The 114,395-nt window shown below is 38.3% G+C and carries 136 protein-coding genes and 4 pseudogenes (2 of these 140 cut by a window edge); 38 read left to right on the top strand and 102 right to left on the bottom strand.

All coding sequences use genetic code 11. From position 1 onward, the window contains the following. Positions 1-163 carry the beginning of a LysR family transcriptional regulator gene (locus tag LG402_RS08185; protein WP_227336775.1) on the bottom strand. The gene continues 707 nt to the left of window position 1, outside the view, so only the first 163 of its 870 coding nucleotides appear in the window; its start codon is at positions 161-163; the stop codon falls past the left edge of the window. 128 nt (positions 164-291) lie between these two features. On the opposite strand from LG402_RS08185, the gene LG402_RS08180 reads away from it, so the two are divergent. Beyond that, positions 292-1,017: an agmatine deiminase family protein gene (locus LG402_RS08180; RefSeq protein WP_166541417.1), complete on the top strand. Its 726-nt coding sequence runs from the start codon at positions 292-294 to the stop codon at positions 1,015-1,017. 415 nt (positions 1,018-1,432) lie between these two features. Here LG402_RS08180 and tnpA (LG402_RS08175) read toward each other — a convergent pair whose 3' ends face one another. From tnpA (LG402_RS08175) to LG402_RS08150, 6 genes and pseudogenes are all read right to left on the bottom strand, one after another. After that, entirely contained in the window at positions 1,433-1,864 is a 432-nt protein-coding gene (gene tnpA, locus LG402_RS08175; protein ID WP_227336774.1) for an IS200/IS605 family transposase, read from the bottom strand. Positions 1,865-1,990: 126 nt separating this feature from the next. Continuing rightward, positions 1,991-2,491 carry a hypothetical protein gene (locus LG402_RS08170; RefSeq protein ID WP_161710458.1) on the bottom strand — a complete coding sequence of 167 codons (501 nt, stop codon included), beginning with the start codon at positions 2,489-2,491 and terminating at the stop codon, positions 1,991-1,993. A gap of 323 nt (positions 2,492-2,814) precedes the next feature. After that, a complete protein-coding gene (locus LG402_RS08165; RefSeq protein ID WP_227336773.1) occupies positions 2,815-3,192 on the bottom strand; it encodes a DUF6979 family protein in 378 nt (125 codons plus the stop codon). A gap of 168 nt (positions 3,193-3,360) precedes the next feature. Beyond that, positions 3,361-3,684, bottom strand: coding sequence for a lysis protein (locus LG402_RS08160; protein WP_227336772.1), 324 nt, complete (start codon positions 3,682-3,684; stop codon positions 3,361-3,363). After that, positions 3,685-3,822: a hypothetical protein gene (locus LG402_RS08155; protein WP_227336771.1), complete on the bottom strand. Its 138-nt coding sequence runs from the start codon at positions 3,820-3,822 to the stop codon at positions 3,685-3,687. A 204-nt stretch (positions 3,823-4,026) separates the two neighbouring features. Beyond that, positions 4,027-4,440 (bottom strand): annotated as a pseudogene (locus LG402_RS08150) (lysozyme). A 124-nt stretch (positions 4,441-4,564) separates the two neighbouring features. On the opposite strand from LG402_RS08150, the gene LG402_RS08145 reads away from it, so the two are divergent. Next, the gene (locus LG402_RS08145; RefSeq protein WP_227336770.1) at positions 4,565-4,984 is read left to right on the top strand and encodes a hypothetical protein; all 420 of its coding nucleotides are present in this window, start codon (positions 4,565-4,567) and stop codon (positions 4,982-4,984) included. 54 nt (positions 4,985-5,038) lie between these two features. Here the strand turns inward: LG402_RS08145 and LG402_RS08140 are convergent. Together LG402_RS08140 and LG402_RS08135 are read right to left on the bottom strand one after the other, a co-directional pair. Beyond that, a pseudogene (locus LG402_RS08140) lies at positions 5,039-6,060 on the bottom strand (DNA-methyltransferase). Positions 6,061-6,156: 96 nt separating this feature from the next. After that, positions 6,157-6,540 (bottom strand): hypothetical protein, encoded by a 384-nt coding sequence (locus tag LG402_RS08135; RefSeq protein WP_227336768.1) that lies wholly within the window; start codon positions 6,538-6,540, stop codon positions 6,157-6,159. A gap of 625 nt (positions 6,541-7,165) precedes the next feature. Between LG402_RS08135 and LG402_RS08130 the strand changes: the two genes are divergently transcribed. Beyond that, positions 7,166-7,747 (top strand): hypothetical protein, encoded by a 582-nt coding sequence (locus LG402_RS08130; RefSeq protein ID WP_166541423.1) that lies wholly within the window; start codon positions 7,166-7,168, stop codon positions 7,745-7,747. Between the two features lie 44 nt (positions 7,748-7,791). Beyond that, positions 7,792-8,898 carry a PAAR domain-containing protein gene (locus LG402_RS08125; RefSeq protein ID WP_227336767.1) on the top strand — a complete coding sequence of 369 codons (1,107 nt, stop codon included), beginning with the start codon at positions 7,792-7,794 and terminating at the stop codon, positions 8,896-8,898. A gap of 416 nt (positions 8,899-9,314) precedes the next feature. Here LG402_RS08125 and LG402_RS08120 read toward each other — a convergent pair. Together LG402_RS08120 and LG402_RS08115 are read right to left on the bottom strand one after the other, a co-directional pair. After that, positions 9,315-9,848, bottom strand: a pseudogene (locus LG402_RS08120) (terminase); the annotation flags it as partial. Next, on the bottom strand, positions 9,845-10,417 hold the full coding sequence (locus LG402_RS08115; RefSeq protein WP_227336766.1) for a terminase small subunit: 573 nt from the start codon (positions 10,415-10,417) through the stop codon (positions 9,845-9,847). The pseudogene LG402_RS08120 and the gene LG402_RS08115, both read right to left, overlap by 4 nt. 26 nt (positions 10,418-10,443) lie before the next feature. On the opposite strand from LG402_RS08115, the gene LG402_RS08110 reads away from it, so the two are divergent. Then, the gene (locus tag LG402_RS08110) at positions 10,444-10,740 is read left to right on the top strand and encodes a hypothetical protein (RefSeq protein ID WP_166541425.1); all 297 of its coding nucleotides are present in this window, start codon (positions 10,444-10,446) and stop codon (positions 10,738-10,740) included. A gap of 171 nt (positions 10,741-10,911) precedes the next feature. On the opposite strand, the gene tnpA (LG402_RS08105) is transcribed toward LG402_RS08110, so the two are convergent. From tnpA (LG402_RS08105) to LG402_RS08065, 9 genes are all read right to left on the bottom strand, one after another. Then, a complete protein-coding gene (gene tnpA / locus LG402_RS08105; protein WP_165121832.1) occupies positions 10,912-11,367 on the bottom strand; it encodes an IS200/IS605 family transposase in 456 nt (151 codons plus the stop codon). A gap of 439 nt (positions 11,368-11,806) precedes the next feature. Beyond that, a complete protein-coding gene (locus LG402_RS08100; RefSeq protein WP_227336765.1) occupies positions 11,807-12,346 on the bottom strand; it encodes a BRO family protein in 540 nt (179 codons plus the stop codon). A gap of 287 nt (positions 12,347-12,633) precedes the next feature. Beyond that, positions 12,634-13,506 carry a hypothetical protein gene (locus tag LG402_RS08095; protein ID WP_166541426.1) on the bottom strand — a complete coding sequence of 291 codons (873 nt, stop codon included), beginning with the start codon at positions 13,504-13,506 and terminating at the stop codon, positions 12,634-12,636. Positions 13,507-13,613: 107 nt separating this feature from the next. After that, a complete protein-coding gene (locus LG402_RS08090) occupies positions 13,614-14,075 on the bottom strand; it encodes a lysis protein (protein WP_227336764.1) in 462 nt (153 codons plus the stop codon). A 2-nt stretch (positions 14,076-14,077) separates the two neighbouring features. Next, on the bottom strand, positions 14,078-14,236 hold the full coding sequence (locus LG402_RS08085) for a hypothetical protein (protein ID WP_004244729.1): 159 nt from the start codon (positions 14,234-14,236) through the stop codon (positions 14,078-14,080). Beyond that, complete coding sequence (locus LG402_RS08080; protein WP_227336763.1) at positions 14,218-14,688, bottom strand: lysozyme; 471 nt, start codon at positions 14,686-14,688, stop codon at positions 14,218-14,220. Before LG402_RS08080 ends, LG402_RS08085 begins: the two co-directional genes overlap by 19 nt. After that, entirely contained in the window at positions 14,688-14,957 is a 270-nt protein-coding gene (locus LG402_RS08075) for a phage holin family protein (protein WP_227336762.1), read from the bottom strand. The genes LG402_RS08080 and LG402_RS08075 overlap by 1 nt, the downstream gene beginning before the upstream one ends. A 65-nt stretch (positions 14,958-15,022) precedes the next feature. Next, positions 15,023-15,178 (bottom strand): hypothetical protein, encoded by a 156-nt coding sequence (locus LG402_RS08070; protein ID WP_227336761.1) that lies wholly within the window; start codon positions 15,176-15,178, stop codon positions 15,023-15,025. 30 nt (positions 15,179-15,208) lie between these two features. Continuing rightward, entirely contained in the window at positions 15,209-15,445 is a 237-nt protein-coding gene (locus tag LG402_RS08065) for a hypothetical protein (RefSeq protein ID WP_227336760.1), read from the bottom strand. Between the two features lie 618 nt (positions 15,446-16,063). On the opposite strand from LG402_RS08065, the gene LG402_RS08060 reads away from it, so the two are divergent. Next, entirely contained in the window at positions 16,064-18,460 is a 2,397-nt protein-coding gene (locus LG402_RS08060; protein ID WP_227336759.1) for an AAA family ATPase, read from the top strand. 302 nt (positions 18,461-18,762) lie between these two features. Here LG402_RS08060 and LG402_RS08055 read toward each other — a convergent pair whose 3' ends face one another. The 3 genes from LG402_RS08055 to LG402_RS08040 form a co-directional block, all read right to left on the bottom strand. Next, on the bottom strand, positions 18,763-19,221 hold the full coding sequence (locus LG402_RS08055) for an Hsp20 family protein (protein ID WP_109394206.1): 459 nt from the start codon (positions 19,219-19,221) through the stop codon (positions 18,763-18,765). Between the two features lie 331 nt (positions 19,222-19,552). Then, a complete protein-coding gene (cspA, locus tag LG402_RS08045; protein WP_006537195.1) occupies positions 19,553-19,765 on the bottom strand; it encodes an RNA chaperone/antiterminator CspA in 213 nt (70 codons plus the stop codon). 340 nt (positions 19,766-20,105) lie between these two features. Further along, positions 20,106-20,504: an antiterminator Q family protein gene (locus LG402_RS08040; RefSeq protein WP_049219743.1), complete on the bottom strand. Its 399-nt coding sequence runs from the start codon at positions 20,502-20,504 to the stop codon at positions 20,106-20,108. 338 nt (positions 20,505-20,842) lie between these two features. Here LG402_RS08040 and LG402_RS08035 point away from each other — a divergent pair, with 338 nt between their 5' ends. Further along, complete coding sequence (locus LG402_RS08035) at positions 20,843-21,508, top strand: DUF4145 domain-containing protein (protein WP_211823856.1); 666 nt, start codon at positions 20,843-20,845, stop codon at positions 21,506-21,508. Between the two features lie 225 nt (positions 21,509-21,733). On the opposite strand, the gene LG402_RS08030 is transcribed toward LG402_RS08035, so the two are convergent. The 6 genes from LG402_RS08030 to LG402_RS08005 form a co-directional block, all read right to left on the bottom strand. Continuing rightward, the gene (locus LG402_RS08030; protein WP_227336950.1) at positions 21,734-23,119 is read right to left on the bottom strand and encodes a replicative DNA helicase; all 1,386 of its coding nucleotides are present in this window, start codon (positions 23,117-23,119) and stop codon (positions 21,734-21,736) included. Next, entirely contained in the window at positions 23,119-23,376 is a 258-nt protein-coding gene (locus LG402_RS08025) for a hypothetical protein (protein WP_227336758.1), read from the bottom strand. The genes LG402_RS08030 and LG402_RS08025 overlap by 1 nt, the downstream gene beginning before the upstream one ends. Before the next feature lie 140 nt (positions 23,377-23,516). Beyond that, on the bottom strand, positions 23,517-23,843 hold the full coding sequence (locus tag LG402_RS08020) for a helix-turn-helix domain-containing protein (RefSeq protein WP_227336757.1): 327 nt from the start codon (positions 23,841-23,843) through the stop codon (positions 23,517-23,519). Further along, positions 23,840-24,013: a hypothetical protein gene (locus LG402_RS08015; RefSeq protein ID WP_198624219.1), complete on the bottom strand. Its 174-nt coding sequence runs from the start codon at positions 24,011-24,013 to the stop codon at positions 23,840-23,842. The genes LG402_RS08020 and LG402_RS08015 overlap by 4 nt, the downstream gene beginning before the upstream one ends. Positions 24,014-24,108: 95 nt before the next feature. Continuing rightward, on the bottom strand, positions 24,109-24,456 hold the full coding sequence (locus tag LG402_RS08010; protein ID WP_004247478.1) for a hypothetical protein: 348 nt from the start codon (positions 24,454-24,456) through the stop codon (positions 24,109-24,111). A 142-nt stretch (positions 24,457-24,598) separates the two neighbouring features. Next, positions 24,599-24,826 carry a transcriptional regulator gene (locus tag LG402_RS08005; protein WP_227336756.1) on the bottom strand — a complete coding sequence of 76 codons (228 nt, stop codon included), beginning with the start codon at positions 24,824-24,826 and terminating at the stop codon, positions 24,599-24,601. 96 nt (positions 24,827-24,922) lie between these two features. Between LG402_RS08005 and LG402_RS08000 the strand changes: the two genes are divergently transcribed. The 11 genes from LG402_RS08000 (at position 24,923) to LG402_RS07950 (ending at position 31,893) form a co-directional block, all read left to right on the top strand. Then, positions 24,923-25,573 carry a helix-turn-helix transcriptional regulator gene (locus LG402_RS08000; RefSeq protein ID WP_160230271.1) on the top strand — a complete coding sequence of 217 codons (651 nt, stop codon included), beginning with the start codon at positions 24,923-24,925 and terminating at the stop codon, positions 25,571-25,573. A 40-nt stretch (positions 25,574-25,613) separates the two neighbouring features. Further along, positions 25,614-26,357 (top strand): HipA family kinase, encoded by a 744-nt coding sequence (locus tag LG402_RS07995; RefSeq protein ID WP_160230270.1) that lies wholly within the window; start codon positions 25,614-25,616, stop codon positions 26,355-26,357. After that, positions 26,354-27,178: a DUF3037 domain-containing protein gene (locus tag LG402_RS07990; protein WP_160230269.1), complete on the top strand. Its 825-nt coding sequence runs from the start codon at positions 26,354-26,356 to the stop codon at positions 27,176-27,178. Before LG402_RS07995 ends, LG402_RS07990 begins: the two co-directional genes overlap by 4 nt. Before the next feature lie 347 nt (positions 27,179-27,525). After that, a complete protein-coding gene (locus tag LG402_RS07985; RefSeq protein ID WP_198624217.1) occupies positions 27,526-27,846 on the top strand; it encodes a hypothetical protein in 321 nt (106 codons plus the stop codon). 127 nt (positions 27,847-27,973) lie between these two features. Next, on the top strand, positions 27,974-28,423 hold the full coding sequence (locus LG402_RS07980) for a hypothetical protein (RefSeq protein WP_198624216.1): 450 nt from the start codon (positions 27,974-27,976) through the stop codon (positions 28,421-28,423). Between the two features lie 56 nt (positions 28,424-28,479). Beyond that, complete coding sequence (locus tag LG402_RS07975) at positions 28,480-28,710, top strand: hypothetical protein (RefSeq protein ID WP_004244711.1); 231 nt, start codon at positions 28,480-28,482, stop codon at positions 28,708-28,710. A 305-nt stretch (positions 28,711-29,015) separates the two neighbouring features. Beyond that, complete coding sequence (locus LG402_RS07970; protein WP_227336755.1) at positions 29,016-29,342, top strand: hypothetical protein; 327 nt, start codon at positions 29,016-29,018, stop codon at positions 29,340-29,342. 1 nt (position 29,343) lies between these two features. Next, positions 29,344-29,955, top strand: coding sequence for an ERF family protein (locus LG402_RS07965; protein ID WP_227336754.1), 612 nt, complete (start codon positions 29,344-29,346; stop codon positions 29,953-29,955). Beyond that, positions 29,955-30,464, top strand: coding sequence for a single-stranded DNA-binding protein (locus LG402_RS07960; protein ID WP_227336753.1), 510 nt, complete (start codon positions 29,955-29,957; stop codon positions 30,462-30,464). The genes LG402_RS07965 and LG402_RS07960 overlap by 1 nt, the downstream gene beginning before the upstream one ends. A 69-nt stretch (positions 30,465-30,533) precedes the next feature. After that, positions 30,534-30,785: an excisionase gene (locus LG402_RS07955; RefSeq protein WP_017628380.1), complete on the top strand. Its 252-nt coding sequence runs from the start codon at positions 30,534-30,536 to the stop codon at positions 30,783-30,785. Next, positions 30,760-31,893 (top strand): site-specific integrase, encoded by a 1,134-nt coding sequence (locus LG402_RS07950; RefSeq protein ID WP_227336752.1) that lies wholly within the window; start codon positions 30,760-30,762, stop codon positions 31,891-31,893. Before LG402_RS07955 ends, LG402_RS07950 begins: the two co-directional genes overlap by 26 nt. A gap of 142 nt (positions 31,894-32,035) precedes the next feature. Here LG402_RS07950 and LG402_RS07945 read toward each other — a convergent pair whose 3' ends face one another. The 3 genes and pseudogenes from LG402_RS07945 to LG402_RS07935 all read right to left on the bottom strand — a co-directional run. After that, the gene (locus LG402_RS07945; RefSeq protein ID WP_319800758.1) at positions 32,036-32,257 is read right to left on the bottom strand and encodes an isocitrate/isopropylmalate family dehydrogenase; all 222 of its coding nucleotides are present in this window, start codon (positions 32,255-32,257) and stop codon (positions 32,036-32,038) included. A gap of 370 nt (positions 32,258-32,627) precedes the next feature. Next, positions 32,628-33,584: a hypothetical protein gene (locus LG402_RS07940; protein ID WP_196574148.1), complete on the bottom strand. Its 957-nt coding sequence runs from the start codon at positions 33,582-33,584 to the stop codon at positions 32,628-32,630. A 258-nt stretch (positions 33,585-33,842) separates the two neighbouring features. Next, a pseudogene (locus LG402_RS07935) lies at positions 33,843-33,950 on the bottom strand (arsenate reductase); the annotation flags it as partial. A 188-nt stretch (positions 33,951-34,138) separates the two neighbouring features. On the opposite strand from LG402_RS07935, the gene LG402_RS07930 reads away from it, so the two are divergent. Beyond that, positions 34,139-36,403, top strand: coding sequence for a restriction endonuclease (locus LG402_RS07930; RefSeq protein ID WP_107337226.1), 2,265 nt, complete (start codon positions 34,139-34,141; stop codon positions 36,401-36,403). A gap of 374 nt (positions 36,404-36,777) precedes the next feature. Here the strand turns inward: LG402_RS07930 and LG402_RS07925 are convergent. The 9 genes from LG402_RS07925 to LG402_RS07885 all read right to left on the bottom strand — a co-directional run bounded on the left by LG402_RS07925 (position 36,778) and on the right by LG402_RS07885 (position 47,950). Then, positions 36,778-37,946, bottom strand: a protein-coding gene (locus LG402_RS07925; RefSeq protein ID WP_227336521.1) for an IS3 family transposase whose coding sequence is annotated in 2 segments (ribosomal slippage) — positions 36,778-37,697 and positions 37,697-37,946 — 1,170 coding nt in all. Because the reading frame shifts where the segments join, the coding sequence is not laid out codon by codon here. A 235-nt stretch (positions 37,947-38,181) separates the two neighbouring features. After that, positions 38,182-38,823, bottom strand: coding sequence for a hypothetical protein (locus LG402_RS07920; RefSeq protein WP_227336751.1), 642 nt, complete (start codon positions 38,821-38,823; stop codon positions 38,182-38,184). After that, positions 38,820-39,083 carry a hypothetical protein gene (locus tag LG402_RS07915; RefSeq protein WP_227336750.1) on the bottom strand — a complete coding sequence of 88 codons (264 nt, stop codon included), beginning with the start codon at positions 39,081-39,083 and terminating at the stop codon, positions 38,820-38,822. Before LG402_RS07915 ends, LG402_RS07920 begins: the two co-directional genes overlap by 4 nt. Further along, on the bottom strand, positions 39,068-39,319 hold the full coding sequence (locus LG402_RS07910) for a hypothetical protein (RefSeq protein WP_072071134.1): 252 nt from the start codon (positions 39,317-39,319) through the stop codon (positions 39,068-39,070). Before LG402_RS07910 ends, LG402_RS07915 begins: the two co-directional genes overlap by 16 nt. Before the next feature lie 3 nt (positions 39,320-39,322). Beyond that, on the bottom strand, positions 39,323-43,042 hold the full coding sequence (locus tag LG402_RS07905; RefSeq protein ID WP_227336749.1) for a phage tail protein: 3,720 nt from the start codon (positions 43,040-43,042) through the stop codon (positions 39,323-39,325). Continuing rightward, entirely contained in the window at positions 43,042-43,440 is a 399-nt protein-coding gene (locus LG402_RS07900; RefSeq protein WP_227336748.1) for a DUF6950 family protein, read from the bottom strand. The genes LG402_RS07905 and LG402_RS07900 overlap by 1 nt, the downstream gene beginning before the upstream one ends. Before the next feature lie 56 nt (positions 43,441-43,496). Continuing rightward, positions 43,497-44,078, bottom strand: a complete 582-nt coding sequence (locus LG402_RS07895; RefSeq protein WP_012367795.1) for a hypothetical protein — start codon at positions 44,076-44,078, stop codon at positions 43,497-43,499. Further along, positions 44,078-44,674, bottom strand: a complete 597-nt coding sequence (locus LG402_RS07890) for a hypothetical protein (RefSeq protein WP_227336747.1) — start codon at positions 44,672-44,674, stop codon at positions 44,078-44,080. Before LG402_RS07890 ends, LG402_RS07895 begins: the two co-directional genes overlap by 1 nt. Beyond that, positions 44,675-47,950, bottom strand: a complete 3,276-nt coding sequence (locus tag LG402_RS07885; RefSeq protein WP_227336746.1) for a phage tail tape measure protein — start codon at positions 47,948-47,950, stop codon at positions 44,675-44,677. It lies immediately after the preceding gene. 126 nt (positions 47,951-48,076) lie between these two features. Between LG402_RS07885 and LG402_RS07880 the strand changes: the two genes are divergently transcribed. Then, positions 48,077-48,268: a YqaE/Pmp3 family membrane protein gene (locus LG402_RS07880; RefSeq protein ID WP_004242485.1), complete on the top strand. Its 192-nt coding sequence runs from the start codon at positions 48,077-48,079 to the stop codon at positions 48,266-48,268. Positions 48,269-48,292: 24 nt separating this feature from the next. Here the strand turns inward: LG402_RS07880 and LG402_RS07875 are convergent, their stop codons facing one another. From LG402_RS07875 to LG402_RS07770, 22 genes are all read right to left on the bottom strand, one after another. Beyond that, positions 48,293-48,523, bottom strand: coding sequence for a DUF4035 domain-containing protein (locus tag LG402_RS07875; RefSeq protein ID WP_223231949.1), 231 nt, complete (start codon positions 48,521-48,523; stop codon positions 48,293-48,295). Positions 48,524-48,567: 44 nt separating this feature from the next. Further along, positions 48,568-48,984 (bottom strand): hypothetical protein, encoded by a 417-nt coding sequence (locus LG402_RS07870; RefSeq protein WP_088495854.1) that lies wholly within the window; start codon positions 48,982-48,984, stop codon positions 48,568-48,570. Between the two features lie 64 nt (positions 48,985-49,048). Then, the gene (locus tag LG402_RS07865; protein ID WP_227336745.1) at positions 49,049-49,636 is read right to left on the bottom strand and encodes a hypothetical protein; all 588 of its coding nucleotides are present in this window, start codon (positions 49,634-49,636) and stop codon (positions 49,049-49,051) included. A gap of 87 nt (positions 49,637-49,723) precedes the next feature. Continuing rightward, on the bottom strand, positions 49,724-50,065 hold the full coding sequence (locus LG402_RS07860) for a tail completion protein gp17 (RefSeq protein ID WP_227336744.1): 342 nt from the start codon (positions 50,063-50,065) through the stop codon (positions 49,724-49,726). 5 nt (positions 50,066-50,070) lie between these two features. Then, positions 50,071-50,544, bottom strand: a complete 474-nt coding sequence (locus LG402_RS07855) for an HK97-gp10 family putative phage morphogenesis protein (RefSeq protein ID WP_161751931.1) — start codon at positions 50,542-50,544, stop codon at positions 50,071-50,073. Then, positions 50,534-50,863: a phage head closure protein gene (locus tag LG402_RS07850; protein WP_087802803.1), complete on the bottom strand. Its 330-nt coding sequence runs from the start codon at positions 50,861-50,863 to the stop codon at positions 50,534-50,536. Before LG402_RS07850 ends, LG402_RS07855 begins: the two co-directional genes overlap by 11 nt. Beyond that, positions 50,863-51,162, bottom strand: coding sequence for a head-tail connector protein (locus LG402_RS07845; RefSeq protein WP_161729905.1), 300 nt, complete (start codon positions 51,160-51,162; stop codon positions 50,863-50,865). Before LG402_RS07845 ends, LG402_RS07850 begins: the two co-directional genes overlap by 1 nt. 38 nt (positions 51,163-51,200) lie before the next feature. Further along, a complete protein-coding gene (locus LG402_RS07840; protein ID WP_227336743.1) occupies positions 51,201-52,367 on the bottom strand; it encodes a phage major capsid protein in 1,167 nt (388 codons plus the stop codon). A 3-nt stretch (positions 52,368-52,370) separates the two neighbouring features. Next, on the bottom strand, positions 52,371-53,039 hold the full coding sequence (locus LG402_RS07835; protein ID WP_020946083.1) for an HK97 family phage prohead protease: 669 nt from the start codon (positions 53,037-53,039) through the stop codon (positions 52,371-52,373). Between the two features lie 17 nt (positions 53,040-53,056). Further along, positions 53,057-54,325, bottom strand: coding sequence for a phage portal protein (locus LG402_RS07830; RefSeq protein WP_227336742.1), 1,269 nt, complete (start codon positions 54,323-54,325; stop codon positions 53,057-53,059). After that, complete coding sequence (locus tag LG402_RS07825) at positions 54,325-56,058, bottom strand: terminase large subunit (protein WP_227336741.1); 1,734 nt, start codon at positions 56,056-56,058, stop codon at positions 54,325-54,327. Before LG402_RS07825 ends, LG402_RS07830 begins: the two co-directional genes overlap by 1 nt. Then, on the bottom strand, positions 56,012-56,479 hold the full coding sequence (locus LG402_RS07820; protein WP_006537822.1) for a phage terminase small subunit P27 family: 468 nt from the start codon (positions 56,477-56,479) through the stop codon (positions 56,012-56,014). Before LG402_RS07820 ends, LG402_RS07825 begins: the two co-directional genes overlap by 47 nt. Positions 56,480-56,596: 117 nt before the next feature. Next, a complete protein-coding gene (locus LG402_RS07815) occupies positions 56,597-56,935 on the bottom strand; it encodes an HNH endonuclease (protein WP_227336740.1) in 339 nt (112 codons plus the stop codon). Between the two features lie 32 nt (positions 56,936-56,967). Beyond that, the gene (locus LG402_RS07810) at positions 56,968-57,276 is read right to left on the bottom strand and encodes a hypothetical protein (RefSeq protein ID WP_160230281.1); all 309 of its coding nucleotides are present in this window, start codon (positions 57,274-57,276) and stop codon (positions 56,968-56,970) included. Between the two features lie 38 nt (positions 57,277-57,314). Then, a protein-coding gene (locus LG402_RS07805) for an IS3 family transposase (protein WP_227335837.1) occupies positions 57,315-58,525 on the bottom strand; the annotation gives its coding sequence in 2 pieces (ribosomal slippage) (positions 57,315-58,183 and positions 58,183-58,525; 1,212 coding nt in all). Positions 58,526-58,604: 79 nt separating this feature from the next. Next, entirely contained in the window at positions 58,605-58,814 is a 210-nt protein-coding gene (locus tag LG402_RS07800; RefSeq protein WP_108716960.1) for a hypothetical protein, read from the bottom strand. Further along, positions 58,811-59,395 carry a BRO family protein gene (locus LG402_RS07795; RefSeq protein ID WP_227336739.1) on the bottom strand — a complete coding sequence of 195 codons (585 nt, stop codon included), beginning with the start codon at positions 59,393-59,395 and terminating at the stop codon, positions 58,811-58,813. The genes LG402_RS07800 and LG402_RS07795 overlap by 4 nt, the downstream gene beginning before the upstream one ends. Positions 59,396-60,092: 697 nt before the next feature. Further along, a complete protein-coding gene (locus LG402_RS07790; protein WP_227336738.1) occupies positions 60,093-60,554 on the bottom strand; it encodes a lysis protein in 462 nt (153 codons plus the stop codon). Between the two features lie 2 nt (positions 60,555-60,556). Next, complete coding sequence (locus tag LG402_RS07785) at positions 60,557-60,715, bottom strand: hypothetical protein (protein ID WP_004244729.1); 159 nt, start codon at positions 60,713-60,715, stop codon at positions 60,557-60,559. Further along, positions 60,697-61,167, bottom strand: coding sequence for a lysozyme (locus tag LG402_RS07780; protein WP_227336737.1), 471 nt, complete (start codon positions 61,165-61,167; stop codon positions 60,697-60,699). Before LG402_RS07780 ends, LG402_RS07785 begins: the two co-directional genes overlap by 19 nt. Next, positions 61,167-61,436, bottom strand: a complete 270-nt coding sequence (locus tag LG402_RS07775; protein ID WP_026090477.1) for a hypothetical protein — start codon at positions 61,434-61,436, stop codon at positions 61,167-61,169. The genes LG402_RS07780 and LG402_RS07775 overlap by 1 nt, the downstream gene beginning before the upstream one ends. A 184-nt stretch (positions 61,437-61,620) precedes the next feature. Next, positions 61,621-61,923, bottom strand: coding sequence for a hypothetical protein (locus LG402_RS07770; protein ID WP_227336736.1), 303 nt, complete (start codon positions 61,921-61,923; stop codon positions 61,621-61,623). A gap of 21 nt (positions 61,924-61,944) precedes the next feature. On the opposite strand from LG402_RS07770, the gene LG402_RS07765 reads away from it, so the two are divergent. After that, the gene (locus LG402_RS07765) at positions 61,945-62,499 is read left to right on the top strand and encodes a hypothetical protein (RefSeq protein ID WP_058336192.1); all 555 of its coding nucleotides are present in this window, start codon (positions 61,945-61,947) and stop codon (positions 62,497-62,499) included. Positions 62,500-62,648: 149 nt separating this feature from the next. Here the strand turns inward: LG402_RS07765 and LG402_RS07760 are convergent, their stop codons facing one another. From LG402_RS07760 to LG402_RS07705, 11 genes are all read right to left on the bottom strand, one after another. Then, a complete protein-coding gene (locus LG402_RS07760) occupies positions 62,649-63,071 on the bottom strand; it encodes a hypothetical protein (RefSeq protein WP_227336735.1) in 423 nt (140 codons plus the stop codon). Positions 63,072-63,740: 669 nt separating this feature from the next. Beyond that, positions 63,741-64,967: an MBL fold metallo-hydrolase gene (locus LG402_RS07755; RefSeq protein ID WP_227336734.1), complete on the bottom strand. Its 1,227-nt coding sequence runs from the start codon at positions 64,965-64,967 to the stop codon at positions 63,741-63,743. Positions 64,968-65,594: 627 nt separating this feature from the next. Then, positions 65,595-66,053 carry an Hsp20 family protein gene (locus LG402_RS07750; RefSeq protein WP_227336733.1) on the bottom strand — a complete coding sequence of 153 codons (459 nt, stop codon included), beginning with the start codon at positions 66,051-66,053 and terminating at the stop codon, positions 65,595-65,597. A gap of 331 nt (positions 66,054-66,384) precedes the next feature. Further along, complete coding sequence (gene cspA / locus LG402_RS07740) at positions 66,385-66,597, bottom strand: RNA chaperone/antiterminator CspA (protein WP_006537195.1); 213 nt, start codon at positions 66,595-66,597, stop codon at positions 66,385-66,387. Between the two features lie 340 nt (positions 66,598-66,937). After that, positions 66,938-67,336: an antiterminator Q family protein gene (locus LG402_RS07735; protein ID WP_227336732.1), complete on the bottom strand. Its 399-nt coding sequence runs from the start codon at positions 67,334-67,336 to the stop codon at positions 66,938-66,940. 27 nt (positions 67,337-67,363) lie between these two features. Then, positions 67,364-68,389: a DUF968 domain-containing protein gene (locus tag LG402_RS07730; RefSeq protein WP_227336731.1), complete on the bottom strand. Its 1,026-nt coding sequence runs from the start codon at positions 68,387-68,389 to the stop codon at positions 67,364-67,366. Beyond that, on the bottom strand, positions 68,386-69,192 hold the full coding sequence (locus LG402_RS07725) for a KilA-N domain-containing protein (protein WP_227336730.1): 807 nt from the start codon (positions 69,190-69,192) through the stop codon (positions 68,386-68,388). The genes LG402_RS07730 and LG402_RS07725 overlap by 4 nt, the downstream gene beginning before the upstream one ends. Before the next feature lie 21 nt (positions 69,193-69,213). After that, complete coding sequence (locus LG402_RS07720; protein ID WP_227336729.1) at positions 69,214-70,278, bottom strand: helix-turn-helix domain-containing protein; 1,065 nt, start codon at positions 70,276-70,278, stop codon at positions 69,214-69,216. Positions 70,279-70,286: 8 nt separating this feature from the next. Beyond that, positions 70,287-70,466, bottom strand: coding sequence for a DUF4222 domain-containing protein (locus LG402_RS07715; RefSeq protein WP_017628377.1), 180 nt, complete (start codon positions 70,464-70,466; stop codon positions 70,287-70,289). A gap of 261 nt (positions 70,467-70,727) precedes the next feature. After that, positions 70,728-71,204, bottom strand: a complete 477-nt coding sequence (locus LG402_RS07710; RefSeq protein ID WP_227336728.1) for a YmfL family putative regulatory protein — start codon at positions 71,202-71,204, stop codon at positions 70,728-70,730. Between the two features lie 37 nt (positions 71,205-71,241). Then, positions 71,242-71,436, bottom strand: coding sequence for a Cro/CI family transcriptional regulator (locus tag LG402_RS07705; protein ID WP_049217157.1), 195 nt, complete (start codon positions 71,434-71,436; stop codon positions 71,242-71,244). A gap of 112 nt (positions 71,437-71,548) precedes the next feature. Between LG402_RS07705 and LG402_RS07700 the strand changes: the two genes are divergently transcribed. The 4 genes from LG402_RS07700 to LG402_RS07685 all read left to right on the top strand — a co-directional run bounded on the left by LG402_RS07700 (position 71,549) and on the right by LG402_RS07685 (position 74,546). After that, entirely contained in the window at positions 71,549-72,187 is a 639-nt protein-coding gene (locus LG402_RS07700) for a LexA family protein (RefSeq protein WP_413685640.1), read from the top strand. 389 nt (positions 72,188-72,576) lie between these two features. After that, positions 72,577-73,101, top strand: coding sequence for an HD family hydrolase (locus LG402_RS07695; protein ID WP_227336727.1), 525 nt, complete (start codon positions 72,577-72,579; stop codon positions 73,099-73,101). 85 nt (positions 73,102-73,186) lie between these two features. After that, positions 73,187-73,438 carry an excisionase gene (locus LG402_RS07690; protein ID WP_017628380.1) on the top strand — a complete coding sequence of 84 codons (252 nt, stop codon included), beginning with the start codon at positions 73,187-73,189 and terminating at the stop codon, positions 73,436-73,438. Further along, a complete protein-coding gene (locus LG402_RS07685; protein ID WP_198632311.1) occupies positions 73,413-74,546 on the top strand; it encodes a site-specific integrase in 1,134 nt (377 codons plus the stop codon). Before LG402_RS07690 ends, LG402_RS07685 begins: the two co-directional genes overlap by 26 nt. Positions 74,547-74,655: 109 nt before the next feature. On the opposite strand, the gene icd is transcribed toward LG402_RS07685, so the two are convergent. Beyond that, positions 74,656-75,909 carry an NADP-dependent isocitrate dehydrogenase gene (icd, locus tag LG402_RS07680; protein WP_006537208.1) on the bottom strand — a complete coding sequence of 418 codons (1,254 nt, stop codon included), beginning with the start codon at positions 75,907-75,909 and terminating at the stop codon, positions 74,656-74,658. 138 nt (positions 75,910-76,047) lie between these two features. On the opposite strand from icd, the gene rluE reads away from it, so the two are divergent. The 8 genes from rluE to LG402_RS07640 all read left to right on the top strand — a co-directional run bounded on the left by rluE (position 76,048) and on the right by LG402_RS07640 (position 84,027). Continuing rightward, entirely contained in the window at positions 76,048-76,677 is a 630-nt protein-coding gene (gene rluE / locus LG402_RS07675) for a 23S rRNA pseudouridine(2457) synthase RluE (protein WP_227336726.1), read from the top strand. Continuing rightward, a complete protein-coding gene (locus LG402_RS07670) occupies positions 76,670-77,119 on the top strand; it encodes an NUDIX hydrolase (protein ID WP_109409357.1) in 450 nt (149 codons plus the stop codon). The genes rluE and LG402_RS07670 overlap by 8 nt, the downstream gene beginning before the upstream one ends. 109 nt (positions 77,120-77,228) lie before the next feature. Next, positions 77,229-78,332 carry a tRNA 2-thiouridine(34) synthase MnmA gene (gene mnmA / locus LG402_RS07665; RefSeq protein ID WP_166540163.1) on the top strand — a complete coding sequence of 368 codons (1,104 nt, stop codon included), beginning with the start codon at positions 77,229-77,231 and terminating at the stop codon, positions 78,330-78,332. A 2-nt stretch (positions 78,333-78,334) separates the two neighbouring features. After that, a complete protein-coding gene (gene hflD, locus LG402_RS07660) occupies positions 78,335-78,964 on the top strand; it encodes a high frequency lysogenization protein HflD (RefSeq protein ID WP_109409359.1) in 630 nt (209 codons plus the stop codon). Positions 78,965-78,995: 31 nt separating this feature from the next. After that, positions 78,996-80,366: an adenylosuccinate lyase gene (gene purB, locus LG402_RS07655; protein ID WP_166540164.1), complete on the top strand. Its 1,371-nt coding sequence runs from the start codon at positions 78,996-78,998 to the stop codon at positions 80,364-80,366. A 214-nt stretch (positions 80,367-80,580) separates the two neighbouring features. Then, on the top strand, positions 80,581-81,255 hold the full coding sequence (phoP, locus tag LG402_RS07650; RefSeq protein WP_109409361.1) for a two-component system response regulator PhoP: 675 nt from the start codon (positions 80,581-80,583) through the stop codon (positions 81,253-81,255). Position 81,256: 1 nt separating this feature from the next. Next, the gene (gene phoQ, locus LG402_RS07645; protein WP_109409362.1) at positions 81,257-82,720 is read left to right on the top strand and encodes a two-component system sensor histidine kinase PhoQ; all 1,464 of its coding nucleotides are present in this window, start codon (positions 81,257-81,259) and stop codon (positions 82,718-82,720) included. Positions 82,721-82,905: 185 nt separating this feature from the next. Continuing rightward, positions 82,906-84,027: a cupin domain-containing protein gene (locus tag LG402_RS07640; RefSeq protein WP_075672658.1), complete on the top strand. Its 1,122-nt coding sequence runs from the start codon at positions 82,906-82,908 to the stop codon at positions 84,025-84,027. A gap of 98 nt (positions 84,028-84,125) precedes the next feature. Here the strand turns inward: LG402_RS07640 and LG402_RS07635 are convergent, their stop codons facing one another. Then, positions 84,126-84,404, bottom strand: coding sequence for a hypothetical protein (locus tag LG402_RS07635; protein ID WP_166540165.1), 279 nt, complete (start codon positions 84,402-84,404; stop codon positions 84,126-84,128). A gap of 285 nt (positions 84,405-84,689) precedes the next feature. On the opposite strand from LG402_RS07635, the gene LG402_RS07630 reads away from it, so the two are divergent. Then, complete coding sequence (locus LG402_RS07630) at positions 84,690-85,400, top strand: vWA domain-containing protein (protein ID WP_227336725.1); 711 nt, start codon at positions 84,690-84,692, stop codon at positions 85,398-85,400. Between the two features lie 88 nt (positions 85,401-85,488). Here LG402_RS07630 and pepT read toward each other — a convergent pair whose 3' ends face one another. The 5 genes from pepT to lolC all read right to left on the bottom strand — a co-directional run bounded on the left by pepT (position 85,489) and on the right by lolC (position 90,928). After that, positions 85,489-86,733 (bottom strand): peptidase T, encoded by a 1,245-nt coding sequence (pepT, locus tag LG402_RS07625; RefSeq protein WP_109409365.1) that lies wholly within the window; start codon positions 86,731-86,733, stop codon positions 85,489-85,491. A 52-nt stretch (positions 86,734-86,785) separates the two neighbouring features. Then, positions 86,786-87,643, bottom strand: coding sequence for a Sir2 family NAD+-dependent deacetylase (gene cobB, locus LG402_RS07620; RefSeq protein ID WP_109409366.1), 858 nt, complete (start codon positions 87,641-87,643; stop codon positions 86,786-86,788). Positions 87,644-87,727: 84 nt separating this feature from the next. Then, positions 87,728-88,975, bottom strand: coding sequence for a lipoprotein-releasing ABC transporter permease subunit LolE (gene lolE / locus LG402_RS07615; protein ID WP_227336724.1), 1,248 nt, complete (start codon positions 88,973-88,975; stop codon positions 87,728-87,730). Beyond that, on the bottom strand, positions 88,975-89,685 hold the full coding sequence (gene lolD / locus LG402_RS07610) for a lipoprotein-releasing ABC transporter ATP-binding protein LolD (RefSeq protein ID WP_166540194.1): 711 nt from the start codon (positions 89,683-89,685) through the stop codon (positions 88,975-88,977). The genes lolE and lolD overlap by 1 nt, the downstream gene beginning before the upstream one ends. A gap of 40 nt (positions 89,686-89,725) precedes the next feature. Beyond that, positions 89,726-90,928, bottom strand: a complete 1,203-nt coding sequence (lolC, locus tag LG402_RS07605) for a lipoprotein-releasing ABC transporter permease subunit LolC (RefSeq protein WP_227336723.1) — start codon at positions 90,926-90,928, stop codon at positions 89,726-89,728. Between the two features lie 193 nt (positions 90,929-91,121). Between lolC and mfd the strand changes: the two genes are divergently transcribed. Both mfd and LG402_RS07595 read left to right on the top strand, forming a co-directional pair. Next, positions 91,122-94,565 carry a transcription-repair coupling factor gene (mfd, locus tag LG402_RS07600; protein WP_227336722.1) on the top strand — a complete coding sequence of 1,148 codons (3,444 nt, stop codon included), beginning with the start codon at positions 91,122-91,124 and terminating at the stop codon, positions 94,563-94,565. Between the two features lie 139 nt (positions 94,566-94,704). Next, positions 94,705-95,915 (top strand): IS3 family transposase gene (locus tag LG402_RS07595; protein ID WP_227335837.1). Its coding sequence is split into 2 segments (ribosomal slippage): positions 94,705-95,047 and positions 95,047-95,915, totalling 1,212 coding nucleotides; the frame shifts between segments, so codons are not numbered across the junction. Positions 95,916-95,948: 33 nt separating this feature from the next. Here the strand turns inward: LG402_RS07595 and umoD are convergent. The 21 genes from umoD to yceD form a co-directional block, all read right to left on the bottom strand. Then, positions 95,949-96,449: a flagellar biogenesis regulator UmoD gene (gene umoD, locus LG402_RS07590; protein WP_109409370.1), complete on the bottom strand. Its 501-nt coding sequence runs from the start codon at positions 96,447-96,449 to the stop codon at positions 95,949-95,951. 853 nt (positions 96,450-97,302) lie between these two features. After that, positions 97,303-98,610, bottom strand: coding sequence for an NAD(P)/FAD-dependent oxidoreductase (locus LG402_RS07585; protein WP_166540170.1), 1,308 nt, complete (start codon positions 98,608-98,610; stop codon positions 97,303-97,305). Between the two features lie 450 nt (positions 98,611-99,060). Further along, entirely contained in the window at positions 99,061-99,600 is a 540-nt protein-coding gene (gene ycfP, locus LG402_RS07580) for an alpha/beta hydrolase YcfP (RefSeq protein ID WP_109409372.1), read from the bottom strand. Continuing rightward, entirely contained in the window at positions 99,597-100,616 is a 1,020-nt protein-coding gene (gene nagZ, locus LG402_RS07575; protein WP_072069890.1) for a beta-N-acetylhexosaminidase, read from the bottom strand. The genes ycfP and nagZ overlap by 4 nt, the downstream gene beginning before the upstream one ends. Before the next feature lie 38 nt (positions 100,617-100,654). Continuing rightward, positions 100,655-101,554: a phosphotransferase gene (locus LG402_RS07570; RefSeq protein ID WP_166540171.1), complete on the bottom strand. Its 900-nt coding sequence runs from the start codon at positions 101,552-101,554 to the stop codon at positions 100,655-100,657. After that, positions 101,532-102,113: a penicillin-binding protein activator LpoB gene (locus LG402_RS07565; RefSeq protein WP_166540172.1), complete on the bottom strand. Its 582-nt coding sequence runs from the start codon at positions 102,111-102,113 to the stop codon at positions 101,532-101,534. Before LG402_RS07565 ends, LG402_RS07570 begins: the two co-directional genes overlap by 23 nt. Positions 102,114-102,130: 17 nt before the next feature. Next, positions 102,131-102,532 (bottom strand): YcfL family protein, encoded by a 402-nt coding sequence (locus LG402_RS07560; protein ID WP_072069893.1) that lies wholly within the window; start codon positions 102,530-102,532, stop codon positions 102,131-102,133. Positions 102,533-102,571: 39 nt separating this feature from the next. After that, on the bottom strand, positions 102,572-102,922 hold the full coding sequence (gene hinT, locus LG402_RS07555; protein ID WP_098943364.1) for a purine nucleoside phosphoramidase: 351 nt from the start codon (positions 102,920-102,922) through the stop codon (positions 102,572-102,574). Between the two features lie 42 nt (positions 102,923-102,964). Beyond that, positions 102,965-103,750: a metal-dependent hydrolase gene (locus tag LG402_RS07550; protein ID WP_166540173.1), complete on the bottom strand. Its 786-nt coding sequence runs from the start codon at positions 103,748-103,750 to the stop codon at positions 102,965-102,967. 84 nt (positions 103,751-103,834) lie between these two features. After that, positions 103,835-104,812: a DNA polymerase III subunit delta' gene (holB, locus tag LG402_RS07545; protein ID WP_166540174.1), complete on the bottom strand. Its 978-nt coding sequence runs from the start codon at positions 104,810-104,812 to the stop codon at positions 103,835-103,837. Next, the gene (gene tmk, locus LG402_RS07540) at positions 104,809-105,456 is read right to left on the bottom strand and encodes a dTMP kinase (protein ID WP_166540175.1); all 648 of its coding nucleotides are present in this window, start codon (positions 105,454-105,456) and stop codon (positions 104,809-104,811) included. The genes holB and tmk overlap by 4 nt, the downstream gene beginning before the upstream one ends. A gap of 2 nt (positions 105,457-105,458) precedes the next feature. After that, entirely contained in the window at positions 105,459-106,481 is a 1,023-nt protein-coding gene (gene mltG / locus LG402_RS07535) for an endolytic transglycosylase MltG (RefSeq protein ID WP_227336721.1), read from the bottom strand. Positions 106,482-106,498: 17 nt separating this feature from the next. Then, positions 106,499-107,326, bottom strand: a complete 828-nt coding sequence (gene pabC / locus LG402_RS07530) for an aminodeoxychorismate lyase (protein ID WP_227336720.1) — start codon at positions 107,324-107,326, stop codon at positions 106,499-106,501. A 133-nt stretch (positions 107,327-107,459) separates the two neighbouring features. Further along, positions 107,460-108,701 (bottom strand): beta-ketoacyl-ACP synthase II, encoded by a 1,242-nt coding sequence (gene fabF, locus LG402_RS07525; protein WP_166540178.1) that lies wholly within the window; start codon positions 108,699-108,701, stop codon positions 107,460-107,462. 74 nt (positions 108,702-108,775) lie between these two features. Beyond that, positions 108,776-109,012: an acyl carrier protein gene (gene acpP, locus LG402_RS07520; RefSeq protein WP_004247087.1), complete on the bottom strand. Its 237-nt coding sequence runs from the start codon at positions 109,010-109,012 to the stop codon at positions 108,776-108,778. Between the two features lie 157 nt (positions 109,013-109,169). Further along, positions 109,170-109,904 carry a 3-oxoacyl-ACP reductase FabG gene (fabG, locus tag LG402_RS07515; RefSeq protein WP_227336719.1) on the bottom strand — a complete coding sequence of 245 codons (735 nt, stop codon included), beginning with the start codon at positions 109,902-109,904 and terminating at the stop codon, positions 109,170-109,172. Positions 109,905-109,912: 8 nt separating this feature from the next. Next, positions 109,913-110,845 (bottom strand): ACP S-malonyltransferase, encoded by a 933-nt coding sequence (gene fabD, locus LG402_RS07510; protein WP_166540180.1) that lies wholly within the window; start codon positions 110,843-110,845, stop codon positions 109,913-109,915. Positions 110,846-110,864: 19 nt separating this feature from the next. Beyond that, positions 110,865-111,818 (bottom strand): beta-ketoacyl-ACP synthase III, encoded by a 954-nt coding sequence (locus tag LG402_RS07505; protein WP_109409383.1) that lies wholly within the window; start codon positions 111,816-111,818, stop codon positions 110,865-110,867. Positions 111,819-111,822: 4 nt separating this feature from the next. After that, entirely contained in the window at positions 111,823-112,860 is a 1,038-nt protein-coding gene (plsX, locus tag LG402_RS07500; protein WP_166540181.1) for a phosphate acyltransferase PlsX, read from the bottom strand. A gap of 24 nt (positions 112,861-112,884) precedes the next feature. After that, positions 112,885-113,055, bottom strand: coding sequence for a 50S ribosomal protein L32 (gene rpmF / locus LG402_RS07495; RefSeq protein ID WP_006537252.1), 171 nt, complete (start codon positions 113,053-113,055; stop codon positions 112,885-112,887). 5 nt (positions 113,056-113,060) lie between these two features. Next, positions 113,061-113,594, bottom strand: coding sequence for a 23S rRNA accumulation protein YceD (yceD, locus tag LG402_RS07490; protein WP_036937758.1), 534 nt, complete (start codon positions 113,592-113,594; stop codon positions 113,061-113,063). 141 nt (positions 113,595-113,735) lie between these two features. On the opposite strand from yceD, the gene LG402_RS07485 reads away from it, so the two are divergent. Then, positions 113,736-114,335 carry a Maf family protein gene (locus LG402_RS07485; protein ID WP_166540182.1) on the top strand — a complete coding sequence of 200 codons (600 nt, stop codon included), beginning with the start codon at positions 113,736-113,738 and terminating at the stop codon, positions 114,333-114,335. A gap of 45 nt (positions 114,336-114,380) precedes the next feature. Next, positions 114,381-114,395 carry the 5' portion of a hypothetical protein gene (locus LG402_RS07480; protein WP_166540183.1) on the top strand. The gene runs 381 nt beyond the window's last position, so only the first 15 of its 396 coding nucleotides appear in the window; the start codon lies at positions 114,381-114,383; its stop codon lies off the right edge, out of view.

Genomic DNA, 114,395 nt, shown 5'->3' with positions numbered 1-114,395 from the left:
GAAAGAATAATGGTTGTTCAAGATAACTTTCCAAGCTTCTTATTTGCTGGCTAACAGCTGATTGAGTGATATTCAATTCTATTGCGGCTTTATGAAAGCTACCAAGTCGAGCCGCAGATTCAAACCCTCGTAATGCATTTAGTGGTGGCCAATATTTTAACATCGCTGATAAGTCTATCTAATCAATTGTACGCTAATTATATCGTTAGTTCTTAGAGTATCAATACCAATAAAATGAAGCACTCTACTAAGTTGTTAGTGTAGTTAAATTAAGAAAAAAGGAAGGTATTAATGAATTCAACTCGTCGCCAATTTATTCATCAAGTTACGGTGATTAGTGCGCTCAGTTTAGCTACATCTTTTGGTATTTCACTCTCAGCAAAAGGAGAAAGTATGGTTGATAAACTAGGAGTAATGCCTGATGAAGGTGAATTACAACAATTGGCCTTTATAGCCTTTGGAGCACAACGGACTATATGGGGAAAAATGACTGAAGATGTACAAATTGCATTGGGAAACATTGCCCAAGCTATTGCAAAATATCAACCTGTAGTTATTTTCTGCCGTGAAAGTGAGCTAGATATTGCTGATGCACATGTAGATTTTTATGCTCGCTTTGTGAGGCCGGGTATTGTGGTCGCAAATTTAGATAATGATCCAGATTCGTACGATTATGATGTAACAAGAAACAATATAGAAATATTACAGAATTCTACTGATGCAAATGGAAGAAAACTACAAATCCATACAATGGAACCACCTTTATATCCTAGAGAGAGTATTTTCAGTAAAAACAATCCTGATTTTGCAGCTGGGTACATAAATTATTTCGTCATTAATGATGCTGTCATTGCTCCTGAATTTGGTGATGAGGAAGCAGATAATAAAGCCCAAAAAATGTTAACTGAATTATATCCAACCCGTGATATTGTCATGTTAAATATCGATGCTATCGCAGCTGGAGGTGGAGGAAACCATTGTGTTACACATCAGTTACCTTCTTTTAAGTCTATATAAGCATTACACTTTAATAATAAAGGCAGTAAAATAATGTTACTTGCTTCAGCAAGATGATGAAAATACGTCACCTTTTACAGGGTAAGGCTCATAGATATTTCTTTGCTAGATTAATGGTTCTTTACACTGATTAAGTCCATCAAAAAAGCGGTACCAAAAATACCGCCTATTTTAGTTAAATAAAATTCGTAAAGTTCAAGCAAAACGTCAGTGGAAGAGAATTAGGTAACACTGATTCGCATTTCAGGGGGAATATATTGCATATTAGCTTCAATCATAACCACCCGTAAAACGGGTGGTTTGCTCTTGCCCCTATAAGGGCTTATTACCGACCGCGCCTAAATGACGCTGCTTTCTCTTCGTTCAAGCTAAGTGTCTTTGCTACTTTGGCTTACCCTTTGAAGGGATTTACATATTATTTACTACTCAATTTATCCGAAATTAAATCCGACTTTTCTTGCTCTCTGATATACTTCTGAATTGTGGCTTCGTTTAGCCCCACTGTCGTGACATAGAACCCTTCAGCCCAAAACTTTCTGTTGCCAAATTTATATTTTAGATTGGCATGTCTATCAAAGATCATTAGCGAGCTTTTACCCTTCAGATATCCCATAAAGCTTGAAACACTTATCTTCGGTGCAATACTCACTAATATATGTACATGATCTGGCATGAGGTGACCTTCGATTATTTCCACACCTTTATACTTACAAAGGTCTCTCAGGATCTCACCTATACTTGAACGAATATTATTAAAAGTTACTTTCCGTCTATATTTCGGCAAAAAGACGATATGGTATTTACACAGCCACTTTGTATGTGCTGAGCTTTGTGCTTTAATGCCCATAAACATCTTTCCTTATTTAAGTTACGAATATTAGCTTGAACATCTATATCGTAACGGAAAGGTGTTTTTCTTGGTATAACCTTTGAATGCCTCCCGCATAGCGGGTGTTCACAGTGGTATTTAACTTTATTGTGTTAGGGAATCAATATAGTCAAAAAGAAATTGAGCATCTATCTCGTTTAATTTTTTAAAATATTCATCTTTTCTATCTTTAAAATCTTCACCTCTATGAGGCCATTTATTACACCAATAATCTATATTGGTATTTTTCTTGAACCATTGCTTTTGGTATTCATGTTCGTTGACCAATTTATAAAGTTCTTTTTTTGTCTGGCCTCTAGTTCTTGTTGCAGAAATTATGAAATTACAATTTTCTCCAATTAACTCTTCTACTGCTTTTTTTATAATTTTTTCGTTGTCACCACCTGTGGATATCCCTATTTTTAAACCTTTTTTCTCAAAAATAGCTATTTTGTCATTTTTAGCAAAAGGGTTTTCTTTTGGTTCTAAACGAACAGAATAGCTTTTATCTGATCCTAATTTTCTAATCAATTGAATTAGTGTTTGTGTTTTACCACGCTTACTTGCACCAAAAACACGTAACATTAATTTCTTTTCAAGTTTCATTATGAAAATTCCATTGTGAATAATAAATTATGATATACGTGCTGAATGTAATAAATACAAGTTACTACATCACATTCTTATGAATATTAAGAGAAATTCCTGTGGAAAATAATGAAACGTAAAATATGTTGATGAACAAAAAACGTTCAAAACCATCAACACTTATTATTTATATATTTAAAAATCAATAGGTTGATTATGTAGTGATGATGCTGAAATAAAATGAAAAAATTTGGCGTTTCCCGCGAAGCCCCCGCCCCGTGGGAAGGGAAGCTATTGGGAGTACCTTTTCAATTAACTAACTGTTCTTCAGTCTAATTATATTATTTAATAAGATTTGCTTCTAAAAGGCTAATAACTACATCGGCTTGCCCATTATGATTTTTAGGTAAATCATTATTACTTTTTTGATATAGTCGAAAACACTCGGTAGCTGTTATGTTTGGATTCTCTATTGCTAATGCTAAAAGTTCTTTTGCATGGCGTTTATTATCGGCGCCCGCTTTATAATCATTTGGTGGGATGCTTTTCACTAAACCAAGCTCACATAAACCAAGAAATGCACTTTTAGGACATCCTTTATTAATTGATGATTTGCTAGTTGTTTCTTTTGATATTGCATTCATCCATTGTTCACGCAAATCTACTTTATTATCGTAATTCAATACAGTCTGTACTGCTGCTTTACCATAGTTTCCCATATATAACCTCATGCCTGATTAATATATTAATATTCGATAATACTAACACTCCGTAATAAATAATTAACTAATTTTGACCACACTTTGTGAAATTATTTATTTCTATTTAACAGTATTTATAATTTCCTTAATTATTCAACTTGTTTTTAGTTCATTTGAATAATTTCATTATTGTGAACACTCATATCTTATATATTCCTGCAATCCCTTAATCATTCTTTCAGACTTGGCAATTCTTTCTCTAAATAGCCAATAATTTCGGAGAGCAGTGTCAGTAGGTCTCGTGGGCATTGCATCATCCATGCTGGAGGTGAATTTTGTGATGATACGGGAGGGGCACTCTGCTCTGATATTCATTCGCTTAGGATTACGATCAGCCAAAATACGCAACCCATCAATTTCCTTTTTCGCATTAACTAATTCCTTAGTGTGTTTAATATCGAGCTGATTTAATAGAGTTACCCGTTTTTGATAATCGTGATTTATATTCACTCACTCTTTTAAACGACTGGCTAACTCCTTATTAGCATCGTTTAATCTATTCAGTTTTTTTGATTGCTCATTTACCACCATATAACCACCCGCAATGATAACTATCGCCATAGTCGCGATATAAACTTTCCAATTCATTATTGATTAATACCTATGATGAGTAATAGCGCGTCGACAGCGTTTAGCTAAACTCGCTTTATCATTGGAACAATGAAGGATCAATTGAGAAGGAAACAACGAAGATAACAATAAGAAAAAGAGTAATAATAAAACACAATACAATAATTAAAGATTTCCATGACATAAAGCAGATTCCATTTCACGGCGATTAATTAAACCCTTCTATACTTTTCCATCAGCATAAACTCAATGTTTCATTTCTTCACAAGCACCATGTTGATCACCCACATTTAATTTTTTGAGTAAAGTAGAACGTGCAAATGTTGTTATTCCAACATTATAAGCAAAAGAATATAAAGAGGCTTTAGTATGATTATCGAGAAATACTTTAACTAAAGCATTAACTTGTCGTTGTATTTTAATAAAACTCTTGTGTAAGAATACATCACATTCTTGTTGTGTGTATATTCTATTTTAAATAATGTCATTGCCAGTATGGCCATAGCAAACTGTCAAAACACCTGTGACATCATAATAGGATTTGTATTTTATTCCTTCCAAATAACTAATAAGGGTTAAGGCTATAGTAATGGCACTAGTGCTACTTAAAACATTAAATTTATTTTTTAGCATAATGACCTTTTTAATAAATAATCTACAATGATCAATTAGTTAGATAAATATATTTTAAGATAATATTTAAGATATAATAGTAATTATTGATTTCTACATATACATACTTCTGTAATAAGGAATTGTTGTGAAATTTACTAAATTGATTTTTATATTCATTACATTAGCAATCTATTCAAACTCATCACTAGCTAATTTATCCAATCATGAATACAAAAAAATGGTTTCAAAAACTCAGTGTGCTTTTATAACCAACCTAATGAAACCAGGTGTCCTACCTCAGAAAACGATTGATATGGCATTTAATAATGCAATAGAAATATTTAAGAAAAATAACGCGCTATTACGAGGATATCCTTATAACCCCACGGATAAAGAACTCGCTAGAGACTTTGCAATACACTATCAACAATTAACATCAGATCTTTATGATGAAATGTTTATATCGCTACAAAACCAAGGACTATCATTAACACCTCAATCTTGGTTTTTAATTGCTAATCAATATTGGGATTCAAAAAATTGTTTCTTAGTCATTGAGAAGTAATTTATCAATAAATAATGATTATCCTATAAAGCCTCACCAAATGAGGTTTTATATTCATGACAAATTTATATTACTCATTTCTACTTTTGTTTGTTCAAATCTCTCCTTCTCTAACTCCACGCCCAGCACTTTTCTATTCAACTTTAATCCCGCTTTTATCGTTGCCCCTGATCCCATAAAGAAATCAGCCACTAAATCACCTTCACGACTGCTAGAGCGAATAATATGTTCCATCATATCTGATGGTTTCTCGCAAGGGTGCTTGCCGGGGTAATATTGCACGGGAGGATATGTCCATACGTCTGTGTAAGGTACATCAGCCGTAACAAAAAAAGGACGTTTCAATAATCCGCATTCTTCAACCAATGCTTGATAACGTATCTGAGAAACTTTATGTTCTGACAACAAATTATCATAGGTGCGTGATAGCGGTGATAACTGATCAATATGCGTAGCTCGTTGTGAAAATAATATTTGTAACTTTTGATAGTCATCCCTTAATGGTAATTGCCACTGACTGCGACCAAACCAGTGATTTGCCATTTTCTTTCCTGTTACTTTATTTATTTGTTTAACGCTAACCTGTAATGCTGATCGTGCATCGATAAAATAATCCATAAGAGGTTTAAATACTTGTTGTTTGAGTTCACGACACTTTATAACAAACTCAGCCCCTTTCGCTTGTACAGGCCTTTGATAATGCTCTGCAAACAGTATTCGCTCTGTCGAAGGAAAAAATGCACGTAGGCTTTCTTTATTCTGGCGTCGCCAAGGGCCTGAAGGTTTAGCCCAAATAATATGGCTTAGCATATTAAATCGCCCTTTTACTAATAATTCAGTATCAGAGGCAAGCTTAGAACCACAAAATAAATACAAGCTACTATTCGATTTCAATACTCGCCAAATCTCAGTTAATACGTCATCTAGCCATGCTAAGTATTCTGCTTCATTTACCCACTGATTATCCCATGCACAAGATTTAATCCGAAAATAAGGGGGACCAGTCACTATCAAATCAATACAAATCTCTGGTAATGCTTCAGCACAACCAATGCGTCATTATTATATAATTGCATCTACATCCTTTATTGAGGCAAAAAAAAGCCAGAAATTATCAAACTTCTGACTTGTATTTATATTTAACATAAAAGAGTGCAAAAACAGGTGATAATTTATAACTCTTTTATTAGATATGTTTTTTCCGTTTTAGAACCATCACTATATATTTCAGAAATCATGATATCCCCGCCATTTACAGAATATTTCACAATACTATCTAAAGGATCGTCTCTCCATCGACCCGTGCTATCTGCATTGTTTGATGCCCAAATGACCTTTTCGCCATTTAGTTTACATTTAATAGCCCAGCGACTGTTATCAACTGAACGAATGTAATGAACATAAGCAATACCGTTTTCAATAGCATCTAATTGTATAATCTTATGATCTCGACCAAACATAGTTGCCGCAGACGCTTTACAGACTTGCCCTACATCGACATTTTGTGCAAACACAGAAGAACTAAACAGTAGTGATAATAATAATATTTTTTTCACAAGCCCAATCTCTAACTTAAGATAAGTAATTATGTATATCGTCAATTAATCGAAAGACTTTATCTTAAATTTTTGTTTATAAAATAATTATTCAATCTTATCTTTATCTACGGCTCATCAAATATAAATTCATCTTTTATGCAAGAAAAATGTAAACCGATATCTTTAATGATTAAGTCAGCAGCTTCTGTCCAGCCCATGTGGCGTAACATTATATAAACCAGCCGTTACTAACCATTTGTTTATTAAGGTATATTCACTCTTAATATACTTAAAAGGCAGTGATTATGCCTTTTTATAACTAGTTGATTAACATAATACTTTTATTGGTTTTGATAACCACATATTAGAACTGTAAACATGATTTAGTGAGTATTCGAAACATTAGCTGTGGAAATGGAAATAAGTTCTGAGTTAAGGGATATGGTACAAAACCACAAAAGATCAGGCGTTTCTCAAAAGCATTATGACAGATATGATTATTTAAGAGAAAAACGGGAAACTCTTGATATATGGTGTGAGAAGCTATCATCATTAAAAAAAGAGTAATGTTTATATATCGCTAGCATAGCCAAAACTATAAGCTATATTATATATAGCTTCTTTAATCTAAGGATTTATGTATATGAAAAGGATTCTGTTTATATTGGGATTATTGATTGGTGGATTTGGAGTTCTTTTATATCAATGGGTTAAACCAGTAGATAATGATCCATATTTTTTCTTGTCACCTAAAATAGCCGAAGGGCACCCTATTAATATACCTATAAAACTGTATAAAAAAGGGGACTCTATTAACTTTGTTTTTTGGAAAACTCCAATTCCTTCACCTAAATTATTATATTTATTCCCTGTATCACCTCCGTCATCCCATATCATATTAAATGTTGAACAAGATAAAAACACCAAGTTAAATTTCTACCCAACAGAGATATTCACTCATAATGGTCCAATAAAAAATATTGGTGATTCTGAAATATTCAGAGTGAAATTATATAAAGTAAATAGTGATATGTCTGAATACTTAATTTCTGACTCTATACATAGAAACAATATTGTTCGTAGTAGTGATGCATTTACTATTACTCCAGTTCCATCTGAATATGGTCAATATAGATTAGAAGTCACTGTTCTGGGTGATTGGCCTGAATTAGAAATAAATGGGTTAAGTTATTTTATTACTATAAAAACCTATGTTAATAACTAACCTTTTTACCAGGATACATAATTTAAAGGATAAGAAAAAATTCTATGTCTAAATTAAGACCGAATATTTTTGGTAAGGCTATGGCCATAAATGGTGATAAAACAACAACGGGTGCTACTTGTATTGCTACCATTCAAAATGTAAGTTGTCATCAAAAAATGGCGCTTAGAGTAGGAGATCCTACCACTATTTGTCCTAAATGTGGGCAAGCTGGAAAAATTATTACAGGCGAAAATAGAATCAATAATCATGGAAAAGTACAGGCTGTCGAAGGTTCTATAGTGCAATGTGGATGCCCTTTCGGTTCAAATGTTGTTATTGCGTCAACCAAACATACTAGTGCTAGTGCTAGTGCTGTAAATGCAACACCCCCTGAAGAATCTTCTTACAAAAATAATATCAGTCAAGGAAATCAATCATATGCCACACCAATTATAGATATCGCTGAGCATAAATATACAGTTACTATTTACACTGCTTATCCTGGAACACCAATGTCTGACGATAACGGCTCTCCTAGATTTGAGGGGTTTAATGGCTCAATAAGAAAAACATCCTCTGCAGGTCATATGTGGTTACAAATAAAAGAATATAATAAATATAATAAATATAATAAAATTATAGGTGATCATTCTTATGGATTTGCACCTATAAATACAGGGATTAAAGGAGATGGCATAGTAACAAAAACAGATACCATTCATTATGAAAATCCATATTACAATCGAACAATTGAAGTCACAAAACAACAATATAATAAGATATTTGAATTTGGTGAGATGGCAGTTAATAAATCAGAAACCTACTTCAATTTATATTATAACGGTATAACAAATAGCTGTATTGATTTCACATGGAAAGCATTACGCCATGCCGGAATTACACCAAACGTAAATTTATATGATAGTGCTCAATTAAGCAATATAAATGGAAATATAAAAATACTTGAAAAACAACAGGGTAAATATGATGGTGACTTGAAGGTTATTGATAATATACCTCATATAAAATCCATCACGTCACCGTTCCCTGATAGTGATTTAAATACTGAAAAATATAATAAGATACCCGAAAGAGCTCTCTTGCAATGGTTCCTATCTAAAAATAATGATGAAAACGATGATAAAAACATAGATCTCGTGAAAAGGTAGTATAGTAAATATTACTGTAGATAAACCACTCTATGCTAAACAGGTGAAATAGTTAATCAGTACAGTCCGTTTAACAACATCACAATTAATCCTCTTCTTTTTGCCTGCGCTCCTCTTCCTCTTTCTGCGCTTCTTCCATTTCACGCATTCTCACGTTATAGATTGATTACTCTGGCATCTGTACACGAACAGAGATAAAACGACCATCAGGGATATCAATCGGGTCGCCGTCATTGAAACCATCAATATCATTACGAACAAACTCAGGTGCGTTAGGGTGAGTGCGATGATACGTTCTAACGAGAATAGAGCCGTTTTTATTAACTTCAGAGTCTACCCAAATAAGAGGCTGTTTATTGACATCGAGTGGAATTTCAATACCCCCATCGACTCCGCCCCAGCCTGCGTCTGAGTTAAAACCAAGTACAAGTACTGAATGTTTCTAAAGGAATGGGCTTTAACAATAAGCCATTTTCAAGAGGATAATCTTCAGGCCTAAAAGACGAACGTCTACAAGAAAACATTGCCTCATAAAAATCGGCTGATTTTTGCTTGGTTAATTCGTTAAAACCAATAAAAGGAAACTCCTGTCCGTGATAATCCCAATAATCATCCGCTTCTTTGCCAAAACGGAATAATAACCCCTCACCTGTCGGCCACACCCAACGCAATTCAGATGCCGAAGCAAGAAAGCGAGCACCATCTTTAAATAGCCGGTACATACGTTTGGATTGCGTAATGATGTCTGCAAGGTTTTTGTATTCCGTATCAAATATAACGCCTCGCCAGAATGAGCCATAACCAACGCCGACATTGCGCCTAAATCTCGCTAATTGGGTAGCTGTTTTACCGGGTCCTCGTGTTCCTTCATATAAAATTTCATTACATGGGCAACTTAGTGATAAGGATTGAGAGCCGGGTAAAGGCTTCCAGACTACGTTGTAATTCATCCACCTAGTACCTCACCTTGTTGCTGTTGTGCAGCCTTTTCCCAGTCATCCACATTATCACAAGATGGAACGGGCATAATGTTGTGTGTGGCTTCGACCTTCTGCTCAATTTGCTCTTTGAACGCCTGAACTTTGACGTGTTTACCTAGTAACTCAAGATTTTTCACTTTGTCAGGCCATTTGATTTTCTTGAGAATGGTTTCTTCGGTGCTTTCATCGTAATCACGAATTGTCGTGGAAATATCAAGTCCAGATAATGTTTTGCGCCATGTTTTAGGCCATTCACTAACTGGCTTAAGCTTTCCGTCATCCCGAAGAATGTCCAATACATCCATTTGGTCAATTTCAACTAAACGCTTGAGTACATAATCAGCATCTATCTGAAGGCGATCACTTCTTTTCTTCAATAGTTCAGATGTTCTTAACTGTATATCAGGTTTTGACAGGTTTTCTGATGCAGTGCGGTTTGCAGTTTTCTCGCTGTACCCCGCACGAATAGCCGCTTGTGTAGCGTTTAAATCGATGAGGTACTCGCGACAAAACATTTCTTGTTTATCGGTGAGTGCCATTAATTTTTCTCTTGGAGTTATTGATTATGAAAGATAAAGATCCGATGTTTGCAAACAAACAAATGAAAGTTAAATCATTATTATTTGTTATTGGATGTATTGGTTATTTAATATCCCTTATATATTCCATATATTTATTTCATCATGATAGCTTTGAATTATCTGCAGCATATGGAATTTCAGCATTTATTTTTATTCAAGCCGCTCTCACCAACTTTGAGCGAGATACAGTTAATTACTATCTATGTAGATTTATATTGCAAGTTATGCCCGCAATTCTGGGACTAGTCATTGTTTACCATAAAATAAAATTTGGATATTGAAATACAACTTACTAATACTAATCACAGTGCCTCCAATTGATTTATTCCACCCAATCATAACCACCCGTAAAACGGGTGGTTTGCTCTTGCCCTATAAGGGCTTGTTACCGACTGCGCCTAAATGACGCTGCTTTCTCTTTCGTTCAAGCTAAGTGTCTTTGCTACTTTGGCTTACCCCTTGAAGGGGTTTTCATATTCTTTACTGCTCAATTTATCCGAGATTAAATCCGACTTTTCTTGCTCTCTGATATACTTTTGAATTGTAGCTTCATTGAGTCCAACTGTTGTGACATAGAACCCTTCCGCCCAAAACTTTCTGTTGCCAAATTTATATTTGAGATTGGCATGTCTATCAAAGATCATCAACGAACTTTTACCTTTCAAATATCCCATGAAGCTTGATACGCATATCTTCGGTGGAATACTCACTAACATATGAACATGATCTGGCATAAGATGTCCTTCGATTATTTCCACACCTTTATATTTACAAAGGTCTCGAAGGATTTCACCTATACTTGAACGAATTTTATTAAAAATCACTTTCCGTCTATATTTCGGCGAAAAGACGATATGGTATTTACACAGCCACTTTGTATGTGCTGAGCTTTGTGCTTTAATGCCCATAAACACCTTTCCTTATTTAAGGAACGAATATTAGCTTGAACATCTATATCGTAACGGAAAGGTGTTTTTCTTGGTATAACCTTTAATACCCACCCGCATAGCGGGTGGTTTTATATTTAAGACGCTGACGCGACTTAAACTGGCTAAAGCCCATAATAAAAAACCTCGCTTGGCGAGGTAATAGTGTTCTTCATGTGGTTGGTAATCAGGGAGGGATTCGAACCCTCGTCCGACGCAGTATTGGTCACGGCCACCACTGTTCAGTATAGGCGTGTCACGCTTTGTCCCGTCGGGAGTTTCCTCCAGCCATCTCGCGCACCTGATTATTTCAGTAGTATATAATAAAAAAGGCCACTAGGGCCTATTCATCGTTAAATGTTAATTAAATCAGTTGGCTCAGTTTTGAACAGTGTAATATTTACTACTTCTCATGTCCTACTCACTTCCCACCACCGACTAATTCAAAGCCAATTTGACCAAGTCCTTTTATAAATGCCTCAGCTTTTTCAAGCATTGGAAGATCATCTCTACGCTTTCTTAGTCTAAATCCTGCATCTGATGAGTCATCATCGGATACCTTTCTTGCTTGAGAGATAATATCTTGAAGCTGTCGGATCGTGTACCCTGAAACAATCATAGGCATCTTGGATTCTTTGTCTGCTAAATCTAATAACCATTTTCGTAATGCCTTCGCAATTTTGGTATCAGCTAACATACCAAGCAAATGAGCACCTCTTGATGAGAAAATACGAGTTCTATTATGTTGTATCACATTGTTTTTATTGCGAGAGGTCACGGTGACCACTAGGGTCATATCTTGACTAAACTCATCTTTATTTCGATTGTAGAGCCTGTTTACTGATTTTTCATCGGCATACTCCAAAAGTTCTGCCATGTGTTTACTCTTAAACCAGATCCTCCCGTCTCCATTATCAAATGGAGTAATTTCGTTACCTTTGAAAACTAATGATTTGCTCATGGTGTAAATCCTTATAGAAAAGCGAACCGGTTCACCAGAAATAACCGCCCCACAGAAAACACCATTAACGGTTTTTCTCAGGTTCGACTTTCTGTAAGGTTCTGTGAGTGTTTTTATTGCGCGGTGAATGCGCGATGAAATGCGTAGAGTTCGCAGCTTAGCGATACACTGCTAAGCCACTTCTAGTCTGTTCCTAGCAGTCAAGATGGAATCACCCCCTATTGGCGGAATTGCATCCATAAAAAAGCCTCGCTATTGCGAGGCTATATGGTATTTAGACTGGATTATTACTTAGTTGGAGTGATATCGATTAATTCGCCTTTTTCACCGACTTTATAGGTTTTTCCTGCAAAAAAATCAATATTACAATGATACATTTGTACAATACGACTCACCTCATTATCTTCAGAAGATAACCAAGTTTTTTCGTCAAAATATGCTGTAATAATTACGCTATTGTCCTCTTCCTGAAGATAGAACACTTCTATTTCGGCACCTGGTTTAGTAAAAATAACCGCTTCACCACTTGTATGGATCTTTGTATTTTCACCTAAATCAATAAACACTCCGCCATCAGCAATAATTTTTGAGTCTTTCCCATAATTGATCACCGACTTATCAGAAAATGACTCAGTCTCAAAAATATTACTATTACCGGCTAAAATAGAATTAGTTCCTTTAAAACCAACGATCTGATTATCATCACCTGTAGATAATAGTATTGCTTTTTCTAAATGATCAGGCGAAGAAATCCGTGATTCATTACCAGTAATAACAGCACAAACTTTTCCAAAATTATATTTTGCGGATAAATTATCACTATTACTTATAGAGCACTCATTATAATCAATATCACTTCTATCACCTGTTGCAAAAGAATGTGAGTTCTTACCAGCACTAATTTTTACATCATTACCAGTAGAAATAAAAAATGAATTATCTCCATGCAAGGTATCTGAATCACCAACATGATCTTCTTTAAAATGTCCGTTATCACCACTGTAATTATCAACTAACTCCACTTCATTGCCTGTGCTAATAATCGTTGCCTGTGTGCCTTTACAGTAAATTTTTTGATTATTCTTTGTAAATACAGCTTCCTTATTAGTGCCAGATAAAATAGTGTATTCATCTTTATAAGAATTTTGTGTATCAGTCATATTATATCTCCTAGGTTTATAATTAAGTTCCGTCTTAATTGACTGTATAAATATACAGTAATTATTCTTTATAAATCTAAGAATCCTCTCAATAGGGAGAGTTATTTTTAGTTGATACACTCCTGCCTAATATAATCCTGCAACCCTTTAATCACTTGCTCTGACTCTGCAATTCGCTCTCTGAGTAACCAATAATTTCGGATAGCGGTGTCAGTAGGTCGGGCGGTGGTTCCATCATCCATGCTGGTGGCGGGAGTGGTTTCACTTTTTGGACACTCGGCTTTGATATACATCCGCTCAGGATGACGCTCACTAATATCACGCAAACGACTAATTTCATTCTTGGCATTCGCTAACTCCTGCGTATATTGAATATCCAACTGATTTAATCGCATTATGCGTGCTTGATAATCAGTATTAATAGACTTCTGTTCTTCGAGCGCCACTGTCAGTTTTTTGTTGGTATCTGTCAGTGAATTAATCCTGTTAGCTTGCCAGTTAATCACCCAATAACTACCCACAATGATGCCTACCATCGTAATGACGGCATAGAGTTTCCCGTATCTCATGATTAGTACCGATGATGTGAGAGTGCAATCTGACAGCGTTTTTCTAAACTCACTTGGTCTTTAGTACATGAGTTATCAATCAAGAGATAAATGCCACCAGCGACTGTAATGAGTAATGCAAGGATAAAGCTGATAATGATGATTAAAGGTTTCCATGACATAGTGCTGACTCCGCCTCTCGACGACTGACAAGCCCTCGCCAAACCTTTCCGCCTGCATATACCCAACGTTTTATTTCTTCACAGGCACCCGCTCTATCACCAGCGTTTAGCTTCTTGAGTAATGTTGAGCGAGAAAATGCGGCTGTTCCCACATTAAAAGCAAAGGAATATAAAGCGGCTTTGGTGTGGTCATCGAGTGGTACTTTGATTAATGCATCGACTTGCTGTTGTGTCTTAATAAAATCGTTTTGTAATAACGCATCACATTCTTGTTGTGTGTATCTCTTACCTTGAATAATGTCTTTGCCTGTATGCCCATAACAAACCGTCAAGACACCTGCCACATCACGATAAGGTTCATAACGCACACCTTCAAAATGGGCTATTACTACTAACGCGATTGCTGTGGCTCCCGCAGTTGTTAGCTCAGCTATCTTCTGTTTGAGAGACATTAAATATCCTTTGGCGCTTTCACCATTAATTCAGCAAGTCTTTTTAATGTTTCGGTCGGGTTTTGCGGATCAACACGACGAACAAGCTCTTCAAATAATTGAGTGCGTTTTCGCTGTTCTCGACGAGTCATAAAATAAGTGGCTAAACCAAGAAGCATGCTAAACGCCATTCCGATAACAAATCCCCATTCATATAACGAAAGACTGGCAAAAAAGGCCGTTAGACCTGCTGTTCCATAAGTAACATTAGTTAATTTTTCCATACGCATAGTCACCCCCAGAGGAGTGTCCGTTAATGATTAGAGTGAGAGAGTTAAAAGTGAAACGATAAAAATTAGGCGGGTATTGATACTTTAAGCGCCTTTAATAAACTTTCAGGCAACTGCTCTTCCAGTGACGCATTAGAAACAATCACGAGACCATACATAGATATCCATGTATTCGTTTGTTGTAAGTGCCCTTGAATAAATTGCTTCGCTTTCTCTAACAAATAAACACAACTCTCTTGTGTATTTTTGCGCTAATAAGATTCAATTGCCACCAGCAATGGGTCACCAGCATCATTAATCTTTTGTGTACCTATTCGATACTGTTTTTTACCTGAGGGAGATGTCGTGCAAATTAATTGTGTTAGTTGTTGAGTTTCACCATCAGCCGTATGGATATTGGCCGTTAAAATGATAGAGGTATTCTTTTCACTATCTGTTTCTGAGGCATAGTGAAGACTAAACTGTAATTCGCTTATCTCTTTTGACATAACATTTACCGATTTATTTTAGTTAATAAGGTGCCGACTCACAGCTCTTGTGTGAACGGTATAAGTGGGTGTTGATTCTGTGGTTGGCGTAGACGGAAAGGCTACAAAGTAACCTTATTTAATTTAGGGTTGAATATATTAATGAGAATAATTATCATTACACATGTATCAAATTGACAAGTTTGATACGAATTAGTACGACATGACTTACATTGCTTCTTGCGTTTATTTTATATGCCGATATGACTCCTAGCGTATCGGCATTTTTTTATTTTGTGTTGGGTAGTTTCATATTAATAATTTAGATGTGTGTGATCAGATTCAACCTAATACTGCTATGATTTAAGGATAAAACTAATCAGATAGTCCACACAGTGCCAATAGTGGATATTGATACCATTCTATCTGCTTGTGCGGAGCAGAACACAGTTTCATTACCCTAGGCTATGTCTATGAACTTTTTATGGCCTTTAGATGGATGTTGAACCCCGCTTCATATAATACGTTCTATGCTGTATTAATAACCAGCCCAAACATTCCTTAATCTTAGAGTAAACTAAATGAACAATTTGTTTATTTGCAAATTGGCAACTAATAGCCAACATTAGAGGAGTGTTCATGTTCAGTCAGGTTGACATTGATAATTTTGGTAGTTTCACAAAACTTAGTTGGAGAAATAGCCTTAAAGATACAGGTAATAATGTCCAGAATTTCAAGAGGCTCAACATTCTCTATGGACGAAACTACTCTGGTAAAACTACACTCTCGCGAATTTTCCGTGCTTTGGAAACAGGACGCATTCCACACAACTTTGTGGATCCAAATTTTATTATTCGCGGTGATAACGGTGATGTAACACAGGCAAACCTTGTCGGTCATAGCTACGATGTTCGGGTCTACAATCGAGACTTTGTGAGCGATAACCTAAGCTTTTTGGTCAATCAAAGCGACGGAGAGATCAAGACGTTTGCTATCGTTGGTGAAAAGAATAAAGAGATCGAAGATGCCATTATCGCAATCCAAACTAAGTTAGGCAGTGTTGAGTCGAAGGCAGGCCTCCGACATGAACTTGAAGTTAAAAAGAAAGAACGAGATCGAACGAAAGGCATTCATAAAACTGCGTCTGATGCTCTGGAAGGCAAACTTCGTTCTCATGCCAACAGTAAGATTAAGCTGAATCGCATCTACGGCCCTGCTGTTTACAATATAGACAGTATCAAAAGAGACATTAGCTCTGTCAAAAAACCTAGCTTCATACCGCTGACAACCGAAGAACAAGCTACCAAGGTCAACCTCTTGAAGCAAGAGGCCCTACCTGATATTACCGATACCGTATCATTAAGCCTCAACATAGAATCAATAAGCAAGGAAGCTGAAGAACTCCTTTCAAGATTGATTAAGCCAACCCTGCCAATTCAGGAACTGTTGAATGAGGCGGCTCTTCAAACGTGGGTAAAGCAAGGCATACCGCTACATAAAGATAAACGAGACACTTGCGCCTTCTGTCGCCAAAGCCTTCCCCATGACATCTGGCAGGTATTAGACTCTCACTTTAGTAAGGAATCCTCGGATCTGGAGTCGTGTATCGATTCATGCCTGTCTTCCATCGCCACAGAAATCCAAGCCATTCCTAACTTTTTGGCTTTGACTGGTGATAAGTTCTATGCAGAAGAAAAAATCTTATTTGAAGCTAGCAAGAGAAAACTTGATAATTACCTGAAAGTTTACATGCAGGATCTCAAAGCTCTGAAGGCTGCATTGGATAAGAGAAAGAACACCATTTTTCAGCAGGTTGCCATACCAGTCTACATTCACGACCCGATTGCAATTCAGCAATGCGTGGGCGACATCAATGACCTGATCGCTAGAAATAACAGCCGTACAAGTTCACTGGGAAAAGATAAAAATATTGCACGCGAATCTCTTCGACTTACCGATGTAGCTTCCTTTATTGGAGACATTACCTACGATGCTGAGTTAACGCGTATTGCCAGTCTCAAAACAGATTCTGACACTGCAAACACTGTATTTACCGAGGCACAACTCGAAATTATCAAACAAGAGGCTGAAGTGACCCGCCTACTGGGCCAACAGAAGGATGAACGCAAGGGCGCGAAGCGAGTGAATGACTTGCTTAGTCACTTCTTTGGTCACGATGGCATCAAACTTGCCGCTAAGGACAATATTGAGAATAATTCAGTTAAGTTTGAAATCACCAGAGATGGTAAATCAGCCTACAACTTGAGTGAAGGCGAATGCAGTCTGATTGCTTTCTGTTACTTCATAGCCAAGCTAGAGGAGCCGGACAGCAAAGGCAAGGATCTGATCATTTATATAGATGACCCAATTTCCAGCCTAGACGGGAATCACATCTTCTTCATGTTCAGTTTGATTGAAAGCCTGATTGCGAAACCCATCAAGAATGCAGACGGAACAAACAGCTATCGCTACAAGCAGCTTTTCATATCCACCCACAACCTAGATTTCTTGAAATATCTAAAGAAAATATCATTTCCTAATGAGAAGAATCACGGTGGATACCAACATTTCATCGTGGAGAGAAACGAAGGGGCAAGTCAGATTTCATTGATGCCTTCATATCTGCGAGACTACATCACTGAATTCAACTACCTATTTCATCAGATCTACAAGTGCCGCAATCAAGGTGCAGCGAATGAATCTCATGAACCATTCTATGGATTCGGCAACAACCTCCGTAAGTTTCTTGAGGCATTTTTATTCTTTAAGTTCCCGCATCAAGATGACAAAAACGATGCCTTCGAGAGAATCAAGAAATTCTTTGGCGAAGAAGATCCGACTGCAATAGCTCTTGTGAATAGACTTAACAACGAATTTTCACATCTTGAATCGATCCCAGATCGTGGATTCAAACCTGTGGAGATTCCAGAAATTTCCAAGGTGGCAAATTACGTATTGGACAAGATTTATACGGCAGATCCGCATCAATACAATGCGCTGTTGAAGAGCATAGGTGAACCACCTAGGACACCTTAGAAAAAAGGCACAAAGAGTTTTTTGCGGTGAGTGAGGCGCCATTTGGATCTGGAATGCGCCTCTCGAGCCTACCGAAAAGTGCTTACTGATGTATGAAAAATCGTAATTCTCAAAAGGAGTGTAGAACTAAAAACAGGTATGAATAATGAACTTCCGCTCTTCGCTCAAACCAGACTGTAATTTCTAATAATATTCTACCTATGAGCCCCAAGTCTGAGCTAATACAATTTAAACCCCTCACAAAAACAATTAAGGCTACACACCATGCGTAGCCTTAATCTTATTCACGTTATCTAACTCAATTAGCTTTTATCTTTATTTTCTATCGCTATTGTTTGCCGTTTTTCTTCTTCCGGTAACTCATACTCGATAGCAATAGTCAGAAGTCCACTTGATAAATCGGCTTTGTCTATTTTAACATTTTTACCGAGATCAAATTGCAATGTAAATTGTCCTTGAGATATACCCCGGTGGATCCATTTATCATTGTCTTCTTCTGATTTTTCTTCTTTTTTCCCTTCAATCAATAAACGACTTCCTTTCAATGAAACCGATAAGTCATTTTCTTGATATCCAGGCACACTTACTGTCAATTCATAATGGTTATCATCAATCTGTTTCAGGTTATAAGTCTGTACAGGTGATGCAATAGGCTTACTGCCTGTTAACTGACTAAACAGGCGATCTATCTGATCAAAACGATTTGAAAGTAAGTTGTCAGATAATGTTGGGAATAATGAAAAAGGTTTAATGTTAGGCATATAACTCCTCCTTCAGTATTTAGTGAATTATGGGCGGTATCTTATTTACCCAAAATATAAATATGAACGAGCAAGTATTTTTCAAGCCCTAAAATCTAAATTTTTTATCTTTAACTAATATGAGATTGTAGATAGCAAAAAACCCCGCCAAAGCGAGGTTTTGTATATTCAACTATTTAATGCTTAACTCATTTGAGCTGTCATCACACTTTTGCAAAAGATACATTTTGCGCCGTGTGGATTGTTCACTGTGACATCAAATTGTGATGTTCTATATTGTGAACTGCTACAACAAGGGCATTTAAAATAGAGGCGAATAGTAATAGCGCCTTTAGAGAGCCACCACGTTGCCTGCTGCTGGGCCTTTCATACCATTTTCCATGGTGAATGAAACTTGTTGGCCTTCAGCTAATGTTTTGAAGTTATCACTTTGGATTGCAGAGAAATGTACGAATACATCTTTGCTGCCATCAGCTGGAGTAATAAAACCAAAACCTTTACCTTCATCGAACCATTTTACTGTACCAGTCATTGTATTAGACATAGAATTTCCTTTAATTTATTTAATTTGCCATAAGGCATATGCGGTTTGTTTTGTATTTTTACTTATGGGAATTAATTAGAAGGAATTCACAATGAAGAGGTATCGAGGATAACGCTAAACGGGAACAACTTTAAACTTACTAACATAAATAGGTCTGTACTTCCAAACCAGTGACGCTATTAAGCCATAGAAAAATGCAGATAGCAAACTTTATTTTTTAGCAGTAAATCAGCTTAAGTAGACCTATAAAAAATACAACCCCGTTATACTCACGAGGTTTTTAATAGATAAGAGGTGTAACATCAAAACCATCATTAACACAATATATTGTGTTTTGTAATTACGCAAGACTGTAAATATGGTGTTTTCTAATTATTTTATCCATATCTAATTTTACGTTATCAACCGATAAACATCCTTCAATAAATCCTTCCGCTGTCTGCAATCGCTTAGCCACTTCATTATGAGAAATACCGAGTTTTGAAGCCATTGAGCGTAAAGGATAATTCTTCACATAGTACATAATAACCAACTGAAACAAGTAACTATTATTTACCTTTAAATGTAATACCGCTTTATTGATTTTTAAGCCATCATCATCTGAACATTGCTCTCGGCTTCGTCTTGAACTTGGAATTAATCCTTTAAAACCTGCGGCGATTGATGAGTAATCGATACTATTTCCCTCATTAGCTGACCACGCACCCCAACGTGATAAAACTTCCTGCATATCTCTCATACAGACTTCTCCAAACCATTTGTTACCTTGTTACCTATTGATTAATCACTTACACCTTCATCTCTCTTTCTCGTTTTAATTGCCTCACCTTCTCTCTGTATTTATCGCGTATCTGGATATAATCTTCGCGCCGCCAATGACGGGATTCATGAGACTATAGTAGAAGGGTCGAAGCCTTAAATTTCTTTATTATTTGATGTATTTGTCTATAAGAGCCAACAAATTCTGACTTTTGCGATAGTGAGGCTATTTCACAACGTTGAATTAAGGTAAATTCAAGTCTATCTAAGCTGTTGAGTATTTTTGAAATATCATTTAAAAATGGAGTTAATGTATTCATGGGTATGCTCTCAATTGATACAACATGTCCTCATTGTTTACGTGAAAAGGCTGTACTTATAGCTATTTATGAAATACGTCGTAGTGAACAGTCTCCTTTACTAGACATTACTTTTAAGTGTAGAAGTTGCCAGAAAGTAGGTTTAGCCGTAGTAAATACTTTTGGAGATCCCCCTCCTCTTAGCTTTTCTGCTCACGCACAGTTAAACATAAAGATTCCATCTGATACATATGCTTATAAAATTGAAGAAATAATACCTAAAATAGAACTGCACATTGCACCAGATAGCACCCCTGAGCGCGCGGCTAAATTTTTCATTGAATCAAAAGATGACTTTCAGCGAGGAAGATATGAAACTTGTACAATGAATTGTCGTAAAGTTATAGATATTGCAACAAAATACCTCATGGGTGAAGAGGTAAAAAATAGTAATTTAAATAACCGTATTAACTTACTATTTGAGCAAGGAAAAATAACTGAACAAATGAACAGTTGGGCTCATATTGTAAGAATGGATGGTAATGGAGCTGCTCACTCTGACGAAATAATTACGGAAGAAGAAGCTAAACAGATACTGAATTTTACTGAGGTATTTTTGATGTATTCATTTACTCTGCCAGCTATGATAGAAAAAAGACGTTCTGAGTCTAAAACATCTAAATAACAATAAATGCGGAAATGAAATCATTTGTTTCCGTACTACACTTGGCTTATTCACTTTTCATTACTTACTCCGTAGTTCTCATAATTAATTTTTAAACTGCCAGAAATAACAATCACAGCTAATAATGGCATCCTAATGTTTCGTAATATTTCAAAAAAATCATCAGTAAAAAAACTGTGCTAAAAATATCGTGTAAATACTCTATGTGCAAAACCCATTTTCCTGTTAAAACGATTTTTCACAATACCTTTTAGGCTCTCGTTTCGGTTGAGCGCGATATGCAGCCATATATTGATCAACTGGCGTAATACTCAATCCTTGTTGATCAACATACACGGTGCCTGTTTTACCGTGTCGATTGAGCCTTAAAATCATTTCGGTCAGCGTTTCATCCGCATTATTGTGGTACACCGCATCACGATAAATGCCTAACCAATAATCACAATCTTGCTCGATTTGTCCTGTGTCTCTTGAATCACTCGGTACGGGACGTTTATCTGCCCTGTTTTCTAACCCTCGATTCAACTGTACAAGCAACACAACCACCGTATTGAGCTCTTTTGCCAATATCTTTAGCCCCTTAGTGATTTCACCATAGGCAATATCATTACGGTCAGCTTTTCCCGCTTGCATCAAAGTGAGGTAATCGACACCAATAAACCCAATATCACCGACTTTGCGTTTGATTTTCCGACTTTCAGAGCGTATATGCTGTAAGGACATGCCTGGTGTATCATCCACCCAAATATTGGGCTCATCTTTAAGGCGACCGATGGCACTGCAAAGCCTATCCCATTCATGCTCTTCTAATTTTTGGTAAAATTTATCTGAATTAATTTGGGTTTGTTGGGCTAGTGTCCGTTCAACAAGCTGTTTATCCGTCATTTCCATGCTGAACAGCAATACAGGCTTACCTTGTTGTGAGACATTCTTTGCCATTTCAGTGAGAACGGTTGTTTTCCCCATCTTTGGACGAGCACCAATCACGAACAGTGAGCCTATGACAATCTGTTTTGGGCTTAATAGGCGGTCAAAATCTTTAAATCCCGTTTTTAATCCTCGATGTTTCTCTGGGTTATCTTGTCGGTCACAAATGTCAGTAAAAACATCATCCAACACGTCATCAATTCGGCGTAATCCTGTTTTTCTCCCCATTTTTCCAAACGACGTAGCTTCATCAAGCAAGCGTTGTGCCTGTTCAATTTTATCCGTAAAACTTAACTCACTTGGCACCATCATGAGCTTTTGAATTTCAACCGTCTTTTCGATAACAAAACGCTGTGCGGAACACTCTCGGATTTTTTTCGCATAAGCCATAATGTTAGCAATACTCGGTGTTTCTCTTGCCATCTCAGCAAGATAGGCAAAACCACCTGATTGATTAATTCGCCCTTTTGACTCCAGATAATCCGTCACCGTCATGATGTCTATTGGCATACGTTGGGTATACATTTCTCGCAGAGTGAGATAGATAATTTGATGGTGTCGGGCATAAAAATCTTCAGGCTTTAGCAGTGAGAAAATTGATTGCGCATTATCACTTTGTGGGTCGAGCAGAAGTCCTCCAATGACATTTTGTTCCGCCATTAAATTATTCGGAACTTGGTTCATCACAGTGCTCCCTCCCTTGTTTTGAGTACCGTTTCTGGTCTGAGTAAATAATCAAAATTCGCTCGCCAACCCCGGTTATTTTCTCCAAAGTACCAAGCACTCGCTGTTTCCATAAAATAATCAAAATAATTTTTAGCTGATTCGACTGTGGGCTCTTTAAGTTCTTTCAGGAATTTGGATATTGCTCTTTTGCGTTTGTCATTCAGTGATTCGGCATTGGGTAATCTATCCCCTGCTGATTCGTTGAAGGCTTGCATGATTTCCTGATAAGGAATTTTAGCTTGCCGATTAATTGAAATCTGCTTTGCAGGTTTCGAGTCGTCAGACGATAATTTTTTAGGGTTAATTGACTGGTTAAAAGACTGACTGGTTCTGGGTAAAAATTTTTGACTACCCCCTAGTCCAACCGTTTGACTACCTCTGGTACAGAATTTTGACTACCCTCATCAAGAGATTTAGCCTCCAAATCCAAAATATATAAATTGGAAGTATGCCCCTTATCTGTTTTTCGCGTAACTTTACGAACAAACCCTTTTTTACATAGACTTTTAATGTGGTTTATCGCACTTTGACGGCTAATTTCGCAATGACGTGCAATAGTTTCATAAGAAGGAAAACACTCGCCTTTATCATTGGCATTATCAGCAAGTTTCAGTAGCACCATTTTTTGTGCTGTACTCCCCACCTGTAATTGCATGGCTTTTGCCATTAGAAGCATACTCATTTTCGCTCTCCTAATAACTTATCCCGATGTGTTTTCCTTAATTTTGCGTCTTTCAGTGCTTCCTTTAAACGCTGACAACCCAGTGGGGTTATTTCTTGTAATAGCCTATTTCTCATGATGTTTTTATGCTCATCACAGCCATTAAATTCATGATTTATTCTTTGTCTCATGGTATAATTTCTCCATTCCAAAGCTGTATCAAAAAAGGGAAACCAAAGTTTCCCCTTGTGATAAAAACTGGATATTGATACAGTGTACTTGTACGTTAAATGGTGAATTCCATTGAACAACACGCCTCGTTTGTTGCCGCAATCGAGGCGTTTTCTTTTATTTTCATTTGAGAAAGTTCACCCATTTGTTTCCACAAAAATCGGTACTCTTCTTCTGAGATTTTTCGTTCTCCTTCCATCACAAAATCAATAATTCCCGATGCGACAAGCGTTTCGCATATTTCAGGATATTTTTCAGTTCGACGTAGGATTGTTGAATCATGGACACCTAACGTTCTAGCCACGGCAGACTGAGTTTTATTTCTCAATGCTTGTAATGCTGAAGCTATTAGGTGATTAGAGATAAATTGGTTGAATTGTTTGCGTGTATTTGCGCATTCCATTGTTTAAAGTCCTTATGAGTTAACTAAGGGACAATAATGATCCGTGGCTCATTCCGTATGAGTTGATATTGGGGGAAGAGTTGTCGCTTTATCAGCGACTCCGTAGCAGTCAAAAACTGCGATTGTTAAAGAGCGAATAAAACTATACAGTTTCTAATTCAGGCCAAATTTTATACCAATCGTCTGGCCTTAAATCTCTGCGTGTAACTGCACCATTTGTTGCTATTTCAATTTCAACACAACGTTTAGGAAAAATAGCACTAACACCAGATGCCATTTGAGAAAGGAAAGACTTCGAAACACCTAATTGGTCAGCTAATTCTTTAGCACCACCCCACTCAAGTGAATCTATATATTTTTTTAACTCCATATTTACTCTCCATTAGTTTTAAATATGGAGTTTATTAAACACTAAACCCAACGTCAAGTATTTGCTTGTTTAGTCATTACTAATCAAAATAAAGGTATGGAAATAAAAAAATTAAGACAAATAAAACTCTCACAGTGGTTTAAAGGTAAAACCCTGCCCACTAAAGAGAAAAGCTATATATCTCAACTGATGAGTGGTAAATCATCGTTTGGAGAGAAGGCAGCTCGTCGTCTAGAAAGAGACTATGGGATGCCTATTGGTTATCTGGATACCCAAGATATTCAGGATGATGAGGTTGAATTCATAGGTAGAATACCATCAGGTTTAGTCAAAGTACGTGGCGAAGCATTTCTAGGTGTCGATGGTGCTGTTGATATGATTGAAGCCCATAGTGGATGGTTAAAAATATACAGTGATGATGTTGATGCATACGGACTTAAAGTTAAAGGTGACAGCATGTGGCCTCGCATTCAATCAGGTGAGTATGTTGTCGTTGAACCCAATACTTCAGTAAAGACAGGTGACGAGGTATTTGTACGCACGATTGATGGTCACAACATGATAAAAATCTTTAATAAAACTAGAGATGGAGACTATCAATTCACCAGTATCAACAACTCACATAAACCAATAACGTTATCACCAGATCAAGTAGATACAATTCATTATGTCGCAGCTATAGTTAAACCTATCAAGTTTATTGATATCTGCGAAAAAACAGGTAAAGCATTTTTCCCAACAGTCTAACAACACGTTTTAGGTGTAGATAAATTCGAGATTTTGATTAATGCAAAATAATAATCAATTAGAAGTCACAGAGGCTATTCGCCAAATGGACGCTGGCTCTACAAAACCTATTTTATGCTCTTGTGATGATGGAAATCTTTACGTTATAAAAAGCAATGCATCTGTATCAAGAAGAGAATTAATTCATGAATATGTGGCATCAGCTATAGCAAAGAAAATCAATTTGCCGATCCCTGATTTTGCTATCGTATATGTTCCAAGTGACATTGTTGATTTTTTACCTCCTGATCTAAAAGGAAAGCTTTCCTGTGGATATGCATTCGCTTCTCAATTTATCGAGGACTCAGCTAGTATTACATTTACATTGGCTCACCAACTTATTGACATACAAAAACAAAAAGAAATATACCTATTTGATAGATTGATAAATAACTCAGACAGGTCACTTACCAAACTTGGTGGTAATGTAAATATTATTTATAACGTAAAAAAACAAAGCTATTATTTAATAGACCATAATCTTGCATTTGATCCAAACTGCAACATAGACATGTTTGAATTCCATGTATTCTCACCAAAAAACAGAAGTTGGCAATATGACATGTTCGATGCAATATCCAATGAAGAATTAATAGAATGTATTAACTCTTCATGCGATGATGCACTAGAGGAAATACCAACTGAATGGGTTGATGATGAGTTATCCAAAAATAGTATTTCTAACAATATATTACATACCGTAGCTAGAGGAAGAAGTAGTGAGTTTAGGAGTACAATAATATGAAAATACCATTACTTTACAGCATTATAAGATATGCTCCATACGCAGAAACTGAAGAATTTGCGAATGTAGGTGTGGTTATTTGCTCTCCGAAAACCAACGAACTTCATTTTAGTTTGACGAAGTCTAACGATGCTAGAATCCAGAATTTTTTTAGGGATGACTCTATCTTTAAAGTGGTTAAACCATTAATAGAAAATGAATTAAACGTAGCATCAGATATTGCATCTAACTTTAATTCTGCTGAAGGATTAAGAGACTTCTTTTTTAACTTAACCGAAAAGCGTGAGTCTATCTTTTGTTATAGCCCTGTTCGTGTATTAATGGCTCACAATGCAAATGAAGAGCTTGATAGGCTATACAGCAAATTTATTAAACAAACAGGCAATACAAAAGAGCGCAGAGAAGACATCTTAGCCGCAGAATTAAGACATAGATTCCAAGTTCACAGCGAGCTAAAAGGCGCATTTAAAAAAATCAGATTAGGGGGAGAGCTCACTAGTTTTGAAATGCCACTAGTAGCAGAGACAAGTGCAAAAGAGATTCTTTGTGCCATAAAGCCACTTGCATTCAACCAAATTGAGCCAAGCAAAATGCTTGAGCATTGTGATAAGTGGGTAGCCAGAATAAGACGAGCTGTTGATGAGAAAATACTGACATTCAATAATGTACTATTCACTATTGACCACAAAGTCAAATTAAAAACCCCAGAGTCAAAGGCTATTGATGAAATTAGGTACACCCTAGATAAATATAAGATAACTCACTTTGAAGCTAAAGATAAAGATTCAGCAATTAAGTTTGCTAAGCAAAAATTAGCCTGACTCTAGCCTTCCTTCTGAGAAGGCTTTTTTGTACCTCTCTCCTCGAAATAAATGTTCGACATTACAACCTGCGATTTTTCACAAATAAATTTATTTAACATTCATAGCGTTGTTAATTATTAACTAAATCATGTTTAGTAAATACTTGACCTGAATTTTAGTATTTATTAAACTAAGCACATCAACGTAACACAGCACGTTGAAGTTCTTTAACAACGATGGTGGCGAGCTGTGTATTAGCTACCAGAACGGCGACGCTGATAAAGCGTCAACCTTCACAGAAGGTTTTCGGATTGGTGTTTCATTATTTTATCACCAATCACTAAAGCCAACTGTTTGGAGGATATATGGCAACTATAAAAGTGAAGAAATCACGCAAACCAGACTTTTTACGTGGTAACTCTGCAAATAGACGTCATGCCAGACGGAAAGTCGAAGCCATTGCAATTAGAGATATTGAGATACAACTAGACTCAATATTTCAACTAGAAACTAAAAAATTAAACCGCGTTGAAAAGACACTATCACTAAGCCACATTCCTGTGACTAGAAATATTGAACCTAAGTATCAATCATCACCTGATAACTGTTGTTTACCAAACATAGTTATGTTTTCGAGTGTTAGAACAAAAAAATCAAAGGATAAATTTTGTGTCACTGCAAAATAAATTAGAAACCACCTTATATTGGATAATCAGTATATCAAATTAATTGAATGATTGACTTTCATCTCATATTTTACATAAAGGAGATACTATAATCTAAGCTATTTTATTCTAACTATGTGGTTCAATAATGAAAAAAAATATTCTCGACATAATTAATAGTGCCAATAGTGTTTTAGAACACACTGTATCCATATTAGAATCATTCAATGAAAATCTAGCAAAACTTAATTCCTCAATTGAAGCATTCAGTTTGAAACGAGAGCATAACCGACCAATAGAATATGAGATAAAAAATATTAAATGTTTACTCAAATCAAATGAGTTTAACAAACAACAATTACCTCAATATATGAAAACATTGTCGGATATAAAATCCTTTAAAAAGGAATTTGAAGATTTGGATAAAGATGTAAAAAAAATATATTTAGAAATGATACCAAAAGCTAACTCAATAGATGATGAAATATTAATTATTGAAAAAGAAATTTCAATTTTGAGCAGTAACATCCTTACTGACTCTGAGGTAAATATACTTATTGATAAAATTATAGAATTAAAAAAATTACTTAAAGAGTAATATTTCCATAACTTTTATTATCTTAATTATCAAAACATCATAAATGGAAAATAAAAATGACTCAACAAGATACTTCTGTCGTTATTAACGTCAAATTAACTTTAAATCACATTGAAAATAAACCACATCGAGTAGAAGTAAACACTCAAATAAATGCTTCAGATGAAATCCCTGAATTAGCTATATTGTTAAGTGACTTCTCAGATAATTTGATTGGAGAAAATGCGATAAAAACGGCATTAAAAAAAGCAGTTTTAAATACCTTAGTAAACAAAGTTAAACATTAATAAAAATATTTCCCTCTCGCCTAAATCTTTTTTCGCCAACACCAGAATATATCAATCATTACCACTATCACTTAATTAGTGAGGATTTTGCACATCCAAAGGTAAACATGAACATTGATAAATACACACTTTGTTTAGCCCAAAGCCAAGCAGGGATCGCCCATTTCCTCAAAGATGAACATGGATGGAATAAGGCCAATCAGACATTAAAACAGGCTTATGGCATAAAACATCAATACAACGCAAAGGTATGCAACGAAATAAATATCCCAATAAATAGGCTCTATGGATAGAGGTAATTTTTTGTGAATAATTTTAATAATCAAATATACCCAAATGATAAATACCCCCGACTAAGTTCACCTACTCCGAAAAGGAATTTCAAAGAAGCTCTCGCTCATGCAATAGCTATTATTGAAGGAGAAATACCTAACAATTCGCCTGGCATAGCTGAACAGCGACTCGCTATGACGCTTTGGTATATGAATTTAGATGCATCCAAGAATCACCCTCCTCTTCCTGAGCATATTCAAGCCCAACGAGATTCAAAAAGGACATATACGCCTAGTAATACATTTGAAGTCGATTACTACGGAAGTGATCGCCGTCAAGGTCAATATTTAGGGGATTAATATGACTGCTGTATACAAAGCTATTAGTAATGTTGCTAGAGAAATGGCTGAAACGGGCATTAAAAAAGGAAGTGTAAACCAGCAACAAGGATTTATGTTCAGAGGAATTGACGCTGTATATAATGCCCTCGCTCCTGCTCTAGTTAAGCATGGATTGCTTATTCTTCCACGGATCATTGAACGTACCGTCACGGAAAGACAAACACAAAGAGGTGGCTTGTTATTCTATGTCGTAGTGAAAGCTGAGTTTGAATTTGTTTCTGTTGAAGACGGAAGCAAACACACGGTTGTGACTTATGGTGAAGCAATGGATAGCGGAGACAAAGCCACAAATAAAGCCATGTCTATTGCATATAAATACGCAGCTTTCCAAACATTTTGTATACCAACCGAAGAAACGGCAATCGATGCTGATGCAGAAGCCCACAATGTAGCACCGAGAACACCAGATCAAATATTGAAAGATTTTACTAATTCAGCAATGGCTATTACAGATCTCAATATTTTGAAAAAAGAATTTGGTGAAACATGGAAGTTACTCAGGAAAACGCCTGAACAATCAAAAGCAAAGGAAGTATATAACATCAGAAAATCAGAATTGGAGGCGATGTAATGGCAAGTAAAGGTGTAAACAAAGTCTTATTGATAGGACATCTAGGTCAAGATCCTGAAATGCGTTACCTCCCAAATGGCGATGCAGTTACTAATATTACATTAGCCACCAGCGATTCATGGAAAGATAAACAATCAGGTGAAACCAAGGAACGTGTTGAATGGCATAGAGTTGTGATATTCGGAAAACTTGCCGAAATCGCTGGAGAATATATGCGTAAAGGTTCACAAGTCTATATCGAAGGCCAATTACAAACACGTAAATGGCAAGATCAAAATGGACAAGACAGATACAGCACGGAAGTTGTAGTGAATATTAATGGCTCAATGCAAATTTTAGGTAACAACAATCAGGCAGGTAGCCAGAAATCACAACCATCACCTCATCAACACGAATGGAGCCCACAAAAATCTCCTAAACATAATGAACCTCCAATGGACTTTGATGATGATATTCCTTTTGCGCCGATTGGATTACCTTATCCTCGTATCGCTATTCATATTATTTAAAATACTGCTTAACGGATTACGCTAATTAATATTTATTTAAACTGAGTATAAATAACGTGGAGAGAAAATATGTCAAGAATGGTGACTCTTGAAGCGTGGGCAAGGTTGGAGTTTGGAGATGCCTCTCCTTGCATGACGGTATTACAAAAATACGCAAAGAATAACCTTATTGCACCACCTGCAATGAAAGTTGGTCGCAAGTGGATGGTTGATAGAGAGGCTCGTTATGTGGGTTATCTGTCTCTCCCTCAAATTCCTACTAAATCAACGGAACGACTTAAGAGGATAATTACAGATGGCTGCCCGACCACGAACCCATAAAATTATTATCCCTAATCTATATCGAAAGCTAGATAAACGTAACGGCAAAATTTATTGGCAATATAAACATCCCATCACCGGTAAATTTCATAGCTTAGGCACCGACGAGCAAGAAGCGAGAGAAACCGCCATTCAAGCCAATACAATTATTGCTGAACAACATACTCGACAGTTATTAAGTATTAATGAACGGTTATCAAAAATTAAGACAAACAAGTCTGAAATATCTGTCGATATATGGATAGATAAATATTTAGATATTCAAAAAGAAAGATTAGATATCGGTGAATTAAAAATTAATTCTTATCGACAAAAGATGAAACCTATTAATTTATTCCGTCAGTATTGTGGTACGAAAATATTAAAAGAGATAACCGCTTTAGATATTGCTGAAATAATAGATTCAGTCAAAGTATTAGGACATTCAAGAATGGCTCAGGTCGTTCGCATGGTGCTTATTGATGTATTTAAAGAAGCTCAACATGCTGGCTATGTTCCGCCTGGTTACAATCCTGCGAAAGCAACGAAACAACCACGGAACAGAGTGAAAAGAGAACGCATGACATTGGACGAATGGCGCACTATTTACCAGCAAGCTAAAAATCATCCTCCTTATCTGCAATGTGGAATGTTGCTCGCCTTAACCACAGGTCAGCGGATCGGTGATATCTGTAAAATGAAATTCTCTGATATTTGGGATGACATGTTACATATACAGCAAGAGAAAACGGGCAGTAAGTTGGCCATCCCTCTCTCGCTAAAATGTGAGGCTATCAATCTCTCTTTAAGGGATGTCGTTGCTCAATGTCGTGATGCTGTTGTAAGTAAATATCTAGTACATTATCGGCATACCACCGCACAAGCAAAACGAGGCGAACAAGTCACACCAAATACATTAACCACAACATTTAAAAAAGCACGAGATAAATGTGGGTTAAGTTGGGAAAAAGGTACGGCACCGACTTTCCATGAACAGCGATCTTTATCTGAGCGACTTTATCGAGAACAAGGAATTAATACACAAAAATTATTAGGGCATAAAACACAAAATATGACTGATAAATACCACGACGATAGAGGCAAAGAATGGCAAATTATTGCTGTTTAATTGAGCAGTTTTGGGGAAGAGTTTTGGGGATATTTTGGGGATATTTTGGGGATATTTTGGGGATATTTTGGGGAAGAATTTTATAGTACAAAAAATAAACGGGAACTAATAAGCTCCCGTTAACTATTTATCAAATCAACAATTACATATGTTTGATAATCGCGTCACCAAACTCGCTACATTTCAGCAGTTTAGCACCTTCTAACTGACGTTCGAAATCATAAGTTACAGTCTTAGCAGCAATCGCCCCTTCCATACCTTTAATGATTAAGTCAGCTGCTTCTGTCCAACCCATGTGGCGTAACATTATACCCATAATAATTAGATAACTTATTAAATAAATAATAATTATTTGGGTAGTAATTTGTTTTTTATGTGATCTTGGTTTATATGTAACTGGTTGATTTTTAGTTTAGTTTGGAGATATTTTGGGGAAGATATTTTAAATAATTGAGGGCTTATCAAGCTTGATATAAAACATTCAAATCTATTAGTTATATTAAACAATAGAAAGTCAATATTTAATTATAATAATTCATATTAGTAATAACTCAAATCTGATTGTCAGTTTTGAGAGAATAGCGGAAGCTGTCTTTGTTCTCACGTCTAGTACTATATGAGTCAATTTTTGTTGTATGGATACTAACATTGTTCAACTGTAAGCCGAGAAGTTCTATCCAATGTGGCTTATTTAGGTGATAGCTAATGATTGACTGTGCTTTTTTAGGTGTTAATTATAATTGTGTTACATAAGTTTTTTGATTTTCCAAAATGCGTAACACTGTTCTTTGAAAGCCTAACATCATTTGTTCTAGGTCATGTAGATGATGCATAATTACTCGTTTATGGTCATTATAATCTGCATAATAGGAAACTATAGTTGGACGGTCATTGCCTAGCTGGTTGTATACTTCCGCGTGCATCATCGAGTGTTTCATACTATTAGATAACTGATTAATAACCCATAAAAAACTCACAGAGCTAGGGTCACTTTTATATATTCCATTGTCACCAATGAAAATTTTTTCTAGATCAGTGATAGCCTCTTCAATTGTTCCAAGTCTACCAATTTTATCTAGTTTAACTTTCATCGTTTCTATGTATTCCTCAAAGTTTGTAAGTACATATGTAAGCTGAACTAAGTTGTCTATAGCACTACGCATATACATGACCATTTCTTCAACAAGAAAATGATATTGGTATATTGCTGTTGGAGTCGTACAAAATTTTGACAAACTTTCTTTTGGACCATCAACAGGGATATGGAGTAATTCATTGGTATTTACTATCGAATAATAATAATCACAAGCTTCTTGATATTTCGCTTGTGCAGCTCTCACTTTTTGACCTATCAGCATGCATACCAAATTACTATTGCAAATTTGTGGTAAATTTGGATATGTAGGAAAATCACCTGATATTAAGGATATTTGGATTGGTTCGTAGCTGCCCGAAGGTAATGTCGAGTTATAAGTGACCTCTTTATAAACTGGTCTCCAAAACTTATCTTTTTCAATAACCCATTTGCCCATTTTGAATACTGGTATATAACCTTCTGTACAAATAAGTATAGATGGAGGGATATCAGTACTATTTGCAGGTAGTCCAGTGCCATGACATTGTTGATACTGTTCAGTTGATAAGTAAAACCCATAAAACGGTTCATAATTATAAATAGTAATAATATTCATGATAACTCATTTGAAATATATGGTTTTTGTTAGGGATACATCATTTTACTAAAAGCTATTCGTATAAGATATAGATACTTTTTCAACTTCTTTCAATCTGTTATCTACAACTAAATTATGTCATGATGACTTAAAAATAATTAAATAAATCTCCTGTGATGTAGAGATTTGATTATGGGTTATTATTCCGAAAGGAGCGAAAACCGAACGCCCACATAGTGTAAACAGACGTCCGATATTCTGAAGTGGGCAAGCAGATTACTTAACCCGCTTCCCCGTTTCGTCAATGACCTTCTCACCATCCTCTTTGGTAAACGCTCCTTTCTGAGCTTCCGTTAGAATATCCAGCAATATTTCTGAAGGACGGAAAAACTACGCCATATACGACGCGACACATCTTTTAGTTACCTTGAAAAATCGTGCAATTTTGCACTAAATCACAATTTAATCCTTATGAACTCTATAAATATAACAATCTATCATCATTCCACTTTTTTTTGATTTTTACACCATGTAACATTGCTATCATTTTCAGTCGATTATTAAGAACTCCAATGACAAACTATGATTTCAGAGCACTCAATAATGAAGAGTTTGAAAGACTAGCTACAGACCTCTTAAGCAAGAGAGAAAATATACTTATTGAGCGTTTTAAATCAGGAAAAGATGGTGGAATTGATGGTCGTTTTTATCACTCTGGCGAAGTAATAATCCAAGTTAAACACTATGTTAAAACTGGTTATAGTGGATTATTAAGTAAACTTAAAAGCGAAGAAGTTGCAAAAGTTGAAAACTTAAAACCTAATCGATACATTTTCATCACAAGCGTTGGTTTATCCCCTGCTAATAAAAAAGAAATCTTCGATTTATTTAATCCTTACATTCTAAGCAATAATGACATCATTGGTCCTGAGCATCTAAATGATCTTTTAACACTTTACCCCGATATAGAACGGAACCATTACAAACTTTGGCTTTCCAGTACAAATTTTTTAATGAGTGTACTAAATAATGCTGCGATTCAAAATAGTAACTTCCTGATTGAAGATGCTAGGAAAGAATCATACAAATTCATCGAAACCAAGCAATTAAAAAAAGCGTTAGAGATTTTAGATGAAAATAAAGTTGTAATTATAACTGGTTTACCTGGCGTTGGTAAAACCACTCTTGCAAAACAAGTGATGCTTATGCATTGTAATCGCGGCTATGAAATTTACCACATTGAAGGATCAATTTCGGAAATAGAATCTATATATTTTAAAGAGAGAAAGCAATTTTTCTATTTTGATGATTTTCTCGGCGCTACTCTTTTAGAAATTTTCACTAGAAACTCTGATTCTAAAATTGTTCAGTTTATTAAAAAAATCATTACCGACAAAAACAAAAAGATGATTTTAACGTCAAGAACCAATATATTAAACAGAGCTAAAAATCTCAGTGATTTATTTAATATAGAAAAAATTGAAAAAAAAGAACTTGAGATAAATGTATCAGATCTTAGTGATATAGAAAAGGCTGATATACTTTACAATCATGTTTGGCATAGTTCATTATCGCAGGAGTACATTGATACTTTTTATGATAATCGTAATTATTGGAAAATAATACATCATCCAAACTTTAACCCACGGCTTATATCGTTTATTACAGATAGCGATAGAATATCAGGAATCGATAGTTCGAATTTTTGGTCATATATCGAAAATTCATTAGACAATCCTGAAATGATCTGGTCGCACTGTTTCAATAATCAAACACGTGAGGAAGTCCTTGATCTAGTTTGCTTGGTTGTTTTTAATGCTAATAACATTGAAGAACAGGATTGTAAAAATGCATTAAAACGCGTTTTCAATATCAAATATAAAAATAACTTTTACTCCAAAGTAAATAAAATAGATGAATACATAAAAGAGTCAATAAAATCAACACTTAATAGAAGTCTAACACCACTAAATAAAAATGTAATGATAAGATTGACACCATTCAACCCATCAGTGTCTGACTATATCATCAATCGCTATGCTACTGATGAAACCTCTCTTTCACTTTACTTTTCAGCTCTTAAAACAAATCAATCAATTAACACTTTATTCTCTTTGCACAGCAATAGGAAAATCAATTCAGATGTATTTGTTTCAGTACTTGAGTCAGTACTCAATGCCGTTGATCTTAAATGCTTAAATGATTACTCAATTCATCTTCTTCATTCGGTCATACATTCCAATTTAATCTCCACCAATAAAAATAGAATGGTCTATCCGAGCTTATTTTTAAACATTAAAGAAGAATATCTAACTTACGATTACGAAGTTGGGGAGTGCGTGTTATGGGCTGTAAAAAATAATCCAAGTCTATTTTCCGATCAATTCATCTCTGACTTTATAAATTATGCCATGAGGTCTAGTTGGAGATATACTCTCAGCCATGACGATTACCTCCCCTTAGCACACTTAATAAATCTTCGACCTACAATAAAAGAAGAGGAAGTTACTCAAGAACTAATGGAACATATCAAAGAATATTGGCACGAAAATTATGACGAATATTTATCTGGAACAGAGAAAATCCAATCATTAGATTATGACGAAAGATCTAAAGCTGATGACATTGCATATGACATGCTACATGATTTAATTAATGAATACGATCTTCCCTTTGAGGACAATGAAATTGAATATATGTATAGTAAAGTCGATGCATCTGCACACCTCTCTGACTTTTATGATTATGATGACGATGAAAGAGAGCTCTTCTATAGTCGCAGAGATGAAAAAGAACATAGCGAAAGCTATATAAACGATTTATTTCAAAAACATTAGCTAATTTCATAACTCACTATTTTGGCTACACATGAAAAATATTATTGCATAAATGCGCAAACTGCCGGAGGCCAATCTGGTGGTTTGTTATTGATACATCAGAATGCACACCTGAATAGTTCAAAATTGATTTTTCAAAAAATTTCATTGTGGTGCTCCATCATCAACTCCCTTTTCCAAAAGCCCCATTTGGATCACACAAAAAATCCACAATGTCTCTTTCATAGTCCTGCTACAACTCCCCCCCTGTTGTAACTCAGCTTTTTGCCCTTATATTTCCAATCCCAGAGCATTGTTAGAATTGGGTTGTTCCTTTCAAATCGCACACGCGCTTCCAGTTTAACTTTTCTGGCCTCCATCGTAAGTTGTAGTGGTCAACTAAAACTGGCCATCGTTTTAGAGTTTTTCCAGTATCTCTTTTCGGATTCGTTTGGTGATAATCCTCCGTTATATTCGTGAGGTCTGTGTACGCTGTAATACCCGACAATATAGTCCGTTATTGCATGGACAGCATCACTAAAACTTATGTAGCCAGTCATGGGTACCCACTCGTTCTTCAGGCTCCTAAAGAAGCGCTCCATTGGACTATTATCCCAGCAGTTTCCGCGTCTACTCATACTTTGTTTGATCCGATATCTCCATAGTAACTGCCGAAACTGATTACTTGTATAGTGGCTACCCTGATCACTGTGGAACATCATCCCTGCTGGTTTATCCCGAGTTTCCCACGCCATTTTCAGCGCTTTGATGGTCAATCGACTGTCCGGAGAGAACGACATTGCCCAGCCCACAGGTTTTCTGGCGAACAAATCGAGAACAACGGCGAGATACGCCCAGCGTTGGCCTGTCCAGATATAGGTGACATCGCCACACCACACTTGATTGGGCTCAGTCACTACAAATTGACGTTCGAGATGATTCGATATAGCAATATGTTCTTGTCCGCCACGTTTGTAGTGGTGTTTCGGTTGTTGACAACTTACAAGGCCGAGCTCTTTCATGAGCCTACCGGCAAGCCAACGCCCCATTGGGAAGCCCTTGAACGTTGCCATTATGGCAATACTCCTTGCCCCAGCAGAGCCATGGCTGATGTTGTGTAGTTCCTGAACTTGACTGCGCAATACGGTGCGTCTTCTATCAGGCTGAATAGGACGGGCATTCCAGTATTTATAACTGCTGCGATGAACCCCGAATACATGGCAGAGAGTGGTTACGGGATAACGCGCCCTGAGCTTTCCGATTAACGTAAATTGTTCAGGGAGTCTGACATCAAGAGCGCGGTAGCCTTTTTTAATATTTCATTTTCCATTTCAATACGTTGAAGTTTCTTTTTGAGTTCACGTATTTCAATTTGCTCTGGCGTGATGGGAGAGGCTTTCGGCGTTTTGCCAGCCCGTTCATCGCGCAACTGTTTTACCCATCGGGTCATAGTGGAAAGACCGATATTCATGGCTTTAGCTGCATCAGCAACAGTGTAGTTCTGATCAACAACTAACTGAGCAGATTCATGTTTAAATTCTGCACTGAAATTTCGTTTTTTCATTAAGGCACCTTTATTGTTTGAGGTAAGCATATCACCTCTATTCAGGTGGCCAAATTTATTAAACCACTACAAGTTGTCCTTTAATTGCCACATCCACCTAACTAGCCCCTACCGCTTAGTACGTTCTGAACTTAGCAATGCCCGCTTCTGGCACAAAGTCGACCACCAACAAATATATCCTTTTTTAGCAACTTTTCATCCTCACCAACTAAACTAACCATCTAAACTCTTCCTATCACCCACCATACTCCCTCACATCAATATAAAAATACTGCTTACCTAGTGAGGTTGTTGACATCTGTCCTGAAACTATCATGGAATGAGGAATAATACGGTTACCTCTTCCACAAAGAGTTACTCTAATCGTTTTTCCTCCCATCGAATCCATCATCCCAATATGCCCAATTGTTGTGATTAATACTGCACAAGGGAAACCGACATCCACACCATTCCAATTATTTCCAGTGAGTACAAAGTTATTTCCCTCTAATAAATTAAGCGGTCTTTGGCTTGAAGCATGTGTAATAACACCTTTATGATAAATTTGAATTCCCCATTTTTGAGGATGAAGTGAAATATGATAAGAAGACTTCACAAATACATATAGCTCATATTCTGCTGAATTGCCTTGAATAGTATCAATTAAATTCACACACCACGCATCGTTCTCATAAATTACTTCAGATAATCCACCTAATGATGGATTAGAGGAATTAAGAACTCGAATAAAAATAAGTGGCACTGCGTTATTATTACCTTCGATAACTTTAATTATGCCTGGCTTAGTTTTTATCTTTTTTAAAAATACGGCTGATTCATAGGGTGTTAATTCTTCGGTAATACCCTGATTAAAAAATAACGCACCATATTTACTCATTTAATTAGTACCATAATAATTCCATTAATCGCTTGACTACCACGTAGAGAATTCCACGAAATTTTATTATTCTCGACTCTAACAGTGAAATAAGATCCTCGATTTCTAGCGACAATATAGGCGGCCAATGACCGCCCTTTAGGAATATTATTATAAGTTTTATTGCCATTTTGAGTGACCGCTATTTGGTCAAAAATAAATGAACGCCCTGTGATTTTTATTGGCTTTCCTTTTTCATATATCTCTATTCCCCACGACATGAGAAATCCTCTACGGCATCAGGAGATACCCATCCTCCTAAGAATTTAAATCCTAATTGAGGTACAGCATGATAAAGAGGCCCTTTAATGGTTTCTCTCTTTTTATCAAACTTCACCAATACAGGTTGTTGATAGTGAAAAGTTTTTATTTGGTAAACACCTTGGCAATCGACTTTTTTATATCCAGAGGTACACCCTGACAATAATAATGCTGTAATTAAAATAATAAACTTCATACGCTACCCTAAATAACCTATTTTTGCCGCTAACTGATTGTTTTCATCGTAAACATAAATAGTATTATTCGTGATCACTAACCGCCCTTTTGTTCCTCCTGAGTTAATATCTAACCGTCCACGAAATACCGCATCATTTAATTCCACATTCCCTGTTGTGGCATCAATATTAAATCCTTTCTTGCCCGCTAAATAATTAGTGGAGGTTATCTTTTTACCTACCGATAATTTATCAATGGTTGCCTTGCTAAATAACGCATCATTGAAAAAAGCTTGTCCATTTTGGATCACAAACGGTGTCACCACTTTGCCGTTTAATGACGATATCACCGCAAAGTTTTGGGCATTAACCAGAAATTGACTATTTCCTTGTGCATTGAATCCTAAGCCAATGCCAGTAATGACTTTATTCCCTTTGCTATCTTGTTGGACTTTCATTGTCCATGATGCCGAAATTTTGCCATTTATGTCTGTGACCACTTTCGAAGTTTGTTCGATTTTGGCTGAACTTGTACCCACTTGGCTTTCTAAGCGAGTGACCTGCTGGGCGGTAGAGGTCACTTTACCTGAAACCTCAGTCACCTTAGTTTCAAGTTGATTTACCGCATTCGCCGTTGCATTGGCTTTCTGTTCGCTAGATTTAGGCACGTCATTCACCACAAACCCTTTTGGTGCCACCGATTGCTTGTTGTTGGTGTAAGTGCTGGTGATGATTTGATGGTTTACACTTTTATGCTTAGTAAGCTGATATTTTGCTCCTCCTCGCAAATAGATATATTCCACAGAGCCATTCGTTAATTGAGCTGGCCCCATCACAGGGGATTGATTTGTCCATTTCCAATCAAAATTATCAATGATGCGGTTTTCAGACTGGGTTCCCCATCCAGAACCACTGACTTGCCATTCCACAATCATGGCAAAGCCTTTGGTGCTGTGTGTCGTATAGCTGGGTTTATTGTCTGAATATTGCCCTAAGGTTCTAAAAACCTTAAAGGCATAACGTCGAGAGGTTACTAATGGCAAAATCACCGGATAATAGGTGTTTTCATTGAGTTTAGATAAATCTAAATCCACCACCACAGACTCCGTTAAATCGGCTTTCACTTTATCTAATTTGCTGGATAACGTTTGTACCTGAGAGGTTGCGGATGCCACTTTGCCATCAATATTAGATACTCGCGTATTTAATGCATTTACTGCACTACTATCAGCTTTCCCCTTAAGATTTGAATTGAGCGTTGAAATCTCTTGCGTTTGGGCTTGCTGTTTCGAGGTGAGGGTTTCTAATGATTTATTAATCGCTGAAACATTCCCATTCATCCGTGTTTCCAATGACTGTCTGGCTTTAGCTTCCGCTTGGTCGCCTGTAACACGCGCTTGCTTCTCTGCGGAGATAAGTCCTGCGGTGACTTTCGATAAATCATTGCCGGTATAATCACCACGAAGTTGTGTAGCTAAGAATTGGCGTTGTTGAGCCTCCGCTTTATCAGCTTCAGCACGAGCTTGTTGCTCTTGGTTAATTACCGCTCCTCGCGCAACTTGCTCCGCTAAAATCGCATCATGGTTTGCTTTCACTTGCGTGTTTAATTCAACAACAGCTGATTGATCAGCTTTGCTGTTAATTTCACCCAATAGGTCTTGTGCGAGTTGATCTCGGCTAATTTGCCCCGCTAATTCCTCAAGAATTAAATCGGTTTGAGAAGAGCAAACACCAGAAGCTTCCACAAAAGGTGATTTGCCATAGCTGTTGATTGTTCGAACATAAAAATAATACGTATGTCCTGCTTTTAAATTCTCTTGCGTCCAGAAATTCCCTTGGCCAACTTTATTTGTTTTGGTGATCACTTCATTTTCAGAAAGATTAGCGAGCTTTTCCTCACTAAACCAAAACTCAAAGGTATAACCAAAGACAGCACTATCACCTTGTTTCGGTGCAACGGTCAGATTAAATAAGCCAGAAGTAACATCAATATGCTCAGGAGGCGGTGGGGCTTGAATGGCAAAATCACTGATAGCAGGTGCCGACATCGCACCGGCAACGTTTGTTGCTCTGACTTCAACACGATAAGTCCCTCGCGCTAATCCGTTAATATCAACACGCTCAGCCGGTACCTGAATAGATTGAATAACGTTGCCTTCTTGAAGAATAGTGACGGTGTTATAGCGCACATCAGACGCCACATTCTGCCAAGAAAGCGTACCTTGTATGATGTCACTGACTGCAAGTGGAACAAAGGTAAGATTAATCGGTGAAGCAACACCACCAGCGGGTAAACTCACAAATGGCGGGCGCTCAAACGGTTTGCTAATCACATCCTCATATAAATAGGCGCCATCCTCTTCCAACATTAAAGCCACACCATCTAATGCATGAAAAGACCATTCGGCAATACGGAACTCCAGCCCACTAATCCCCAAAGAAGGTAATGCTAAAAGCACAACTTCCCCCGGGCGATAAGCATAGCCGTCTAAGTTCATGGTCAATTGAACCCGTCTTCCGGCTTTCTTTTTGCGGAGATATTGGCGGGCTAATCGTTGGGCTTGATAAGGGCTGGTAACAAAACGATAGTCGATATTCTCCCGAATTTCTAAGCCATCCTCTTTCACCCATTCGTCCACAATCACAGGCGTGAAGTCGGTTTTTGTGTATAACTGTTCGGTATCAATAAACGTGCCATACACCGCATTGGTGGCGTCTTTTAAGCCTGTTTCAGGGGTACAAGTGACGGTGCCAATCAATTGTGATTCAGTGATGGTTTTTATTGCAGGCCCATAATAAGCGCCGATTTGAATACCGTGTTTTCCTGCGGTGAATGTCGGTTCCGCGTTAATGCATTTGTGCATCGCTTCCAAGACACTCGATGGACTCTCATTTAAGTCATAGGCACCATTAAGGGTATATCGCGACTCAAATCCGCCTTCTGGTAGACTCACTTTTTCATCACATAAATCGGCCGCCTGTTTAAAGCTGTCAAAATCAATATCCGTATCAGGCACTTTTAAATAATGGCGGTAATAATCCAAAATCACTAAGGCCCCATTATTACTCCATACAGTTTGCCCAGTGCGAGGATCAAACAGATGTTTTCCCCAGACTTCACATTTCACATTGGGTAATCCATAAGGGAATTTTTCTTGGTCAAACGTAAGTGTCACACGTAACCACGCCAGACCTCGACCAATCATATCCTCTTTCCATGACGGGCAATTTTTAAGCATAAAAGGATCGGCATCTTCCCTGTCATTATGCAACTCCACTTCAACAACAGGTGCCGTAATTTTTAAACTCTTCAACCAAAGGTGTTTAACTTCATGAACGGTATATTCACCAAACGTCTCAATTAAATCGTCCCCTAACCAAATCTTCCCGATTTTCTCTATGGGGTGCCCTGCCAGCGCCAATGCCAGTGTGATTTTTTCATTTTCATCTTGTTCCCCCGCTTCTTCTTCGGCGAAGAAAAGCAAACCCGATATCACTGTTTTTCCGACGATCACGGTTTCAGGTGCAGACGATGAACGTAACATCTGTTTGCGTTCACCGGTATCTCGATAATTCATGGAAGGCAGTTTTGGCTTAAAGATAAGCGAACCCGCAACTTGAACCGCAACGCCTGCTGCCATCAGCGCCATCCCCATCGCCGAGGTAACACCTCCGGTAAATAGCCCCGCAATCATTAAGCCTGCGCCCACGACTTTTGAAATTAATCCACCACTCCCACCCATTATTCCACTCTCCACGCTTTGATTGGGTTAATCTGCACTGGCTTCACGCCTTGTGGAGTTACGCCCCAATAATGCCCCGCCCAAACCACGGCTAAACTGTCACCGTCCTCACCTTTAAACAGTACAAGGTCGCCACGCTGAACGCGCTCAATCTCAATGGATTTGAAATAGCGTGAAACGGCTTTCTCTAATGAGCCAAATTTAGATTTGATCAGATTGAAGGCTTCGGCTTTGGTTTTATAGTGATTGAGATAAGGCTTTATTGGCGAGAAACCACATTGTGCGTAAATACATTCCGAGGCAAAAATACAACAATCAAATTCACTCCATGAAAAAGGGCGACTCATCGCCGCCCTTATGGTTTCAGGTAATTTAAGTGTCCAGTTAGGTTGTTTCATGTACTGACCTTAAATAGCAAAAAACCCACAAAAGTGGGTTTAACAAGACAATAAGATTATTTATAAATAAATGCAGGTGCATCTTTCTTGCTGCCCCAATAAATCGCCCGTTCAGCCATTTGAGCAACATAACGAAAGATACGATCACCTTGTCTTCGAGATGACCACGACTCATCGGTGAATCTATCGGGTAACCCGATTGACCATCGCTCGAATCGATTAGAAACATTAACACATACGGCATTTTCTTCGCCAGACACCACATTGATAGATGTGATTTGTCCGACAAATAAGACTTCAGCAAGAAGTGGTTTTCCCTCTTCACCGATGGCGACCATCATCAACCGGACTTCGCGTCCTCGACTTTGCTCATTCATCACCATACCCACCAGCGATTTATCGAAACCCGCTAATTTAAGCTGTAATTGTGGAGGACTGGTTGTCTTATTTTCTTTTAGCTGACTGATTTCACCTAAACTTCCTACACCTAAATAGGTTTCCCCCGCAATAATCAGTTGCCCAACACCGGTATGCGCACAGGTGACGCCTGATTTCAAATCGAGTCTGGCTGCTAAAACGATATAAGCCCCCTCATTAATCGCGTTGACCATGGCATCAGAAAATGGATGATATTGCATTAGTACAACACCTCCTCAAAAGATAACGTGATATGGGTATACCCCAAGCGACGATGCTGAAATTTACCCTGTTCATTATCAACGAGCCGAAATACTCCAAAAGGACGCTCAACCTCAAGCATTTCATTAACGGTAGGTGACGTTCTTAACATCGGTGAAATAGGAATAATGGCACGCCCTTGATTATCACTGACCACATCCGCCACCACCATTTTGAGTTCATTGCCCACAGTTAAACGATCCCCTTGCTGTAATACTCGCATATTGCGCTTCCAGTCCTTCGTTTCTAGTCGATTACCCAATTGGCTCGGTATTGCAATACGAGGCGAACCATACCCATAACGCCCTTTTCTTATCCAGCTTGATATTTTGACTCGCCCCGACATCCCATCCAATGAAGCCACCAGCGCTTCTAACTGGCGCGATTTCTCTTCATTTAAATTATTAAATGTCAGCTCACAACGCCAACGACTTCCCGGAAAGCGCACCGTCTGGCTACTTCCATTAAATGGCGAGGTAAAGGTTTTGCTGTTACTCAATAATTGCCAGTTTTCTTGTGTGGGGATCACTTCTTTTGGCCATTCAAGAATAGACATTTAGACTCCTAATGTTCTGCGTGCTGCGCCATTACTTTGAAAGTCTTGTAACATCATCGCGTGAGCTTTCTGTGCGCCTGCTTCTGTCCCTTGTTGTGCGGCTTCCTTCATTGCCTGTGCAAGTACAGCGTCACCATTTCCTGTCACCGTAATATGATTGACGATGGTCATTTGCACACCACCTGCACGGGCTAATGTCGATTGTGGTGTAACGGGTATTCGCCCTGCGACCGCCCCCACAAAGCCCCCCGAAGCATAACCTTGCGCCGCATGCATTAAGCGATAGAGATTGCCGACACCCAATTTAGCCGTCGCTTCTTTGGTAAAAACAAACTCACCACCATGCACAATCCCTTTAGGCTCAAATTTCCCGCCATGCCCCGTATAACCACCGTAAGCATGCCCTTTGCTCATCCACCCCATATCAAAGCCCATTGCCTGCCCGCCTGCTTCAATGGCTTTGAAAACCAGCATTTTCATCACCATTCGAGTGATATCAGAGATCACCGCATTAGCAAAATCTTTAAAGCTTCCTTTACCCGTTAAAGCAAAATCGGCTAATGCATCAGACATATTATTAAGCGCATTGGTGGTGACATTTCTGACGTTCTCCATCACATCCATGGCCGACTCACTGAAATCCGATAAGCCTTGTTTTAATCCCGCCATCGGATCACCTTTCATGGCCTCTCGTTTCCTAAGCTCTTCCTCAATTTGCTGTTTAGTGAGCTCGACATTACGTTGTAAGTTCGCCAGCTCTTTTTCGCCTAAATCCACACTGACTTGCTGATACAGCACATCAATCTGACGAAGGGCATTAAGCTTTTCTTGCTCTGCGCGCGATTTTCCTATCAAGGTGGTTTCAAATTGCATCTGCTCAATTTCTTTACCGCGATCATAAGCAAATTGCGCGACCGAGTTGGCACGCGCTAAGTCATCAATGGCTTTCGCTTTTTCTTTTATCGTCTTAATCGCTTTGGGATCGATTTTTAAGATGGCATCAAACTTGTCTTTATTCTGTTTGATATCGGATAATGCGGATGTGTATTCATTAAAGGAAGAGGTAGTGCCATACAGCTGAATACTTTGTCCATCTGCAATCAGTGAGGCTTGTTTTTCCTCTAATTCCGTTAAGATTTTGGTGTACTGTTTGGCATAATCAATGGTTGATTTGTGGCTGGGCTTATACGTCCGTTTGGCTTGCAGTGCCAGTTGTGCCTCAATTTCAGCTTGTAAGGCCTTATCGTAGCCTTGCATATCTGGCGTAATTTTGCGTGAAGCCAATACATCTTCTGCATTTAATTTCGCTAATGCCTTCCCTGTGGCTTGTGCTTTTGCCACTGAACGTTGCGATTTTTCAATCGATTCATCAATCTGTTTAGCAATCGCCGTGGCGGCATTCACTTGGCTATTTGTCGCCTGAAGCGTGATATCAATGAGTGATTCATATTCAATGCCTAAACTCTTTAAACTCGCCTTAAGTGAATTGATAACGGCATCAACATGTTGTAACTCAGTGGCATAGCGTTTATATTCAGGGGCTTGATCGCCCACTTTTTCTTTGAGTGTCGCCAACATATTTTGCATATTGGCTCGCTGACGCTCTAAGTTATTAACTTGCTCTGCATACATTCCCATCGCAGCATCAAGCTCTTTTTGCTTTTCAGCCACTCGTTTAAGGTATAAATCCCCCACACCTTGTTCAGTAAACGCCTTTTCACTCTCAACGCTGTATTTTGATAGACCTTGTAAGGAAATGACCTGTTGTTTAAGTTCCTCAATTTTCTCCAATTGCGCGTTAATGCCCGATGAAACTTTGCTTAAATTCGCCACTAGCGTGGCATTGCTCATTTTGTTTAACGCTTCTGTTGATGTATCAAGGGAATTGGCAAATTCAATCGATTCTAACTTGGCTTGTTTGACATTTTCGCTGTATTCATACAATCCCATACCCAATGCCGCAACACCGGTCAGCACTAATCCAATAGGGCCACCCGCTAATCCCATAACACTGTTAAGTGCTCGCCCCGCCACTGTTGATTGACGCCGAGCGGTCGTTAATGCACGTTGAGCAACGTTTTCGGCGGTTAATGCCTGTGTATAATTTAGAGAGGCTGTTCTTGCGAGTGATTTTGTGGCGATAAGGTTATCGAGTGCTATTTTTTCCGCGTTAGTGCCTCTAGCAACTTGATATTCCATTTTGGCTCTATTGAGCGCCGATGTGGCGGCTTCTTTATCCGCCCATGCCTTCCTCACGGCACTGGTTGCTGCCACACTATTTGCCTGCGCACTCTGTAATGTGGCTTTGGCTTCATTCAACGTTGCCTGATTTTTCAGATAAGTGGCTTTCGTCCATTGAGAGAGTTTTGCTACCAATGCCGTGACGGCGATCCCTTCAACCACTTTAGCGACTAACGATAGATTATCGGCAAGAGTGGCCATCCCTGTGGTAAAAAGCTGAGTCGCACCTGTGCCTTGATTCGCTTCACCGATAAATTTTGTCATCGCCGATTGAAGGTTAGTAAAACCTTGGCTAACCGTTGTCACGCTGGTAGCAAATTTTTTATCCACACTGTCGGCTGCACGCTCTAAGGCTTGAATGACTTTTTCAATCGTCATTTCACCGTCTTGGGCTTTCTTCCTTAATTCGCCCACACTGACGCCCATCCCGTCAGCGATGGCTTTTGCTAACGCAGGGGTTTGCTCCATCACTGAATTTAGCTCTTCGCCACGTAACTGACCCGAGGCTAATGCTTGACCAAATTGAGTTAATGCCGCTTGGGCTGCGGTTGCACTCGCTCCTGAAATCGCCACGGCTTTTGAGACGGTTTCCGTGAGTTCAGCCACTTTTTGCTGACTTAATCCTAAGCGATCGGCATTATCCGCAAAACGTTGATAAACCTGTGCTGTGGCATCCAATGATTGATAGGTTTTTTGGGCAATATCATAGACCGCTTGTGTGGCTTTATTTAACTCGACAGAACTTTCTGTCACCAGTTTTAAGCGGTTCTGTAATTCCGTCCAACTATCGGCATAATTAATGACTTGATGAATGGATAATGCGCTTGCGGTGACACTCGCAAAACGGGCAAAAAGCGCCGAGGATCTTGCAGTTTGCGATACCATTCGCTCTTGTTGTACGGTGATAGCTTGAAGGCTGACACGAATACTTTGCCCAAATTGTTCTGTTTGGCGCTGGCTACGGTTGATCGCATTTGTGAAATTTGCCGTATTCAGCGTCAAATCAATATTTAATCTACCTAATGCTCCCGCCATAAATTCAATCCTTGGTATGAATACTACAAAAGCAAACTTTCACCCTGAATAAATGCAATATTCCTTGTTATTTGCTATTGATTTAATTATTGATAAACTGAAATTTCGAATAATAGAGGGGGTTTTATGAGACTTATTCTGGCGTTATTACTACCTTGGTTACAATTTTTCACGATTGGTCGCCCATTTGCTGGCATCTTCTGCCTTATCCTACAAATCACCTTAATTGGGTGGATCCCTGCTGCTATCTGGTCGGTTTATGCCCTTTCTCAATACAATACGGATAAAAAAATTGAGAAAATGTCTCGCGGTGGTTAACGATTAAGCCCCACTCATGTGGGGCTATCGATTAGCTAATACACTCTCAGTGACGTTGTCCCACAGCTCTTCTTCCGTGATTTTCTTCTTCCACATCGGCATAAAATCCATCAATTCAGGCGGAGACGTTTTCGGATCACGATTTATCATCGCAAGAAGATGCGCCACTTGTGCCATCCGATAATCCTCTCGCCATAAACCAAAGGGTTGTTTGCGATAAAAAGCTTCATATTCACACAAGTGGCTTTCGGGCATTTGATCGATTTCTGTGAGCGTTTTTCCCAATGCCAACGACAATATCAGTTGGAATTGTCGTCGGTCTCCGAGTTTTTTTCGCTGTTCCCCGCTTCGGCTGTAAACACCGCATTAGAGAACCCTTGCCCTAGACGATTAAGACCTTTTAAGTCTTCTTCATTTTCAGCATCAAAAAGCAACTCTCCTTTTTCATCACACAACTTAAAGGCCAACATTCTGGCGACATCATATTCATCGTAGACACGATTTATCGCCTCATTAAATTGTTCAGGATCGTCTTCATCTAAATAAATGTCCTGCGCTTCGGCAAGCTTGATTTTAATTTGGCGAAGTTTACGCTGAATGTAATTCATGGTGCCAACATCCAGCTCTTTGACATAAAAGGTGTTGTCTAAATAAGTAAAAGGCGTCACTTTCAGTGCTTGGTTTAACACTAATTCACGCAATAACGCGTTAGACATAATCACTCCTAAAATTTTTTATCGTGAAGGGAGAAGAGAAATAATAAAAGAGGTGAATTAAGGGTTATTTCTTCGCATTCAAATAATCACGGCCAGACAATTTAATCGATATCCCCGAATCCATCATTTGCCCTACACTGCCATCAATGTTCATGCCCGTTTCGACAGAGCCGTAATAAAACATGGAGCCTTCATCTCGCGTTAAGACCATTTTCACCGCAAATTTTTCTTTGCTGTTTTCATATTTACGCAAGAGCCGCTGCACATCACTGGAGCTATACCGTAAGAAAAAGGTCAATTTAATTGAGCCGTATTCCGTATCACCGGATTCATATTCCTTGCCATCACTGCAAATGGTGGTGACATCAATTTGTTCGGTTGTCGAACCGTCTTTACTGAAACTTTTCACTGCACAAAAATTATTAGACCATTGAATACGTTGTGCTTTGGCGTTTGCAAAATCCGTGGGTAACGTTTTATCACTCCAATCCACTTCCTCACACAAGGTCACTTTATTGCCATCAACCTGTGCAATGGGGAAACGCCCATCTAATTCCCCTAAACCCGATAACATAATCATGTCATCGGCTTTCAGCTTATTATTGGCGATGGTAATGGTTGCGGGTGATAACGTCGCTTCCGTCACGGTCATCGCCTCTCCTAAGCCGGTTTGTACAAAGATCTTCGTGCCGAGGAAAGGCGTCGCTTTATGGTTTTTTGACTTTGCCATATCCATTCCTTATTTATCTGATGAAATCATTAATTCAAGAACAAGCCGATGCAATTTGACATCCGCTTCATACCCAAAGACCGCATTCACTCGTTGTGCAAATGGGATCGCCTCGATAATCTGAGCCTCGATTTTTTTACGCAAGACCATAAGGGTTTGTGGTTGTGGCGCATACACATCAAGTTGCACGCGATAGTTGTCTAAATCCGTATCCTCCAGCGCACTGTTAGGCGTGATGCTGGCAAACTGGATCACAATGGCGGGATAATGCCCTTTGCCTTCGGGTAATACCTGAAAAAAAACCCTTCCATCGACAAGCGGTGAAAGGGTCTCTTTTAATTGCTGTATCATGATCTCTACCTTGTTTTTTCAATATCCTCTTTGAGTGTTTGAACAATCACTTTAGCCGTCGCTTCCTTTTTCGCCTCAAAGCTGGGGCGCATAAACGGTTGTGCGGGCATCTTGGCCGTACCAAACTCGACAAACCACCAATAAAATGGATCATTTGGGTTCAATGCTGCACTTTTTCCCGTTGCTTGTTTAAAAGCAGACACCTTTTTACCCGATAATGATTTCACCCAAATACGCGTTTTGACTTGTCCATTGCGTTGTACTTTCGTTTTAGAACGAATATTGCGCTTGATAGTGCCTTTGCGTCGATGCGGCACCGTTTCCTTAAGAATAGGCACTCGATGTTTGATTTCTTCTTTTAACGCCGAAGCCCCTGCATTCATCGCCTTACGCGCGCTTTGATTTCTGGTTTTACGGGCAATGTCTTGCATTCGTTGAGCGAGTTCAGACAATCCACTGATTTTAATCTCACCCATCATTCACGCCCTCTTTGCACATCAATTGAAGCTCACGATGACGCTCATAAGGGTCAATAATCGAAATAATATTAAATATTCGCTTACCCCATACAATACGCATCGAGGTATCAATATCAGCGATATAGCGAATAAGAATTCGTGTTGTGGCCTCACTTTGTACTTGTTGGGCTTGAAAATATTCCCGCCCTTGATAAGGCATGATCGCTGCACGTACTTTTGTCGCATGATCCGTCCAAATCACATCATTGCCACTGATGGCATCGGGCGCTAATACTGATTTTTGAATATGAATAGTGTGGCGTAATCGTCCCGGATCCATTAACTACCTCGCCAATTTCGACAAAGCAGTAACAATCGTTCTGCTGCTTTATTTTCATATAACGGAATTTCACTTTGACTAGTTCGATGTTCAAACATATCCCCCAGCACCAAAAGCATGGCCGATTTCACTTCATAAGGGATATCATCAGGTGATTTCCATGTGGGTTCATCACACCATCTCAAACAATAATTTAATGCGCTTTGTGCATAAAATATAATCTGCTCATCACGATCATCACCGCTGTATTCGAGATGCTGTTTTAGTAAAGAAAGAGGAATGACATCTAAGATATTCATGATGTAATACGGGATAGTTACCTACCCCGACCTATTACTTAAGCACTTCTTCCAGACGTTGGGAAAGTTCCTTTAATTAAGGCTTGAGGGCGATAATGGGCTAATGCTAAACGTTCTTCACACAAAATGGTCAGCATATTCTTCACGAAATTATCACGATCTTCTCGACTCACTTCGATAACTGCATTCATTCGATCCCATACTTGAGACGCCAAATCAAATGCACCAACAGTAAACTCACCTTGTTTTTGTGCTTTTGTTGGAACAACAGGTAATCCCCACATTACATTTGAAGTAAACGCTTGTGGGCCACCGAAAATATAGCGCCCTTCTTTATCTTTCATTAACGCAATGGCATGCCAATCACGAGGATTTAAAATAATACCGGAAGCACTAAATTCAGATTCTGTTACCTGATAAATGGCATGAGCAATCAGATCAGCATGTGTGTCACCCGTAGCACTCAACGCGGTATCATAGGCAGTGGCAACATGATTAATTCCCGTCAAATTATCCGCAGTACCGTCACCATTGAGTAATTGCTCCTCTTCCACTAACGCTAAGCCATACAATAAGCGGTTATTAACATAAGACTGTAACTGCACAGCATCATCCATCACTTGGCGGGACGCTTGGATCCAATGAGCAATAGTGATCACATTTGCTGTTTGTTTTTCAAACGTCAGATTAGATTCTGGCTTTTGTGCCTTTTCTTTCACGGGTGCCGCGCTATTGGTAAACAATTTTTCGCGTACATATTCCAGTGAGTTACTGGAAATACGACCTTGTGCTAATAAATCGCGGATAACTAAACGACGCATCCCCGGCATAATAATACCCGGTACTTGCATAGGCTGAATGAGAACTCCGGCTGAACTCGCATCACTGCCTAATGATTTATTAAAGGTTTTCACTTCATAAGAAGCCTGACTTCCATTCCATGATTTTGTCAGCGCTTCTGCTGCTCGCTCAGAAAAATCTTTTTTCGCATTAGGATCATCAGCGCTCGTTGCCCCTTTCTGCTCTAAATCAAACAGACGTTCACCGGCTTTTTTTAATTCCTCTTGAACTAAGACTAAATCTGTTTGTAATTGCTTTGAAACTGCGCCAGTAGCTTCAATTTCTTTCTTCTGTGCATCGAAGAGCTCTTGCACCTTTTTTTGTGAGCCTTCGATGGCTTCTTGGATAATAGCTAAGTCAGACATATTCTATCCTTTCAGATTAAATGCATTAATTTGGTTAACAATGGATGCGACTAGGGATTGTTGAGTGTCATCGGACTCACTCCGAATAGCGGATTTGAAGCGGGAAATAAAACCGACTGCTTCTGATTTTGATAAACCGGCTGACTCTCTCAGCCAATCCTCAATATCTCGGATCGTTAATAACCCATCAATGCTCTTGAGTGATGAAACCTGTGCTTGGTCATTAGCGGGAAATGTACAAATACTAATTTCACGTAACAGGGAGATATTTTTAAAAATACGACCTGAAGGTGTTCGCTCAAAGTCATTACGCAGACAACCGAATCCGATAGAAAGCCCGTCAACCGTGCCATGCTTCATTGCCGCTTTTAGATCTTGAGCCGCACTATGACCGGGCGTCAGTTGTCCTCTTACACGTAATCCTTTTTGATCTTCCTCCATGTACTCCCATTTCCCCACAGGAAGTTCCCAGACTCGATGGTTATAAAACATAGCGACTTTTTGTTTTTGCTTATCTAAAACATGCTTAAACGCACCGGGTAAAATAATGTCACCATCGAGATCTTGATGACTAAATACGGAGGCATAACCTTCGAAAACGCCTTGTGTGCCATCCCCCGTAAATTTGATTTCCGCTTCATCAAAATTCAGTGTTTTTCTAATATCAGGCATTGAACCTCCATAAATAATTAAGCCCCACTTTCGTGAGGCTCTTTATTGAGTTGGTTAATCGGTAAATATTGTGCTTGCCGGTAAGCGACATCTCCACCTTCAAGAGGAGGATAATTATCGAGTCGTCGCATTTCATTAATGGTTCTTAGCCCCGATTCTCCCATCGCTTTCATAAACGCGGCGCGTGAAGTGGAATCGCCACGCAATAATCCATCAAGATTATGTTCAGCATGATATTTCCCCACTTCGGGTGGTTTTAGAAGCCAACGCACAATGCAGTTTTCCCATCGGGAGATATAGGGTTGTAAGGTATATTGAAGAAAACCTAAGTTTTGTTGCTCAATGCCTGTTCCCCAACTTGTTGATTTTTCAACATCACCGACTAAATGCGGTGGAACACCAAAGAAACGGGCTAATTCACTGACTTGAAATTTGCGGGAAGACATCGTTTCTGCATCTTGAGGACTAACACCAATATCTTGTGCTTGAAATCCCCCCTCTAAGATCCACAATCGCTTTTTAACAGGGCCACCCGCAATTTCTTTGAAATTCTCTTCAAGTTGGCTACGTTGCTCTTTATTTAATACCTTATCACCCGTTGTTAGAATTTTAGGAGACTTAGCCCCATTGGCATAAAACTCACGTTGTTGATCTTCCATCGCAACGGCCGTGCTTGCTGTCTTACACGCATAAGCAATAGGCGACAATCCAACTAACCCATTAAAACCAAACCCTTTTAAATGAAAAATTTCGTGTTGTTTAAATTTGGCAAATTCATGATCACGCTGATATTTATAGATAATATTCTTCCCCTCCATGCGTACATCCATATTGGCAGACAGCAGAGGGAGCAAGCTAATCACATCACCCACTTTATTTCGCTCAATCAACGCGAAAGCATTACCATAAAAGCAAAGCTGCATAGTCATTGCCTCTCGGAATTCTTGAGCGGTCATATATTGATTGGGCGAATATCGCAGTAATCGAGCCAATGGGTGACTTAAATCAACTTTGGTTCTATTTCCCTGTTTATCCGTTTCGAACACATCCAGTGGCAAACAAGCCGTTAACGTCGAAATTAAGCTAACACAACGCCAAACCGTTGATATTTGGAGTATTCGCTCATCATTTACAGAAGAATCACCAAGCGAACCTTGCGCTGAGATAACGCCTGATTGTGAACCTTGTTCAGGTGTCACAAGTCTTCCCCCAACAAAGAAGGAAGCCAGACGCGCAAACCAACCATGATTAGTGCGCAAATCGATTGAATATTGTTTATCTGTCATCACATACTCAATGGGTTAGAGAAAAAATCATCAAGGTTGCCATCATCAACCTCACCTTCCGCAGCCCCAATCGCCATTGCTGATGCCACCACACCATCAATTCGACCAGTGCTTTTTTTCTTGGCAAAGACGCGGTTATCTTTTTGGTCAGCCTCAAGCACAGCAGATGCGGCATTCCATCTCAAACAAGGATTGGTGTGGATCTCAATCTTCTTGTCATCAATTAGCTGTTCAAACAGTTCGATAGAGTGTGGCATCCATAGCCCTGAATCTTTGGCTTTGTAATATCCTTGTCCATGCGGAGTTAAAGGAACCGTCACACCCGCTTCATCGAGTTTGGGTTCAAGGTATTTAATGCGATAAGGATCAAAGGCAATGGCTCTCATGCTGACGTGCATCGCCATTTCAGCAATGCGTTCTGCCACAAATTCATACCTCACCGCATTCCCTGGAGTGGTATGCATAAAACCTTGCCTTACCCATAAGTCGTAGGGCACTCGGTCGGTTTTCGCTCTATCTAATAAAGTGTCTTTGGGTGTCCAAAATTCAACATAAAGACGTTTGAGGCGAGGAAAATACAGGGCTAATGCGGTTAAATCTTTGGTTCCTGATAAGTCCAATCCGCCATAACACTCTTCACCTTGAAGATCATCGAAGGTGAACGTGTTTTCACACTGCATCCATGTTTCACTGTTAATCCACGGATTATCGGCATCCACCCACTGGCAAAAATTAAGCCGACGCACAATGCTTTCTTTTGCGGGCATACCTCGAGCTTGTGTCACTTGTTCACGTAAGTAGCGATCAGAAAAGGTGTAGCCCAATGACGGATTGGCTTTCCCCCAGCAAGACTCATCCTTAAAGGGATCATCGCCCTCATCCAGTGAGCAAATATAGGAAAAGAAGCTGTCGTCTTCGATAGTGCCTTCGGCAACTTTTCGTCCGTATTCATGATAGTCATAACACACACTGGTTTTATCATGCCCACTATTGGTGATCATAAATATCAAGGCTTGTCGCCGACCTTTTGTGCCCGCTCGCATCATCTCAACGGCGGTATTATTTTTATGCTCATGAATTTCATCTATCAGCGCACAATGGGGACGAGGCCCTGATTGCCCATCATCTGAGCTAATCGGGCGAAAGAATGAACTCGTTTTCAAATAAGCCAAGTTCCACTCTTTGCCTGTTCCGCCTGATTTGGTGATCCGCTGACTTAATGCGGGAGATTGATCAACCATCGCCACCGCATCACGAAACAAAATCATGGCTTGGTCTTTTTTCGTAGCTGCCGCATACACTTCAGCACGTGGTTCACTGTCGGCGACTAAACAATACAGCCCAACGCCACCCGCCATCGGGGATTTTCCTGAACCTTTGCCTGATTCAACGTACACCATGCGAAACCGGCGTGTGCCGTCTGTCATTTTCCAGCCAAAAATAGAGCCAATCACAAAGCATTGCCAAGGCAATAAAATAAACGGTTTCCCTTCATGCTCCCCGCCATTGAGCTTTAAGACTTTCGCGAAAAAGTCGATCACCCTTTTGACAGCCTCAACATCCCAGACTAATCCTCGTTGCTCGGCTTCATTTAAGTCTTTGAGATGACGTGCACATGCATGACGAATATCAGGCCCCGCTAAGATTTTGCCTTGATGCACGTCTTGCGCGTATTGCGTTGCGGGATCAACCGAAATATTGGTTGAGCGGATCTTCCTCTTCTTCTCCACCATCCATCTTCACCTTCGAACGAGCGGCGGGGGTTAAACCAAACTCGACTAAATAACTTTTAAAACGGCGATCTGCATCAGCCAACATGGCAACGGCAGGATTCGCTTTAATTAAAAAATCCCCTAATTGCGTTTTTGTGGTGTATGTCCGGCCTTCAATGGCAATGGTGTCTCGCAATTGAAGAATATCGGCGTAGATATCACACAGCCGTTCTAATGCCAGCGTGTCAGCCACAGTTAAAACACCCATTCCATCGAGTAGTAAGGTTAATTTTGCCCACGCCATTTTCCCCCAATCCGTTAAATGTTCGGGTGGGCTTGGAATTTCACGTTTGGGTTGGGGTTCTTTATCGTTGAGTTTTCGTTTTCCCGGATTACCGGTGACCACCTTCAAGTGGGTCGGTTTCGGGCGTCTTCCTGCCATCGGAACCTCCCAGAAAAAAACTTTTCATTTCGCGGTTGTGCACACAAATGAGGGCGCTAGGTAATCAGGGCGAAAGTGTTTGAACTTTTACCCCGCCCCCACCCTGTATTCATGGTGTTATTGATGCCAATGAGAATTGGGATCGAGTGGAATACCATCCGCATTACAGCCAATGACTTTGCCACTCTTTTCGATACGTTGTTTGGTTGAGTTATGATGCAGTTCGCATAAGCTTTGGAAGTTATTTTTATCCCAGAATAAGGCTTGGGCTTTTGCGATACGTTCTTTATCACCTGATTCAAGTGCTTCTTTAAGACGATGTGGAGTAATGTGGTCAACTACTGTGGCAGCAGTAATGCGCCCTTGCTCTTGGCACATGACGCAAAGTGGATGTTCATTAAGAAATGCTAATCGCACTTTAGTCCAGCGACCACCATAGACATTGCGTTTTTTCATGGTTTATTCTGTTTATTATTCTCTTTTACTGCTCATTCTACCTCAATCAGTTTAACTGGTTTCTCACCAGCCTCATGACACCAATTATTATATTCACTGACAGCACGCATGAGATCACTATCCGTCCGTCCAATCTTATCAACTAAAAAAGTTAAGCTCTCAGTATCAAAAACAACAACTTCTGGTGGAACATGATTGATATTCCCTTTCTGGTGAAGAGAATAGATTACTGCTCGCAGTTCATTTATAGCCTTAGATCTTTCAAGATGCTGTACTTTGATTTTGTCAAGCAAGACCTTACAACGTCCTATGGCTTCATAGTTAATCTGTTTATCTGACATAATGTTCTTGACTAGTCCTGATATAGGTTGACAACTTTTCAGGCATAAAACGCTCGATGTACTTCATCGGGCGTTTTATAGTTTAACGATAAGTGTGGCCGTTTTTCATTATAGAGTTGAATTGATTCTTCTACTAATTTTCTTGCTTGTTCTAGATTACTCGGTTTTATCAGTAGATACTCCATTTTTAATATTCCATTAATTCGTTCTGCTAAGGCATTTTGATAACAATCATACCCATCAGTCATAGAACATTGAATATTATGCTCTTTATGTATCTCCTGATATTCCGAAGAACAATACTGTATCCCTCGATCTGAATGATGGATTAACGAAGTTGTCGAAGTCCGTTTTTTTAACGCCTGAACCAACGATTTCTTCACTGAACTTGTTTTCATATTGTTATCTAAATGATATCCCACGATTTTTCGTGAATACGCATCCGTAATTAAACTTAAATAAGTATCACCTTCATGCGTCGATAAATAGGTAATATCTGCCACCCAAAGCTGTTCTGGTTGTGTGGGGATAAACCCTGACTTAATTAAATTAGGATGCCGATGAAAACGATGATGGCTTAAGGTTGTTCGATGATAAGCCCGTTTATTAGGCACCAGTAACTGATGTTCTTTCAATAAAGAAAATAGCCGATCACGACCAATAACCATCTGTTTTTGCTTTAAAATAAAATGTAATTTACGCCCACCCAGTCGAGGTTGTAAGACTCGTTCAGATTTAACAACATCAATAATGGCCGAATCTGCTTTCTTTCGTTCCTCAGTTCTATCCAGCCTCTTGTAATAAGCCTGTCGGCTGATCTGCATAAAACGGCAAGCAATTGTTACGGTGAGGTTTTTAACCGTTTTTTCTTTAATAACTCGGCTTTGCGCTTTTTTGACAAACGAACTCCAAAGTCTCTATCCATGACTTTAACCACAGCTTCGAAAAAATCGGATTTAAGCCGAGCTTCTTCAAGTTCCTTTTCAAGGATCTTAATGCGTTGTTCCGGCGTTTGTTGTTTAGAAGATTGGGTCATAGCTGAACCTCTATAAAAAGTATCAGGGGTACCGTTTGACCAATCTAACCTACCATGCTTACGAAGCCAAACTAAAACAGTAGAGCATCCTTGTATACCATAGTGATCTTGGGCTTGTTTATAGGTTATTTCGCCTTTTTCAACTTGGTCAACAAGCTGTAATTTAAAAGCGAGAGAATAATCGCGTTGAGTCCGTTTAGTGATTGGTTTCATTACATTCTCCAATTTCAGATTGGAAAAGTGTCAACCTTATTTAGGACGGGTCATCTCCAATAAAAAAGACCACTAGGATCTATTTTGTTTTCTCTTTAGCAAATTTACTCGCCCATACTTTGGCGATATGCAAGCAATCGTCAAACATTCGCCCTTTCTTACTCGCTTGAGCGATTCGACGATAATGATCTACTGCCATGTAGCTTGCTCTCTGGGTGACAGATAAAGAAAAGCCGAGCTTCTTTAACTCGGCCTGTATGTTCTTTTCTATAAATTGTTCGTGGTTCATGCGGGTTCTCCTCCATCTGGAAAATCACCCATATCAGGTAAAGTAAGTTGTGATAAATCAATAATGGCTTTCTTTGCTTTACGTATTTTCTTCAAATGACGCTTGCGCAAATTCATCAGGTCACTACCTTTCTTGCCAAAATTTTCGAAAGACCAATTATCCGCTGCCACTAATCTATTTTGCATTTCATTAATGGTAAGGCTTTTGAGCTCATCCATATCAAGATTTGCTAGCTCTGCTTGAGGTTTTGACTCCTTCTCTGCCAAGTCTAGTAGCCAGCGTCGAAGTGCTTTAGCAATATCAGTTTTAGAGAGAATACCGACCAAATGAGCACCTCTAACCGAAAATATCCTCACTCTTTTATTTTGCATCCCATTGTTTTTATTACTAACGGTCAAATTGACCGTCTGAGACATGCCGTCGGTAAATTCATCTTTATTTCGATTAAAGATACGAGTTACTGATGACTCATCTTTGTACCCAAGTAATTCTGAAAGTTGCTTGTTGGTAAACCAGATTTTTCCATCACCATTATCAAATGGGGTGATTTTGTTACCTTTAAAAACTAAGGATTTATTCATAGCGTATTACCTTCATTTGAAATGAACCCTCGTTCACATAGAAAATCAGCCCGTCGAAGCTCGCCAGCTATAACTGACTTCCTCGAAGGCTCATATCAAAGTGATTGGATTCGACGTTTGTGAATTGCTCTGTGAATGAGCGATGAAATGCGTATAAAAAAAGCCACCAGCGATTAACTGATGGCTATCCATATACACCACTAAATAAATGACGTTTGTAGAATTAAATATATTGATGTCTCTCCATCGTCACGCCCCTTCTTCTACCTACAGCTGACGTTGCTGATAATGACCAAAAAATAACAAAACGGTGGTATTCGTTGTTTTTGATTTCTCTTACACACTCAATGTGAGGAGAACATGTCATCGTTAATGTATGAGAACAGCGACAACGCAACGCATTAAAACATCATTACAAGAGGATTATTTTCTAAAAAATAGCGTTGATTATTAACAGATTGATTTAGTCGATATTGGTAATCCATTGTTTTCACATATACTAGTGAAAGCCCTGTGGGAGCCCAAATTCACAGAGTTATTTTTATCTTGCGTTTTTATTTAGGTAAGAAATAGGTTAATCAGAATCATCAATCTAGTATATATACTTACTTAAGCTATACTAATTAAAATCAACCTCGCTATACTCTTACTGATTGGTGTTTAGTTAGTTTGCCCATGCACCCATGCTGGGCTTTTTTTAGTTCACACACTCCACTCTAATGTAATCCTGCAACCCTTTAATCATCTGCTCTGACTCTGCAATTCGTTCGCGGAGTAACCAATAATTTCGGATAGCGGTGTCAGTAGGTCTGGCGGTGGTTGCATAAGCCAAGCTGGTGGAGGGAGTGGTTGTGACTTTGGGACATTCGGCTTTGATATACACCCGCTCAGGATGACGCTCACTAATATCACGCAACCGACTAATTTCATTCTTAGCATTCGCTAGCTCCTGCGTATATTGAATATCCAGTTGGTTTAACCGCATTATGCGTGCTTGATAATCAGTATTAATAGACTTTTGTTCTTCGAGAGCCACTGTTAGTTTTTTGTTGGTATCTGTCAGTGAATTAATCCTGTCAGCTTGCCAATTAATCACCCAATAGCCACCCACAATAATGCCTACCATCGCAATGACGGCATAGAGTTTCCCGTATTTCATGATTAGTACCGATGATGTGAGAGTGCAATCTGACAGCGTTTTTCTAAACTAACTTGGTCTTTAGTACATGAGTTATCAATCAAGAGATAAATGCCACCAGCGACTGTAATGAGTAATGCAAGGATAAAGCTGATAATGATAATTAAAGGTTTCCATGACATAGTGCTGACTCCGCCTCTCGACGACTGACAAGCCCTCGCCAAACCTTTCCACCCGCATAAACCCAGCGTTTCATTTCTTCACAAGCACTCGATCTATCACCCGCGTTTAGTTTCTTGAGTAATGTTGAACGAGCAAATGCGGTTGTACCCACATTAAAAGCAAAGGAATATAAAGCGGCTTTGGTGTAGTCATCGAGTGGCACTTTGATTAATGCATCGACTTGCTGTTGTGTCTTAATAAAATCGTTTTGTAATAAGGCATCACATTCTTGTTGTGTGTATCTCTTACCCTGAATAATGTCTTTGCCTGTATGCCCATAACAAACTGTTAGAACACCCGCCACATCACGATAAGGTTCATAACGCACACCCTCAAAATGGGCTATTACTACTAACGCGATTGCTGTGGCCCCTGCTGTTGTTATCGCCGCTATTTTCTGTTTGAGAGACATTAAATATCCTTTGGCGCTTTCACCATTAATTCAGCAAGCCTTTTTAAGGTTTCGGTCGGGTTTTGCGGGTCAACATGACGAACAAGCTCTTCAAATAATTGAGTGCGTTTTCGTTGTTCTCGACGAGTCATAAAATAAGTGGCTAAACCTAGAGCCATGCTAAACGCCATCCCGATAACAAATCCCCATTCATATAATGAGAGACTGGCAAAAAATGCCGTTAAGCCTGCGGTTCCATAAGTTACATTGGTTAATTTATCCATACGCATAGTCACCCTCAGAGGAGTGTCCGTTGATGATTAGTGTGAGAAAGTTAAAAGTGAAAATATAAGGCTTAATTAAATTAATGATTCAGACCAATGTGGTTGGCTGAATGAATGATCACAGGCTATTCAAGAATTCAGTGGGATCATTAAAAATATTCAGGTGCTCGCAAATAACCAAACATTCCAACTAATCGAAATTCCTTTCATAAAGAGAACATTCCAAATTAAATATCTCATCTTTATATCTTTGAATAACGCTACTTATAACCTCCTGTTGTATACCGGTAAAAGAATTCCATATAGCCAATAAAGATGTATCATGATCCGACCAAGTTTCACCTATAAAAATTTTATCTTTTATTATCGACTTAAAAATATCATTATCCTCCGTATTCACTTCTGATACATTATTATCAGGTAGGCGCCCAATAACGCAGGCTATATGGCCATTAGGATCTGCCAATCCAATGGTTTCATTTTTTATTTTCATACAAAGTCCTATGAGGAAAGAATGAATACTAAAATATTTGAAAAATTATTTCTTGCCGATGATAAAACTCGAAATGCTGTATTAACAATTTGTGAGACCGATACTCCCCTCGTCTCAGTTTTAACACTACATTTAACTTGTGAAAATTTTTTAGAAGCTTTTATATCAGCTCATCTAAATATTGAGGATTTGTTTGCAGAAAAACCAGAAAATATTAACGATGTTAGATTTAGAATGTCCTTTGAACATAAAAATAAGCTAGCTCAGCGATTAGGTATGCCAAAACAAGCATATGATGCTTTTTGTCATATTGATCAGATAAGAAATCAGTTTGCACATAAATTATTACATGCGGAAATACCCGCAGATAGAATAAATAAACTTTGCACTCTTATCGATTCAATACGCTCTTCAGAACAAGAATTAAAATTAGAAGATGAAGGTATACACTATTCCCCTTCTAATGCAAAAAAAACATTTACCTATCGAATGTCTGATCCCGATATTCCTCAACCGTTAAAACTTTGCATCGCATACTTCTCATTAATAAGAAGAGTCTCGATGATGTATCAATAATTATAAAAACCTACTTATAAAATAGTATGTAATTTGCCATAAACTCTTATAACTAAAAATATGAACTCTCTGGAGTTTCGGGAGAGTTCAACCTGTAAGAGCTAATTACAAATCAACATATTTATTTTTTGCTCTGTTTACTCAAAGTATCAAACAGCTTTCGACACATTAAATGCCCTTAATAAACCTTCAGGTAAATGTTCTTCCAGTGACGCATTAGAAACAATCACAAGACCATACATAGATATCCATGTATTCGTTTGTTGTAAGTGTCCTTGAATAAATTGCTTCGCTTTCTCTAACAAATAAACACAACTCTCTTGTGTATTTTTGCGCCAATAAGATTCAATCGCCACCAGCAATGGATCGCCTGCATCACTAATTTTTTGTGTGCCGATTCGATATTGCTTTTTACCAGCGGGAGATGTCGTGCAAATTAGTTGTGTAAGCTGTTGAGTTTCACCATCAGCCGTATGGATATTCGCCGTTAAAATGATGGAGGTATTCATTTCACTGTCTGTTTCTGAGGCGTAGTGAAGACTAAACTGTAATTCGCTTATCTCTTTTGACATAACATTTACCGATTTATTTTAGTTAATAAGGTGCCGACTCACAGCTCTTGTGTGAACGGTATAAGTGCGTGTTGATTCTGTGGTCGGCGTAAACGAAAAGGCTACAAAGTAACCTTATTTAATTTAAGGTTGAATATATTAATGAGAATAATTATCATTACATGTGTATCAAATTGACAGGTCTGATACGAATTAGTACGACATGACTTACATTGCTTCTTGCGTTTATTTTATATGCCGATATGACTCCTAGCGTATCGGCATTTTTTTATTTTGTGTTAGGTGGTCTTTTTATACTTACAACTTAGATATTCTGATCAGGTTTGACCTAAGACTGCTATAATTCAAGGCTAAATCTAATCAGACAGTCCGCTCAGCGCCAAGAGCGAAAGTAGAGCACATCTATTGGGATGACCAAATTTAATGAGCCACTACGGTTCAGACTTAACACAATTTACTTAGTAATGTTAGATCAGTTCATTGGCTAGTTTTGTAATATGCCTTAATGAAAAATAGAACTTTTACATGTAGCTTTACGTACGAGTAGAAATAAAAATACGCTATTATTGGATTATGCCATTGAGAATTTAATTTTGAAGTAATTATGCGCCATTGTTTCTCCGTGGCACAGTAGGTAAAGCTGTTCGTGCCCATGAATACAACTAATATTTAAAATGTATATTTTATATCAATCCAATTTTTTGCATCATTATCAACTAAAGTAAAGCTATGTTTATAACTTGAATTTATAGCATCGATTACTGATTGAGATGGATGTCCATGTGAATGACCGTCCGACTGAGCTATAAACAAAACATTATCAAAATCTGCAATTATTTTTTGATTGAAATTTAATTCTGAACCATGATGAGGTAATGTCATCACCCTTACCGTTTTAATCACTTGTGAATAGAATCCAACCCATTTGTTATAATATAATGATGTTTTAAGCTTCGAGTCGCCTGTTAATAAAACAGAGCTAGTTCCTTTATATCTATTAAAGGAAAAATATCGGTCTTTCCAACTATATCTAGAATCAAACCACTTACGACAAGACTCACTAATAACTTCCATCTCAGCATTTTGATTATTAATAATCAAGAGATTGATTGATATTACATTATGATCACTAGCGAGTTTTAAATAACACTCGCGTAATTTCTTTCTTTCCTCCGCATTAGTTAATATTTTAAGTAATTCTTTTTTATTTAACTCAGAAAAGCCATTTTTAATTAATTGCTGGCTAAAATTTTTAATTTTCTTACGTGAACGAGGTGGTATCCAAGAAATTAATGACATTAATGTATTAGTTTTGTTCTCTACCATCCTGTTAGTCGACCAACGATTACATTCAACATCTTCTGTGAGGTCAGGTATTTTTATTGGCGAGTTTATGGCGCTATCTTTAATATTTTCACTATTAAATACAAGTGGTTCAACTTTATCATCAATATCATTGGGGTAAAGCAAAGAAATATCAGTCTCAGGTAACTTTGATTTTACCCATTTGACAGGATCAACGAGAAACTCCATAAAAAAGCCTGACGTCGAATTAGAACAAAGCTCTGATGCAATTAAGTAATAGCTATCACGGATGTCTAAGTAAGGTAATACAACCTTACGTATTTTGTTATCTACAAGCTGACACAAATGGTCAAATCCATTTATATGATCCGAGTCTAAATGAGAGATGTATACCACATCAATATGTTTCTCATCAATATTAAAGATAGATTTAGCTACATTCATCTCCCTACGCAATGCATTTAATTGGTCACTTCCGCAATCATACACATAACTGTAAAGCAAGTTACCATCGCGTCCCCTCAGTCCTCCTAAACTAAATCCACCCTGACCAACGGGAAACAATCTCTTATGAAATACTTCTCCGCTCATATATCCTTCTTACACCTTAATGTGATGAGAAAATTATTTTAAAGTTAAATTTAAAGATGATTTTTACTAAAGTGTCACAACACACACTACACCTTGAGTTATAGAAATGTATATTCAATCAGTTAGAGGATCAACTTGATTTTCGCTAATAAAATTTTGGAACATAGTACGAGCAGCTACTATTTCTATTGTCCCATTAATAACCAGGCTGGACTACAATCCTTTACTCCTAAAGATTGTAACTATATCCTCCTCAGGGAAATAATCTGCTTAATACTGAAGGCTATCTTTCTTTATACGAATGTATGAAATAACAACCTAAGCTAATATCTTTTGATAGAATAACAACTTCAAAAAGTGACTTAAGTAACTTAGCCCAAGACAACACGCTAAGCTTGCCTTGTAAATATTCAGCTTAACCAAAACTTTACTTTCAGAGGCCTTCCAGAGAACAGTTCAGATGTTTTATAAGGCCAATGTCTGTTCTTCGCTCAAACCAGACTGTCCACCCTAATTGTGTTCAACTTACAAACTTTGCACCCCAAAATTTGAATTAGTGCTCTCATAAAAACAATTAAGGCTACACATTATGCGTAGCCTTAATCTTATTCACATTATCTAACTCAATTAGCTTTTATCTTTATTTTCTATCGCTATTGTTTGTCGTTTCTCTTCTTCCGGTAATTCATACTCAATAGCAATAGTCAGAAGTCCACTTGATAAATCGGCTTTGTCTATTTTAACATTTTTACCAAGGTCAAATTGCAACGTAAATTGCCCTTGAGATATGCCTCGGTGGATCCATTTATCATTGTCTTCTTCTGATTTTTCTTCTTTTTTCCCTTCAATCAATAAACGGCTTCCTTTTAATGAAACCGATAAGTCATTCTCTTGATATCCAGGCACACTCACTGTCAGTTCATAATGGTTATCATCAATCTGTTTCAGGTTATAAGTCTGAATTGGTGATGCAATGGGCTTACTGCCTGTTAACTGACTAAACAGGCGATCTATCTGATCAAAACGATTTGGAAGTAAGTTGTCAGATAATGTTGGGAATAATGAAAAAGGTTTAATATTAGGCATATAACTCCTCCTTCAGTATTTAGTGAATTATGGGTGGTATCTTATTTACCCAAAATATAAATATGAACGAGCAAAAATTTTTCAAGGCCCAAAATCTAAATTTTTTATCTTTAACTAATATGAGATTGTAGATAGCAAAAAACCCCGCCGAAGCGAGGTTTTGTATATTCAACTATTTAATGCTTAACTCATTTGAGCTGTCATCACACTTTTGCAAAAGATACATTTTGCGCCGTGCGGATTGTTCACTGTGACATCAAATTGTGATGTTCTATATTGTGAACTGCTACAACAAGGGCATTTAAAATAGAGGCGAATAGTAATAGCGCCTTTAGAGAGCCACCACGTTGCCTGCTGCTGGGCCTTTCATACCATTTTCCATGGTGAATGAAACTTGTTGGCCTTCCGCTAATGTTTTGAAGTTATCACTTTGGATTGCAGAGAAATGTACGAATACATCTTTGCTGCCATCAGCTGGAGTAATAAAACCAAAACCTTTACCTTCATCGAACCATTTTACTGTACCAGTCATTGTATTAGACATAGAATTTCCTTTAATTTATTTAATTTGCCACAAGGCATATGCGGTTTGTTTTGTATTTTTACTTATGGGAATTAATTAGAAGGAATTCACAATGAAGAGGTATCGAGGATAACGCTAAACGGGAACAACTTTAAACTTACTAACATAAATAGGTCTGTACTTCCAAACCAGTGACGCTATTAAGCCATAGAAAAATGCAGATAGCAAACTTTATTTTTTAGCAGTAAATCAGCTTAAGTAGACCTATAAAAAATACAACCCCGTTATACTCACGAGGTTTTTAATAGATAAGAGCTGTAACATCAAAACCATCATTAACACAATATATTGTGTTTTGTAATTACGCAAGACTGTAAATATGGTGTTTTCTAATTATTTTATCCATATCTAATTTTACGTTATCAACCGATAGACATCCCTCAATAAATCCTTCCGCTGTCTGCAATCGCTTAGCCACTTCGTTATGAGAAATACCAAGTTTTGAAGCCATTGAACGCAAAGGATAATTCTTCACATAGTACATAATAATCAACTGAAACAAGTAACTATTATTTATCTTTAAATGTAATACCGCTTTATTGATTTTTAAGCCATCATCATCTGAACATTGCTCTCGGCTTCGTCTTGAACTTGGAATTAATCCTTTAAAGCCTGCTGCGATTGATGAGTAATCGATACTATTTCCCTCATTAGCTGACCACGCTCCCCAACGTGATAAAACTTCCTGCATATCTCTCATACTTAGACTCCCCGTGCCGTATACACGTTAAACCAATGCTCCCATTCCTAATGAACGGTTTAAAAAAGAAAATAACAATTCGATTTGATTGCCGTAAGTGGCTTCCCACAATTTGGGATCACGATGTAACTCGTCATGATGTTGCCGACATAATGGAATAGTGAATAAGTCATGAGCTTTCGTTCCCATGCCTCCCATACCATGGCCGATGATATGATGTGGATCATCAGCTTGTTGTCCGCAAACACAACAAGGCTGTGTTTTTATCCATTGAATCCATTGAGAATTCTCCCAACGACGCATTTTAGGTTTAAGAAGAAATGAGGCTGGAGGTTCAGGATCGACAGTCACATTAATAACGGGTTTTATGGCATCTAAACGCGCATTCATTGCTGATAGCGCTGTTACTTCATTGGGAACAATATCAGCTTCAGGAAAACCGCCATGCACTCTACGATCTTTAGGTTTATCAGACCAATTTAGAATACGACGTAATATAGCATCAGGTAATTCATTAACCAGTTTATGCATCACGGCAAAAGCAAAAAAATCAGGTATCGTCAGCGAATGGCTATCATCTAATCTCAAACAACTGCGAATAGTGTCTATCATCCAAGCAATACGATTTTTATACGCTAATTCAGCAACCCACCCCGCCGATGAATTACGAATATGATTATCATGATACCAACAGGTTCGTATCACACCGTCTTTATGCCATGTGGTTGTTAATTCATGATGATGATAACTGTCATGCTCATCGTTAATCTGGCAGCAATGGATATTCCTGCCTATCCACATATTCATCGATGCCAACCCGCCCATAGCTTGGATCACTTTTTCATTATTCAAAAAGCCAATAATGTCCTTGTTATTCAATAATGGTTGTTCGTTCCCTGTTAATGCACCAGAAGGCCATTTATTTAAACTCTTTGGTACATCACTAATAATCACACGAGAATGTTGTTTAAGTTGCTCAAGCAACCCCGCTTCAGGCTTCAATAAAACAACGCCAAGATCGGGCTGAATATAGGGTGTTAATAATAATTTCATGCACTCACCTGCTTATTCAGCATCACCATACGGATCAATTCATCCGTTTTACTTTCAAAGAAATGGGGTTGAGTTTCACGAGGATTATTAGGGCTTGTCATATTCTTCCCAAACTGACAGCCCCGTGCAGTCACAGACCAGAACTCTTTCACTTTGTTTGCGGTTTTCGTACTTGGACGAGATAAGCGTTCAACAATGCCGAGATCGGCTAATCGTTTATAAGCTTGCTGGGCTGAAATAGGTAATTGATGTTTTCTAATCAGTGTTGATAAAGCTACTGTTGGACGACTTGAACCATCCATTGATCCGCTTGGTGCATCAATCGCATACACAGGGGCTAATTCGGGTAAGCCTGCCATGGCTTGTAATTTTTGATACGCCCCTAATTTTGAAGAGTTTGAGAAATTCAGGCTCTTTGCCATCGATTCAAGCAATATAATCCCAGCTTGAACTTTATCGGCTAACTTTTCGCCCTGTTGCTGTGTTATCAATGCATCAAAAGTACGGATCACTTTTAAATGAAATGATGGGCTTATCCACATTGCATAGGCATACACTAATTCCTTGCAAACGTAAGTGCCTTGGTTAAGCCCACCAACAATAGTAACAATGGGAACCGCTCCTGTGATCTCAGGAGCGGTTGAAATTTCATCAACCAACTCTTTAGTTTGAGTCAAAGCACTCCAATTCGACGGTTGATGCCGTTTTTCACCACCTGAGACTCGATGAAGATCATTTAAACAATAACGCCCTGCGGTATCTCGACGAATTTGAACACCATCAATAACAATTAGTCCATTCATGTTATTTTTCTCCACTCTCGTTTATAGCAAAACTTCCTGAGCAACTTGTTCCGCGACTTGTTGCCAAATACCTCGCCACGCAGCTAAACCTGCAACCTCATTCATTCGGCCTAGACCATTTTTCTTTGCCTGAATAGCGGCTAATTCTTGGATTTTATTTTTAGGTTTCCAACCCGTACCCCAGATAAGCCGGAATGTTTCATCACGCTCTACGGAATCGATTGTGATTTTTTTCTTACCCGCCAAACGCAAGGTTAAATCATCCCATTGAGCTCTGAGTGTACGAGGACACTGAACATTCTTTTTCCAAAAATCATCTTGCGTAATTCGTTTATAAAACTGGCAAATTTCTTTGTGAGTATGCCCATCAATTGTTGTCATTAAGCGAATATCATTAGCCCAATCAGTGAAATTGGGCTCTTTAGGCGTTTTTAATCTCATCTCTTGAAACACTTCGCATTTACGGCTGAATAGCCATTTAGCGCACTTCAAATCGTCAGCGGAGCCCCATTTTTGAAAATTGGCGCTGTAAATCACGGCTTCAGGATAACGAGTTAAAAAATCATTTTTGGGCTGGTCGCTGGATCCGCCAGAATTCTGCGACGAAGAATAATTTATTGATGGATCATATTTTGAAGTTATTGATGGATCGCCCTCAGGAGCTGGCGGGTCAAAATCCCTATTTTTGCTCGATTTTGAGGGAACAGAATTTGATGTAACAAATTTTGATGGGTCAGTTCCTGATGCGTCAGGTTTTGACACGTCAAATTTTGTTGGTTGAGAAAGCGCTTTCTTGGCTGATTGGTATAGTTTTTCTACATTCAGCTGATAAATATTGCTTGCGTTGCGATTGCCTTTTCTACGCTTTTCGCTGGTTAACCACCCTTCTTTTTCCAACTGTTTTATTGCTGTGCGCACCGTGCTTTCACCCGCACCAATTTGACGAGCAATCGTCACAACAGAAGGCCAACAAATACCTTCATCATTAGAAAAATCAGCTAATCTTGCCATGATAGCGACTGATGTGAGTTTTAAACCTGCATGGGCGCAACCATCCCAAACATAACTAGATAATTTAACACTCATAAGAGGCCTCACTTAACTCGGGTATATCTCTCTTTAAATCTTTGAACCGGCTCGCATTGTTCGTATTCACAACCATCAATCATAAAAATAACGCGTTGTTTTTCTCGATCATAACGAATGACATGAACAAGGAGCCCACGAGGGTTTCTGTAATAGCGATCAAGACGATTGGGATCTTCATTTCGCATTGCACTTTCCTCCACTCAAGAAATAGAAATCAGCCCATGACTTTTTCAGTGTCCTCTTATCTACCAAATCGAAATTTTTTCGGTAGTTGCGTGATCGATTGTCACTCGGTATGCTTTCTACATAGCGAAATGTTCCCTCTTTAGTTAAGGGTAAACAGCGAAATTGCTTTTTAGGTATTAAATGCGCTAATCTACTCATGCTTATTTCTCTTCACATCATTGAAATTGGCAACCGAAGCCAGAGGCCGTATACCTTTGGCTTCACCCTTTCTTAGCCGCTTCCTGTTTTTCACCGTATAACACTTTCAGTGAATCCAAGAACCCAATTGCATACGCAAAAACTTTCCCTGCTTTTCGATAAATACGCCCTATTTCTGCATCCGTTAAAACACCATCAACAAGGCTTTCTTGAATTAAAACGGCGAGTGATCCTTGCATAGCAGCCAATGTCATTCGCATATCAAATAGCTCTACTTGATCTATCTTTTCCGCTTCTATTTTTGGTAATGCACTCATGCCATGACGTTCTAGGTGATATTCCACCAGCAACTTAGTGCCCGAAATGTCTTCCATAGCTTCTTGTTCATCAATATCAAAGAAACGACAGCCATTTTTTTCGTATAACTTGTTATTAAACGTCTCGAGTGACATACCTAAAGCCCCTGCCATAGCAGAACGTCCACCCTGCAGTGCTTTGCACATTTCTTTAATAACTTCTTTAATTGAATGTTTGCTCATATCTACCTGCTCTATCTTTTATTGGTAGTTAATTGCCTTATGCTGTTTTGGTATTTTTTCTATAAAGTTCAGGGTTATATTTAAGTTTTCCCTTGGTGATTTTTTCTATTTCATATGCCCTTACTTTAGGAATGATATATCCCCAACCACACACCGAAGGATGTTTAATACCGAGGGCTTTTGCTGTTTTACACGTACCACCAAAAAACGTGATTACATCTTTTTTCTTCATTTGTAATCCTTTGGTAAGTGAATAATTCACACGCATATAATGTAGGATATCTTACATTTAAATGTCAAGATTCTTACATTTGGAATATGGTAGGCTTTCCTACATGAAAGAAATGAGCGAACGAATTAAACAAAGACGCCTTGAGCTGAAAATGACACAGCAGGCTCTAGCTAAAAAAGCTGGAGTCAATCGTGTGACTGTTACTGGTTGGGAAAAAGGTGACTATCAACCCAATGGCGCTAATCTTCAAGCATTAGCGATTGCTCTTGAAACAAGCCCTATTTGGCTTGTTGATGGAAAAGAAGATCCTATTTCTAATGTTTCGTTTTTAAAATTTAATAGATCTAGTGGTGAATACCCTTTAATTAGCTGGGTAAGCGCTGGGAATTGGTCTGAGGCCGTAGAGCCATATCATAGAAAATCAATCGATACATGGTATGAGACAACTGTGCATTGTTCCGAAGAATCATTTTGGCTAGAAGTAAAAGGAGATTCTATGACCTCTCCTTCTGGACTAAGTATTCCTGAAGGGATGATTATATTAGTAGATCCCGCAGTAGAGGTTGTTAGTGGCAAGTTAGTTGTCGCTAAATTAGAATCTGAAAATGAAGTTACATTTAAGCAGTACATTGTAGATGCAGGCAACCATTACTTAAAACCATTAAACCCTCAATATCGCTTAATACCAATCAATGGAAATTGTAAAATTGTGGGTGTTGTTGTGGATGCCAAAATAGCTCATTTACCATAATTTCCTATCTCATTGATAAAAGGATCCTCTTCGGAGGATTTTTTATTACCATCACATACCAATGTAAGATTTCCTACAAAAACACTTGACACATTAATGTTGGTTATCCTACATTTTAAATGTGCGGTGTAGGATGAGTTACATTATGATTAATATCTAATTCAATTATGTGTGTGAAAACACCTTAATAAAAATTTTCATGTGAAGAGAAATAGTTTCTGTCTGTTGGGAAACAGCAGAAACCGCCACAACTTGAGGTAAGCAATAATCAAGTTCAATAATTGAAACATAAAAAATAAGTCTTTATTTACCATTAACCAACATCAGGGAAATTTAATCTCGATTAATTCGAGAGGGATCTTTATTACTTAAATTATGTGGAGAGAATAATGTCTTATATTGCAACTGCAACGAATAAGCACTTCTATTACCTCGATGTACGGATCGAGAATATAGATATTCAAGACATCGCGACAGGTTTAGCTAATGAATGTCGCTTTAATGGGCAGATTGATAATTTCTATTCTGTTGCTCAACACTCGGTATATGTCAGCTATTTAGTTGCACCTGAATATGCTTTAGAAGCCTTACTTCATGATGCCAGTGAAGCCTATGTAAAAGACCTGCCATCACCGCTTAAAAAGCTATTACCTGAATATAAGGAGATAGAAAAAAGAATTGATACTGTTATTCGTCAAAAATATAACTTGCCACCCGTTATATCGGACGCCGTTCATTTAGCCGACTTAATGATGTTAGCAACCGAAAAACGAGATTTAGAAATTGATGTGGGTAGCAATTGGCTAATGCTTGAAGGTATTCCTACAAGTGATTTTATTGTTAATCCATTAACCCCACTACAAGCCAAAGTTTTATTTTTACGTAGATTTAATGAATTAAGTAAAAGGAGCTAAATAAACAGTTCTAAAAAGTTTAAATAAATACCACCAGCATAATTAACGTCTATTTAAACTGTATACGGCAGTATGGAGAGAAAATATGTCAAGAATGGTGACTCTTGAAGCGTGGGCAAGGTTGGAATTTGGAGATGCCTCTCCTTGCATGACGGTATTACAAAAATACGCAAAGAATAACCTTATTGCACCACCTGCAATGAAAGTTGGCCGCAAGTGGATGGTTGATAGAGAAGCTCGTTATGTGGGCTATCTGTCTCTCCCTCAAATTCCTACTAAATCAACGGAACGACTTAAGAGGATAATTACCGATGGCTGCCCGACCACGAACCCATAAAATTATTATCCCTAATTTATATCGAAAGCTAGATAAACGTAACGGCAAAATTTATTGGCAATATAAACATCCCATCACTGGTACATTTCATAGCTTAGGCACTGACGAACAAGAAGCGAGAGAAACTGCCATTCAAGCCAATACAATTATTGCTGAACAACATACTCGACAGTTATTAAGTATTAATGAACGGTTATCAAAAATTAAGACAAACAAGTCTGAAATATCTGTCGATATATGGATAGATAAATATTTAGATATTCAAAAAGAAAGATTAGATATCGGTGAATTAAAAATTAATTCTTATCGACAAAAAATGAAACCTATTAATTTATTCCGTCAGTATTGTGGTACGAAAATATTAAAAGAGATAACCGCTTTAGATATCGCTGAAATAATAGATTCCGTCAAAGTATTAGGACATTCAAGAATGGCTCAGGTCGTTCGCATGGTGCTTATTGATGTATTTAAAGAAGCTCAACATGCTGGCTATGTTCCTCCTGGTTACAATCCCGCGAAAGCAACTAAACAACCACGGAACAGAGTGAAAAGAGAACGCATGACATTGGAAGAATGGCGCACTATTTACCAGCAAGCTAAGAACCACCCTCCTTACTTGCAATGTGGCATGTTGCTGGCCTTAACCACAGGTCAGCGGATCGGTGATATCTGTAAAATGAAATTCTCTGATATTTGGGATGACATGTTACATATACAGCAAGAGAAGACGGGCAGTAAGTTAGCCATCCCTCTCTCGCTAAAATGTGAGGCTATCAATCTCTCCTTAAGGGAGGTTGTTGCTCAATGTCGTGATGCTGTTGTAAGTAAATATCTCGTGCATTATCGACATACCACCGCACAAGCGAAACGCGGTGAACAAGTCACGCCAAATACGTTAACCACAACATTTAAAAAAGCGCGAGATAAATGTGGGTTAACTTGGGAAAAAGGTACGGCACCTACTTTCCATGAACAACGATCTTTATCCGAGCGACTTTATCGTGAACAAGGAATTAATACACAAAAATTATTGGGTCATAAAACACAAAATATGACTGATAAATACCACGATGATAGAGGCAAAGAATGGCAAATTATTGCTGTTTAATTGAACAGTTTTGGGGAAGAGTTTTGGGGATATTTTGGGGAAGATTTTTATAGTACAAAAAATAAACGGGAACTAATAAGCTCCCGTTAACTATTTATCAAATCAACAATTACATGTGTTTGATAATCGCGTCACCAAACTCGCTACATTTCAGCAGTTTAGCGCCTTCTAACTGACGTTCGAAATCATAAGTTACAGTCTTAGCGGCAATCGCGCCTTCCATACCTTTAATGATTAAGTCAGCCGCTTCTGTCCAACCCATGTGGCGTAACATCATTTCTGCGGAAAGGATAATTGAGCCAGGGTTAACTTTATCTTGCCCTGCATATTTTGGTGCAGTACCGTGTGTTGCTTCAAATAAAGCACACTCATCACCAATATTTGCACCCGGTGCGATACCGATACCACCTACTTGAGCCGCTAATGCATCGGAAATATAGTCACCATTTAGGTTCATACATGCGATTACATCGTACTCTGCTGGACGTAACAGAATTTGTTGCAAGAATGCGTCAGCGATAACGTCTTTAACGATGATCTCTTTACCTGATTTTGGATTTTTGATTTTAACCCAAGGACCACCATCTAATAATTCACCACCAAACTCTTCACGTGCTAATTCATAACCCCAGTCTTTAAAGGCACCTTCGGTAAATTTCATAATATTACCTTTGTGTACCAGAGTCACTGAATCACGGTCGTTATCGATCGCGTATTCAATCGCTGCACGCACTAAACGCTTAGTTCCTTCTTCTGAACAAGGTTTGATACCAATACCACAGTCTTGTGGGAAGCGGATTTTGGTAACACCCATTTCATTTTGCAGGAATTTAATCACTTTATCGGCTTCTGCTGAACCCGCTTTCCATTCAATACCTGCATAAATATCTTCTGAGTTTTCACGGAAGATAACCATATCTGTTAGTTCAGGTTGTTTAACTGGGCTTGGTGTGCCTTTGTAGTAACGTACTGGACGTAGGCAAATATAGAGGTCTAGTTGTTGACGTAATGCAACGTTTAATGAACGGATACCACCGCCAACTGGGGTAGTAAGAGGACCTTTAATAGAAACACGATATTCACGGATAAGATCTAAGGTTTCTTCTGGTAACCAAACATCTTTACCATAAACCTGCGTTGATTTTTCGCCAGTGTAGACTTCCATCCACTCAATCTTACGTTCTTTGCCGTAAGCTTTCTCAACTGCTGCATCAACAACTTTTAACATTGCTGGTGTGACATCGATACCGATACCGTCCCCTTCGATATAAGGGATAACCGGATTATTTGGAACAACAAGCTTACCTTTAGCATCTAGTGTAATTTTAGCGCCATTAGCCGGAACAACTACTTTGCTTTCCATTTACCTCTCCTTTCATGTAAGCGCACGCTTTGTTAATTTTTTGTAAGAGACCTGTCAATACTACTTGATTATTCAGCTAACGCCAATCGCTTCTCTTTTAAGGTATAATCAATCTCCCATTTTTTACAAAAATTAACTATGGCAAATCAACTTAAAAATAGCGCTAAATCGAGAAAACACCACACTTCATTAGCACAAAGAAAACCAGTGCGCCCAAGAGGTGAGCGTAAAGTCGTTATCTTCAACAAGCCCTTCGATGTTCTTGTACAATTTACGGACGAGAGTGGCAGAAAAACACTAAAAGATTTTATTCCTATTCGTGATATTTATGCGGCAGGACGTTTAGATAGAGATAGTGAAGGACTTTTAGTCTTAACAAATGATGGAAAACTACAAGCAAAATTAACACAACCGGGTAAAAAAACAGGAAAAATCTACTATGCTCAGGTAGAGGGTGTTCCTTGTACCGCCGCATTACAACAATTTCGAGATGGATTAGAGCTTAAAGATGGCAAAACATTGCCAGCACAAGTCGAAATAGTTGGGCAACCCGAATGGTTATGGGAGAGAAACCCGCCGATTAGAGAACGCCAAACTATTCCAACAACTTGGCTAAAAATCACCTTATTTGAAGGTAAAAACCGTCAAGTGAGACGAATGACTGCTCATGTTGGTTATCCTACATTGCGCTTGATCCGCTTTAGTATGGGAAATATTACATTAGATAATTTATTACCCGGTGAATGGAAGGAGATTGATTTTGTTTAAACCTCATGTGACTGTCGCGTGTATCGTTCATGCGCAAAATAAGTTTCTCGTTGTTGAAGAAACTATCAATGGAAAAGCAACGTGGAATCAACCTGCAGGGCACCTTGAAGCCGATGAAACACTTATTCAAGCCGTTCAGCGTGAGTTATGGGAAGAAACAGGATTAACGCTTCCTGTTCAATATTTTCTTAAATTACATCAATGGATTGCGCCTGATAAAACGCCTTTTTTACGTTTTCTCTTTTTAATTGAAGCACAAGAACAATTTGACACTCACCCTAATGATAGCGATATCAATTGTTGTCACTGGGTTAGCGCAGATGAAATTATCCAAAGCCAGCAATTACGCTCACCTTTAGTGAGAGAAAGCCTGTTATGTTATCAACAAGGTGAACACTACCCTCTTTCTATTTTAACTAGCTTTGGCGCACCCTTTAACTAAATGACAGAGAATGGAAAAACAAAGCATCAAAAACAGAGCAACACTTGATGCACCTGTGTCAGTGATATGGTAAAGTATGGCGCTTATTTTTCCGCAGTGAGATCCAGTCATGTCAGATAACAGCCAAAAAAAAGTCATCGTAGGAATGTCCGGTGGCGTAGATTCATCCGTCTCAGCCTATCTTCTTAAGGAACAGGGATATCAGGTCGTTGGTCTGTTTATGAAGAACTGGGAAGAAGACGATGATACAGAATATTGCTCAGCTTCAACGGATCTTGCCGATGCGCAAGCCGTATGCGATAAACTTGGCATTGAGCTTTATACTATCAATTTTGCCGCTGAATATTGGGATAATGTTTTTGAACATTTTTTATCTGAATATAAAGCAGGCCGCACCCCAAACCCCGATATTCTGTGTAATAAAGAAATAAAATTTAAAGCATTTTTAGAATATGCGGCAGAAGATTTAGGTGCTGATTATATCGCAACAGGTCACTATGTTCGCCGTCGTGATATTAATGGCAAAAGCCAATTACTTCGTGGCGTCGATAACAACAAAGACCAGAGCTATTTCTTATACACGTTAAGTCACGAGCAAATCGCACAAAGCCTTTTCCCTGTTGGTGAAATGGAAAAGCCTGAAGTTAGAAAAATTGCTGAAAAACTTGATTTAGCAACAGCAAAGAAAAAAGACTCAACGGGTATTTGTTTTATTGGTGAGCGTAAATTTACCGATTTCTTATCACGTTACCTCCCAGCTAAACCTGGTCCTATCATCACAGTTGATGGTGAAACCATCGGTGAACACCAAGGATTGATGTATCACACATTAGGTCAACGTAAAGGTTTAGGTATCGGTGGAACAAAAGACGGTGGCGATGATCCTTGGTATGTCGTTGATAAAGATGTTGAAAATAACATTCTTGTTGTGGCGCAAGGTCATGAACATCCAAGATTAATGTCTGTCGGCTTAATTGCTCAACAATTGCATTGGGTATCGAGAGAAACAATTACTGAAGCTTTCCGCTGTACTGTTAAAACACGATATCGCCAACCTGATATTGCGTGTACAGTAACACCATTAAGTGAAGATAAAATTGAAGTCCGCTTTGATTATCCCGTTGCGGCTGTAACACCGGGACAATCAGCCGTCTTTTATCAAGACGAAGTCTGTTTAGGTGGCGGTATCATTGAAACCCGTATTCAGGAGTAGACGTGGCTAAAGATTTTCGTGATATTACACTTGCACTGGCAGGCGTCTGCCAGGCAAGTCGTCTTGTTCAGCAAATAGCTTACCAAGGTAGTGCGAACGAGAATGATGTTGAAGTGATGGTTAACAGTATTTTTAATCTCAATCCAACATCAACACTTGATGTTTATGGCAATCAAATCAGCCATTTAAAATTAGGCTTTCAAACACTGAAAGCTATCCATCAGGCAGTAAGAAGAGAAAAATTAACACTGGAGTTGATGACTTATCAACAAGGTTTAATCAACTTAGAACGCTTAATCGGACGAAATGACGATTATAGTGCACGTTTATCACAAAAAATTTCTCAATTAGAGCGTCAAAAAAGCTATTTTGAACCTATGTCCGAAGGTGTATTTAATGCCCTTGCTGGCGTTTATGTTGATGCAGTTAGCCCTGTAGGCCCTCGCATTCAAGTTCATGGCTCTATCGAACTGTTAAAAAACCCAATTATTCAAGCTAAAGTTAGAGCGCTATTATTAACGGGTATCCGTAGTGCTGTGCTCTGGCGTCAAGTTGGTGGTCGCCGTTTTGATTTTTTATTGCATCAAAAAACGATCATCCGACAAGCTGATGATTTTCTCGCTCAATGTTAATACTTTAAATTCAACCTGGGAGTTGCCAACAATGGAATTATCTTCGCTGACAGCGATTTCACCGATTGACGGTCGTTACGGTAGTAAAACTTCGTCGTTACGTTCTATTTTTAGTGAATTCGGTCTTCTGAAATTCCGTGTACAGGTAGAAGTTCGCTGGCTGCAAAAGCTGGCATCTTGCGCCGACATTAAAGAAGTTCCCGCCTTTGAAAAAAACGCAAACGATTACCTTGATGCAATTGTTGCTAATTTTAATGAAGAAGATGCGGCACGCATTAAATCTATCGAACGCACCACTAACCACGATGTAAAAGCCGTAGAATATTTCTTAAAAGAAAAAGTGGCGACCATCCCTGCTTTACATCAGGTTTCTGAATTTATTCACTTTGCTTGTACTTCTGAAGACATTAATAATCTGTCTCATGCTATTATGCTAGAAACAGCCCGCCAAGAGATCCTGCTACCTGTATGGCGTGAACTTATTGATACAATTAGTAAAATGGCACAAGAATACCGCGACTTACCTCTTCTTTCTCGCACTCATGGTCAACCTGCTACCCCATCTACAATGGGTAAAGAGTTTGCTAACGTTGCTTACCGCATGGAACGCCAATACCGTCAACTTACACAAGTTGAGATCTTAGGTAAAATTAATGGTGCCGTCGGTAACTATAACGCTCACTTAGCCGCATATCCTGAAGTAAACTGGCACCAATTTAGTGAAGAATTTGTGACTTCATTAGGTATTACATGGAACCCATACACAACGCAAATTGAACCGCATGATTATATTGCTGAACTTTTTGATTGTATTAGCCGTTTCAATACCATTTTGATCGATTTCGATCGTGATATTTGGGGTTACGTTGCACTGAATCACTTCAAACAAAAAACGATTGCGGGCGAAATTGGCTCATCCACCATGCCTCACAAAGTCAACCCTATTGATTTTGAAAACTCTGAAGGAAACTTAGGGTTAGCAAATGCCGTTATGGGGCACCTTTCTAGTAAACTACCGCTTTCTCGTTGGCAACGTGATTTAACTGATTCAACCGTTCTGCGCAATTTAGGTGTGGGTATTGGTTATGCATTAATTGCTTATCAATCAACCATGAAAGGCCTTAATAAGCTTGAAGTAAATGAAAAACATCTTCGTGAAGAATTAGACTGTAACTGGGAAGTATTAGCAGAGCCAATCCAAACTGTAATGCGTCGTTATGGCATTGAAAAACCGTATGAAAAACTAAAAGAATTGACTCGTGGTAAGCGTATTACTGAGCAAGATATGGTTATTTTCATCGATGGTTTAGAGTTACCTGAGCATGAAAAAACTCGTTTAAAAGCGATGACTCCTGAAAGTTATATTGGTTTTGCAACTCAGTTTGTTGATAAGTTAAACTAATTTATCACACGAAAAAGGCAGATAATTTCTGCCTTTTTTTATAACAAAAAAACGAAGAAAACTATCTATAACCTAAACACTTTGCTGGCTACAGTATTTTTTAATCAATAGATTGTCTATGATAACCTTATATTTTTATCTAATAGACTGACTATCATGTCCTATATTTATTTTACAACGGTGTCTTTTTACCGATTGTACTCAAGGTGGAATAATGCGGATCTTAATTATTGAAGATAATATTTTACTTCGTCATCACTTATCTGTGCAGTTTCGTGATGCAGGCCATCAAGTTGACGCAGCAGAAGACGCTAAAGAAGCAGATAGTTTTATAGCAGAAGGTACACCCGATGTTGCTATTGTAGATTTAGGATTACCCGATGAAGATGGTATTAGCCTTATTCGAAGATGGCGAGAAAACAATATCACGTTACCTATTATGGTGTTAACTGCGCGTGAAAGTTGGCAAGAAAAAGTCTCCGCATTAAATGCTGGTGCTGATGATTATGTGACAAAACCTTTTCATTTTGAGGAAATTGTTGCACGTATTCAGGCATTAATGCGAAGAAACATGGGAATTGCATCGCAAACACTCTCTATTGAGCCTTTTGAGTTGGATTTGTCACGTAAAGAGTTCATGATTTCAGGCGAGCAAATCAAATTAACAGCGTTTGAATATACGATCTTAGAAACATTAATGCGCAATCAAAATAAAGTTGTTAGCAAAGATGCATTAATGCGTCAGTTGTATCCAGATGCTGAATTAAAAGAAAGCCATACTATTGATGTACTAATGGGGCGATTACGTAAAAAAATCTTAGAAAAATACCCTGATGATGTTGTCGTGACAGTACGTGGACAAGGCTACCGTTTTGATATGAAACCTTAATATGCAAAAAAAACAGCGCTCTCCACTCTCATTACGAACACGATTTTTACTTGCAACGAGTGCCATTATTTTGGCTCTTACGCTCTCTTATGGGTTGGTTGCTATAGTCGGTTCTATTGTCAGTGTAGATAAAACCACTTTTATGCTGATGCGCAGTCAGAGTAATCTTTATTACAGTTTAGCGCAGTGGAATAAAGGCAAGCTGAATATTGAGTTTCCAACAAATTTGAATAATAACAATACATCGCTGGTGGTCGTTTTTGATGATAAAGGTAATGTCTTATGGACACCTTCTGATTTACCTAAAGCTATTCCTGATAGCATTAAGCATAAATGGCGTCATGAAGAAGGGTTATTTGAAATTTCGGTTGATGTCAAAATAACTCGTTTAATGCTAAAACAGTTGCCTCAATACCGTGTTTATCTCAAACGACTTGAAGAATATTCAAGTAACGAATTTTTAACTCACTCAGTGGTAATTAATCATTATCCTGCGGCTGATAATATGCCTTACATGGCAATCGCAGTTATCGATCCTATACCTCAGCGTATGCAAAAAGTCAGTCAGGTTTGGGACTGGTTTTTATATATCATTCTCGCTAATTTGTTCTTAGTTGTACCTTTAATTTGGTTAGCAGCACACTGGAGTTTACGGCCTATTAAACAATTGATAGAACAAATCAGTGCATTAGAAAAAGGAACACGTAATGATTTGGATGAAAATCCGCCAACCGAATTAAAGGGCTTAGTCCGAAATTTAAATGTATTATTACGTAATGAACGAAGCCGTTATAGTAAATATCGCACAAGTTTATCTGATCTTACCCATAGCTTAAAAACGCCCCTTGCCGTATTACAATCAACATTACGCTCTTTACGATCAGGTAAGCAAATGACGATAGAGCAAGCTGAGCCTATCATGCTCGATCAAATAGAACGAATTTCACAACAAGTCGGTTATTATCTGCATCGGGCATCTATTCATGGTGATCATGACATTACCACGCGAAAACTCCATTCACTGTCAGGGTTGTTAGATAATCTTTGTAGCGCTTTAAGCAAAGTTTATCAGTCAAAAGGCGTTGATTTAACACTCAATGTTTCACCTGAAATCATGTGGTTAGGTGAGAAAAATGATTTTATGGAAGTGATGGGCAATATTCTGGATAACGCTTGTAAATACTGTTTAGAGTTTGTTGAAATCAATGTAAGTAATAATGAAAACAGCGTAATAATTATTGTTGATGATGATGGCCCCGGTGTTAGCCCTGAAAAAAGAGAGGCTATTTTCCAGCGAGGAACAAGAGCAGACACGTTGCGACCGGGGCAAGGTTTAGGATTATCTATCGCTGTAGATATTATTGAACAATACAGTGGCGAAATTACTATTACCGATAGCCCTTTAGGTGGCGCTCGTATCACTGTAACCTTTGCTGAGCAACAACTTACCACTGAGCGTGAATAACCTCTCTTGATAAAAAATGTTTTTTATCAAACTTCCCTCCACTCTGTATACTGCATTATGTATGATATCTATGCAGTTATTACAGCGTTACTCGCTATTACTCACATTGCTCAAAGGAATGTTTAGCAGGAAGTTAGAATTCATTATACTATGACTTCAAGCTTCCCGAATTCAGGATATACACAATGGACTATAAACTTAATTTAGATTGGCAATCATTCCTCGAAAGCCATTGGCAAAAACGCCCTTTATTAATTAAAAACGGCTTCTCACGTTTTGTTGATCCTTTATCTCCTGACGAACTTGCTGGTCTTGCAATGGAAGATGAAGTAGATAGCCGTCTTGTTAGCTGTCAAGACGGACAATGGGGAGTCAAACATGGGCCTTTTGAGCACTTTGAAGGACTTGGTGATAAAGATTGGTCTTTACTTGTACAAGCCGTCGATCACTGGCATTTTCCTAGTGCGGCATTAATGAAGCCTTTTCGTGTATTACCCGATTGGCGCATTGATGATTTAATGATCTCTTATTCTGTTCCCGGTGGTGGTGTAGGTCCGCATCTCGATCAATATGATGTCTTTATTATTCAAGGACAAGGTCGTCGTCGCTGGCGTGTGGGTGAAAAAATCCCAATGAAACAACATTGCCCTCATCCTGATCTGCTGCAAGTTGATCCTTTTGAAGCAATTATTGATGAAGAATTAGAACCGGGTGATATTCTTTATATCCCACCTGGATTCCCACATGAAGGCTATGCGATTGAAGAATCGCTAAACTACTCTGTTGGTTTCAGAGCACCTAATGCGCGTGAACTTTTCAGTGGTTTCGCTGACTATGTGTTAGCTAATGATTTAGGCAGCTATCGTTATAGCGATCCAGATCTAACACCGCGTGAAAACCCAGCATTAGTGCAACATCAAGAGTTAAATAAACTTCATGACATGATGGAAGATTTACTTGCTCAACCAGAAGTATTTCGTCATTGGTTTGGTGAATTTATTTCTCAATCTCGCCATGAACTTGATCTCGCAGTTCCAGAGCCTTTATATGAAAATGCAGAAATTCATGATTTACTGCAACAAGGTGAGCAACTTCATCGTTTAAATGGTATTCGTGCGTTACGTGTTGGCGATAACTGTTTTGTAAATGGCCAATTGATGGATACTGATCATATAGAAGCGGTGGATGCACTTTGCCAATATGATTATATTGATAAACAACACTTGGGCGATGCATTAGCTGATCCAAAATTTGTGCGTTTATTAACTCAGCTAGTTAATCAAGGTTATTGGTATTTTGAAGATTAATTATCACTAATTTTCAATAATAAGTTATAAAGCCCTGAGATATTAATTACAGGGCTTTTTTATTATTAAATACTTTAAAATATCACTTCTTATAAAATTTAACGAATTAAATAATTTATCGATTCTTTTAAAAGTACTCTTGTATTACGAAAGAGAAAAGGAATAACAACAAAAAATGTACTCTGTAAGAAAAAAAGTAATAACGTATGCTTACTATTTGTTGCATAAAGAGAAAATGAGATTAAATAAGTTATCAGAAAATAGCTAGAAATAATAATAAATGACTGTCGATCAGCTTTTTTAATTACTTGCTTTTTATGAGAAATTAACTTCTCTTCTATTACCGGTTTTAATAATTCTCCTGTTATGGTTTCCATTCAATATCCTTATATTATATTTATTCATCTCACTGTGATTATAAGAGATATTCAATAAAATCAATTTATCAAAGAGTTATTAATATTAAGCCTATATTAAAAGTTTAATATTAAATAATATGTAAGCCCATCATTACAAAATCATTCTATTTTTAATTAAGTACGTTTACTCATTAATGTAATGTCTATTTTTCAGTCATTTCTCCTATTTTATTTTATCAATTCCTCCTAAGATAAAATTAGATTTTTACTACCTTACTTCTTTTTTCGACAATGGAGTCGTCTATGAAAAAGTTTATTATTTTAATTGCTGCGTTTATTTTACCGTCCATGGTATTTGCAAAAACAGTAGAAATAACCAAGGAGAAAGCACCACCTGCACAAACGGATATCATTTTTGTATTAGATAAAAGTGGTTCAATGCAAGGATATGAAAAAGATACTATTGGTGGATTCAATACCATTTTAGCTGAAAATAAAAATCGCCCAGAAAAAGTCTATATCAGCACAATTTTATTTGATAGTAAGGCTAAAAAATTACATAACCGCATTGATATTAATAAGATAAATGATTTAACTGCTAATGATTATTTTGCATCAGGTAATACCGCATTGCTAGATGCGGTGGGAAATGCAATCACTGAAGGAAATAAACCAAATTCACCTTATAAAAATGTCATGATGGTGATCATCACTGATGGCGAAGAAAATAGTAGCCGTGAATATTCGCTAGAAAAAGTGAAATCATTAATTACTTCAGCAGAAAAAGAGAAAGGCTGGGAGTTTATCTTTCTAGGTGCCAATTTTGATGCGATAAGTGCAGCGGAAAGTATTGGTATTAAATCATCTAACTCAACTCAATATATTCAAGATGCCAAAGGCTATGGAAATGCCTATGAATCGGTTAATAAAGCCGTTCAGTCTAAGATTGAAGGTAAAGAATTAAATGAAGATTGGAAATCTTCTGTTGAGCAAGATTATAACGAGCGTAAATAAGTCATCTAAGTTAACAATATAACTAAGATATATAACTAAAAAATAATAGCCGACATATCGGCTATTATTTTATACACTCAATACATGATTAATTAATCACTTTAGCCTTTTCTCTTTCAGCCGTAATTTCAGCGATACGCATGATCACACTCACCGCAGCCTCCATTCCTTCTAAAGAGATAAATTCATGCTTACCATGGAAATTATAACCGCCAGTAAAAATATTAGGGCAAGGTAATCCACGATAAGAAAGCTGAGCACCATCTGTGCCACCACGAATAGGTTTGATGTTAGGCTCAATATCACAATCAATCATTGCTTGTTTTGCTATTTCAATGATGTGTGGGAATTGAACAACTTTATCATGCATATTGTAATAACTATCATCAATAGTCAGCTCAATATAGCAATCTGGATGTAAGCCTTTACCTACTTTTTCTGCAATCGCAATCATATTCTGTTTGCGTTTTTCAAATAAGTTACGATTAAAATCACGGATAATATAATGCATTTCCGCCCTTTCTACCGTACCTTTAATACTTTGCAGATGGTAGAAACCTTCATAACCGTCGGTATTTTCTGGTGTTTCATCAATAGGTAATTCTTGATGAATGCGTGTTGCTAATCCTAATGCGTTTACCATCACCCCTTTTGCACTACCAGGGTGAACATTGTTACCAACAATTTTGATATTCACTGATGCGGCGTTGAAGTTTTCATATTCCAATTCACCAACACCACCACCATCGACGGTATAAGCCCAACTTGCACCGAATGCATTTAAATCGACATAATGCGCACCACGACCTATTTCTTCGTCAGGTGTGAACGCGATACGAATATCACCATGAGGTCTATTTGTTTCTTTTAAACGCACCATGGCGGTAATAATTTCAGCAATACCTGCTTTATCATCAGCACCTAATAAGGTTTTACCGTCTGTGGTGATTAATGTTTTACCAATCATGGAGTGTAAGATTGGAAACATAACCGGTGATAACACTTCATCACCAATACCCAATGCAATATCACCGCCACGATAATCTTCAAGCACTTGTGGTTTTACATGCTTACCAGAAAAATCCGGCGCTGTATCAAGATGCGAAATAAAACCAATTACAGGCACCGGCCAAGAGACATTGGATGGCAAACTTGCCATTACACATCCTTTGTCACTGAGTGTTACATCAGCAAAACCCAGTTTTTTTAATTCTTGTGCCAATGCCTTAGCTAGTTTTAGCTGACCATCACTGCTTGGTGACATTTTTGAAGATGGTTTTGATTGTGTATCAAAATTAATATATTCAAAAAAACGTTCTAATAATTTATCCATTTTGCCCCCTAAGATCTCTCTAATAACAATAATAGGGAACTCTATAAAATAATTATTGCGTCAAATCAGCTTTAGGATCATTAATTAATTCAAACAATTTATGAACATATTCATCAACAACCTGACTTGCTGGCCCATAATGTTTTTCTTCAAACTGGCTTTCAACCAAACTTGGCTCAAGATTTAGCTCAACAGTGTGAGCACCTGTTAGCCTAGCTTCATGAACAAAACCCGCCGCAGGATAGACATTACCAGAAGTACCAATAGAGATAAAAATATCAGCCTCAGCCAACGCTCGATAAATTTCATCCATGCCAATAGGCATTTCACCAAACCAGACAATATGCGGACGTAGTGGTGATGGAAATTGGCAACAATGGCAGTGATCTGTTGTTTCTAAATCACCTTTCCATTCAAAAACTTGGCGGGATTGTGGGCAACGTACTTTTAATAATTCACCATGCATATGTAAAACATGCTGACTCCCCGCTTTTTCATGTAAATTATCAATATTTTGCGTTACAAGAAGGAAGTTATCTTTACCTAAACGTTGCTCAAGTTTCGCTAGTGCATAATGCGCTTCATTCGGCTGAATGGTAGGTTGTTGCAATTGACGACGGCGTTCATTATAAAACTGCTGAACCAATTGTGGGTTGCGTTGATAACCTTCAGGTGTAGCAACATCTTCAACACGATGTTCTTCCCACAATCCATCTTCTGAACGAAATGTTTTAATTCCTGATTCAGCAGAAATGCCAGCCCCTGTTAATACGACAACTTTGGGTAAATTCATTTCATGTTCCGTTTTATGGGTGAGATGAAAATAACGACAACGTGAATGTTGTCTGCGTAAACTTTTGATCTTACGAAACTTCCTAAGCCGACGATGACGAAGTTTAAGTTTCATCATTACAATCCTTGGTTTTCAAGTTTAAATATCGCGTTTCTAGCGTCACTATTTTAAGCGTTTTTTCTTCTTTGTATGTCAATAAACTTATTGTCCACTTAAAATTCTTGCAGGATCTAGTTTAGTGGCTCGACGAGCAGGATACCAACTTGCTATCAGGCTTAAGATCACAGTGGTGATAAATACAGAAAACACATCAATCAAATGCACTTCTGAAGGGAGAAAATCGACAAAATAAACATCACCAGAAAGTACACTATGCCCTGTTAATGATTCAATAACAGATACTAAAGGTGTCAAATTATAAGCCACTAACACACCAAAAATAACACCTGCAATACAGCCAATCATGCCTGATAATAAGCCGTACCATAAAAAGATATTACGAATATGGCTATCACGTGCGCCGAGCGTACGTAAAATAGCAATATCACTGCTTTTATCTCTTACCGCCATAATCAGTGTTGAAACAATATTAAAACAAGCCACACCAATCACTAAGATCATGGATAAATACATAATGCTACGGATCATTTGAATATCGCTATACATATAGCCATAATCACTTATCCAGCTTTTAGCATAAACATACTCTTCACTATTTAAACCTGCATTATGAATAATTTCATTAGCCAAAAACGGATCAACCGTTTTCACTTCAATCCCTGTAATACCTTGGCCGTAATCCATATATTGTTGAGCATCTGCTAGAGGAATTAATGCTAATTGGTGATCAAGCATTCCACTCAATTTAAATATGCCACTGACTTGTAGGCGAATACGTTTAGGCTGTAATAGCTTAGTTGGATCATCATTATTCGGAATTAATACCGTTAGCCAATCACCTTGTTTAATTTTTAATGCGTCTGCAACACCTTGCCCAATAATAATTTGTTGCTTACCCGCCCGAAAATCTTGCCATGCATTATTTTGTACATAGCGAGGTAATAAGCTGATATCACCTTGTTTTTCAGGAGATACGCCCATAACTTGCACTGCTTTTAGTTCAGTACCTTTCTCTAACAACCCTGTTAATAAGATATACGGCGCAGCCGCGACAACCCCTGGTGTTTTTCCAATCCGAGGTAATGCCGATTGCCATTGTACAAATGGCTGTTCAACTGAATAAATTTGACCATGAGGAACGACAGATAAAATACGGTTTTTTAATTCGCGTTCAAATCCATTCATAGCACTTAAACCGATAATTAAAACAGCAACCCCAAGCATAATACCCAGTGTTGAAATAACCGAGATTAATGAAACCATTCCCGCACGTTTTCGCCCTCTTGAAAAACGTAAAGCTGTCACTAATGCAAGTGGCAATTGCGCCATTATTTCACTCCTGAAATCATGTTTTGTGGCTGTAATTGACCATCTTTCATTTCAAGTTGACGCTGAAAACGAGCCGCCAGTGATAAATCATGCGTCACCACTAGAAAAGCCGTTTGCTTCTCTTTATTTAATTTTATCAATAACTCGAAAATACCTTCGGCATTTTTCTGATCAAGATTACCTGTTGGCTCATCCGCAAGTACTAATGCAGGATCGTTAACCAATGCTCTTGCAATCGCAACACGTTGTCTTTCACCACCTGAAAGCTCTGAAGGTCGATGATGAGCACGCTCTTTTAAGCCAACCGCTTCAAGTAAAGACATCGCTTTCTCTTTCGCCTTTACAACACTAACTCCACCAATCATTAATGGCATTGCCACATTTTCAAGTGCAGTAAAATCTGGTAATAAATGGTGGAATTGATAAATGAAACCCAGTTGTGTATTACGTAGATCGGCTTTTTCTGAAGAAGATAATGTATTAAGTGATTGCCCTTCAAAGAAGACTTCACCTGATGTCGGTGAATCTAAGCCACCTAATAAATGTAATAAGGTACTTTTACCTGAACCAGAACTCCCCACAATCGCTAAAAAATCACCTTTTTCCATTTTAAATGAAACCGATTTCAGCACTTGGGTTGAAATTGTACCGTCTTGGTATTGTTTACACAGGGCGTGACAATCCAATAAACAATTTTTGTCAATTTGCATATTTTTTTCTGATGCCATTGGCTGTTTATTAATCGAAGAATTACTCATAACGTAGCGCCTCTGCTGGCTGAATAGTCGCGGCCCGCCAAGACGGGTATAAAGTAGATAAAAGGGAAATTATAATGGCAGCAAAGCCAATCATAAATACGCGGCTCCACTCAAGCGTTGCAGGCAATTCAACACCTTGTGGAATAAGTCCTACCGCCGGCATAATAGTATTTAATTGGCTAGAGAGTAATGCCCCCAAAAGACCGCCAGCAACAGCACCTAACATACCTGCACCAGCACCTTGCAACATAAAAATGGACATAATCTGAGAACGTTTTAAGCCCATGGTTTGCAAAATAGCCACTTCTCCTTGTTTTTCCATAACTAATAAAGAAAGTGAGGTAATAATATTAAAAGCAGCCACAGCAATAATTAAGCTTAATAATAATCCCATCATATTTTTTTCCATTTTAACTGCCTGGAAAAATTCACCTTTACGTTCGCGCCAATCTTTCCAGCTTAAATTTTCAGCTAAAGGTTTAGCACTGTATTTTTCAATATTGAGAGGATCAGAAAAGAAAAGACGCCATCCTGTAATATTACCCGGCTGATAACGCATTAAACGTGCTGCATCTTGTTGATTAACTAAGATTTGAGAGGCGTCAGCATCTCCACCACTTTGGAAAATGCCTTTAACAGTAAATAATCGTTGGCTGGGTAATCTTCCCATTGGAGTGAGTTGACTAACACTTGGCACAATCAGACGGATTTTATCCCCTTCTTTTGCTTTCAGTTGTTTAGCCAAGCCACTTCCTAAGATCACGCCATACTCACCCGATTTAAGCATAGAGAAATCACCATAACGAATATGTTTTGTTAAAGGTTCATCTTGTGCTTTTTCAATCCCTAACATGACACCAACGCTGATATTGTCTTTACTTTGCAAAACAACATCACCTTCTACTAAAGGGACAACGTTTATGATACCTTCTCGCGTCAGTAGATTTTCGGCTATATTTGATTGTCGGGGTAATTGTCCGTTAGGTGATGTCACTATGGCTTGTGGAAGATAAGCAAGAATGCTTTCTTGCAATGAACGCTCAAAGCCATTCATGACAGAAGTCACTGTGATAAGCGCTGCTACACCTAACATGATCCCTAAAGCGGATAGCCATGAGACGAAGCGGCCGAACTTATCGACCGCGCGACCCCGCATATAACGGAGCCCTATATAAAATGAGACAGAATTGTACATGAAATCTGTGCTGTTCCTGTTGCTAATGCGAAGTGTTCAGGGATAATAAAGGGTAGTCTTACTGAATGGAACCACTCTATTCCCAAACTGTGGTTTTTCTTTTATCTTAACCTGCCCGCCAGTTTAAGCTTTAGCGAGTACGCTGAAGATGTGTTGGGAGTTAACTACAACAAAGAGTTCACATTACACGCTTATGTCCTCAGAATATCGTTATCAACTTCCTATAAAACAAGGGGATACTCGCCAGCTAGGTCAACTGACTGGTGCCGCTTGTGCTCTAGAATGTGCAGAGATCATCAAACGTCATTCTGGATTAGTCGTCCTTGTTACTCGTGACATGCAAAATGCATTACGTTTACAAGATGAAATCCGTCAGTTTTGTGATTATCCAGTAGAGACATTATCGGACTGGGAAACGCTGCCTTATGACAGTTTTTCGCCTCACCAAGAAATTATCTCAAACCGCCTTTCTACGCTATACCGTATTCCATCACTTCTCAAGGGAATTTTAATCTTACCCGTCAATACGTTAATGCAGAAAGTTTGCCCTACGGATTATCTCGCAAGTCATGCGTTGGTAATGCAAAAAGGAGAGGTACTTTCTCGTGATAATTTACGTAAAACACTCGATGAAGCGGGATATCGCCATGTAGAGCAAGTGTTAGAACACGGGGAATATGCAACACGCGGTGCATTGCTTGACTTATTTCCTATGGGAAGTGAATTTCCTTATCGTATTGATTTTTTCGATGATGAAATTGATAGCCTGCGTACTTTTGATGTTGATACCCAAAGAACATTAATAGAAGTGGAGCAAATAAATTTATTGCCCGCACATGAATTTCCTACAGATGCTAATGCGATTGAGCTCTTTCGTAGTCAGTGGCGTGAGCGCTTTGATGTAAGACGTGATCCTGAACATATTTATCAGCAAGTCAGCAAACACATATTGCCTACTGGGATTGAATATTGGCAATCGCTATTTTTTGAACAGCCTTTATCTAACTTATTTGCTTATTTTCCCAAAAACACGCTGATAGTAACGCAAGATCTACAAGATTTCGCAGATAAGTTCTGGCAAGACATCAACCAACGTTTTGAAAGTCGTCGTGTTGACCCAATGCGACCATTGCTTCCTCCTGATGATATTTGGCTCAGTGTTGATAAATTTAATAAAGAACTTAAACAGTGGCCACGAATTCAACTTAAAACAGAAACATTGCCAGAAAAAGCAGGACAAACTAATTTAGGTTATCAACCACTTCCTGATTTATCGATCAACGCGCAAAGCAAATCCCCTTTAGACAATCTACGTCGATTCCAAGAACAATTTTCAGGTAGTGTGATTTTCTCTGTTGAGAGCGAAGGCCGACGTGAAACGGTACAAGAACTGTTATCACGGATAAAAATTGCCCCTAAACAGATCATTGAGTTATCAGATGCCCAAGAAAAAGGAACCTATTTTATTATTGGTGCAGCTGAACACGGTTTTATTGATAGTCATCGTCAATTAGCCATGATCTGTGAAAGCGATATGTTAGGCGAAAGAATTAATCGTCGTCGTCAAGACAATCGTCGGGCAATTAATACCGATACTTTAATTCGTAACCTTGCCGAATTAAGCATAGGCCAACCTGTTGTTCATCTTCAGCATGGTGTTGGACGCTATCAAGGTATGACAACCTTAGAAGCAGGCGGCGTTAAAGCTGAATACTTAATGTTAAGCTACGCAGGTAATGACAAGCTTTATGTCCCTGTTTCATCATTGCATTTAATCAGTCGTTATTCCGGTGGTGCTGATGAAAATGCCCCTTTACATAAATTGGGGGGCGATGCATGGGTAAGAGCTCGTCAAAAAGCGGCTGAAAAAGTCCGTGATGTTGCAGCAGAACTGTTAGATGTTTATGCCCAGCGTGAAATAAAAACGGGCTTTGCCTTTAAAATGGATAAAGAGCAGTATCACGCATTCCGACAAAGCTTTCCTTTTGAAACTACCCCCGATCAAGAAACAGCGATCAATGCCGTATTAAGTGATATGTGCCAAGCTATTTCAATGGATAGATTAGTCTGTGGTGATGTTGGTTTTGGTAAAACAGAAGTGGCAATGCGCGCTGCATTCCTCGCGGTTAACAATAATAAACAAGTTGCAATTTTAGTCCCAACCACCCTATTGGCTCAGCAGCATTTTGATAATTTCCGCGATCGTTTTGCCAATTGGCCCGTTAATATTGAGATGATCTCGCGTTTTCGTAGTGCAAAAGAACAGCAACAAATTACAGAAAAACTGGCTGAAGGTACTGTTGATATCGTCATTGGTACACACAAATTACTACAGCCTAGCATTCACTGGAAAGATTTAGGGCTACTCATTGTTGATGAGGAGCATCGCTTTGGCGTTCGCCACAAAGAACGCATTAAAGCCATGCGTGCTAATGTAGATATTTTAACACTGACAGCAACGCCTATTCCTCGCACGTTAAATATGGCCATGAGTGGTATGCGTGATCTTTCTATTATCGCAACGCCACCTGCACGCCGTTTATCTGTGAAAACCTTTGTGCGGGAATATGATGATTTAGTGGTGCGAGAAGCCATCTTGCGTGAAACATTACGTGGTGGACAAGTTTATTATTTGTATAACGATGTTGAAAATATTGAAAAAGCGCGTGAAAGACTAGCTGCACTCGTACCAGAGGCACGTATTGGAATTGGTCACGGACAAATGCGTGAACGTGACCTTGAGCGTGTGATGAATGATTTCCACCATCAACGTTTTAATGTGTTACTTTGCACTACCATCATCGAAACAGGTATTGATATACCTAGCGCGAACACCATTATTATTGAGCGTGCCGATCACTTTGGTTTAGCACAATTACATCAGTTACGTGGTCGTGTAGGTCGTTCTCATCATCAAGCTTATGCTTATTTGTTAACACCACACCCTAAAGCTATGACAAAAGATGCTCATAAACGTTTAGAGGCAATTGCTTCACTGGAAGATCTGGGCGCAGGTTTTGCATTGGCAACACATGATTTGGAAATTAGAGGTGCAGGAGAATTACTTGGTGAAGAACAAAGCGGTCAAATGAATACCGTAGGCTTCTCACTTTATATGGAATTATTAGAAAGCGCGGTAGAAGCTCTTAAAGATGGCAGAGAGCCATCGCTTGAAGATCTTACTAATCAACAAACTGAAATTGAATTAAGAATGCCCGTCTTATTGCCTGATGATTACATTCCAGATGTAAATGTCAGACTCTCATTCTATAAACGAATTGCAAGTGCGATTGATTTAAATGAACTTAATGATTTAAGAGCAGAGTTAATTGATAGATTTGGTAAATTACCTGATGCTGGTCGTTATTTACTGCGTAATGCAGCTATTCGTTTAAACGCTATGGGCCTTGGTATTACTCGTATTGAAGCCCATGACAAAGGTGGATTTATTGAATTTGGCGAGAAAAACAAGGTTGATCCGGGCTATTTGATTAGTTTGCTTCAAGAACAACCTGCTGTTTTCCGCTTAGATGGCCCATCTAAATTGAAGTTTATTATTGATTTAGCTGAACGTGAAAAACGTCTTACTTTTATTGATGATATGTTAAGCGCATTCGATGATCATAAGATGAAATAACGCAAGAGCTAACCGTTACTTAAGCTAATAAAAAGGCGTAACTGAAGTGATTTTTTCCTTCATTACGCCTTTTTATATTATTGGTATGACCCGTCCTAAATAAGGTTGACACTTTTCCAATCTGAAATTGGAGAATGTAATGAAACCAATCACTAAACGGACTCAACGCGATTATTCTCTCGCTTTTAAATTACAGCTTGTTGACCAAGTTGAAAAAGGCGAAATAACCTATAAACAAGCCCAAGATCACTATGGTATACAAGGATGCTCTACTGTTTTAGTTTGGCTTCGTAAACATGGTAGGTTAGATTGGTCAAACGGTACCCCTGATACTTTTTATAGAGGTTCAGCTATGACCCAATCTTCTAAACAACAAACGCCGGAACAACGCATTAAGATCCTTGAAAAGGAACTTGAAGAAGCTCGGCTTAAATCCGATTTTTTCGAAGCTGTGGTTAAAGTCATGGATAGAGACTTTGGAGTTCGTTTGTCAAAAAAGCGCAAAGCCGAGTTATTAAAGAAAAAACGGTTAAAAACCTCACCGTAACAATTGCTTGCCGTTTTATGCAGATCAGCCGACAGGCTTATTACAAGAGGCTGGATAGAACTGAGGAACGAAAGAAAGCAGATTCGGCCATTATTGATGTTGTTAAATCTGAACGAGTCTTACAACCTCGACTGGGTGGGCGTAAATTACATTTTATTTTAAAGCAAAAACAGATGGTTATTGGTCGTGATCGGCTATTTTCTTTATTGAAAGAACATCAGTTACTGGTGCCTAATAAACGGGCTTATCATCGAACAACCTTAAGCCATCATCGTTTTCATCGGCATCCTAATTTAATTAAGTCAGGGTTTATCCCCACACAACCAGAACAGCTTTGGGTGGCAGATATTACCTATTTATCGACGCATGAAGGTGATACTTATTTAAGTTTAATTACGGATGCGTATTCACGAAAAATCGTGGGATATCATTTAGATAACAATATGAAAACAAGTTCAGTGAAGAAATCGTTGGTTCAGGCGTTAAAAAAACGGACTTCGACAACTTCGTTAATCCATCATTCAGATCGAGGGATACAGTATTGTTCTTCGGAATATCAGGAGATACATAAAGAGCATAATATTCAATGTTCTATGACTGATGGGTATGATTGTTATCAAAATGCCTTAGCAGAACGAATTAATGGAATATTAAAAATGGAGTATCTACTGATAAAACCGAGTAATCTAGAACAAGCAAGAAAATTAGTAGAAGAATCAATTCAACTCTATAATGAAAAACGGCCACACTTATCGTTAAACTATAAAACGCCCGATGAAGTACATCGAGCGTTTTATGCCTGAAAAGTTGTCAACCTATATCAGGACTAGTCAGTATTAGTCTTTACGGCAAGGAATTTTTTCATTCATTGAACAATAGGGTTCTTGTTCTAAGATCAGCCTACCATCAGCGTCTAAAGCAATAACTTCGCCAGGTTTAAACGTGGTGCGCACTTTACCCGGCGTGCCATCAATAGTGTAAAGTACATCATAACCTACAATTCTACGTTCTTGTCGATAAATCGGAATACACTCTTTGAATTGAGGATAAGGGAAATTTGCGATATTGCTGTTATTAAGTGCTTCAATCATATAAAACACACGGCATTCTTGCTCTGCCGGATGAAATCGTGACAATTTTTCGGGTGTAAAAGGTGTTGGTAAACCGATTCGATGACAGTACTCTTCTGTCACAAATACTGTTGATTTAATCGGTGTAGCGGAAACGACATGAGCAAATTGAGGCTGGGGAAATACCCACCTCCATGCAATAAATAAAAGAATAGCTAATGCAATGATTAGTCCTATCAGTGTGTACTTTCTGACATCAACACTCACTTTTACCCCTTTTTATCTGTTTTATCCTTAATTGCTACAGATGTGCAATACAAAGCCATTTTTTCACGATAACTGGCTAATATATTTAGTATTCAATAAATGAATTCTCTATCTGATAGCTTAATTCAACATCCATGCTGATTAGCATAATAAGCAAACCACGTATTTATGACATGTTAAATACACCACTTATTTCTGTTTTAATTACTTAATTAAATAAGTACCACCACTTTTTTAGAATTTACCTATTATATTAAGCGTGTTCTTAATTTATTTTTCTGAAAAAATTAAAATCGTCATACTATTTATAATACATCATTATGATAACACGAGGTTAACAATTGTTGCTTAGAAATATGTGGCATTTCATTTTATATTCATATTTTAAAAATTATCCCAAAGGCTTATGAAAATATTTTAATCAATTAAAATTGAGTAAAAATAACAAGTTAAGCTTACATTTAACACTTTTTACTTATTATATTTTTAATACAAATTAGAGAAATACCATAACACTTTATTTGATAAATTAATGAATTAAACATCATTTTTTATTTAAGAAAAGTCTTAAATAGTTTAGCATAATAATCAAAAACAGATCTGGACTTTAATATTACTCATTTAATCTTAATGATAAAATAATATTTACTATTGTCTTATTGAGCTTTAGAGTTATTGGTTATTTTTGATATAAACAGATAAATCATCTAGTCATTTATGCTGAGATTTTTTATCTTATTTAGATATTCTCATTTAATTATTTAATTTGAAAGAAAAAACAGATAAAAAACCCTCATATAATATGAGGGTTTAAAAAGATAACTTTTGTCTTACTTACAAAGCAAAAGATAAATTAATGAAGTTTTAGCTTAGGTCTGATCACTCTGTTGATAGAACCAACCAACATCATAAGCCCTGTCTTGATATAGCCATGTAATGCAATTTGATGCATTCGATATAAAGAGATGTAAACAATCCGAGCAATCCGCCCTTCGATCATCATGTCACCTTTCATCAAATTGCCCATTAAACTTCCTACCGTACTAAATTTAGAAAGAGAAACTAATGAACCGTGATCGGTAAACACATAATCTTTTAACGGCTTATCTTTTAACATTGCGATAATATTACTATAACAGCGACTCGCCATTTGATGTGCAGATTGTGCTCTTGGTGGAACAAAGCCACCTTCTTTACGAGGGCATGATGCACAGTCACCAATAGCAAAAATCGATCCGTCTAAAGTTGTTTGCAAAGTCGGCTTAACAACTAATTGATTAATACGATTGGTTTCTAGGCCTGCGATCTCTTTCATAAAATCAGGTGCTTTAATACCTGCCGCCCACACCATTAAGTCAGCATCAATATGCTCACCCTCTTTAGTGTTTAATCCACCTTCATCTGCACTTGTGACCATAGTTTTGGTCATGACTCGCACACCTAATTTTGTTAATTCCTGATGTGCTGCGCTCGAAATACGCACTGGTAATGCAGGAAGAATTCGCTCTCCTGCTTCAACTAAAGTGATATTTAACGCAGAAGGTGCTAATTTTTTTAATCCATAACTATTTAGTTGGCGCACTGCATTGTGTAATTCAGCAGAAAGTTCAACACCCGTTGCACCACCGCCAACAATAGCGATATTCACTTTGCGATCTTCAGCTTGTGCATTAGCATCAGCTGAATATTTCAAGAATAAATTCAGCATTTCATTATGGAAACGATGAGCTTGCTGCGGACTATCTAAGAAAATGCAGTTTTCTTTAATGCCTGGAGTGCCAAAATCATTCGATTTACTGCCCAATGCCATGACTAAAATATCATAATCAAGCGTACGTTCAGGGACGAGCAATTCTTGGTCTTCATCATAGATAGCTGCTAATGTAATATTTTTTTGTTCGCGATCAAGCCCCATAAGCGAGCCTAATTGGAAGTTGAAATGATGGTTATAACCATGAGCTAAATAACTTAGTGCATCAACTCCATCGTCTAAAGAGCCAGTCGCTACTTCATGTAATAACGGTTTCCATAAATGGCTATTATTACGATCAACTAAGGTGATTTCTGCTTTTTTGCTGCGGCCTAATTTATTGCCTAATTTTGTCGCAAGTTCCAAGCCACCAGCGCCACCACCGACAATAACAATTTTTGTTAATGACATTTAACGTCACTCCATAAAGATATTTACTGTTGTTATTTAAATAGCCTTGGTGAAATCTACTTATATAACGACAGTTAAATCGTTTCGGCTGTTATTTTTGTTCTTAAACAAAGTAATTGGAAAGATGGTCATACCAAAGTTGATTTATATCAAAAACAGTTGAATATTCATATCTCTTTTTTGAAGAAATCGACGATAACGTGCCTTTTTTTGATGTTTAAATAACCACCATAAAGATATGGATAATGGAATTTTCAAATGAATACAAAAAGTTAAGGTATAAAAAGAGACGTTAGCGTAATAAAACAGACTCTGATCATTAGATGATGAAAATTTCATCTTAAAACAATCGTTCTAAAGTTGAAGGCGTTAAGAAAGAGATAAAAATCTTAGGCAGGTAGAAATAAAAATGGATGGAAAACCACCCATTTTTCAGAAGCGATTTTGATCTTAATTTTTGCTATAAAATGCTTTAATTTTAAATAGATGTTCAGAGAGACTCTTAAATTTATGCGTCTGCACTTCATCCCAAATCACCGAATAATAAGGTGATAATTCATCAGCAGAACGCTGATTATCTAAGCTCTCATCATTGCGGGATAAAATCACTAAAGCATTATCTTTATTTTTAGAACGAAAATCTTTAATACATTTCGTTGCGATATCTAAATACTCTTCAGGCCTGTCGATCTTATCAGTCATGTTTTCATAAGGAAAAAGATTAGGATTAATCATTACCTGACGAATATTACATAAGAAACCAATACGCTCTGCCCAATATCCCCCTAACCCAACACCGCAAATTAATACGGGCTCTTTAGTGGATTTAATCACTTTATCCGTTTCTTTCAGCAAATGTTGCATATCATGACGAGGATGCAAGGTACTGTAACTTAGAAAACGAACATCAGGATCAATAAACTGTAGCTGTAAAACCTTCTCATGATTTCCAGGACTTGTGGAATCAAAACCATGTAAATATATAATCATGCGCGCTCCTGCCATTGCTCCTGTAATTGGGTCAGCAACTGATTCGCTTTTTTCCAGCGATCAGAAGTTTGTAGCTCACTCAATGTGTAACGACCACGGTGATGGTACAATGTGGAAATACGTTCTGCTTTGACTGAGGACAGGTTATCTAACACACTCACAGCACCTTTTCGGTTATTACACACTAAAAGCATATCACAACCCGCATCAAGGGAGCGCTGCGCTCTTTCTGCGTAACTTCCCATAATAGCAGCACCTTCCATGGATAAATCATCAGAGAAAATAACGCCTTGGAAACCAAGTTGTTCTCGTAGAATTGATTTCAACCAGTAGGATGAACCACTTGCTGGACGATCATCAACTTGAGAATAGATAACATGGGCTGGCATAATCGCATCTAATAATTGACGCTGAATAAAATCTTTAAAAATTGACATATCACGTTGGCGAATATCATTTAAAGAGCGATCGTCACGAGGAGTTTCTTTGTGAGAATCAGCTCTTACAGCCCCATGTCCTGGGAAGTGTTTACCTGTTGATTTCATACCCGCTGAACGCATGCCTTTAATAAAGCTTTCTGCCATTGTCATCGCAATTTCAGGAGAATCATGGAAAGAACGCTCACCAATCGCAATACAGTTATGGCCTAAATCAAGAACTGGTGCAAAACTGATATCAATATCCATAGCAATCATTTCTGACGCCATTAACCATCCTGCTTCTTGTGCTAAATGGCTAGCTTGATAGCTTTCATTTAATGCTGCATAGGATTGCGCCGCGGGTATCCGTGTAAAACCATCGCGGAAACGTTGTACCCGCCCACCTTCTTGGTCGACGGCAATCACCAGTCGTTCATGAGATGCATCACGAATTTGACGGACTAATTCATTTAATTGTTCAGCATCGTGGAAGTTGCGGGTAAAAAGGATTAATCCACCGACAAGAGGATGTTTTAAAATTTCACGCTCTTCACTATCGAGTTCATATCCTTCAACATCAAGCATTACTGGACCCATAACATTCCTCTCTTTGTAATTGTGACAAGATAATGTCTTTAATTCGTCAGACTAAAATAACGACGTAAAGGTTCAGACATTATTAAAAATGATCCATTTTTTGTTTGTTGCCAACGGACTTCATACCACATTAGCATCATATAAAAAATGAATGGTTCTCTTGAAAGAATACGCTTTCTTAACTCTCTGGCAGAATAAGAGTAAACCTCTTTTTGCTTTGTATAATGACAATGATACGCACAATAATAATCTAAAAATGCCGTTTGTTGCGTTTCATCTAATTGATTTGTGGCAAAGAACGTCATTAATGAATCAGCCGTATCAATATCTGCCGCATATTCCCAATCGATAAATTTTATACCTGAATCACTAAGAAGAATATTCTCAACGTGCAAATCCATGTGAGCTGGCGCGTATTTTATGAGATTTCGTTGAGGTTGACGTAAAAAATGTTGTTGTAAGCGTAGCCATTTAGCGGATAACCGTTTTCTATCGATCCTTTGCCAATAAAGAGATAACTCATGATTTAAATTAAGAGGAAAACCAAACGGTGTTTGCTGATGTAACGTTGCTATTTTTTCAGCTAATGGCTTTAAATAGGCACTAAAAAGTGATTGATGGGTAAGGTGCTCACCGGGTAACCAGTGAAGAAAAAACCATTCTCCATAGCGTGTTGCAACTTCAGGGGATAAATCACAACCTGCCAGCTGTTTTAAAATGGCGTATTCTTTTCTTCCGTGTACATAAAGTCCTTTTCTTTCATCTCCGTAGTAGCGAGCAATCCAATCAATATCAGCATATTGCACACGAAAAGAACCGCCGCCTAATCCTGTTAATGCTGTTATCCTCCATTTACTTAATGCCTTTGCAGGAAAAAGTGTTTGCAAGGCATTAAGTAAACTTGAGTCATACCGATCACTCAACCTTGTTGCGTCCATTCCAAAGAATTTCGCCAGAAGAAACTGACATTAGTTGCATACTAATAACACGGTTATCTTTTTTGCCATCAACCGTTGAGAATAAAATATAATCTGCTGTTAAATGACGCGCTAACCCAATAGCAGCACTACGGAGACCTAAACTGTCCTCTCCTGATAAACCAAGCGCTTTTCGTGCTGACATCATTTGTGCGTAAGGTACAGTTTGCAATGAACTAATACTATTAACTGATTCTATAATTGTATTGGTTGCATTTACTGCTTGGATGTTTCCACCTGAATTATTTTTGACATTATCAATAACAATTAATTTACCCGTTTCTAAATCGTCAGTGACTGCCATATCTCTAATTAAAGGTGTCACCACATTATTCCAATTAATACTGGTGATTTTAGGTGGAGTTGGTACTACTTCAATTGGTGGTTCTATGGGTTTAGGTGGCTCTACCGGCTCAATGGGTGTAACCGGCTCCACAGGTACGGGCGGTTGTTGTGGCAACATAGACGGACAACCCGCTAATAAAAACACAGACATCGCCACAAATAGAAGTCTTTTCATACTCGCGTTACCTTATCCTAAGTAAAAAGATAAACTCTGACATAACTAATGGTTTTATCTGGAACATCGGCGCTAATTTCCGTATCTCCATCACCAAGGATAGTCACATCATTTACATGTCCAGCAGGAGATACTTCAAGCCCTTGTTCGTTATACCAATAAAAGCGATAGCGAATTGAAACAGGGTAAGATTGTGTATTTGACAGCATAACTGTCGCTCTTGTGCCGTTAGTATGGTGTTCAAGGATCGGTTGTCCCGCCACAATTCCCACGGCTAAGACCGAAGGCTCCATAATAATAGCCTGCTGACGATTAAAATAGAGTTTATTATCTGAATGAGATGATAAACACCCAGAGAGCAATGTCGTCATACACATAGCGATAAGTAATGAGTAAATAGCCTTACTTTGTCTTATCATGTATTACTTCCTGTTATCTCGCTTTTAGCATCATATCGATCATTGACTTAATAATGGCCCTAATGGTTTTCCACCTAATAAATGCATGTGAATATGGAAAACTTCTTGTCCACCATGTTTATTGCAGTTCATCACTAGACGATAACCATCTTCAGCAATACCTTCTTGTTGAGCTATTTTTGCGGCAACAACAAACAGGTGTCCTAACACTTGTTCATCTTCAACAGTAACATCATTCACCGTAGGAATAAGTTTATTAGGAATAATCAAAATATGCGTGGGTGCTTGTGGCGAAATATCACGAAATGCAGTGACTGTATCATCTTGAAAAACAATGTTAGCCGGAATTTCACCACGAATAATTTTACTGAAAATTGTTTCTTCTGCCATTTCCATCACCTTATTATTTATTTTAATTCCTGATTAATTCAATTAAGCAGGTAAGTTTTGAATATGAAAGAGCTTAGCAAAATTGCGCGTTGTTTGTTGCGCTAACTCTTCAACACTCACCCCTTTTAATACAGCCATATATTCCGCAACGTCACGAACATAAGCAGGTTGATTTTCTTTGCCACGATGAGGAACTGGCGCTAAATATGGGGAATCTGTTTCAACTAAAATTCTATCAAGAGGAACAATACGTGCAGCTTCCCTAATTTGTTCTGCATTTCTAAATGTCACAATACCTGAAAAAGAGATATACATTCCAAGATCTAGTAATGCTGTTGCCGTTTCTTTATCTTCAGTAAAACAATGTAATACACCACCACAATCTTGCACGTTCTCTTCTTTTAAAATCGATAACGTATCTTCGCGTGCGCTACGAGTATGCACGATAACGGGTTTGTTAACTTGTCGGCCAATACGGATATGTTCACGGAAAATTTCACGCTGTAATGCTGCATTTTCTTGCTGGTAATAGTAATCTAGCCCTGTTTCACCTAACGCCACAACATCAGGCGCAGCAGCTAAGTGCGCTAATTCTTCAACGTCGTACCCTTCGTCTAAATTCAAGGGATGAATACCACAAGAGAATGCAATATTGTCACGTTTGCCGATAAGTTCACGCATATTCTTGAACCCCGGCAAAGTTGTTGCTACAGCTAACATATATTGAACATCACGCTGCTGTGCTTTTTCGACAACATCATCAATATTTTCATGTAGTTTTTCATAATCTAAGCTGTCGAGATGGCAGTGTGAATCAACTAAAAACATAACGTACTCTCATTTATCTGGTATGACTTATAGGTGTTTTTTATTACAGCTAGCTCACAATTAAATTTGTGTTGCTAATTAATGTTATATTGCTAACTGATTTTCCCAATCTAGCAACTGTTCTGCTAGTAATAATTCTTTATTCAGGGCTGGAATGGTCATTAGTTGATAACGACACTGTTTCCATCCATCAATAATGGCTAACACAATATTTGAAGGTGATTGTGATAACGCCATAATTAAAGGTTGTTGATCTTGGTTGATACAATAAGCTTGTGCATTTGTTTGATACTTTAATGCATCGAGTAAAAGTGATAGCAACCAATACAAGCGACGATCTACATTATCTTGATTTAACTGCGGAAGAAATCCAAATAAATCACGTTGTTGCAAACTTGAATATAACGCTTGGCAAAAAGTTTCTCTTTCTTGCCATTCATCTTTCAGTAATGAAAGCGCCGCTATTGGTGCATTCTGCGATAAATTCAACGCAGTTACACTATTAGCATAAGGGACATTCGGCAACTGCTGTTGTATCCAGTGTATAGCATGCTGATGATCAGGCGTGGCTAAATGATAATAAAAACAACGGCTACGCAAAGTGGCTAACAAAACTTCAGGTTGCTGGCAATTAAGTAAAAAATACGTATTTTTAGGCGGCTCTTCTAACGTTTTGAGCAATGCATTTGCAGCAGCCTCAGTTAAGGCTTCAACCTCTTTTATCCAAACGACTCTTGCACCGCTTTGCTGGGCATGTTGCTCCAGTTTCTCTGTCACTTTTCTAACGGCTTCTACGCCAATAGATGTCTTGCCCTTTTCATTTTGCAAAAGATGCCAATCAGGATGTGTTTCAGCAAGCATCAAGCGACAACTGTGGCACTCATTACAGCTTTTTAATCCCTGTTTATTCTGACACATTAACCAACGACTTAATCCATAAGAGAGAGCATCAGCCCCCATTCCTTCGGTTGCATGTAAAAGCAGAGCATGATGACCTCGTCCTTCTTGATACATGCTAATAAGTTGCCGATATGCCTGATTTAGCCAAGGATACCAATTCATAATGCTTTATTTTCCTGCTGGGCTAGCCATGTAGTGAGTGCTTGGCGAATATCCGCTTGAACTTTATCGATAGTTTGAGATGCATCTATTGTAATAATAGAGTCATCACCTTTGGTCAATGCCTGATAACGTTCACGTGTACGATAAAAAAAGTCCATTGACTCTTTTTCAATTCGGTCTAATTCACCTCTAGCACGTGCTCTTGCCAGCCCTATAGCTGGATCTAAATCAAGATATAACGTTAAGTCTGGACGAAAATCACCAAGAACCGTATTACGAAGTGACAGCATAAGATCTTTATCTAAGCCACGGCCACCACCTTGATAGGCTTGTGAAGAGAGATCGTGTCTATCGCCAATTACCCATTTACCTTCTGCTAGCGCGGGTTTAATCACGTTCTCAACAAGCTGAACACGCGCAGCATATAGCATTAACAGCTCCGCTTTATCGGTAACTTTCTCCCCCTCAATACCTTGCTTAATAAGCTCTCGTAATTTTTCGGCAAGTGGGGTGCCACCCGGTTCACGGGTAAATGCTAAGTTGGTGATGTTTTTTTCTTTTAATGTATTAATAACGGTTTGAATTGCACTGGTTTTTCCAGCGCCTTCTAATCCTTCAATTACAATAAATTTACTGTTATTCATAATTATCTTTGTTGTAAGCGTCGATATTGTGCGACAGCTTTATTATGTTCATTAAGTGTGGTTGAAAATTTATGACCACCCGTTCCATCCGCAACAAAATAGAGATAACGTGTATCCGCTGGATGTGCGGCGGCTTTGATTGAAGCAACACTAGGCATTGCAATTGGTGTTGGTGGCAATCCATCGATTTGATACGTGTTATAAGGGGTATAACCATTTAAATCACTGCGATAAATTGTACCTCTGTATTTATCACCTAAGCCATAAATCACGGTAGGATCGGTCTGTAATCTCATATTTGTTTTTAGTCGATTAATAAATACAGACGCGACCTTTGTTCTTTCTGCATCAATACCCGTCTCTTTTTCAATAATTGATGCCATGATAAGCATTTCATAAGCCGATTTATACGGTAGGTCACTATCGCGTTTAATCCACTCTTCTTCTAATGTTTTTTCCATTTGTTGGTAAGCACGCTTTAAAATTGCGACATCTGTTGTACCTGCCGTGTAATGGTATGTATCTGGTGCAAACCAACCTTCTAGGTTAGCAATTTCAGGTTTTATCCCTATTTCTTCACGTAATTTGTCGCTATCCATTGTATGTGCGACAGTCGTAAGTTGCGGAGCTTGTTCAAAAATAGATTGCCAGTCTTGTAAACGGCTACCTTCAATAAAACGGATCGTAAATTGAGCCTCTTTACCACTTTTGATCAACAATAAAACGTCACGTAAAGACATACCTTTTGTTAAGCGATATGTACCTGCTTTAAATTGGCTAAGCTCTGGTTTTACTTTTAGTAAAATTTGAAAATAATCGCCTTGGTTAAGTAGATTATTGTTTATTAGTAGTTGTTCCATGGCTACGCGCCCTGTTCCTGCCGGCACTGTGAGTAGCATTTCATCTTGCTTTACAACAACATTTTCTTCTAAACCACGAATATGTTGCATCATATACAACGCAATTGCACCGATACTAATTAATAAGGCAAAAAAAACTATCCATACTATTTTTTTTATCTTCATTTATAACTCATCAAATTCTATTTAAGTGACAAACTGTGTTGTAAAACAACATGATAATACTCTCTGCTCGAATATTGATAGCACTTATCATCCGAGAAAGTGATACATGAAACAGGAAGTACAGGCATTAAACTATTTGTTAACCAAACTTCATCTGCTTGATAAAGCGTTTCCGGCTTTTCTCTCACAATAACAATTTTCCAATGCAATTTTTGTGCTAATTGAATAATTGATTGGCGCATAATGCCATTTACGCCAGAATCAGTCAGATCTGGTGTGAAAAGTGTATTCCCTTTACGCCAAAAAAGATTTGCCGCATTTGCTTCAACTAAATATCCTTCATTATCACACACTAAAACATCATCAAATTCTGTTTTTTCTAAATGGTGCTTAATAAGAACCTGCTCCAAACGATTTAAGTGCTTAATTCCCGCTAGTTGTGGATTTTTGCCTAAAGTAATAGGGCTGATAGCCAGTGATATACCTTCACTTTGCTGGTGGGAGTAATGGGCAGGATAGGATGACAATGAGGTTATAACTGTTGGTGTAATAAATCCATTTGAAGAATAACCACGACCACCATAACCCCGACTGATGATAATTTTAATAACACCTTTTGCTTGGGTGTCAGAAGCGATATCTATAATGTGTTTTTTTAAATCAGACCAATTTGGATGAGGGAGAAAAAGTGCCTCACAGCCTTGTTTTAAACGATTAAGGTGTGCGGATAGCATAGAGGGCTTGCCTTGTTCTATTGCAAGGGTAGTAAAGCAGCCATCGCCAAACTGTATCGCTCGGTCACTTGCATCTACATTTTGTTGCTGTTGTCCATTTACCCAATACATCTAACACACCCTACATCTATGTTATTGATATCAATCTGCACATGATAAAACAACTGGCAGTAAAAGGACAAAATAAAAGACCCAGAATAATCCTGGGTCTTTAAGTATTTTTCAACTTTCTACAAAAAACGGTTTAAACGCGCTTAAAGAGAATTGAACCATTAGTACCACCAAAGCCAAATGAGTTACACAGAGCATATTCCATGTTCTCAACTTTACGTGCTTTATGTGGAACAAAATCAAGATGACAATTTTCGTCTTGATTATCAAGGTTAATTGTTGGAGGTACGATTTGGTCACGCAGAGAAAGAATAGTAAAGATAGACTCAATGGCTCCAGCAGCGCCTAATAAATGGCCTGTCATAGATTTTGTTGAGCTAACTAATACATCAGTGCCTTTACCAAATACGTTTTCTACCGCTTGTGCTTCAGCAACATCACCCGCATTCGTTGATGTACCATGTGCGTTGATATAACCCACTTGAGATGCATCAATACCCGCATCTTTTAGTGCATTTGTCATCGCTAGCGCACCGCCTTCGCCATTTTCTGCTGGTGAAGTCATGTGATAAGCATCGCTGCTCATACCAAAACCCACTATTTCAGCATAGATTTTAGCACCACGTTTTTTAGCATGTTCGTATTCTTCAAGAACCAGAACACCCGCGCCATCACCTAACACGAAACCATCACGATCTTTATCCCATGGACGGCTAGCCGCTTGAGGGTTATCGTTACGTGTTGATAATGCACGAACTGCACCAAAGCCACCTAAACCTAATGGAGTAGTTGCTTTTTCGGCACCGCCTGCAAGCATTGCATCTGCATCGCCGTAAGCGATAATACGCGCAGCATGCCCAATATTATGGACACCTGATGTACATGCCGTTGCGATAGAAATTGTAGGGCCACGAAGACCATACATAATGCTTAAATGCCCAGCAACCATGTTAATGATGGTTGAAGGTACAAAGAATGGGCTAATTTTACGAGGGCCACCATTTGTCATTGACGTATGGTTTTCTTCGATAAGGCCTAAGCCACCAATACCAGAACCAATAGCAGCTCCGATGCGACTTGCATTGGCTTCTGTTACTTCAAGACCTGAATCCGCAATGGCTTGCACACCTGCCGCAATACCATATTGAATGAAAAGATCCATCTTACGCGCGTCTTTACGCGAAAGATTATAATCTTCATGATTGAAATTTTTTACCAATCCTGCGAATTTAGTCGCATGATGACTGGTGTCAAAATCTTCGATAAGGCCGATACCACTCTGTCCGGCACACACGGCTTCCCAAGAAGCTGTTGCGTTATTACCGACAGGAGATAACATGCCTAGTCCGGTCACAACTACACGACGCTTAGACACGCTTATCCTCCAAGGAGGGAAAAAGTTTAGGATTAAAAATATAGGCGGTCGAGTGACCGCCTAGATTAGCAAGTTTATTTACCTGCGTTTTCAACGTAATCAATAGCAGCTTGAACTGTAGTAATTTTTTCTGCTTCTTCGTCTGGGATTTCGATATCGAATTCTTCTTCCAGAGCCATTACCAGCTCAACTGTGTCAAGAGAATCAGCGCCTAAGTCATCAACAAATGAAGCTGAATTTACAACTTCTTCCTCTTTAACACCCAGTTGTTCAACAATGATTTTCTTAACGCGTTCGTCGATAGTGCTCATACTATTAAATTTCCTATCAAAACTCGCTTGCGCGATGATTTTCTTAGTTTATAAATACAGGAAAAGATCTAACCAATCCCGACTGTGTGGACTACTTTATTCGCTATATTTTGCATTATATTGTACGCAAAAAGCAAATATAAAGACGTCCCCATAATTAGATCATGTACATGCCACCATTGACATGCAATGTTTCACCCGTGATATAGCTCGCTTCATCAGAAGCTAAGAAGGCTACAGCACTGGCAATCTCTTTGGCATCACCTAAACGGTTAGCAGGAACTTGAGATAAAATACCTGCTCTTTGGTCATCTGTTAATGCTCTTGTCATATCAGTTTCGATAAAACCAGGTGCAACAACATTTACCGTAATGCCCCGGGAAGCAACTTCGCGTGCTAATGATTTACTAAAACCAATCACACCCGCTTTTGCCGCCGCGTAGTTTGCCTGTCCTGCGTTACCCATGGTTCCAACAACAGAACCAATGGTAATTATACGACCACAACGTTTTTTCATCATAGCACGCATAACTGCTTTAGACAGACGGAAGACTGATGAAAGATTTGTGTTGATGATATCTTGCCACTCATCATCTTTCATGCGCATCAACAGGTTATCACGAGTAATACCTGCATTATTGACCAAAATATCAATTTCGCCAAATTCAGCACGCACTTCAGCTAAAAATTTTTCGATAGAGTCGTTTTCTGTGACATTTAACACAAAACCCTTACCTTTACCGCTTAAATATTCGCTGATAGCTTGCGCACCGTTTTCACTCGTTGCTGTACCAATTACGGTTGCACCGCGCGCAACTAAATCCTCTGCAATCGCACGGCCAATGCCACGGCTTGCACCAGTAACTAGCGCTATTTTTCCGTCAAATCCCATGAGATCCCTCAGTCATTTCCTAATGCAGCATCTAATGAAGCAATATCATTAACTGCTGCAGCGTTCATTTCTTTAGAAATACGTTTTGTTAAACCAGTTAATACTTTTCCTGGACCGATTTCTAATAGTTGTGTGATGCCTTTTTCAGCGATAAATTCAACCGTTTCAGTCCAACGAACTGGGTTATAAAGCTGGCGAACTAACGCATCACGGATAGCATTTGCATCAGTTTGCGCTTTCACATCAACGTTATTAACGACCTGAATTTCAGGTTGTTTAAATTCAATTTCTTGTAATGCAACTGCAAGCTTATCAGCTGCTGGCTTCATTAAAGCACAATGCGAAGGCACGCTTACCGCTAATGGTAACGCACGTTTAGCACCAGCTTCTTTACATAAAACACCAGCACGTTCTACTGCCTCTTTGTTACCTGCGATAACAACTTGGCCTGGTGAATTAAAGTTTACAGGTGAAACAACTTGCCCTTGGGCAGCTTCTTCACAGGCTTTTGCAATAGCATCGTTATCTAAACCGATAATTGCATACATTGCACCTGTACCTGCTGGTACTGCTTCTTGCATCAGCTGACCGCGTAATTCTACTAATTTAATGGCTGCTGCGAAATCAATAACACCAGCACACACTAAAGCAGAATACTCACCAAGACTGTGACCTGCCATCATTTGTGGCATTTTGCCTTGCTTTTCTTGCCATACACGCCAAACAGCAACTGACGCTGCTAATAATGCTGGCTGTGTTTTCCATGTTTTGTTTAACTCTTCTTCTGGGCCATTTTGAACTAAATCCCACAGAGAGTAACCTAATACATCAGATGCTTGAGCAAATGTTTCAGTCACTATCGGATATTGCTCTGCAAGTTCTGCAAGCATTCCAACAGTTTGCGATCCCTGACCAGGGAAAACCATTGCAAAATCAGTCATGTTTATTTTCCTGATAATATTAAAAACGGATAAGTGCAGAACCCCAAGTAAAACCGCCACCAAACGCTTCCAGCAAGATTAACTGACCACGTTGAATGCGATTGTCTCTTACAGCTTCATCTAATGCTGTTGGGACTGATGCTGCTGACGTATTGCCGTGGCGATCTAATGTCACCACTACTTTATCCATTGTCATATCCAGCTTTTTCGCTGTCGCTGAAATAATTCTTAAATTTGCCTGATGAGGCACAAGCCAGTCCAGTTCAGATTTATCAATATTGTTAGCTTCGAGTGTCTCATCCACAATGTGGGCAAGTTCACGAACTGCGACTTTAAATACTTCATTTCCTGCCATGGTAACGTAAGCAGGTAAATCTTCATTTTCTTTACGCTGATAAGGTAATGCTAATAAATCACCAAAACGCCCATCAGAATGTAAATGTGTAGAAATAATACCTTCGTCTTCTGACGCACCTACAACTGCTGCACCTGCCGCATCACCAAATAAAATAATGGTGCCACGATCGTTAGGATCTAACGCATGGGATAATCGATCAGCACCGATAACAAGAGCATGCTTAACAGAACCTGCTTTAATAAATTGATCAGCAATGCTTAATGCATAAACAAAGCCAGAACATGCAGCAGCAACGTCAAATGCGATGCAATCATTGATACCTAACGCATTTTGAATCTGACATGCTGCGCTTGGAAATGCATGTGAGCCTGATGTTGTAGCAACAACAATCAATCCAATGTCTTGTTTATCAATACCAGACATTTCTAGTGCTTTTTCAGCCGCACCTGCGCCCATCACAGCAACAGTTTCTTCTTCTGTTGCAATCCGACGTTCATTAATACCTGTTCGGGTAACAATCCATTCGTCAGATGTTTCAACCATTTTTTCTAAATCGGCATTAGTTCGCACTTGTACAGGCAAGTAACTACCAGTACCTAAGATTTTTGTATACATTCTATCAATCGCTCTTGGGTAATACTGTTGTCAGTCGAGAAGCGATCCGTTCTGGGATTTTTCGCTCAACGGCATGAACAGCCTGTTCTATTGCTGCTGTAAACGCGCTTTCATTTGCGCCACCATGGCTCTTAATGACGATACCGCGTAATCCTAACAGAGAAGCACCGTTATACTGGTCGGGGTTCATGTGTCCAAAACGCTTAATTAGCCGTTTTTGTAACCACTTCTTCAATATTTTCATCCACCACGACGTTTTTTTATTTTCGGTAGTAGAAGATTTAATCAATGAAAGGAAAACTCGAATAACTCCTTCCATCGTTTTAAGGGAGACATTACCTGCGAAGCCGTCACACACCAATACATCTGTTTTGCCTGTCAGTAATTCATTACCTTCAACATAACCAATATAATTGATATTAGGTGTCGACTTTAATACTGTAGCGGCTTCGCGGATATTATCTAATCCTTTGCTCTCTTCTTCACCAATATTCAAAAGTGCTACTTTAGGTGAACTAATCCCTGCAATTTCTTCGGCCATCACTGCGCCCATCACGGCAAATTGTACTAACAGTTGACTATCACAGTTAACGTTAGCACCTAAATCAAGAACGACAGTCTTACCTTTTTTCTGGTTGGGTAATATTGAAACCAGTGCAGGGCGTTCAATTCCATCAATAGCATTAAGTCGCAGTTTTGCTAATCCCATTAATACACCAGTATTACCTGCACTTACACATGCTTGTGCTTCACCAGTTTTCACGAGATCAAGTGCCACTCGCATTGATGTGCCTTTACTGGCTCTAATACCATGTGAAGGTTTAGCATCATTGGCGACAATATGTTCTGCGGGTATAACGTGTAAACGGGAGATTAGCTCGGCATTTTGATCTGCAAGCAGAGGAGAGATAGCGTCTGGTTGACCTACCAGCAATATTTTTAAATGAGGATTAGATGCCAGCGCCCGCAAACAAGCAGGCACTGTGATGCGAGGACCGAAGTCCCCGCCCATCGCATCTAACGCTATGGTTAGATTTGTCAAGGTATCAACGAGCTATAAAGCTAATTACTTGTTGATAACCTTGCGACCACGGTAGTAACCGTCAGCAGTTACATGGTGACGCAGGTGAGTTTCACCAGAAGTTTTGTCAACTGAAACTTGAGTTACTGTCAGCGCGTCATGAGAACGACGCATACCGCGTTTAGAACGAGTTGGTTTGTTTTGTTGTACGGCCATTGACCTTACTCCTTAGTACTTTTCTTTAAACTGGCTAATACGGCAAATGGATTTGGTTTCTCTGATAATTCCTCAGGGAGTTCACCAAACACCATATCCGCGTCGGACACTTCACAGTGTTCAAAATCATGTACCGGAACTACCGGCAAGTTGAGGATTATTTCATCTTCAATCATTGCCAGCAAATCTATTTCACCAAATTCGTTTACATCGACTGGTTCATATTCTTCCGGTAATGCCTCGGCCCGTTCATCACTGACAACAGGGCTAAAACAATATGTTGCGTGAACATGATAAGGAAAATGGCCACCACAACGTTGACATTCTAAAGTGACATCCACATCGGAATGTCCTTTAATCACGGCAAGACGTTGATGGTCAATATCAAATGATAAAGCCACATCAATATTACTGTCCACACTGACCACCGATTCAGCTAAGCGGCTTACTTGCTCTGGAGAATAATGACCATCATAGTCTAAATTCTTTTGAGCTGCTCGCAGCGCATCAATGGTCAGGGGTAATTTTACCTTTTGCATAAGGCGCGCATATTATCTTTGTAATGGAATATAGTCAAAGAAAAAGGCGGGTTATCTACACCTTTCCACCAAAATTCGCTTTATCAGCGGCGCATAGTTTAGAATGTCAGGCATCATTTTGCTACGGATTTTAAAAAAAATATGTTGCCACTCGTTCTTGCGTCTACTTCACCCTTTCGAGCTCAGTTGCTGAAAAAGCTTGGAATGCCCTTTATACAGGCATCTCCCGATATTGACGAAACCCCGAAGCCCACTGAATGTGCTCAAGATCTTGTCACTCGCTTATCCTATGAAAAAGCGAGCGCTTTACAAGCAAAATTTCCACATCACCTTATTATTGGCTCTGATCAAGTTTGTGTATTAAATAAAAAAATCACGGGCAAGCCCCATAATTTTGATAATGCTTTCGCACAATTAAAGCAAGCTTCAGGACAATGTGTGTCGTTTTATACCGGATTAGCAGTATACAATAGTTTAACTTTAGAACATCAAACACATTGTGAATTATTTCAAGTATACTTTCGCCATTTAACTGATGATGAAATTACCCATTATTTAAATAAAGAAATGCCGTTCAATTGTGCGGGAAGTTTTAAGTCTGAAGGGTTAGGTATTACTCTTTTTGATAAATTGAAAGGCGATGATCCAAATTCTTTAATTGGTTTACCACTTATCCGATTGAATAAAATGTTACTCTCGCAAAGAATAAACCCATTATTTTTCTCTGATGATCAAAAATAACCCCGATCATCTTATTTTTAATCTTATGTAGCGATAAAGCGTATTATGAATAAACTAACA

It is taken from the genome of Proteus sp. NMG38-2 (genome assembly GCF_020640995.1).
Lineage (GTDB): Bacteria > Pseudomonadota > Gammaproteobacteria > Enterobacterales > Enterobacteriaceae > Proteus.
Note: the sequence above shows the minus strand (reverse complement) of the source record. Positions and strands in the feature narration are given on the sequence as shown.

Excerpts from the sequence above, each read along its gene's own strand:
- LG402_RS07855 (WP_161751931.1), bottom strand. The coding sequence starts at position 50,544 with ATGATGGGTGAGATTAAAATCAGTGGATTGTCTGAACTCGCTCAACGA.
- LG402_RS07485 (WP_166540182.1), top strand. The coding sequence starts at position 113,736 with ATGTTGCCACTCGTTCTTGCGTCTACTTCACCCTTTCGAGCTCAGTTG.
- LG402_RS08110 (WP_166541425.1), top strand. The coding sequence starts at position 10,444 with ATGAAAGATAAAGATCCGATGTTTGCAAACAAACAAATGAAAGTTAAA.
- LG402_RS07585 (WP_166540170.1), bottom strand. The coding sequence starts at position 98,610 with ATGTCATTAACAAAAATTGTTATTGTCGGTGGTGGCGCTGGTGGCTTG.
- LG402_RS07715 (WP_017628377.1), bottom strand. The coding sequence starts at position 70,466 with ATGCGAAATGAAGATCCCAATCGTCTTGATCGCTATTACAGAAACCCT.
- phoP (WP_109409361.1), top strand. The coding sequence starts at position 80,581 with ATGCGGATCTTAATTATTGAAGATAATATTTTACTTCGTCATCACTTA.
- LG402_RS07810 (WP_160230281.1), bottom strand. The coding sequence starts at position 57,276 with ATGTCAGATAAACAGATTAACTATGAAGCCATAGGACGTTGTAAGGTC.
- LG402_RS07565 (WP_166540172.1), bottom strand. The coding sequence starts at position 102,113 with ATGAAAAGACTTCTATTTGTGGCGATGTCTGTGTTTTTATTAGCGGGT.
- ycfP (WP_109409372.1), bottom strand. The coding sequence starts at position 99,600 with ATGATTATATATTTACATGGTTTTGATTCCACAAGTCCTGGAAATCAT.
- tmk (WP_166540175.1), bottom strand. The coding sequence starts at position 105,456 with ATGAATAACAGTAAATTTATTGTAATTGAAGGATTAGAAGGCGCTGGA.
- LG402_RS07860 (WP_227336744.1), bottom strand. The coding sequence starts at position 50,065 with ATGATACAGCAATTAAAAGAGACCCTTTCACCGCTTGTCGATGGAAGG.
- tnpA (WP_165121832.1), bottom strand. The coding sequence starts at position 11,367 with ATGGGCATTAAAGCACAAAGCTCAGCACATACAAAGTGGCTGTGTAAA.
- LG402_RS07885 (WP_227336746.1), bottom strand. The coding sequence starts at position 47,950 with ATGGCGGGAGCATTAGGTAGATTAAATATTGATTTGACGCTGAATACG.
- yceD (WP_036937758.1), bottom strand. The coding sequence starts at position 113,594 with ATGCAAAAGGTAAAATTACCCCTGACCATTGATGCGCTGCGAGCAGCT.
- LG402_RS07505 (WP_109409383.1), bottom strand. The coding sequence starts at position 111,818 with ATGTATACAAAAATCTTAGGTACTGGTAGTTACTTGCCTGTACAAGTG.
- LG402_RS07825 (WP_227336741.1), bottom strand. The coding sequence starts at position 56,058 with ATGGTGGAGAAGAAGAGGAAGATCCGCTCAACCAATATTTCGGTTGAT.
- LG402_RS07755 (WP_227336734.1), bottom strand. The coding sequence starts at position 64,967 with ATGAGCGGAGAAGTATTTCATAAGAGATTGTTTCCCGTTGGTCAGGGT.
- LG402_RS07920 (WP_227336751.1), bottom strand. The coding sequence starts at position 38,823 with ATGAGTAAATATGGTGCGTTATTTTTTAATCAGGGTATTACCGAAGAA.
- LG402_RS07865 (WP_227336745.1), bottom strand. The coding sequence starts at position 49,636 with ATGACCGTGACGGAAGCGACGTTATCACCCGCAACCATTACCATCGCC.
- purB (WP_166540164.1), top strand. The coding sequence starts at position 78,996 with ATGGAATTATCTTCGCTGACAGCGATTTCACCGATTGACGGTCGTTAC.
- LG402_RS07790 (WP_227336738.1), bottom strand. The coding sequence starts at position 60,554 with ATGAAATACGGGAAACTCTATGCCGTCATTGCGATGGTAGGCATTATT.
- LG402_RS07560 (WP_072069893.1), bottom strand. The coding sequence starts at position 102,532 with ATGATAAGACAAAGTAAGGCTATTTACTCATTACTTATCGCTATGTGT.
- LG402_RS07905 (WP_227336749.1), bottom strand. The coding sequence starts at position 43,042 with ATGGGTGGGAGTGGTGGATTAATTTCAAAAGTCGTGGGCGCAGGCTTA.
- LG402_RS07750 (WP_227336733.1), bottom strand. The coding sequence starts at position 66,053 with ATGCCTAATATTAAACCTTTTTCATTATTCCCAACATTATCTGACAAC.
- LG402_RS07795 (WP_227336739.1), bottom strand. The coding sequence starts at position 59,395 with ATGAATAAATCCTTAGTTTTTAAAGGTAACAAAATCACCCCATTTGAT.
- LG402_RS08075 (WP_227336762.1), bottom strand. The coding sequence starts at position 14,957 with ATGCGTATGGAAAAATTAACTAATGTTACTTATGGAACAGCAGGTCTA.
- LG402_RS08055 (WP_109394206.1), bottom strand. The coding sequence starts at position 19,221 with ATGCCTAACATTAAACCTTTTTCATTATTCCCAACATTATCTGACAAC.
- LG402_RS07835 (WP_020946083.1), bottom strand. The coding sequence starts at position 53,039 with ATGCCTGATATTAGAAAAACACTGAATTTTGATGAAGCGGAAATCAAA.
- LG402_RS07770 (WP_227336736.1), bottom strand. The coding sequence starts at position 61,923 with ATGAAAATAAAAAATGAAACCATTGGATTGGCAGATCCTAATGGCCAT.
- LG402_RS07890 (WP_227336747.1), bottom strand. The coding sequence starts at position 44,674 with ATGTCTATTCTTGAATGGCCAAAAGAAGTGATCCCCACACAAGAAAAC.
- LG402_RS08020 (WP_227336757.1), bottom strand. The coding sequence starts at position 23,843 with ATGAGTATGCTTCTAATGGCAAAAGCCATGCAATTACAGGTGGGGAGT.
- LG402_RS07900 (WP_227336748.1), bottom strand. The coding sequence starts at position 43,440 with ATGAAACAACCTAACTGGACACTTAAATTACCTGAAACCATAAGGGCG.
- LG402_RS08130 (WP_166541423.1), top strand. The coding sequence starts at position 7,166 with ATGAAAAGGATTCTGTTTATATTGGGATTATTGATTGGTGGATTTGGA.
- LG402_RS08060 (WP_227336759.1), top strand. The coding sequence starts at position 16,064 with ATGTTCAGTCAGGTTGACATTGATAATTTTGGTAGTTTCACAAAACTT.
- mltG (WP_227336721.1), bottom strand. The coding sequence starts at position 106,481 with ATGAAGATAAAAAAAATAGTATGGATAGTTTTTTTTGCCTTATTAATT.
- cobB (WP_109409366.1), bottom strand. The coding sequence starts at position 87,643 with ATGATGAAACTTAAACTTCGTCATCGTCGGCTTAGGAAGTTTCGTAAG.
- LG402_RS08085 (WP_004244729.1), bottom strand. The coding sequence starts at position 14,236 with ATGTCATGGAAACCTTTAATCATCATTATCAGCTTTATCCTTGCATTA.
- LG402_RS07955 (WP_017628380.1), top strand. The coding sequence starts at position 30,534 with ATGTCAAGAATGGTGACTCTTGAAGCGTGGGCAAGGTTGGAGTTTGGA.
- LG402_RS08030 (WP_227336950.1), bottom strand. The coding sequence starts at position 23,119 with ATGAACCAAGTTCCGAATAATTTAATGGCGGAACAAAATGTCATTGGA.
- LG402_RS07875 (WP_223231949.1), bottom strand. The coding sequence starts at position 48,523 with ATGCCCGAAAGCCACTTGTGTGAATATGAAGCTTTTTATCGCAAACAA.
- mnmA (WP_166540163.1), top strand. The coding sequence starts at position 77,229 with ATGTCAGATAACAGCCAAAAAAAAGTCATCGTAGGAATGTCCGGTGGC.
- acpP (WP_004247087.1), bottom strand. The coding sequence starts at position 109,012 with ATGAGCACTATCGACGAACGCGTTAAGAAAATCATTGTTGAACAACTG.
- LG402_RS07840 (WP_227336743.1), bottom strand. The coding sequence starts at position 52,367 with ATGTCTGACTTAGCTATTATCCAAGAAGCCATCGAAGGCTCACAAAAA.
- LG402_RS07765 (WP_058336192.1), top strand. The coding sequence starts at position 61,945 with ATGAATACTAAAATATTTGAAAAATTATTTCTTGCCGATGATAAAACT.
- phoQ (WP_109409362.1), top strand. The coding sequence starts at position 81,257 with ATGCAAAAAAAACAGCGCTCTCCACTCTCATTACGAACACGATTTTTA.
- hinT (WP_098943364.1), bottom strand. The coding sequence starts at position 102,922 with ATGGCAGAAGAAACAATTTTCAGTAAAATTATTCGTGGTGAAATTCCG.
- LG402_RS07550 (WP_166540173.1), bottom strand. The coding sequence starts at position 103,750 with ATGTTTTTAGTTGATTCACACTGCCATCTCGACAGCTTAGATTATGAA.
- LG402_RS07895 (WP_012367795.1), bottom strand. The coding sequence starts at position 44,078 with ATGCAATATCATCCATTTTCTGATGCCATGGTCAACGCGATTAATGAG.
- rpmF (WP_006537252.1), bottom strand. The coding sequence starts at position 113,055 with ATGGCCGTACAACAAAACAAACCAACTCGTTCTAAACGCGGTATGCGT.
- LG402_RS07910 (WP_072071134.1), bottom strand. The coding sequence starts at position 39,319 with ATGAAGTTTATTATTTTAATTACAGCATTATTATTGTCAGGGTGTACC.
- LG402_RS07975 (WP_004244711.1), top strand. The coding sequence starts at position 28,480 with ATGACTCAACAAGATACTTCTGTCGTTATTAACGTCAAATTAACTTTA.
- LG402_RS08025 (WP_227336758.1), bottom strand. The coding sequence starts at position 23,376 with ATGCAAGCCTTCAACGAATCAGCAGGGGATAGATTACCCAATGCCGAA.
- LG402_RS08090 (WP_227336764.1), bottom strand. The coding sequence starts at position 14,075 with ATGAGATACGGGAAACTCTATGCCGTCATTACGATGGTAGGCATCATT.
- LG402_RS07725 (WP_227336730.1), bottom strand. The coding sequence starts at position 69,192 with ATGAATGGACTAATTGTTATTGATGGTGTTCAAATTCGTCGAGATACC.
- LG402_RS07780 (WP_227336737.1), bottom strand. The coding sequence starts at position 61,167 with ATGTCTCTCAAACAGAAAATAGCGGCGATAACAACAGCAGGGGCCACA.
- lolD (WP_166540194.1), bottom strand. The coding sequence starts at position 89,685 with ATGCAAATTGACAAAAATTGTTTATTGGATTGTCACGCCCTGTGTAAA.
- LG402_RS07630 (WP_227336725.1), top strand. The coding sequence starts at position 84,690 with ATGAAAAAGTTTATTATTTTAATTGCTGCGTTTATTTTACCGTCCATG.
- LG402_RS07640 (WP_075672658.1), top strand. The coding sequence starts at position 82,906 with ATGGACTATAAACTTAATTTAGATTGGCAATCATTCCTCGAAAGCCAT.
- LG402_RS07990 (WP_160230269.1), top strand. The coding sequence starts at position 26,354 with ATGAAAATACCATTACTTTACAGCATTATAAGATATGCTCCATACGCA.
- LG402_RS07720 (WP_227336729.1), bottom strand. The coding sequence starts at position 70,278 with ATGAGTGTTAAATTATCTAGTTATGTTTGGGATGGTTGCGCCCATGCA.
- LG402_RS08080 (WP_227336763.1), bottom strand. The coding sequence starts at position 14,688 with ATGTCTCTCAAACAGAAGATAGCTGAGCTAACAACTGCGGGAGCCACA.
- LG402_RS07870 (WP_088495854.1), bottom strand. The coding sequence starts at position 48,984 with ATGTCTAACGCGTTATTGCGTGAATTAGTGTTAAACCAAGCACTGAAA.
- nagZ (WP_072069890.1), bottom strand. The coding sequence starts at position 100,616 with ATGGGTCCAGTAATGCTTGATGTTGAAGGATATGAACTCGATAGTGAA.
- LG402_RS08155 (WP_227336771.1), bottom strand. The coding sequence starts at position 3,822 with ATGAATTGGAAAGTTTATATCGCGACTATGGCGATAGTTATCATTGCG.
- LG402_RS08005 (WP_227336756.1), bottom strand. The coding sequence starts at position 24,826 with ATGGAGTTAAAAAAATATATAGATTCACTTGAGTGGGGTGGTGCTAAA.
- LG402_RS07995 (WP_160230270.1), top strand. The coding sequence starts at position 25,614 with ATGCAAAATAATAATCAATTAGAAGTCACAGAGGCTATTCGCCAAATG.
- LG402_RS07760 (WP_227336735.1), bottom strand. The coding sequence starts at position 63,071 with ATGTCAAAAGAGATAAGCGAATTACAGTTTAGTCTTCACTACGCCTCA.
- cspA (WP_006537195.1), bottom strand. The coding sequence starts at position 66,597 with ATGTCTAATACAATGACTGGTACAGTAAAATGGTTCGATGAAGGTAAA.
- pepT (WP_109409365.1), bottom strand. The coding sequence starts at position 86,733 with ATGGATAAATTATTAGAACGTTTTTTTGAATATATTAATTTTGATACA.
- LG402_RS07820 (WP_006537822.1), bottom strand. The coding sequence starts at position 56,479 with ATGGCAGGAAGACGCCCGAAACCGACCCACTTGAAGGTGGTCACCGGT.
- icd (WP_006537208.1), bottom strand. The coding sequence starts at position 75,909 with ATGGAAAGCAAAGTAGTTGTTCCGGCTAATGGCGCTAAAATTACACTA.
- LG402_RS07710 (WP_227336728.1), bottom strand. The coding sequence starts at position 71,204 with ATGAGCAAACATTCAATTAAAGAAGTTATTAAAGAAATGTGCAAAGCA.
- LG402_RS07705 (WP_049217157.1), bottom strand. The coding sequence starts at position 71,436 with ATGAAGAAAAAAGATGTAATCACGTTTTTTGGTGGTACGTGTAAAACA.
- LG402_RS07635 (WP_166540165.1), bottom strand. The coding sequence starts at position 84,404 with ATGGAAACCATAACAGGAGAATTATTAAAACCGGTAATAGAAGAGAAG.
- LG402_RS08040 (WP_049219743.1), bottom strand. The coding sequence starts at position 20,504 with ATGAGAGATATGCAGGAAGTTTTATCACGTTGGGGTGCGTGGTCAGCT.
- LG402_RS07775 (WP_026090477.1), bottom strand. The coding sequence starts at position 61,436 with ATGCGTATGGATAAATTAACCAATGTAACTTATGGAACCGCAGGCTTA.
- rluE (WP_227336726.1), top strand. The coding sequence starts at position 76,048 with ATGGCAAATCAACTTAAAAATAGCGCTAAATCGAGAAAACACCACACT.
- lolC (WP_227336723.1), bottom strand. The coding sequence starts at position 90,928 with ATGTACAATTCTGTCTCATTTTATATAGGGCTCCGTTATATGCGGGGT.
- lolE (WP_227336724.1), bottom strand. The coding sequence starts at position 88,975 with ATGGCGCAATTGCCACTTGCATTAGTGACAGCTTTACGTTTTTCAAGA.
- LG402_RS07815 (WP_227336740.1), bottom strand. The coding sequence starts at position 56,935 with ATGAAAAAACGCAATGTCTATGGTGGTCGCTGGACTAAAGTGCGATTA.
- LG402_RS07930 (WP_107337226.1), top strand. The coding sequence starts at position 34,139 with ATGACAAACTATGATTTCAGAGCACTCAATAATGAAGAGTTTGAAAGA.
- LG402_RS08170 (WP_161710458.1), bottom strand. The coding sequence starts at position 2,491 with ATGAAACTTGAAAAGAAATTAATGTTACGTGTTTTTGGTGCAAGTAAG.
- LG402_RS07695 (WP_227336727.1), top strand. The coding sequence starts at position 72,577 with ATGTCTTATATTGCAACTGCAACGAATAAGCACTTCTATTACCTCGAT.
- LG402_RS07700 (WP_413685640.1), top strand. The coding sequence starts at position 71,549 with ATGAGCGAACGAATTAAACAAAGACGCCTTGAGCTGAAAATGACACAG.
- LG402_RS08100 (WP_227336765.1), bottom strand. The coding sequence starts at position 12,346 with ATGAGCAAATCATTAGTTTTCAAAGGTAACGAAATTACTCCATTTGAT.
- LG402_RS07800 (WP_108716960.1), bottom strand. The coding sequence starts at position 58,814 with ATGAACCACGAACAATTTATAGAAAAGAACATACAGGCCGAGTTAAAG.
- fabD (WP_166540180.1), bottom strand. The coding sequence starts at position 110,845 with ATGACTGATTTTGCAATGGTTTTCCCTGGTCAGGGATCGCAAACTGTT.
- holB (WP_166540174.1), bottom strand. The coding sequence starts at position 104,812 with ATGAATTGGTATCCTTGGCTAAATCAGGCATATCGGCAACTTATTAGC.
- LG402_RS08035 (WP_211823856.1), top strand. The coding sequence starts at position 20,843 with ATGGGTATGCTCTCAATTGATACAACATGTCCTCATTGTTTACGTGAA.
- LG402_RS07980 (WP_198624216.1), top strand. The coding sequence starts at position 27,974 with ATGAAAAAAAATATTCTCGACATAATTAATAGTGCCAATAGTGTTTTA.
- LG402_RS08010 (WP_004247478.1), bottom strand. The coding sequence starts at position 24,456 with ATGGAATGCGCAAATACACGCAAACAATTCAACCAATTTATCTCTAAT.
- mfd (WP_227336722.1), top strand. The coding sequence starts at position 91,122 with ATGTCCTCAGAATATCGTTATCAACTTCCTATAAAACAAGGGGATACT.
- LG402_RS08165 (WP_227336773.1), bottom strand. The coding sequence starts at position 3,192 with ATGGGAAACTATGGTAAAGCAGCAGTACAGACTGTATTGAATTACGAT.
- LG402_RS08125 (WP_227336767.1), top strand. The coding sequence starts at position 7,792 with ATGTCTAAATTAAGACCGAATATTTTTGGTAAGGCTATGGCCATAAAT.
- LG402_RS07830 (WP_227336742.1), bottom strand. The coding sequence starts at position 54,325 with ATGACAGATAAACAATATTCAATCGATTTGCGCACTAATCATGGTTGG.
- LG402_RS08180 (WP_166541417.1), top strand. The coding sequence starts at position 292 with ATGAATTCAACTCGTCGCCAATTTATTCATCAAGTTACGGTGATTAGT.
- LG402_RS07985 (WP_198624217.1), top strand. The coding sequence starts at position 27,526 with ATGGCAACTATAAAAGTGAAGAAATCACGCAAACCAGACTTTTTACGT.
- fabG (WP_227336719.1), bottom strand. The coding sequence starts at position 109,904 with ATGGGATTTGACGGAAAAATAGCGCTAGTTACTGGTGCAAGCCGTGGC.
- tnpA (WP_227336774.1), bottom strand. The coding sequence starts at position 1,864 with ATGGGCATTAAAGCACAAAGCTCAGCACATACAAAGTGGCTGTGTAAA.
- LG402_RS08065 (WP_227336760.1), bottom strand. The coding sequence starts at position 15,445 with ATGTCAAAAGAGATAAGCGAATTACAGTTTAGTCTTCACTATGCCTCA.
- LG402_RS07950 (WP_227336752.1), top strand. The coding sequence starts at position 30,760 with ATGGCTGCCCGACCACGAACCCATAAAATTATTATCCCTAATCTATAT.
- cspA (WP_006537195.1), bottom strand. The coding sequence starts at position 19,765 with ATGTCTAATACAATGACTGGTACAGTAAAATGGTTCGATGAAGGTAAA.
- LG402_RS08095 (WP_166541426.1), bottom strand. The coding sequence starts at position 13,506 with ATGACTGATACACAAAATTCTTATAAAGATGAATACACTATTTTATCT.
- LG402_RS07570 (WP_166540171.1), bottom strand. The coding sequence starts at position 101,554 with ATGGACGCAACAAGGTTGAGTGATCGGTATGACTCAAGTTTACTTAAT.
- LG402_RS07690 (WP_017628380.1), top strand. The coding sequence starts at position 73,187 with ATGTCAAGAATGGTGACTCTTGAAGCGTGGGCAAGGTTGGAATTTGGA.
- LG402_RS07685 (WP_198632311.1), top strand. The coding sequence starts at position 73,413 with ATGGCTGCCCGACCACGAACCCATAAAATTATTATCCCTAATTTATAT.
- LG402_RS07965 (WP_227336754.1), top strand. The coding sequence starts at position 29,344 with ATGACTGCTGTATACAAAGCTATTAGTAATGTTGCTAGAGAAATGGCT.
- LG402_RS07735 (WP_227336732.1), bottom strand. The coding sequence starts at position 67,336 with ATGAGAGATATGCAGGAAGTTTTATCACGTTGGGGAGCGTGGTCAGCT.
- LG402_RS07785 (WP_004244729.1), bottom strand. The coding sequence starts at position 60,715 with ATGTCATGGAAACCTTTAATTATCATTATCAGCTTTATCCTTGCATTA.
- LG402_RS07940 (WP_196574148.1), bottom strand. The coding sequence starts at position 33,584 with ATGAATATTATTACTATTTATAATTATGAACCGTTTTATGGGTTTTAC.
- LG402_RS07880 (WP_004242485.1), top strand. The coding sequence starts at position 48,077 with ATGAGACTTATTCTGGCGTTATTACTACCTTGGTTACAATTTTTCACG.
- LG402_RS07845 (WP_161729905.1), bottom strand. The coding sequence starts at position 51,162 with ATGAATATCTTAGATGTCATTCCTCTTTCTTTACTAAAACAGCATCTC.
- LG402_RS08115 (WP_227336766.1), bottom strand. The coding sequence starts at position 10,417 with ATGGCACTCACCGATAAACAAGAAATGTTTTGTCGCGAGTACCTCATC.
- LG402_RS08015 (WP_198624219.1), bottom strand. The coding sequence starts at position 24,013 with ATGAGACAAAGAATAAATCATGAATTTAATGGCTGTGATGAGCATAAA.
- LG402_RS07730 (WP_227336731.1), bottom strand. The coding sequence starts at position 68,389 with ATGAAATTATTATTAACACCCTATATTCAGCCCGATCTTGGCGTTGTT.
- pabC (WP_227336720.1), bottom strand. The coding sequence starts at position 107,326 with ATGTATTGGGTAAATGGACAACAGCAACAAAATGTAGATGCAAGTGAC.
- LG402_RS07960 (WP_227336753.1), top strand. The coding sequence starts at position 29,955 with ATGGCAAGTAAAGGTGTAAACAAAGTCTTATTGATAGGACATCTAGGT.
- LG402_RS08000 (WP_160230271.1), top strand. The coding sequence starts at position 24,923 with ATGGAAATAAAAAAATTAAGACAAATAAAACTCTCACAGTGGTTTAAA.
- LG402_RS07915 (WP_227336750.1), bottom strand. The coding sequence starts at position 39,083 with ATGTCGTGGGGAATAGAGATATATGAAAAAGGAAAGCCAATAAAAATC.
- LG402_RS07850 (WP_087802803.1), bottom strand. The coding sequence starts at position 50,863 with ATGGATCCGGGACGATTACGCCACACTATTCATATTCAAAAATCAGTA.